The organism is Pseudomonas sp. P4795 (assembly GCF_048822895.1).
Lineage (GTDB): Bacteria > Pseudomonadota > Gammaproteobacteria > Pseudomonadales > Pseudomonadaceae > Aquipseudomonas.
The window spans coordinates 277,871-390,225 of sequence record NZ_JBMFBT010000002.1 but is presented as its reverse complement, the minus strand read 5'-3'; the positions used below and the strand labels follow the sequence as shown (position 1 = coordinate 390,225).

The following is a 112,355-nucleotide window of genomic DNA, read 5'->3' as shown; positions in this document are numbered from 1 at the left end:
AGTCAGGAAGAAGGCATGGAAGGCGCGCGCGACCTCGCTCAGCGTATGGAAGCAGAAGGCCGTGGCAAGGTGCTGGATCAATTCGCCAACGGTGATAACCCGGAAGCGCACTACACCACCACCGGCCCGGAAATCTGGCGTCAGACTCAGGGCACCATTACCCATTTCGTCAGCTCGATGGGCACCACCGGCACCATCATGGGCGTGTCGCGCTACTTGAAAGAGCAGAGCGACAGCGTGCAGATCGTCGGTCTGCAACCGATGGAAGGCTCGGCTATTCCCGGCATCCGCCGCTGGCCGCAGGAATATCTGCCGAAGATCTATCAGGCGGATCGCGTCGACCGCATCGTTGACATGGCGCAAAGCGAGGCCGAAGACGTCACCCGGCGTCTGGCCCGCGAAGAAGGCATCTTTTGTGGCGTGTCTTCGGGCGGTGCAGTGGCAGCGATGCTGCGCCTGTCCAAGGAAGTTGAAAACGCGGTGATCGTCGCGATCATTTGCGACCGTGGCGACCGTTACTTGTCGACCGGCATTTTCGACGCGCCCAACTGATGGCCAAGCATGAGAGAGGCCTGCGCTTCCAGCCCACCGGCGGCAGCAAGGCACCGCAAATCCCGACCGGCAAAAAACAGCGCTTGAGCATCGAGCGTCTGGCCAATGACGGTCGTGGCATCGCGTTTTTCGAAGGCCGTACCTGGTTCGTCCTCGGCGCCCTCGCCGGTGAAGAGGTCGAGGCGCGGGTGCTCGGCGCCCACGGCAAAGTGGTCGAGGCACGCACCGAACGCGTATTCACGGCCAGCGAACTGCGTCGCCCGGCACCTTGCCAACACGCCGGACGCTGCGGCGGTTGCAGCGTGCAACATCTGCCGCACAGTGAACAACTTGCCCTGAAACAGCGCATGCTCGCCGAGCAAATGTCACGGGTTGCCGGGGTCGAACCGCAAGAGTGGGCCGCACCGTTGACCGGCCCGGAGTTCGGCTATCGCCGCCGCGCGCGGATCGCCGTGCGCTGGGACATCAAGGCGAAAAATCTCGAAGTCGGTTTCCGTGCTGCCGGTAGCCAGGACATTGTCGCAATCAGCGAATGCCCGGTGCTGGTACAGCCCTTGCAACCGATCATGACCCGCTTGCCGGAGATGCTCCGGCGCCTGAGCAAACCGCAGGCGCTCGGTCACGTCGAGTTGTTCAGCGGTTCGTCACTGGCCGTGCTGCTGCGGCACATGGCGCCATTGTCCGAGGCTGACCTGACGATCCTCAAGGACTTCTGCGCCTTCCATCAGGCGCAGCTGTGGCTGCATGGCGAAGACGGCCCGCAACCGGTCGATGCCACGCAAGCGCTTGGCTATCGACTGGAGCAGTGGGATCTGGATCTGGCCTATCGGCCGGGGGACTTCATTCAGGTCAACGCCGGGGTCAACGAAGCAATGGTCGCCCAGGCGCTGGATTGGCTGAAGCCGACCGCCGAGGAACGCGTGCTGGATCTGTTCTGCGGTCTCGGCAACTTCGCTTTGCCGCTGGCTAAAACCGTGCGTGAAGTGGTGGCGGTCGAGGGCGTGCAAACCATGGTCGAGCGCGCCGAGGCGAATGCCGCCAGTAACAATTTGCATAACACAAAGTTTTTTCAGGCCGATTTATCCCAGCCTTTGACCGATGCCGAGTGGATCGGAAACGGCTTTTCTGCGGTACTCTTGGACCCACCGCGTGACGGTGCTTTCGAGGTGGTGCGCAAGCTGGCGACCCTCGGTGCCAAGCGGTTGGTGTACGTGTCGTGCAATCCGGCAACTCTGGCGCGCGATACGGTCGAATTGATCAAGCAGGGCTACCGGTTAAAACGTGCCGGGATTCTCGATATGTTTCCTCAGACGGCACATGTCGAGGCCATGGCGTTATTTGAAGCGAGCTAGGATGGCTCGTCTGATCCGACTGGTCCGCCCGTGCAGTGCTCGCCTTAGCCCCGCGAGCGTAAACGGGCAATGAAGGTCAGCGATTTGACGCATTGAATCTGCGTCGTAGGGAAGGTAAGCAACATGGTACAGGTGAGAGCACACCAGCCGATCAACACCGACGGCAGTATCAATCTCGAGGCTTGGCTCGATCATGCGGTCAGTGTCGATCTGGCACTGGATCGCGAAGCCTTGAAGGAAGCCTGTGAGTTCGCTCGACAGGCCGAACAGCAATCCAATGCAGCGAAGAATCTCTGGGCTGAAGGCAGTGGCAGCTTCAGCGCCGGCCTTGAGATCGCCGAGATTCTCGCTGACCTCAAACTCGATCAGGATTCGCTGGTCGCCGCCGTGCTGTATCGCGGCGTGCGCGAAGGCCAGATCGAACTCGCGGCAGTCAGCCAGCGCTTCGGCCCGGTGGTGGCCAAGCTGATCGACGGCGTGCTGCGCATGGCGGCGATCAGTGCCAGCCTCAGCCCGCGTCAATCGCTGGTGCTCGGCACTCAGGGCCAGGTGGAAAACCTGCGCAAGATGCTGGTGGCGATGGTCGATGACGTACGCGTTGCATTGATCAAACTCGCCGAACGCACCTGCGCGATCCGTGCGGTAAAAACCGCCGACGACGAGAAGCGCAACCGCGTCGCCCGTGAAGTTTTCGACATCTATGCGCCACTCGCGCACCGGCTCGGCATCGGCCATATCAAATGGGAACTGGAGGACTTGTCCTTCCGTTACCTCGAGCCCGACCAATACAAACAGATTGCCAAGTTGCTGCATGAGCGGCGGCTCGACCGTGAGCGTTTCATCGCCGACGTGATGACTCAGCTCAAGGACGAATTGCAGGCCACCGGCGTTGACGCCGACATCAGTGGCCGGGCGAAACACATCTATTCGATCTGGCGCAAAATGCAGCGCAAGGGTCTGGAGTTCAGCCAGATCTACGACGTGCGTGCGGTGCGCGTGCTGGTGCCGGAAATGCGCGACTGCTACACCGCGCTCGGCATCGTGCACACCTTGTGGCGGCACATCCCGAAAGAATTCGACGACTACATCGCCAACCCGAAAGAGAACGGCTACCGCTCGTTGCACACGGCGGTGATCGGCCCGGAAGGCAAGGTTCTCGAAGTACAGATCCGTACGCATTCGATGCACGAAGAAGCCGAGCTCGGCGTCTGCGCGCACTGGCGCTATAAGGGTACCGACGTCAAATCCGGCTCCAACCACTACGAAGAGAAAATCTCCTGGCTGCGTCAGGTGCTCGAGTGGCACGAAGAGCTGGGCGACATCGGCGGTCTGGCCGAACAGCTGCGCGTCGATATCGAGCCGGATCGGGTGTACATCTTCACCCCCGACGGGCACGCCATCGACTTGCCGAAAGGCTCGACGCCGCTCGACTTCGCCTACCGCGTGCACACCGAAATCGGTCACAACTGCCGGGGCGCCAAGATCAACGGGCGCATCGTGCCGCTCAACTACAGCCTGCAAACCGGTGAGCAGGTCGAGATCATCACCAGCAAGCACGGTACGCCGAGCCGCGACTGGCTGAACTCGAACCTGGGTTACGTCACCACTTCGCGGGCGCGGGCGAAGATCGTTCACTGGTTCAAATTGCAGGCCCGTGATCAGAACGTCGCGGCCGGTAAAACCTTGCTTGAGCGCGAACTTGCGCGTCTCGGTCTGCCGGCGGTGGATTTCGACAAGCTGGCCGACAAGGCCAACATGAAAACCGCCGAAGACATGTTCGCCGCCCTCGGTGCCGGCGACCTGCGTCTGGCGCAACTGGTCAATCTGGCGCAACAACTGGTCGAGCCGGAACGTGGCAACGAACAGCTGGAGCTGATCCCGCGCAAGGCCACCGGTTATAAGCCGGGCAAGCGTGGCGATATCCAGATTCAGGGCGTCGGCAACCTGATGACGCAAATGGCCGGTTGCTGCCAGCCACTTCCAGGTGATGCGATCGTCGGTTACATCACCCAGGGCCGTGGCGTGAGCATTCACCGTCAGGACTGCGCCTCGGTGCTGCAACTGTCGGGGCGCGAGCCAGAGCGCATCATTCAGGTCAGCTGGGGCCCGGTGCCGGTGCTCACCTATCCGGTGGACATCATCATCCGCGCCTACGACCGTTCCGGTCTGCTGCGTGACGTGTCGCAAGTGCTGCTCAACGAGCGGATCAACGTGCTGGCGGTCAACACCCGCTCGAACAAGGAAGACAACACCGCGCTGATGTCGCTGACCATCGAGATTCCGGGTCTGGACGCACTGGGCCGGTTGCTGGGAAGGATTTCCCAGTTGCCGAATATCATCGAAACGCGGCGTAACCGGACTCCATGACATTGATGTACAGCCTTGAAGATCTGTTGCACCTGATGAACCGGCTGCGTGACCCGCAGTTCGGTTGCCCGTGGGACATCAAGCAGACTTACGCGACCATCGTCCCGCACACCCTCGAGGAAGCCTACGAAGTCGCCGACGCCATCGAGCGCGGCGACTTCGATCACTTGCAGGGTGAATTGGGCGATCTGCTGTTTCAGGTGGTTTATTACAGCCAGCTCGCGAAGGAAGAAGGGCGCTTCGAATTCGCCGGGGTGATCGACAGCATCACCCGCAAGCTGATTCGTCGCCATCCGCATGTGTTTCCTACCGGTGACCTGTATGCACCGCTGGACGTACCGCGTTTGAGCGAAGAACAGGTCAAGCAGCGCTGGGAAGAGATCAAGGCCGAAGAGCGCGCCGAGAAATCTGCCGTGCCAGAACAACTGTCACTGCTCGACGACGTGCCTGCCACGTTGCCGGCGCTGTCGCGCTCGGCCAAGTTGCAGAAGCGCGCCGGGCAGGTCGGTTTCGATTGGCCGGATGCGTTGCCGGTGCTCGACAAGGTGCGTGAAGAGCTCGATGAAGTGCTCGAAGCCATGTCCGAAAACGACCCGGATGCAGTGGCTGACGAGATCGGCGACTTGCTGTTTTCGGTGGTCAATCTGGCGCGGCATCTGAAGGTCGATCCGGAAACCGCATTGCGCGCAGCCAACGGCAAATTCGAGCGCCGCTTCCGTTTTATCGAACAGGCATTGCGCGACACCCACCGTCCCATGGAAGATTGCACCCTCGAAGAGTTGGACGCCCTGTGGGGTGAAGCCAAACGTCAGGAAAAGAATGCGCCCAGCTGCGGTTGAGCCGTTGCCCAAGTGAGAAAGCCCCATGAGTATTTCCCTACGCGACCAGTTGCTCAAAGCAGGCCTGGTCAACCAGAAGCAGGCCAAACAGGTCAGCAAAGACAAGCAGAAGCAGCAACGTCTGGCGCACAAAGGTCAGGCCGAACTGGATGACTCGCAGCAGCGCGCTGCGCAGGAAGCGCAGGCCGAGAAGGTCAAGCGCGATCAGGAGCTGAACCGCCAGCAGCAAGAGAAAGTCGAGGCCAAGGCCCGTGCCGCGCAGGTCAAGCAATTGATCGAAGTCTCGCGCCTGCCGAAGCTGACGACTGAGGACTACTACAACTTTGTCGACGAAAAGAAGGTCAAGCGCATCTCGGTCAACGCGCTGATGCGCAACAAACTCAGCAGCGGCTGGCTGGCCATCGTGCACCATGCCGGTGGTTACGAAGTAATCCCGCGTGATGCGGCGCTGAAGATCCAGGAGCGCGATCCGCAGCGCATTGTGCAGCTCAACGTGCAGACCGAAGAAGTCGCCGCTGAAGATGATCCGTACGCGGCCTATCAGATCCCTGACGATCTGATGTGGTAAACATTTTGTGGCGAGGGAGCTTGCTCCCTCGCCACATATAAGGTTGCCCGTAAACCTTGATTCAGGCGGATTTCAGATCTCGCTGTCGCTCCAACACTTCCAGTTCGGCCTTGTAGTTGTGGGCGTCGATTTCGTTATGGAACATCCCGACCAGCAAGTCCTGTTGATGCACATCCCAGATCCGTACGCCGGCGGCTACGCCTTCATGGGACATATGTGAATCGTCGCGTTCAGTTACTTTTACAGTCATCTGCTAGCTCCAATCTCTGTTATCTGCAGCAAGGCGTGTGCAGGACTCTTTTATAGAATTTGTTAGCCTGCTAAGTAAACTGCCGATTTGTGCAATGTATTGTTGCGAAATCAGCAACTACACTACAGCCCACGGAATGCGCGACATTCGGTCGCAGGTCTGAAAGTTTCATGACAAAACTTTCATCTCCAGATACACGTAATCCCCTGTAGGAGCTGCCGCAGGCTGCGATCTTTTGACTTTGGTTTTTGAACAACAAGATCAAAAGATCGCAGCCTGCGGCAGCTCCTACAGGGGATTCTTTATGCAGGCAAAAAAAACGCCCCGAACCAGTCGGGGCGTTTTCATGTGCGGCTCAGCAGCGGGTAATTACTTACCAGCCCAGCGCTTCAGGACCAGCGTGGCATTGGTGCCACCGAAACCGAAGCTGTTGCTCATCACGGTGTTGATGGTCGCGTCTTCGCGAGTCTTGGTCAGGATCGGCATGTCAGCCACTTCCGGGTCCAGCTCGTCGATGTTGGCGGAACCGGCAATGAAGTTGCCTTCCATCATCAGCATGCAGTAGATCGCTTCGTGAACGCCGGCAGCGCCCAGGGAGTGACCGGACAGGCTCTTGGTCGAGCTGATGGCCGGAGCCTTGTCGCCGAACACTTCACGCACACCTTTCATTTCCGCAACGTCGCCGACCGGAGTCGAGGTGCCGTGGGTGTTCAGGTAGTCGATAGGGGTGTCGACGGTGGACATTGCCATCTGCATGCAGCGGATCGCGCCTTCGCCGCTTGGAGCAACCATGTCGTAGCCGTCGGAAGTCGCGCCGTAGCCAACGATTTCCGCGTAGATTTTTGCGCCACGGGCCAGAGCGTGTTCCAGCTCTTCAACCACGACCATGCCGCCACCGCCGGCAATGACGAAACCGTCACGGTCAGCATCGTAGGCGCGGGAGGCTTGTTCCGGGGTGTCGTTACGCTTGCTGGACAGAGCGCCCATTGCGTCGAACAGGAACGACTGGCTCCAATGCTCTTCTTCACCGCCACCGGCGAACACGATGTCCTGCTTGCCCATCTGGATCTGTTCCATGGCGGTACCGATGCAGTGAGCACTGGTGGCGCAGGCAGAAGCGATGGAGTAGTTCAGGCCCTTGATCTTGAACGGCGTGGCCAAGCAGGCGGAAACGGTGCTGCTCATGGTCCGCGTTACACGGTATGGGCCGACGCGCTTCACGCCTTTCTCGCGCAGAATATCCAGCGCTTCCATCTGGTTCAGCGTGGACGCGCCACCGGAACCGGCGATCAGGCCGGTACGCGGGTTGGACACTTGCTCTTCGGTCAGACCGGAGTCAGTGATCGCGTCTTTCATGGCCAGGTAGGCGTAAGCCGCTGCGTGGCCGACGAAGCGAAAGATCTTGCGATCGATCAGTTCTTCGAGGGGAAGGTCAATGGAGCCGGAAACCTGGCTACGCAGACCCATTTCGGCATATTCCGGGTTGAACCGGATGCCAGGGCGGCTTGCACGCAGGTTAGCGGAGACGGTCTCTTTGTCATTGCCCAGGCAAGAAACGATACCCAGACCAGTGATAACGACGCGGCGCATGCGGATAACCCTTAGAAGTTTTCAGTGGAGGTGAACACGCCGACCCGGAGGCCTTCGGCGGTGTAGATTTCGCGACCGTCCACAGAGACCGAACCGTCGGCGATGGCCAGGTTCAGCTTGCCCTTGAGGACGCGCTTGATTTGAATGTTATAGGTGACTTTCTTCGCAGTAGGGAGAACCTGGCCGAAGAATTTCACTTCGCCCGAGCCCAGCGCACGACCGCGGCCCGGCAGACCCTGCCAGCCGAGGAAGAAGCCGACCAGTTGCCACATGGCATCCAGACCGAGGCAGCCCGGCATCACCGGATCACCTTCGAAGTGGCAAGCGAAGAACCACAGGTCAGGGGTGATATCCAGCTCGGCGACCAATTCACCTTTGCCGTACTTGCCGCCTTCTTCGCTGATATGGGTGATGCGATCCACCATCAGCATGTTCGGGGCGGGCAATTGCGCGTTACCTGGGCCGAACAGCTCACCGCGACTGCAGCGCAGCAGGTCTTCCCGAGTAAAGGCGTTTTGTTTGGTCATGCGAGCTCCTCAATAATCCCATGCGGCAGGTGGGGCAATCTTCCCGGCCGATCGACGCGTTGATGCCTCGTACCGGTAGCCTACTCATAGACTATTGCGTTGTGGTGAAAGTCACAGCACCAAGGACATGAATGTACACTTGTGCACTGAAATTTTTATTCAAGCCCCTTTTGAGGCTCGTCCGGGTGCCTAAGACTGCCGCACTTTCGCGTCTCACGCCAGTCGCAGATGGTCGAAAGGCCGTCACTACTGCACCCAACGCTGCAGAATTTGCTGCAGGTCATGGCGTTTGAACGGCTTGGCCAGATAATCGTTCATCCCCGCCGACAGACAGTTTTCCCGGTCGCCCTGCAAGGCATTGGCGGTCAGGGCGATGATTGGCACCTCGGCGCAGCCGGGCAGCCGGCGAATCTGTCGGGTCGCCTCGTAGCCGTCGATGATCGGCAAGCGGCAGTCCATCAAAATCGCCTCAAAACTTTCGCCGCCAGCACTGCGTACAGCCTGCGCGCCGTCAGTCGCGACGCTGACCGTAAAACCCAGACTGCGCAGCATGGCTTCGATTACGGTCTGATTAACCGGGTTGTCCTCCACCAGTAACACGTTGCGTCCTTCACCGTGCGCCTCGCCGTTGATCGCCCGTGGCGCAGCCAGCCTCGGTACGACTTGCTGAGTCAGCGCGAGGGGGATTTCCAGCGTAAACACTGAACCGCGACCTTCCTCACTCTGCGCGCGCAAGGTGCCACCCATACGTTCGGCGAGCGTCCGCGCGATCGGCAAGCCCAGACCCGTGCCGCCATAACGCCGCGAGATCGAACTGTCGGCCTGCTGGAATGCATTGAACATCAGTTCCAGACGTTCTGACGAAATGCCGATGCCGCTGTCGCGCACTGAACAGGTGAACCACAGCAACTCGTGATCCAGCGACTGCCACTGCGCCTCGATACTCACGCGACCTTGCTCGGTGAACTTCAACGCATTGCCGACCAGGTTGACCAGAATCTGCCGAATGCGCGTCGGATCGCCCTGCACCTGCAAGCTGCGCATGTCCTGCGGAATGCGCAGTTGCAAATCCAGACCACGTTGCGCGGCGCTGTGCTGGAACGACTGCGCGCAGGCACTGATCAAGTCCGCAAGATTGAAGGCAATGTGCTCCAGCTCCAGCTCCGAACGTTCTATGCGCGAGAAATCCAGAATGTCGTTGATCACCTTGAGCAAATGCTCGGTGGACTCGGAGGCCAGCGCCGCGTACTCGATCTGCTCCTCGGTCATGTCGGTGGTTTCGAGCAATTGCAGCATGCCCAGTACGCCATTCATCGGCGTGCGCAGTTCATGGCTCATCATCGCCAGAAAGTCGGATTTGGCGCTGTTGGCCTTTTCCGCTTCTTCACGGGTCTGGATCAGTTGCGCCATTGCTTGATGCTGTTCGCGGCTGGCCTGCTCCAGCGCCTGCGCGAGGTTGTTGATGTGCTGCGACAGGGCGCCGAGTTCGGTGTCGTCGACAATCGGCAGCGGCGTTTTGTAATCGCCTTCCTGAATCGCCTTGACCGCATCGCCGATGTCGCGGATCGGCTGCGACAGACTGCCGGCCAGACGCCGTGCCACGACGAAGGTAAACAGCAGCGCAAACAACGCCAGAATCGCAGCCTTGAGCAGGATCTCCTTCTGCCGCTGGCTGAAGGCATCGTTGGACAGACCGACGATCACCCGCCCCAGATAATCCTCAGTCGCCGCGCCACTGCTGGTCTTGCCGTCCTGGAAGAAATCATTGTGCAGGGCGATGCGTTGCAGACGCACCGGCGCCTGGAACACCTCGACCTGATGCGGGCGCGAATGCGTGTCCGCCGGTTGTTCGACGTACACCAGAATCCGGTTGGCGCTGTCCTGCACTTCAAGAAAGCGCACGTTCGGCGTGGCCAGCGTGGCTTTGAGCAGGCTCTCCAGCACTTCGTTGTTGCCGGAAATCACTCCGTACTCGGTAGCCGGGGCGAGCTGATTGGCGATCAGTTGACCGGTATGGTTCAGCTCCTGGCGCAAATCCTGAATGCGCACGAAGGTGAAAAAACTGATCAGCAGCAAGGTCAGCAACAGCGCCGGGCCCAGACTGATCAGTTGGGTGCGGGTGTTGATGTCCCAGCGACGACGGAAAATCATGGGCGGCGCTCTCCTTCGGCCAGCTCGGCGGCGACAGACACTTCATTCAACGGTTCGATACCTAAGGAACGAGCCACCTGCGCATTACTCAAGACTTTAAAACGTTCGGGATAGAGGGTTTTCGGCCAAGTGGCCGCAGGCTTGTCGAGCAATTCGTCGAGTATCGCCAGCCAGTCACTCTGGTCGCTGTAGGTGCTGGCCAGACTGCCGGCGCGCACGAATGAAGCGTTGGGCCCGATCAATGCGACTTGTCGCGAGTAACTGCTGAGCAGCAGGTTTTTCGCGGTCTTCGGGTTGTACAGGTCGGGATCGTCGAGGCCCAGCAGCACGTCGCTGTCTTTCAGCACGGCCTGCAACGGGCGGCTGTCGTGGGTGTTGTCCCAGCGCTGGCTGACGATTTGCAGATTCATGACTTGTGCCGCGACGTGCAGTTCCTTGAGCAGGAATTCGCTGTGCTGATCGAACAGCACACCAATCCGCCGGGCCTGCGGCAGAATCCGCCGGATCAACTGCAACTGGCGGCTCAGCGGCGGATCGCTCCACAGCAGGCTCAAGTGCGGCGGTTGCAGCGCGCCGAAGCGTTGTTGCGCTTGCAAGCGGCTGATGCGCAGCACCAGCGTCGCCGGGCCGGCGGATTCTTGCAGGCGCCAGTCGAGGCTCGGCAGATCCAGCAGAATCAGGCGCAGGCTGGCGGGTAATTTACCCGGCGCCGGCAGGCTCGCCAGCGGCTGGAAATGCACGTTGTCGGTCGGGCGCAGCTCGCTCAGGGCTTGCACGAAGGACTGCACGCCGGGGCTTTCTTCGGCGCCGGTCAACAGAATGTCCGCAGCCTGCACCGCCACACCATGCAGCCACGCGGTCAGGAACAGAAACAGGCCAGCCAGCCATTGGCCGACCGTCGGCACCTTCCGTGACATGGCGTTGCGCACCCTAGAACTCCAGCTCGGCGCTGAAGTACATCACCCGGCGTTGGTCATAATTGTTGTCAACGAAGGTGGTCGGCTCGTTATCGAGACGCTGTTGCAACACGCCGGCCAGCTGCAGTTGGGCCTTGCCGATGGCGATGCGCTTGGCGATGCGCGTGTCGACCCGCTCGAAGCGGTAGCCGTTGAGCGCATTGTCACCATAGTAGAAGAGGGCGCTGTTCCAGCCGTGGCCCCAGTCGCGCAGCCAACCGGCCGAGCCGCTGTTGCGCGCGGTGAATTGTTGATCGAGCGGATTGCTCGCCTCGGCGTCGACGAAAGCGTAGGTCAGGCGCAACCGGTCTTTCGCACTCAGGCGCCAGTCCAGTTGCGTTTCCGTGCCGCGAAAGCGCGAGCTGTTGGCGTTGCTGGCGATGTATTGATTGTTGCGCAGCGGCTCGCTGATCATCCCGGTGATTTCGTCGTAGAACAGCTTCACGTCCAGCGCCAGACCGAGTTCGGCGAAGTAGCCGTTGTAGCCCAGTTCGCGCGAGCGCATGTGTTCCTGATCGAGATCGCCGGGGCCACGGGTCTTGACGAAGTAGCGCGCCGAAGTCTGCCCGTAGGCCGAAGGCCGCAGCTTGGTCACCTGATAGCTCCAGTTGACGTTGTTCTCGAACATGTCCGGCGAGCGGATTGCCTCCGAGTACACCGCGCGCAGGCTGTGACGCGGGTTGATCAGGTAGTTGACGGCAAAGCGTGGTGTCAGCGAACTGCCGATCAGTTGCGTGTCTTCGAACATCGCACCGCCCTGCACCAGCCAGTGTTCACTGGCGCGCCATTCGAGTTGGCCGAACGCGCGCCAAGTGGTGTCGTCCAGCGTGCCGTTGAAGTAGGTCTGGGAATCGGCCCGGTCGTAACGATAGTTCAGGCCGCTGACCAGTCGCAGGCTATCGGACAGGCTGAGGGTGTCTTGCAGCTCAAGGTCGTAACGCGACTCGCGGGCGCTCTGGTCGATGTCGCCGCACAAGGTCTGACGCGCGCCGTTGCGCCATTGATCGAGCACCTGATTGGCCAGGGCCATTTGCTGCGGCGTCCCGGCGGGCGCACCGGGGCCGGTGAACAAAAGCATGTTGCGCGCCAGACGTTCGGTGTAGTTCGGGTTGAGCTGCCACAGTTCGGCCAGTTGCGGGCTGAACGACACTTCGGCATCACAGGCGCGCCAGGTCTGCTGGCGATCCCAGTGCTGCGCCGAGCCCTGGATATACAGGCTGTGCTCCGGATTGATGTCGAGGTTCCAGCGCAGCGAGCCGGCGTAGTCCTTGGCAATCACGTCGGAATTGTTCCCGGCAGCAGTAATCCCCGAGAACACCGGTTTGTAGGTGTAGGGCCGTTGATTGCTGCCGTCCTTGGCGTTGAGTTGCCAGTCGATGCTCTGGTTGTCGCTAAGGGTCTGGCTGACGGCGAGGCTGAAGCGATTCAAGCGGCGGTTGTCACGGTAATCGGCGCCAGTGCGGTCGCTGTCGAAGCCGTCGTCTTCCTGACCGGACAACGACAAGCGCAGATCGCCGCTGCTCCAGCCGACATTCTGGCTGGCATAAAAGTCGTTGATGCCGCGTTGGCCGCGGGTGATTTTCAGCCGCGTGCCGTGGCTGTCCACCGGGTTGCGCGTAATGATGTTGACCACTGCCATCAGCGCATTGGCGCCGTAGCTGACGGTGTTCGGCCCGCGAAAGACTTCGATGCGTTCGATGTCTTCCATGGCCACCGGAATATCGCTCCAGTCCACCGTCGCCAGGCCTGCGCGATACACCGAGCGGCCATCGATCAACACCTGCATGCGGCGTGCTTCGCTGGCGTTGGTCCCGTGATAGTTGACCGCTGCCTGATTGCCGCTGATGTTGCCGACCATCATCCCCGGTACCAGCCGCAGCAGCTCGCTGATGTCGCGCGCGCCGCTGGCCGAGATCAGTTCGCTGTCGAGCACGGTCATGCTGCCCGGCACTTCCGCTGGCGACTGTTTCAGGCGCGTGGCGGTCAATACTTGCGGCAGAGCTTGGCTGTCTAGAAACAGGTCGTCCGCCAGTAATACCGGGCTGAATAGCAGCGCCAGCAACAGTGGTGAGCGCGAAGGGAGAGGGCCAACAGACACGACACAGCCTTGATCGCAGAGAATTGGCGCGCATGGTAACCGAGCGCAGTGACTTTTCCAGTCACGATGCGGGCATTTTCCTAGGTTTTATTGGTCTTCTTCCTACAAGTGTCGGTAATTGTTGCCGGGGCTGTCCGATGCCGGGCCGCTCCGTATAATGCCGGCATCGCCACTGGTATGGATTAACGGATTACATATGACTGAACAGCGCCCGATTGCGGTCCTGGGAGGCGGAAGTTTTGGTACCGCCGTGGCCAATCTGTTGGCCGAGAACGGCCATCAAGTCCTGCAGTGGATGCGTGACCCCGAACAGGCCGAGGCCATCCGGGTCAATCGCGAAAACCCGCGTTACCTCAAAGGCATCAAGATTCTGCCCGGTGTGACTGCCGTCACCGATCTGCAAGCCACCCTCGACGCCTGCGATTTGTGCTTTGTCGCGCTGCCGTCGAGTGCGCTGCGCACGGTGCTCGCCGCGCACGCCGAGCGTCTGAGCGGCAAGATGCTGGTCAGCCTGACCAAAGGCATCGAAGCCCAGACCTTCAAACTGATGAGTCAGATTCTCGAAGAGATCGCCCCGCAGGCGCGCATCGGCGTGCTGTCCGGGCCGAACCTTGCGCGGGAGATCGCCGAACACGCACTGACCGCCACCGTGGTCGCCAGCGAAGACGAAGAACTGTGCAAACAGGTGCAAGCCGCGCTGCACGGCCGTACTTTCCGTGTCTACGCAAGTGCCGACCGTTTCGGTGTGGAGTTGGGCGGGGCGCTGAAAAACGTCTACGCGATCATCGCCGGCATGGCCGTGGCGCTGGAGATGGGCGAGAACACCAAGAGCATGCTGATCACCCGTGCGCTGGCCGAAATGACGCGCTTCGCGGTGAATCAGGGCGCCAACCCGATGACCTTCCTCGGTCTGGCCGGCGTGGGTGATTTGATCGTTACCTGTTCATCGCCGAAGAGCCGCAACTATCAAGTCGGCTTCGCGCTCGGCCAGGGTTTGAGCCTCGATGAAGCAGTGTCGCGCCTTGGCGAGGTGGCCGAAGGCGTCAACACCCTCAAGGTGCTCAAAGCCAAGTCGCAGGAGGCTGGCGTGTACATGCCGCTGGTCGCCGGGCTGCACGCGATTCTGTTTGAAGGGCGCACGCTGGAGCAGGTGATAGGTCTGTTGATGCGCGCCGAGCCGAAAACCGACGTCGACTTTATTTCCACCAGTGGTTTCAACTGATTGCTGTTAATTGACAGGCAGGGGAACGAGACATGAACGATCCGAAAACCGAAGCCAAGTACGAATCCATTCTCCTGCGGGTGATGTGGATGATCATCTACCTGCTGGTCTGGCAAGTGGCGCAATTCGTCCTCGGCGGCGTGGTGCTGGTGCAGCTTATATATCGCCTGATCTATGGCGCGCCGAACGCTGGCCTGATGAATTTTGGCGACAGCCTCAGCCAGTTCCTCGCGCAGATCGGTCGCTTCGGCACTTTCCACAGCGACCAGAAGCCTTGGCCGTTCGCCGACTGGCCGACGCCGCGTACTCCGGAAGGCGAAGCGCCACACGCGGTGCCGCCGACAGCACATCCGGTACGTGATGAGGAGCCCAAGCTATGAAACTCTGGGTGTTGCGTCATGGTGAGGCCGTGCCTTACGGCTCGTGCCCGGACTCCGAGCGCGAGCTGACCGCGCTGGGTCGCGAAGAAGCGCTGCGTAGCGCCGCGCAATTGATCGGCCAGCCGATCACCGCGATCTACGCCAGCCCGTATTTGCGTGCCCAGCAGACCGCGCAAGTGGTGCGTGAAGCGCTGGGTTTCGAGCCGGAGATCCGCACGGTTGAATGGCTGACGCCGGAAATCGATCCGGACCGGGTCGCCGAGCAACTGGTCTCAGTGAGCAATGTGCTGCTGGTCAGCCATAACCCGCTGGTGGGTAATCTGCTGAGCTATCTGCAACACGGCGCCGGGTATCCGCCGGAGAAGGTCGGCACTGCTGGCCTGGCGGAGCTGGAGCACAGTGAACTGCTGATCGGCTCGATGACCCTCAACAGCCTGAAGCATCCGTAGATCTTGTTTCCATTCGTAAAATAGTCAACCAAGCACTTGCTTGGTTGACTACGCTTGCTCCAGATCAAAAAAACAGGAGCGAGTCGCATGTCTGTCGCCTTCCGTTTACCGCTGGACGTGTTTTACGAACGCGAGGCCCGGCACCCGCGCCAGCGCTTCATGGTGCAGCCGACCGGTGGCGGGCAGGTCGAAACCCTGAGCTGGGCCGACGTCGGCCATCAGGCCCGCTGCGCCGCACACTGGTTGCGCGCCCGCGAATTGCCGCAAGGCAGCCACATCGCCTTGATCTCGAAAAACTGTGCGCACTGGATCATCGCCGACCTGGCGATCTGGATGGCCGGGCATGTCTCGGTGCCGCTGTATCCGAACCTCACCGCCGACTCGGTGCACCAAGTGCTCACGCACTCGGAAAGCGTGCTGGCGTTCATCGGCAAACTGGATGATTGGCCGGGCATGTCGATCGGGATGCCGGTCGATCTGCAGACAATCAGCCTGCCGCTGCATCCGCCTGGCACCTTCGAATTCAGTTGGGACGATCTGCAACGCAGCTCGCCGATCCAGGACGACCCGCGCCCTGCGGCCGAGCAACTGGCGACCATCATTTACACCTCCGGCACCACCGGCCTGCCCAAAGGCGTGATGCACAGCTTCGCCAACCTCGGCTTCGCCACCACTCATGGCACGCAGTTATTCGGCCTCAACGAAAACGATCGGCTGCTTTCCTATCTGCCGCTGTGCCATGTTGCCGAACGCATGTTCGTCGAGATGGCCTCGATTTATACCGGGCAGACCGTGTTCTTTGCCGAGAGCCTCGACACTTTCATGACCGATCTGCAGCGGGCACGGCCTACGGCAATGTTTGGCGTGCCACGGATCTGGACCAAATTCCAGATGGGCGTGTACGGCAAGATTCCGGCCAAACGCCTGGATTTCCTGCTCGGCCTGCCATTCATTGGCAAACGCGTCGGGCACAAAGTGCTGGCGGGTTTGGGGCTTGATGAGTTGCGCGTGGCGCTGTCCGGCGCCGCGCCAGTGCCGCAGGCGTTGCTCGCTTGGTATCAGAAACTCGGGCTGGATGTACTCGAGGTCTACGGCATGACCGAGGGCTGCGGTTACTCGCACATCTGCCTGCCGGGCGAGTACAAACAGGGCTGGATCGGCAAGCCGTGCCCGGAAGTCGAAGTGCGCATTGATCAGTCCGGCGAAGTGCAGGTGCGCAGTCAGGCGAACATGCTCGGCTATTTCAAGGAACCGCAGAAAACCGCCGAGACCCTGACCGAGGACGGCTTCCTGCGTACCGGCGACAAGGGCGAACAGGACGCCGAGGGTCGCCTGCGACTGACCGGGCGACTCAAGGAGATTTTCAAGACCAGCAAAGGCAAATACGTCGCCCCGGCACCGATTGAAAATCGTCTGGCGGTGCACACGCGCATCGAACAGGTGTGCGTGGTCGGCGATGGCTTGAGTGCGCCGCTGGGGCTGTGCGTGCTGTCGGTGGCCGGCCGCGACGAGGCGCGCGCCATTCTGCATTCGAGCCTGGAAAAACTGCTGGAGGAGGTCAACGCCGCGCTCGACAAGCACGAGCGTCTGCGTCGCCTGATAGTGGTCAAGGACAACTGGGCGGTGGAAAACGGTTTTCTCACGCCCACCCTGAAAATCAAACGCAACGTCATCGAATCCACTTACGGCGCACGCTTCGAAGAATGGAGCGAGCGCAGCGAGGCGGTGCTGTGGCAGGATTGAGCGACGACTAAAACAACAAAGGAAGTCTGCGATGAGCCTGTGGCGCACCACTCCGAACATCGAGCAGTTGAACGCAATCCAGAAAAACACCATCGGCGAAGTGCTGGATATTCGCTTCGAGGCCTTCGACGAGGAGTCCCTGAGCGCGAGCATGGTGATCGACCATCGCACCCATCAACCGTACGGTTTGTTGCACGGCGGCGCGTCGGTGGTGCTGGCGGAAAGCGTGGGTTCGATGGCCAGCTATTTGTGCATCGACGCCAGCAAGTTTTATTGCGTGGGGCTGGAGATCAACGCCAACCATTTGCGCGGTCTGCGCAGCGGGCGGGTGACGGCGGTGGCCAAGGCGATTCATATCGGGCGCACGACGCATGTCTGGGATATTCGTCTGACCAGTGATGAGGGCAAGGCGAGTTGTGTGTCGCGCTTGACCATGGCGGTGGTGCCTTTGGGGGAGAGTCCGCCGGTGCGTTGAGCTCCGGCCTTCATAGTTCTGACCTGACTGTCATCATTCCTGGCAGTTACGGTCATTGCTGTCGTAAGCGGTCTTACGGACAATCAACGCCTGTTTTCCGCCCATGGATTTGCCCGTATGTCGCAACCGATCTTTTTCGCCCACGCTAACGGTTTCCCCTCGGGCACCTACGGCAAGCTGTTTGCGGCGTTGGCCCCGGAGTTCCGTGTGACGCATCTGGAGCAGCATGCCCACGACCCGCGTTTCCCGGCGGGCGACAATTGGTACAACCTGGTCGACGAACTGATCCATCACCTGCGACAGCAAGACGAGCCGGTGTGGGGCGTCGGCCATTCGTTTGGCGGGATGCTGCATCTGCACGCGGCGTTACGGTGTCCTGAGTTGTATCGCGGCGTGGTCATGCTCGATTCGCCAGTGCTGACCCGCACCGATCAATGGGTGATCCGCGCCGCCAAGCGCTTTGGTTTCATCGACAAACTGACTCCGGCCGGGCGCACGCTGGGTCGGCGCGAAGAGTTTGCCGATCTCGACAGTGCGCGTGGCTACTTCGCCGGCAAAACCCTGTTCCGCAGCTTCGACCCGGAATGCTTCGACGCTTACCTGCAACACGGTCTGCATCGAGTCGGCGACAAGCTGCGTCTGCGCTTCGATCCGGCCACCGAGATCAGCATCTATCGCGGCGTGCCACACACCAGCCCTGCGCATACCCGGCAATTGCAGGTACCGCTGGCGATGGTGCGCGGGCTCAAGAGCCAAGTGGTGATGCGTCATCACACGCGATTTGTCGCGCGTCTGCCACAAGGCGAAGCGCTGAGCATGCCTGGCGGGCACATGTTTCCCCTTGAGCGTCCACAAGACACGGCGCTGCTGCTGAAAAAACTGTTCACCCGCTGGGAAAATCGCCAGCAGAAGGATTGCGCATGAGCCAAATCGTCGAAGAAGTCCGTCTGAGCCTGCCGCACATCGAACTGGCGGCGCATCTGTTCGGGCCGGAAGACGGTTTGCCGGTGATCGCTTTGCATGGCTGGCTGGACAACGCCAACAGCTTCGCGCGGCTGGCACCGAAGCTCAAAGGCTTGCGCATTGCTGCGCTGGACATGGCCGGACACGGGCATTCCGGCCATCGTCCGACCGGCGCCGGGTATGCGCTGTGGGACTACGCGCACGACGTGCTGCAAGTTGCCGAACAACTCGGCTGGAAGCGTTTTGGTCTGCTCGGGCATTCGATGGGCGCGATCGTTTCGCTGGTGCTGGCGGGATCGTTGCCGGAAAAGATCACGCGTCTGGCGTTGATCGACGGCGTGATTCCTCCTACCGACAAAGGCGAAAACGCTGCCGAGCGCATGGGCATGGCCCTACAGGCGCAACTCGATCTGCGCGAGAAACGCAAACCGGTTTACAGCACCCTTGATCGCGCCATCGAAGCACGCATGAAAGGCTTGGTCGCGGTCAGTCGTGAAGCCGCCGAACTGCTGGCGCAACGCGGGCTGATGCCGGTGCCCGGCGGTTACACCTGGCGCACCGACAATCGCCTGACCCTACCTTCGCCGCTGCGTCTGACCCAGGAACAGGCGATGGCCTTCGTCCAACGCATCACATGTCCTGCGCAATTGGTGGTAGCGGCCGACGGCATGCTGGCCAAACATCCGGAGCTGCTGGAGCGTCTACCCTTTAGCCGTGAACAGCTGCCGGGCGGGCACCATTTGCACCTGAACGATGAGGCCGGTGCCGACCTTGTCGCAGACTGTTTCAATCGCTTCTTCGCCATTCCTTGACTTGCACCGGGCAACTGTCGAGGCTGGGCGGGTTGAAATGGGAGACAAACAAGATGGATTTCTACACCGCTGCGACCCCGAATAGCCCAAGAGGCGCCCAGGCCATGCCCGTCCGATGAGCCTGCCCAAGCGTTGCCTCAGTCTGCTGGCGCTGTGTTTTTTCAGTCCCTTGTCATCTGCCGCCGATGTGCCGGGCAGTCAGGATCTGCCGATCGTGCCGCGGCTGGCCGATGCGCAGATCGTCGATTATCGCCCTCCGGTGGAACTGGAACGGATCTATCCGCTGGGCTCGATCCGCAAGATCAGCGGCCAATTACGCTTCGACGGTCAACTCACCGCCCGTGGGCAAACCACCTCGGTGACTTACGAACTGCCGCCGGAACACTCCGCGACCGAAGCTTTCACCGCTGCGCGCGAATCCCTGCAAAAACAGGACGCCGAGTTGCTGTTCTGGTGTCAGGCGCGTGATTGCGGCGAAAGCAGCCTGTGGGCCAATGAAGTGTTCGGTAACGCCAAGCTGTACGGCTCCGATGAACAACAAGCCTATCTGCTGCTGAGACTGGCAGAACCGCGCGACAACACGCTGGTGGCGCTGTACAGCATCACGCGCGGCAATCGCAAAGCCTATCTGCATGTCGAACAATTCGAGGCTGCTGCGCCGCTCGGCGACTTGCTGCCGACCTCCGCGACTTTACTGCGACAACTGAAAAGCACCGGTGAACTCGACTTGCCGAAACTCGTCAGCGATCCGGATGACACCTGGCTGCGTTTGCTCTCGCGGGGTCTGAACCTCGACACCACGTTGCGCGTGAGCGTCTCCGGGCCGAAGGCCGAGGCCTGGCGTCAGGCATTGATCGGGCAGGGCGTACGCGCCGCACGCATGGAAGCGGGCAGCGTCGATGGCGCCGGTCTGCGTATCGATCTATTGCGCTAGATGCTCTGGGCGGGCACGCTTGACGTGTTCGCCTCCTCATTGCTGACTGACTTCTTCGAGAACCTGAATGCTCAATAACGATCGGCTGTTGGTGCAAATCCTTCTGCTGGTGCTGTTCGGCGCCAGCCTGTGGGTGATGGCGCCGTTCTGGTCGGCGCTGTTCTGGGGTGCGGTGCTGGCGTTCGCCAGTTGGCCGCTGATGCGCCTGCTGACCCGTTTGCTCAATGGCCGTGAGTCGCTGGCGGCGCTGGTGCTGACGCTCGGCTGGATGTTGCTGGTGGCGGGGCCGTTGGTGTGGCTGGGTTTCAACCTGGCCGATCACGTGCGCGATGCCACGGCGTTGATCAAGGACGTGCAGGTCGACGGTCTGCCGGCGGCGCCCGACTGGCTTGGCAGCGTGCCACTGGTGGGCGAACGACTGGTGGCAATCTGGAACAGCATCGATCAGCAGGGTGCGGCGATGATGGTCGCGATCAAGCCTTATCTGGGGCAGGTCGGTAACTGGTTGCTGGCGCGCAGTGCGCAGATCGGCGGCGGGATTCTCGAACTGACGTTGAGCATTGTCTTCGTGTTCTTTTTCTACCGCGACGGGCCGCGGCTGGCGGCGTTTGTTCATGGCTTGCTGCAGCGACTGATCGGCGACCGCGCCGGATATTACATCGATCTGGTTGCCGGCACCGTGCAGCGGGTGGTCAACGGGGTGATTGGTACGGCGGCGGCGCAGGCAGTTCTGGCGCTGATCGGCTTCTTTATTGCCGGGGTGCCGGGGGCGCTGGTGTTGGGGATCGTGACCTTTCTGCTGAGTCTGATTCCGATGGGGCCGCCGTTGGTGTGGATCCCGGCTACGGCGTGGCTCGCCTGGAAGGGTGATTATGGGATGGCGATCTTTCTCGGGATCTGGGGGACGTTCATCATCAGTGGCGTGGATAACGTGCTCAAGCCGTATCTGATCAGCCGCGGGGGGAATTTGCCGTTGGTGATTGTGTTGCTTGGGGTGTTTGGCGGGTTGATCGCGTTTGGGTTTATCGGGTTGTTTATCGGGCCTACGCTTTTGGCTGTGGCTTATAGTTTGTTGACGGATTGGAGTAAGAGTCAGGCTCGGATTGAACGCTGATTGGGAACATATCCGTTTTTGGGGTGATGGCCTCTTATGGTTTCGCCCTGACGGTCGACTCCCTTTGGCAGACGCCCCAAAGGAAGCAAAGGTCTTTACCCTGACGTTCGGCCCGCTCGCTGGGGCTCGGGGTTCCTTCCTTCCGGGTTTCATCCGGGGGCATCGCCTCCGGTTTGCTGCGCTGCACCTCCTCTCGATGTGTTCGACTTCGTCGAACGGCGCTTCGCGCCAACCCCGGATGAACCCCTCCACTCAGCCTGCCGACGGGCGCTTGAGATCAAGATCAAGAGCTGCAGCCGAGCTAACGCTCATCCTGTTGAGTGGTGGTGGAGCAGGGCTGCGACGGGTGAGAGATTTTGGTTTTGGCTTTTTGAGCTTGAGTGCGCCTCGGTAGCTCAGGTCGATGTACTTCGAATAATCACCACGGTCAGTCCCCTCTACCTCTGGGCGGTCCGACGTTTCGGGAGGGCTAGGGTGAGGGCAGCTTTGATTGGCACACTAAAAATCGAAAGCAACCAACTCACCCAGCAGCTTTAATCGCTCCGAAAATTCGAACCCGGGAGCGATCCTCCCATCACCTCAAGTCGCCACATTCAAATACTTGCCCACCGGCGCCGCATTATCCAGTGAGTACTGCTTGCTCAAATTCGCGATCATGCGGTTCAACGCTTCAGCGGTGGTCTGAGCGCTGGAAGTCTGGCCCTCCGCCGGACGCTCGCGCCCAGCCTGTAACGCAGCTTCCAGCTCATCACTGCTCACGCCGCCACTGCTGTCGCTGTCCAGCACTTTGAGCAACGCCGCGCTGTCGTCGTTGCTGGTCGCCGAGGTGCTGTCGCTGGTCTGTAACGCGCTGTTCAATTCAGCGGCGGTTATGCTGCCGTCGGCGTCGGCGTCCAGTGCGCTGATCAGGGCGTCGGCGAGGTCGGTGTTGGGTGGCTGATTGCCGGGTGGGGGCGGTGGTGGTGCCATTGCGGCCATTTCTTCGGAGCTGAGGCTGCCGCTGGCGTCGCTGTCCAGATCGCCGAATTGTTGGCTCAGGTTGATCAGCAAGCCGTCGTCGGATTTCTGCGACAACGCGCTGCTCAGTTCATCCTGATCCACCGCGCCGTCGCCATTGCTGTCGAGCTTAGTGAACAGTTCTTTTTGCAGTTGCTGGCTGCGGGCGTTTTGCGTGGCGGTGCTGGTGTTGGTGCTGGTATAGCTCGTGTAGTTGCTGACGCTACCGATCATCGGGCTCACTCCTTGGGCTGAAAAACCGGTGGGCGTACCGGCTTATGCAGCCTCAAGGTGCGAGTTATCTTGGGTATGTGGAGTTTGTACCGGACGGTACACAGTCAGGCTGGAAGGCGCGGCAGGATGATCACGGCAGTCAGGCCACCACCGGGGGTTTCTTCCAGGTTGAGTTGTCCGCCCAAGCGCAGCGCTGCCTCACGGGCGATGGTCATGCCCAGACCGACGCCGCCGGAGTTGCGATTGCGCGAACCTTCCAGCCGATAGAACGGCTCGAACACGGCTTCGCGTTTGTCCGCCGCGATGCCCGGGCCATGATCAACTACGCGAATCAGCAACTGCTCGCGCTGATCCTGCAGCTCAATGCGCACCTGGCCTGCATATCGCAGAGCGTTGTCCAGCAGGTTGTTCAGGCATGAACGCAAGGCCATCGGTTGTACCGGCAGCGGCGCGCAATGGCCGCTGACTTGCGCGTCGGCGCCCTGGTCCTGTGCGTTTTCGCACAGCGATTCGACCAGCGCCTGCACGTCCATCAGTTGCAAGGCTTCGCTGGTGCGCTGTTCGTGCAGGTAGGTGAGGGTGGCGTCGAGCATGCTGATCATGTCGTCCAGATCCTGACGCATCTGGCCTTGCAGCTTGTCGTCGCTGATGTTTTCCAGGCGCAGTTTCAGTCGCGACAGCGGTGTGCGCAGGTCGTGGGACACGGCACCGAGCATGCGTGCGCGGGCCTGCACTTGTTCGCGAATGCGCTGTTGCATCAGGTTGAAGGTGTGCGCCGCTTGCCGCGCCTCGCGTGGCCCGGACTCGTCCAGCGGCGGGCTGTCGAGATCTTCGCTGAGTCGTTCGGCGGCGTCGCTCAGGCGCTGGATGGGCCGGGTCAGCAGTTTGGCGCCGTACCACGCGGCGATGATCAGCGAAACGAACTGGAATGTAAGAGGCACCAATGGTCCGCCGAACCAGGGTCGCGGCGGTCGCTGAGCGAAACGCGGATCCTGCGGCGCCGGTTGCCCTTCGTGCATTTGGGAAAACTGCGGCGGCGGGGGCGGAGGTGGCGGACCGTAAAGGCGAAACCACGCAAAAGCCAGCAAGTGCGCGAGGACGATCGCAATGAACAGCATGCCAAACAGGCGGCCGAACAGCGTGTCGAAGCGCGCTCGCATCAGCCGATGTCTCGCGCGTCGAACAGATAACCTTCACCGCGCACGGTTTTGATCAACTGCGGAGCTTTCGGGTCGTCGCCGAGTTTCTGGCGCAGACGCGATACCAGCAGGTCGATGCTGCGGTCGAAGGCTTCGATCGAGCGGCCACGGGCGGCGTCGAGCAACTGTTCGCGGCTGAGCACCCGGCGCGGGCGCTCGATGAATACCCACAGTAAGCGGAATTCCGCGTTCGACAGTGGCACCACCAGCCCATCGTCAGCGATCAATTGGCGCAACACGCTGTTCAGGCGCCAGTTGTCGAAGCGAATATTCGCGCGCTGTTCTGAACGGTCGTCGCGCACCCGACGCAGAATGGTCTGAATCCGCGCTACCAGTTCCCGCGGCTCGAACGGCTTGGCCATGTAGTCATCGGCGCCCAGTTCGAGGCCAATGATGCGGTCGGTGGGTTCGCAACGAGCGGTGAGCATCAGGATCGGAATGTCGGATTCGGCGCGCAGCCAACGGCACAGCGACAGACCGTCTTCGCCGGGCAACATCAAGTCGAGCACCACCACGTCGAAATGTTCAGCTTGCATGGCCTGACGCATGGCAGTGCCATCGGTGACGCCGCTGGCGTGGATGTTGAAGCGCGCCAGGTAGTCGATCATCAGTTCGCGGATCGGCACATCATCGTCGACGATCAGCGCACGAATGCTCCAGCGCTTGTCGTCTTTTTGCTCATCGTTCACGGTGGCTTGAGTGTTGTGCATGAGGCTCTTGATCTGCCAGTAGGCCGCCAACCACAAAGATAGGCTGCGAGGTTGTGGTTTCAGCATAGGCGTCCGGCCGTGAGGCGGGAAGGGCTGCTGTAAGTGCATGTTGCGGCTGGCGAGGCTAGCGCGCGGGCGTATTGCCGGCGTGTCGTCTGTGTATCAGGCTCGACACAATAACGCCGAACGCTATGCTGATCACGGCGCAAGCGATGAATTACCGATCATCGGGTGCCGCGCAGCCGCGGGTTCCGCTACAATGCGCGCCGATTTCGTCCTGCCTGAGAGCCCCTCCATGTCCGTCTGCCAGACTCCTATCATCGTCGCCCTGGATTTCCCCACCCGTGACGCCGCACTGAAGCTGGCCGACCAGTTGGACCCGAAGCTGTGCCGGGTCAAAGTGGGCAAGGAACTGTTCACCAGTTGCGCCGCGGAAATCGTCGGCACCCTGCGCGACAAGGGTTTCGAGGTGTTCCTCGACCTGAAATTCCACGACATTCCCAACACCACCGCAATGGCGGTCAAGGCTGCTGCGGAAATGGGCGTGTGGATGGTCAACGTGCACTGCTCCGGCGGCCTGCGCATGATGTCGGCCTGCCGCGAAGTGCTCGACAAGCGCACTGGCCCGCAGCCGTTGCTGATCGGCGTGACCGTGCTGACCAGCATGGAACGCGAAGATCTGGCCGGGATCGGTCTGGACATCGAGCCGCAGGAACAAGTGCTGCGTCTGGCGGCACTGGCTCAGAAGGCCGGGATGGACGGTCTGGTGTGTTCGGCGATGGAAGCTCAAGCGCTGAAAACCGCACATCCGTCGCTGCAACTGGTGACCCCGGGGATTCGTCCGGCGGGCAGTGCGCAGGACGACCAGCGCCGTATTCTGACCCCGCGCCAGGCGCTGGATGCCGGCTCTGATTATCTGGTGATTGGCCGTCCGATCAGCCAGGCGGCTGATCCGGCCAAGGCGTTGGCATCAGTGGTGGCTGAGCTGGCCTAAAAAGCTCGCAGCGTGCCGCAGCTCCTACAGGGAAATGCATTCCAACTGTAGGAGCTGCGGCACGCTGCGATCTTTTGATCTTTTGGGTCAGATCTTCAACACCAACTTGCCAAAGTTCTCACCGCTGAACAATTTCATCAGAGTCTCCGGGAACGTCTCCAGTCCGTCGACGATATCTTCCTTGCTCTTGAGCTGCCCCTTGGCCATCCACCCGGCCATTTCCTGCCCGGCGGCGGCGAATTGTGCGGCGTAGTCCATTACCACAAAGCCTTCCATGCGTGCCCGGTTGACCAGCAATGACAGGTAATTGGCCGGGCCTTTCACCGCTTCCTTGTTGTTGTACTGGCTGATCGCACCGCAGATCACCACGCGCGCCTTGAGGTTCAGACGGCTGAGCACGGCGTCGAGGATGTCGCCGCCGACGTTATCGAAATACACGTCCACGCCTTTCGGGCATTCGCGCTTGAGACCGGCCACCACGTCTTCGCTCTTGTAGTCGATGGCGCCGTCGAAACCCAGTTCATCGATGAGGAATTTGCACTTGTCGGCGCCGCCAGCAATCCCGACCACGCGGCAACCTTTAAGCTTGGCAATTTGCCCGGCAATGCTGCCGACCGCACCCGCTGCGCCTGACAGCACCACGGTGTCACCTTCTTTCGGGGCGCCGACGTCAAGCAGGGCGAAGTAGGCGGTCATGCCGGTCATGCCCAGCGCGGACAGATAGCGCGGTAGCGGCGCCAGTTTCGGATCGACCTTGTAGAAACCTCTTGGCTCGCCAAGGAAATAATCCTGCACGCCCAAGGCACCGTTGACGTAGTCCCCGACGGCGAAGCCCGGATTGTTCGAAGCGACGACTTTGCCTACGCCCAAGGCGCGCATGACTTCACCGAGACCGACCGGCGGGATGTAGGACTTGCCCTCGTTCATCCAGCCGCGCATGGCCGGGTCGAGGGACAGGTATTCGTTCTTGACCAGAATCTGCCCCGCCGCCGGCTCGCCGACCGGGACTTCCTGATAAGTAAAAGTCTCACGGGTCGCAGGACCCACCGGGCGTTTGGCGAGCAGGAACTGGCGATTGGTCTGGTTAGTCATGACAGGCACTCAAGCTGAATGAAGTCTTGTTGATAGACCCTCGCCGGCAATGACGCAAGGTTGGCTGACGCGGCGAATGCAGCTTGATCCAGTGCAGTGATAGTGGCGGGCGGGTATTCATCACTGCGATCCATGAGCGCATACACGGCGTTTGGATAGTGCTGCCGCCGCCCAAGTCGCTGTGGCTATGCTGCCACTGAATCAATCCGCGCATTCGAGGGCAGCACAATGAGCATGAGGTTTTCCGGCCAGGTTGTCGTAGTCACGGGCGCCGCCAACGGCATCGGCCGCGCAACCGCCCAGGCGTTTGCCGCCGAAGGCTTGAAAGTGGTGGTGGCCGATCTGGATGCTGCCGGGGGCGAAGGCACGGTAGCGCTGATTCGTACGGCCGGTGGCGAAGCGACCTTCGTGCGCTGCAACGTTACTGTCGAAAGCGAAGTGAAAAATCTGATGGACGAGGTGATCAATACCTACGGTCGCCTCGACTACGCGTTCAATAACGCCGGCATCGAAATCGAGAAGGGCAAGCTTGCCGACGGCTCGATCGACGAGTTCGACGCGATCATCGGCGTCAACGTCAAAGGCGTCTGGCTGTGCATGAAGTACCAATTGCCCTTGCTGCTGGCGCAGAGCGGCGGGGCGATTGTCAACACTGCTTCGGTGGCCGGGTTGGGCGCCGCGCCGAAGATGAGCATCTATGCAGCGTCCAAACACGCGGTGATCGGTCTGACCAAGTCCGCCGCCATTGAGTACGCCAAGAAGAAAATTCGTGTCAACGCCGTGTGCCCGGCAGTGATCGACACCGACATGTTCCGTCGCGCGTATGAAGCCGACCCGAAGAAAGGCGAGTTTGCCAGCGCCATGCACCCGGTCGGGCGCATCGGTACGGTCGAGGAAATCGCCAGCGCGGTGCTGTATTTGTGCAGCGATGGCGCGGCGTTCACCACCGGCCATTCGCTGGCGGTGGACGGGGGCGTTACCGCGTTCTGAAACGCTGGTCGACATCGCAGGAAAAAACCCGCACGCATGCATGCGGGTTTTTTGTGGGCGCGTGTTTAGTTCCCGGGTCAAACATACACAATGTGTATCAAGCAGTTAATGCAGGACGTTTTGACGGCTTTGTCGCACAGCCTGATCGACGCGGCTGTGATTTACTGCCGCCAGCAAAACGGACAGGAGTTTGCGTGCTCATGGAATTGAGAATTGACCGACTGGATCACCCAGGACCAGGTACCGCCCGCCACCCGACTGCCGTCCGTGAGGCAAATCGCGCGATGCAATTTGCTCAGCCAGTCGTGTGTTCTGGAAGCCTGCGAACGTCTGGTGGCGCAGGGGCTGCTGGCTTCGCGTCAGGGGGCGGGTTTCATGGTGGCAGCCGCGTTGCCGGTATGTTGCAAAGCGCTTGGAGCCTGCGGGGGCGACGCGGAGTCGCACTGGCGCGTTGCAGGTGTCGAACGAGCCAGTGGTTTGACGCTCGGCAGTGGTGTTCTGCCGCAAAGCTGGCGCGAACCGGATGATCTCAGCTACGCGATTCGCGAGGTGGCCCGCACCGACATGGCCAGCCTGTTCAGCTACGGCACGCCACTGGGATTGCCGGCGTTGCGTGAGCAGATCATCAAGCGCCTCAAACTGCTCGGGATCGAAGCGGGCGAAGAGCAGGTATTGACCACCGCCGGGGCCAGTCACGGCCTGGATCTGATTGTGCGCACGCTGTTCAAGGCCGGCGATTGTGTGGTCGTCGAAACACCGGGTTACGCGCCGCTGTTCGATCTGTTGCGCCTGCACGGTGTGCGCATGCTTGAAGTGCGCCGTACGCCGAGCGGCCCGGACACCGAGGCGCTCGAGGCATTGCTGGGGCAGTTCCGGCCCAAAGCGCTGTTCATCAACAGTCATCATCACAATCCCACGGGCAGTTGCCTGCTGCCGGTCGTCGCCCAGCGGATTTTGCAATTGAGTAAAACCTACGATCTGCAGTTGATCGAGGACGATGTCTACGCGGATTTGCACAACGGCAGCGGTACGCGTCTGGCTGCTCTGGATGACGATGAGCGAGTGATTTACGTCGGGAGTTTTTCCAAGACGCTGAGCAGCTCGTTACGTGCCGGTTATGTCGTGGCCGGGAGCGCGCTGATCGCGCGGCTGGCGCGGGTCAAAATGATTACTTGCGTGGGGACTTCGCGGTTCAGTGAGGCAGTTCTGGCCAGTCTGTTGGCCAGTGGCGCCTATCGCAAACTGGTGCAGCGTCAACGCCAGCGGCTGAATGTCGACCGTGCGGCGGCTTTGCAATTACTGGAAGACGCGGAATGGGAGGTGTTCGGCAAGCCAACCAGTGGCCTGTTTATCTGGGCGCGTTCGCCACTGGCCGACGATGCGCGGGTGCGCAGTCAGGCACAACGCTACGGAGTGCAGTTGTCCCACGCCACGGCGTTCAGCCCCAGCGGCGAAACCTCTGACTGGCAGCGCATCAACGTGGCATATGCCTGTGATTCACGCGCACGGCAGTTTTTTCGCAGCACCGCTGTGGATCGACCTCAAGCGTTCTGAAAACGACGCGGGCGTAGCTTTTTGCCATTATTCCGACGCCAGAGCCTTGTGCTGCCGGGTGGCCGTTGCGAATCTTCGGCTACAGACAATGGCAGGGGGCTACGCGCAATGATTTCGGCCGTGCAAGGACGTTTTGCCAACCTCGGTATGGCGAAAAAACTGGGTGTCGGGTTTGTCCTGGTGTTGCTGCTGACCGCGCTGGTGGCGGCCATCGGTGTCTGGTCCCTGCAAACCGTCAGCCAGCGGTTTGACGGCCTCAAGCAGATGTCGACGCTCAACAGCGACTTGCTCAAGGTGCGGTTGCTCGAGCAGGACTACGCCTTGCACGGCAACCCGAAGACTGCCGATGCCCTGCGTGAAGGCGTGGATGCGCTGGTGGTGCTGGCCAATCAGCTCAAGGCGCAATCACCGGCCAACGTGCCGGTAATGAACGATGTCGAGCAGTCGCTGGGCGCCTATAGAAAGGCGTTCGATGAGTTTGTCTCGCTGAGCCAGGCCAAGGATCTGGCACTGGAAATGGCCAGTTGGTCGGTGTCCAGCGTCGCCAATAATCTCGATGTCTTGCAGGCCGGGCTGGCCGATGACGGTGCTTACACCCTCAAGGAAAGTGAAGGCAAGGATGGCGCGCAGTTCATCGAACAGGCCAACCAGGTCAGTCAGGTGTCGCGGCTGATGCTGCAAGCCATGAACGAAGCGCGCGTGCGGCTGGATCAGAGTCGCAAGGGCGACGACAGTGGCGCCAAAGGCAACATCGAGCAGGCGGCTCAGGCCCAGACTCAGGCCGAACAGCTCAAATCCACCGTCAAGGATGACGGCTATCTGACAGTGCTCAATGAGGTGTCCGGGCACATCGCCGGGTTCAACGACAAGCTGGCCGAATACACCGGGCTGCTAGTGCAGGAGAAAATTGTCTATGAACAATTGCACCAGCGCGCCGCGCAGGTGGTCGATCGGGTCGATCAGGCGTACGTCGCTGAAGATGCTGCGATGCAGGGCGAGCTGAAGAAGAATTCCGTTTTGATCATTGGTTCATCGGCACTGGCGCTGCTGGTCGGGCTGATTGCGGCATGGGTGATTACCCGGTTGATCGTCGCGCCGTTGCGCAGCGTTATTCAGGTCGCTCAGCGCATTGCCGCGGGTGATTTAAGTGGCTCGGTGCCGGTGACTCGCCGCGACGAGATCGGACAGTTGATGCTGGCGATGCAGCAGATGGGCGCCGGGCTGAGCGCGATTGTCAGTGGTTTGCAGGCTGGTATCGAGCAGTTGGCCAGTTCCGCTCAGTCGCTGTCGGCGGTGACCGAGCAGACCAATCTTGAGGTCAGCAGCCAGAAAGAGGAAACCGAACAGGTCGCCACGGCGATGAACCAGATGACGGTCACCGTGCATGACGTGGCGCGAAATGCCGAAGAAGCGGCGCAGGCCGCGCAGACGGCGGATGACAAGGTCGAGAGCGGTCAGCAGGTGGTGCGTCAGAGTATGGCGCGCATCGAGCAGTTGGCGGATTCGGCGACCTCGGCCAGTTCCAGCATCGAAAGTCTGAGCGCGGAAATCCAGAACATCGGCACGGTGTTGGGTGTGATCAAGAGCGTCGCTGAGCAGACCAATCTTCTTGCGCTCAACGCTGCCATTGAGGCGGCGCGGGCGGGGGAGCAGGGCAGGGGCTTTGCGGTGGTGGCTGATGAAGTGCGCGCGTTGGCGCGACGTACGCAGCAATCGACCGAGGAGATTGAGCGTCTGGTCAGCTCGTTGCGGGCGGCGGCGCATGCTTCGGTGCAGCAGATTCAGAGCAGTGGCGAGTTGGTGAAACTGGCGGTCAGTGATGCGCTGCAGACTGAGAGCGCGCTGGGCAGTATTGCGGCGGCGGTTTCGTTGATTCAGCAGATGAATCAGCAGATTGCGGCGGCGGCCGAGGAACAGAGTTCGGTGGCTGAGGAGATCAATCGCAGTGTGACGAGTATTCGTGCGAGTGCGGATCAGTCTTCGATTGCGATGCGGGGGAATGCGCTGTCGAGTGTTGAGTTGGCGCAGTTGGGTGGGGAATTGCGGGGGATGGTGGGGCATTTTCGGCTTTGACCTTGGCGGCCTTTGGGCCGACCAGGCTCTGGCTTTATGGCGTACATATCCGTTTCTGCGGGTGTTGCGGCTGGTGGTTTCGCCCTGACGGTCGACTCCCTTTGGCAAACGCCCCAAAGGAAGCAAAGGTCTTTACCCTGACGTTCGGCCCGCTCGCTGGGGCTCGGGGTTCCTTCGCTCCGGTATTCATCCGGGGGCATCGCCTCCGGTTTGCTGCGCTGCACCTCCTCTCGATGTATTTGGCTGCGCCAAACGGTCGCTGCGCTCCCACCCCCGGATGAATCCCTCCACTCAGCCTGCCGACGGGCGCTTGAGATCAAGAGCTGCAGCCGAGCTAACGCTCATCCTGTTGAGTGGTGTAAAGGCAAAAGCTGAGCAGGCTTGTGTGCATTTTAAAACCTGAGTTTAACTCGGTGATTCAGGTCGATGTAGTCCGGATATGCCACTCGGTCAGTCCCCTCTCCCCCCGGGAGAGGGCTAGGGTGAGGGGCTCTTGATCTTCCACGCCCTACATAACCAACAAAAAAGCCACCTCGCGGTGGCTTCTTCCAATCAACAACCCATCAGTCGTAGATCACTTTCTTCTTCCAGTCTGCATCGGCCTCTACTTCTTTGAGGCCGGATGTCAGTTGGTTCTCTTCACCTTCAACCGGCGCAATCTTGTCCATCACTTGGGCGTTGGCACGCGCCAGCAGTTTTTCCAGGTATTCCAGCTGTTCCGCGTAGATCCGCGGGTCTTGCTGTTTGCGCAGGTATTGCACGCCGCGTTCGAAGGCGAGGCGGGCCTGGCCTGGCTGGTTTTGTTGCAGGGCGTGCTGGCCGAGGTTGTTGAAGAACTCGATGTGCAGCAGTACCAGGATGTGGCGCACTTCGCGAATCCAGTGTTTGGCTTCGTTCGGTGGCAGGAAGCCGTCCTGGGCGGCGCGGGTGATCTGGCCGTGCAGGGCTTCGAGGAGGAAGCGTACGTCTTTGGCTTTGGCTTCGGTCTGGATCGGTGCCGGCGGGTTATTGACCGGGATCGATTCGCCCTGGGCTACCAGTGCGTTCAGTTCGCCGATGCGTGCCTTGGTGGTGGCGCTGGTTTTTTCCAGGTTGAGCAGGCGCTGGCAGACGTTGAGTTCGAGACGCGTCAGCAGCAGCTTCAGCCCGGGCGTCATGAACTGGCCGGGAAAGGTCTCGGTGAGTTCGCCGCAGCGGCGCAGGCGGTCGTTGAGTTCGACCTTGGTGCGGGCCTTCTCCAGTTTGGTGTTTTCCACCACATGGTTCATGTAACCAATGGCGATCAAGATTGCGATCCCGACTATGACTAGCAGGGTGATCATGAGTGGTGTCACCGGTAAGACCTCTTTATAGGATTCGCGTGCGAGTTGCGAGTGTAGTGGCTTGGTATATAGCCGCCTAGCGCCGCTCGACGATTTGGATCGGCGCAGTTGAATCTGTATCGGCCACAGGGCTGCTTATATAAATGCTGGCCCTTGGGGTGCAGATTGCCATCATTCGTGGCGTGGACTATAACGCCTTGGCGGGTGGCGGAATATAGGCGTCAATCGCCGGGCGACGGAAAACCCTGGAACGGCCCGTAAAGCAGGTCGAAGTCATTGATTTAAATAAATTTATATCAGGGGGTTGACGACCCCCCAATCCATCCATAGAATGCGCGCCACTTACAGCGTAAAGCACACAGCGAAACGCGGTAGGGAGTGAATGTTGTACGTGTGTCCCCTTCGTCTAGTGGCCTAGGACACCGCCCTTTCACGGCGGTAACAGGGGTTCGAGTCCCCTAGGGGACGCCAATGCGGGAATAGCTCAGTTGGTAGAGCACGACCTTGCCAAGGTCGGGGTCGCGAGTTCGAGTCTCGTTTCCCGCTCCATTTTTAAACGGCAGTGCCTTCGGGCGGTGCTGAGTGAAACCAGAACCAAGTCTTAGGATGCGGATCTGGAACACCGAAACACACACCATGTGTTCCGGGTAGCGTGTCCCCTTCGTCTAGTGGCCTAGGACACCGCCCTTTCACGGCGGTAACAGGGGTTCGAGTCCCCTAGGGGACGCCATTGCGGGAATAGCTCAGTTGGTAGAGCACGACCTTGCCAAGGTCGGGGTCGCGAGTTCGAGTCTCGTTTCCCGCTCCATATTTAACGAAAACGCCGCTCAGTGATGAGCGGCGTTTTTGTTTGTGCGCGATTTGTGGCGCAATAAAAAAGGACCTCGCGGTCCTTTTTTGTGGCCCGCCGAAATGGCGGGCCGGCGCAACGATCAGAGTTTTGGCAACTGCCCGATACGGCCCATCATTTCGGTGACGATCTGCAGATCCAGCAGGAACTGGTCGACCGTCTTGAACTCACCGTCGGTGTGCCCGGTGTACTTGGCCTCAGGCCGGGCCAGACCGAATTGCACGCCATTCGGCAATTCATGCACCGAGGTAGCGCCTGCGGAAGTGCCGAACTCGTGTTTCATGCCGAGGTTTTCACTGGCCACGGCCAGCAACGCCTTGACCCACTCGCCTTCCGGATTGCGGTACATCGGTTCGGCGATCGAGTAGTCGAAGGTTGCGGCAACCTTGCTTTGCTTGCTCCAGGCTGAAATTTTCTCGGCGATTTCTGCCTTGAGTGCTTCCGGCGATTTGCCCTTCGGAACGCGCAGGTTGACCGCGAGTTTGAAAGCTTTTTCATCCATGCCGACGTAGGTCAGCGAGGTGGTCAGCGGGCCCATGAACGCGTCGGAGAAACCCACACCCAGCTTGGCACCCTTGTAATCCAGGCCCCAGTTCTCGGCGGCGTAGCGTGCAGCATCGGTGATGTGGTTGTGCTTGAACGCGATCTTGCCATCCACGCTGTGGATGAAGTCGAGCATGCGCGCGACCGGGTTGACTCCGGATTCTGGCTCGGAGGAGTGCGCGGAAACGCCGGTCACGGTGAGTTTGACGTCTTTGCCATCGACCTTGGCGTTGACTTCGAAGTCGCCACCGTTGCGTTGGGCGTACTCGGCGCCGGCCTTTTGCAGGCTGGCGGCCAGTTCTGCGGGCTTGTCAGTCAGCAGCGTTACGACCGAGGCCGACGGAATCTGGTTGGTGGCCAGGCCGCCGGTCATCGAGATCAGTTCCGCGCCTTTGCCTTCAGCCTTGCGCTTGGGGAAATGCCCCATCACGGTGCCGTAGCCTTTCTCGGCAATCACCACCGGATAGCCGCCATCCAGCGCCATGTTGTAGTTCGGCGTCGGGTTGCGTTCGAAATAATAAGGAATGGCGTCGCCAGTGGTTTCTTCAGTGGTGTCGACCAACAGCTTGAAGTTGCGCGCCAGTGGCAGTTTTTCTTCCTTGATCACTTTCATCGCGTACAGCGCGACGACGATGCCGTTTTTGTCATCTTCGGTGCCACGGCCGTACATGCGGTCGCCGATCAGCGTGACCTTGAAGGGGTCGAGCTTGGTGCCATCCTTCAGCACCCAGTTTTCCGGGGTCACTGGCACCACGTCGGCGTGGGCGTGAATGCCGACGACTTCTTCGCCAGCGCCATCCAGAGAGATTTCATAAACCCGGTTGTCGACATTGCGGTACTTCAGGCCGAACGACTCGGCCAGATCCTTGATCTTCGCGGCAATTTTGATGAACTGCGGATTTTCGTGCTGTTCGACGCCTTCTTTGCGGTCGGTCGGAATCTCTACCAGTTCGCGCAGGGTTTCCAGCGCTGCCTTGCCGTACTTCACTCGCGTGTACAGGCCGAGCAAACGATGGATTTCGTTTTGCTGTTCGGCGGTCAACGTCTTGTTGTCGAGGAACGCGCTGATGGCTGGGCGGAGGTCGTCGTTTTTGCTCAAGTCACTCTTGGCCAGATCGCCGAGGAATTGTTTGAAGTCGCTGACCTTGGTTTCACTGAATGTCTTGAGAATAGTCGCGCTTTGTTCTGGCGTGATGTTGGCTTGGGCGGACAGGGTCACGGATGAAAGGCTGGCCAGAATCAGGGTCGAAGCGGCCAGTTGCTTGAATGAAAAATCCATTACGGGGGGCATTCCTTCGCAGGTAGAGAGTAGGAGAAGTCTGAGCGATACGTCAGACCGTTTCGCAAACTAACACCACACGCGCGGGATAGGGGAGCCCCTGAAGTGGGATGCGTCGCACAAAAATGCAAAAGCGACGCACAATCGAAAAACCCTGTCCCCTCGCTCTGGACCGGGCTTTTCCACGTGGCATGCTTACATCGACAGCACCAGACGCCCGGCGAACAGGATCAGAATCACACCCATGCTGCGCTCGAACCAGTGCCCCATGCGCATGAACAGCAGGCGCACTTTGCTGCTGGAGAAGAACAGCGCAACGATCACGAACCACAACGCGTTTACGCCGCACATCCACAGGCCGTACAGCGCCTGAATTTCCAATGGCGTGGTCGCGCTGATGATCGTGGTGAAGATCGCCAGGAAAAACAGCGTGGCCTTGGGGTTGGTGGCGTTGGTCAGAAAACCGGTGCTGAACGCCTTGAGCAGCGACTGCTCGCCCGGCGGCTCATCCGCTGCTTTCTCGCCTTCCAGTGTCGATTTGGGTTTGCTGCGGATCAGGCTGATACCGAGATAAAAAATGTAAGCGCCGCCCACCACTTTGGCCACGGTCAATAGCCAGGGCGTGGTGTGCATCAACGCGCCGACGCCGAGCAGGGTATACAGCACGTGCACGGAAATTCCCGCACCGATGCCGAGTGCCGTGCAGATCCCCACCAGCCGACCGAAGCGCACACTCTGGCGGATGGTCACGGCGAAATCCGGGCCGGGTGCGACCACGGCCAGAAAGTGAATGGTGGCCAGCGCCAGAAACTCGCCCAGGTAATTCGATAACATCTCAGCTCCAGAAAGTCAGGGGTGAAGCATTGCCGCGATAGCCGACAAAGAACGACAGGCTCAAGCGCGGATCCGCCACGCCCGGGGTCACCGAGTGCATGCGCCGCGAATTGAACATGATGAAGTCGCCAGGCTCGGGCCGAATTTCCAGCGTCGGTGGGCCGAGCAGGGCCGGGTCGATGCCGTAGCTGTCGCCACGCATCTCGTCGAATTGATCGGGGGTAACATCGTCGTCCCACATCTGCAGTGCGCCACCTTCGGTGGGCATGTTCAGGTAGACGTTGCAGGCGAATTGCGCGGCCAGGCTGCGCGCCTGAAAACTCTCCGGCGCATCCTTGGCGAAAATGTCGTGGTGGGCGAGAAAGCACACACCGGGTTTCACCACCCGCGACAGGCCGACGTACATTTTGCGCCCGTAGAGGTTTTCCAGGTGCGCGCCGGCCGGCCACGATTCGTCGAGCATGCAGCGCAAAGTGTCGACCGGCGACGAGTAGGGCGCACAGCGATTGCGTAACTCGGCAATGTTGCTGGTGGCGCGCTCGAAATAATCCTCGATCAGCAGCGGCCGGTTTTCTGCCTCGTAGAACGCCATGCCGATGCGGCCGATGCTCGGCGCATTGATGTAGCCTTCGAAACCGGGTGCGAGAATTTTGTCACCAATCTGGATCGCCAGCGGCTTGGGTAAAAAGCCTTTGACGCGGATGGCGAGGATTTCTTCGTTGGCCAGTTTTTTTATGCACGTCTCATCGAGACGCTCGACGTCAAGCATCATGTTATTCAGGTCCATCTATCGAAAGTCCATGGAACCGGCGAATGCGGTTCCCCCGGCGTCGGACGATGCGCGGGGCATCGTCCGAAATCCTCAATCCACGGTGTAGTGGACGGACAACGTGCCCTTTTTCTGTGAAAGGGACGCGATCGTGACTGTGCCCAAATCCTTCAGGCTGCGTACATGGGTGCCACCGCAGCCATAGGCCGGCAGTTCACCAAAACCGATTTCCCGCGCGCCTTCGCGTAGGGAGGTCAGTCGGGGCAGGTCGTGTTCGATCCATTGCCCGATGCCGTATTCAACGGTTTGTGCTTCGACTTCCTGGGCTGAATCGCCCGGCTTGAATTGCACGCGACCTTCATCCGGCCAGTGATGCGCCTTGATCGGCATCCAGCCCATGGCTTGCACGAAGTGGCCGATCAAATGCCCAGCGGAATGCATGCGCGTATTGAAGCGTCGGCGTTCTTCGTCGACACGAATCTGCGTCATGCCCAACGGCACCGGGCGGTCGACGAAATGGATGATCCGCTCCGGTTCCTGCACTACGCGCAGTACCTGGCTGTCACCGATCCAGCCGGTATCGCAGGGCTGACCGCCACCTTGCGGATGAAACAATGTGGCGCGCAGCACCACGGCGAATTCGTTCTCGTGGGGCGTACAGTCGAGGACTTCTACACTGGCCTTGAGGTCATCACTATGGAAAAAGAGGCGAAGCGTCATATTCCATGCCCTTATTAAGTTTCTGTTTTTATTATATGAATCGTGCAATAACGTGATAATCCGTTCAAACATCAAAGGACTGTTGCGCTGTGAGCATAAATCTACCGCTGCCGCTGCTGGGTGAAATGGCGATTTTCGTCAAGGTTGTGGAGACCGGCAGTTTCTCCGAAGCAGCGCGGCAGATGGGTTCATCGCCGTCAGCCGTGAGTCGCAGCATTTCACGGCTGGAGAAAGCGCTGGCCACGCGGTTGCTGCAGCGCACTACGCGCAAACTGCGCCTGAGCGATGGCGGCGAAGAGGTGTTCAAGCGCTGCCAGGAAATGGTCAGCGCTGCGCGTTCGGTGATGGAAATCAGCGGTCAGTTCAACCATGAGGCGGAAGGCTTGGTGCGGGTCAGCGTGCCGAAAGCGGTCGGGCGTTTCGTGATTCATCCGCACATGCCGGAGTTCTTGCGCCGCTATCCGAAGGTCGATGTGGAGTTGCTGCTGGAAGATCGGCAAGTCGATTTGATCGACGATCATGTCGATCTGGCGATCCGTATCACTGATCGGCCACCGGCCGGGCTGGTCGGGCGACAGTTGCTGACCATCGACCATTTGCTCTGCGCCACCCCGCAATATCTGGCCGAGCATGGCACCCCGACGCATCCCCACGACTTGCTCAATCACAGCTGCATTTATCTCGGTGAAACCCCGAGCGATGCGCGCTGGAAATTCAAGAAGGGCACTAAAGCCGTGACTGTCGGCGTGCGCGGACGCTATGCCGCCAATCACACTGGCGTGCGCTTGGGAGCGGTGTTGCAGCACATCGGCATCGGCAGCCTGCCGTACTTCACCGCGCGTTATGCGCTGGAGCAGAAGTTGATCGTACAGGTGTTGCCGGACTGGTCGTTTCTCGCCTCTTATCACGGTGGGCTGTGGTTGCTGCATTCGCCGACGCGCTATCTGCCGCCGAAGTTGCGGGTGTTCATCGACTATCTGGTGGAGTGTCTTGAGAAGGAGCCGACCCTGAGCAAACCGGCGAAATCCGGCGGCGCGACCAATGCAGCGGTGGCGTATGAACTGCCGGAAGGCGAGGGGTTGCTGTAATGGAACAATAAAAAGGCCCGCATGGTTTTCCATGCGGGCCTTTTCATTTGCGGACGAAGATCAGTGCTTGCTGTCCTGACTGGACATCGCCAGCAGTTGTTTTTCCTGATTCCAGTCGAACGGTTCGTCGTTCTGTTCAGCATCGAAACGACGTTCTTCCAGCGCCTGATACAGGTCGATTTCTTCATCGGACAAGTAGTGCAGGCAGTCGCCAGCGAAGTACCACAGCAGATCGCGCGGGATCAGGTGGGCGATTTGTGGATAGCGGGAAATTACCTGAGTCAGGATGTCTTGGCCCAGATACTGGCTTTCGATCGGATCGATCGGCAGAGACGCCAGCAGTTCGTCGAAACGCTCCATAAACAAGGCATGGCTTTCTTCGGGAACCTGTTCGGCCTCACCTACGGCGACCAGGATACTGCGCAGGTGGTCGAGTAACACCAGATGATCGGCAACGACGTTGGACACGAGATAAGTCCTCAAGAGCAAAACGGGCGCAGGAGTATAAAGCTCCCGCGCCCGTTTTTCACTGATTGAAGGGATCAGCGGACTTTGCCTTGCGCCAGCGTCAGTTCCTCTTTGTCGAAATCATCGACATCGATCACTTTGCGCCGCGCCGCTTCGGCATCACGCAGGGTCTGCGCTTCCAGCGCTTGCAGCACCCCGGCCTCCAGCGCTGCATCAATTGCGTGTTCACCCGCACCCGGTTTGACTTGGCCGCTTTTCAGCGAACTGTGCAGTTTTTTGTGCAGCGGTTGCGCGGCGCTCAGCAGGTCGCTGGCATGTTGCAACGCGCCGACTGCGTCGTCTGCCGATTGTGGGCGGTAGCAACCGGCAAGCAGTTCTTCGAGTGCCGGATCGCCCTTGGCACGGCCGATGACTGCCGCTACTTCAGCCCCGAGTTTGTCCGACGGACCTTTGTGACGACGACCGAACGGGAACACGATCACGCGCAGCAGGCAGCCGAAGATCTTGTTCGGGAAGTTGGTAAGCAGCTCATCCAAAGCTTTTTCCGATTGGCCGAGGCTTTCTTCCATGGCCCAGGTGAACAGCGGCGCCATGTAATCCGGGGAATCGAGGTCGTGATAACGCTTGAGCGCTGCCGAGGCCAGATACAGATTGCTCAACACATCGCCGAGACGCGCCGAGAGTCGCTCGCGACGTTTCAGTTCGCCGCCCAGCAGCATCATGCTCAAGTCGGCGAGCATGGCGAAAGCTGCGGCCTGACGGTTGAGTGCACGGAAGTAGCCCTGACTCAACTTGTTGCCCGGTGCATGTTCGAAGTGGCCAAAGCCGAGGTTCAGCACCAGCGTGCTGGCCGCGTTGCTCACGGCAAAACCGATGTGTTTCAGCAACAGACCATCAAACTCTTTGAGTGCCTGATCCTTGTCCTCGCGACCGGCGAGGGCCATTTCCTTGAGCACGAATGGATGGCAGCGGATCGCGCCCTGACCGAAGATCATCAGGTTGCGCGAGAGAATGTTCGCACCTTCCACGGTGATGAAGATCGGCGCACCGTTCCAGCTGCGGCCCAAGTAGTTTTTCGGGCCCATGATGATTGCCTTGCCACCGTGCACATCCATCGCGTGGCTGATGCATTCGCGGCCGCGTTCGGTCAGGTGGTACTTGAGAATCGCCGACAGTACCGACGGTTTTTCGCCCAGATCCACCGCGTTGGCGGTGAGCATGCGTGCGGCGTCCATCATCCACGCGTTGCCGCCGATGCGCGCCATGGCTTCCTGAATACCTTCGAACGCCGACAGCGGTACGTTGAACTGCTCGCGAATCTGCGCGTATTGGCCGGTTACCAGACTGGTGAACTTGGCCGCGCCGGTACCGACCGCAGGCAATGAGATCGAACGCCCGACCGACAGGCAGTTCATCAGCATCATCCAGCCTTTGCCGAGCATTTCCTGGCCACCGATCAGGTAGTCCAACGGGATGAATACGTCTTTGCCCGAGTTCGGGCCGTTCATGAATGCTGCACCGAGTGGCAAATGACGACGGCCGATTTCCACGCCAGCGGTATCGGTCGGGATCAGCGCGAGGCTGATGCCCAGATCGGTTTTGTCACCGAGCAAATGATCCGGGTCATACGCCTTGAACGCCAGGCCAAGCAGCGTGGCCACCGGGCCGAGGGTGATGTAGCGCTTTTCCCAGTTCAGGCGCAGGCCCAGGGTTTCCTGACCTTCCCATTGGCCTTTGCAGATGATCCCGGTGTCAGGCATCGCGCCCGCATCGGAACCGGCGAGCGGGCCGGTGAGGGCGAAGCACGGAATATCGTCGCCGCGCGCCAGGCGTGGCAGGTAATGGTTGCGTTGTTCATCGGTGCCGTAATGCAACAGCAGTTCGGCCGGGCCGAGGGAGTTTGGCACCATCACGGTGGACGCGAGGTCGCCGCTGCGGGTGGCGAGTTTCATCGCCACTTGCGAGTGGGCGTAGGCCGAGAAGCCCTTGCCGCCGTATTCCTTCGGAATGATCAAGGCGAAGAAGCCATGCTCTTTTATGTGAGTCCAGGCTTCGGCCGGCAGGTCCATTTCCTGGCCGATCTGCCAATCGGTGACCATGGCGCACAGTTCTTCGGTCGGGCCGTCGATGAACGCCTGTTCCTCTTCGGTCAGCTGCACCTTGGGATAGGCCAGCAACTTGTCCCAGTCCGGACGGCCGCTGAACAGTTCGCCGTCCCACCACACCGTGCCGGCGTCGATCGCGTCGCGTTCGGTTTGCGACATCGGCGGCAGGGTTTTCTGGAACCAGTTGAACAGCGGCGCGCTGAAGTGTTTACGGCGCAGGTCAGGCAACAAAAGCGGTGCGGCAACAACCGCCAGCAGCACCCAGAAGATCAGTAGCAGCCAGCCCGGTGCATGGCTGAAAATCCCCATCGCCAGCAAATAGGCCGCGACGATGCCCAACGCAGGCAGCGGGGCGATGCGCCGGTGGGCCAGATACGCCACTCCGACGATCAGAACCAGTATCCACAACAACAGCATATTTAATCCTCCGTGAACCAGGGCGAACCGACCTTCAGAGCTTAGACGGCATCCGTAAAACAGGCGGGTCAGAACAACGTGATTGAATTCGTGGGAAAGCCCGGACGGCTTTTGTAGTTTCGGTGGGCAACAGCTGTAGGAAATCGTTCGGTCGTCCCGCAGCTTTGCGTCCAAGTTTGGCCGATATGCCGTTATCTCTGTGCTCAAGCCCTCGCTAGACTCGGGGTTCACTCAGGAGAAACCGTCATGCGCGAGTATTTGAGCCCCGGCCGCTTCATCGATAGTGACCACCCGGCAGTGGTGGAGTTCGCCGAGCAGCACCGAGGCCCGAGCCGCGATCCGCTCGCGCAGGTGATCAGCCTGTATTACGCGGTGCGCGAGGCGGTGCGCTACAACCCCTACACCTTCAGTCGCGACCCGGAGACATTGCGCGGCAGTTATGCCTTGGCCACGGGCGAGAGCTATTGCGTGCCCAAAGCCACGTTACTGGCCGGTTGCGCGCGGCACTGTGGGATCCCGGCGCGGATCGGGCTGGCGGATGTGCGCAATCATTTGTCGACCCCGCGTCTGCTCGAGTTGCTGCGCAGTGATGTGTTCGCCATGCACGGTTATACCGAGCTGTTCCTGAACGGCCGCTGGGTCAAAGCCACACCCGCGTTCAACCAGAAACTCTGCGAGCTGTTCAACGTCGCGCCGCTGGATTTTGACGGGATCAATGACAGTATTTTCCACCCGTTCAACCGCGACGGCGCGCAGTTAATGGAGTACCTGGTGGATCACGGCCAGTTCAGCGATGTGCCGGAAAGGTTCTTCTTCGAGCACATCGAGAAGTGCTATCCGCACCTGTTCGGCGATGACCAACCGCAGCTGTTGGGCGACATGCACAGTGATGTCAGCCGCGTCTGATCCGGCGTATGCTGCCCGCCCACTCAATGGAAAAGAGGCGGTCATGCTGAAGATCTGGGGTCGCAAGAATTCGTCGAATGTCAGAAAACCGTTGTGGGCTGCCGAAGAGCTGAGCCTTGCCTACGAGGCCATCGATGCCGGCGGCGCGTTCGGTGTGGTCGACACGCCGGAGTACCGCGCAATGAACCCGAATGGCCGGGTGCCGGTGATTCAGGACGACGGCTTTGTGCTGTGGGAATCCAACACCATCGTGCGTTACCTGCTGGCGAAGCACGCGGCCAATACCTCGTGGTTTCCGGCAGATCTGCAAGCCCGCGCCATCGCCGACAAGTGGATGGACTGGACCACTTCGAGTTTTGCCGGGCCGTTCCGCACGGTGTTCTGGGGCGTATTGCGTACACCGGCAGACCAGCAGGACTGGTCGGCCATTCATGCGGCGATCAAAGAATGCGAAGGCTTGCTGGCGATGGCGGATCAGGCGCTGAGCAGCCAGCCGTACTTGTCAGGTAACGAAATAGGCATGGGCGACATTCCGCTCGGCAGTTTCATTTACGCTTGGTTCGAAATGCCCATCGAGCGCGCTGCGCTGCCACATCTCGAGGCCTGGTACGCGCGGCTCAAGCAGCGTCCGGCGTATCAAAAAGCAGTCATGACCGCGTTGACTTAATACCTACTATCGACACACTTGACTGTACTTGTGCGGCGACGGCAAGCAACATTGCGCTCTTGCGCCGCGGTTGGATCCATCGCCGCCGTGTCCTTTTATCCCCTTCAATGGTGCGTAAATCAGATATGAGTTCCGCTCTGTCCATCCGGCAGCTAACCAAAACCTACGGCAACGGGTTCCAGGCCTTGAGTGGTATCGATCTGGACGTCGCTGAAGGTGACTTTTTCGCCTTGCTCGGCCCTAACGGCGCCGGCAAATCTACCACCATCGGCATTCTTTCGACCCTGGTCAACAAGACCAGCGGCACAGTGAATATCTTCGGTCACGACCTGGACAAGAACCCTGCGCAGCTCAAGCGCTCGATTGGCGTTGTGCCGCAGGAATTCAACTTCAACCAGTTCGAAAAGACTTTCGACATTGTCGTGACCCAGGCCGGTTACTACGGCATTCCCGCGAAAATCGCCAAGGAACGCGCCGAGCAATACCTGACCCAGCTCGGGCTGTGGGACAAGCGTGATGTGCCGTCGCGTTCCTTGTCCGGCGGCATGAAGCGCCGTCTGATGATTGCCCGCGCGCTGGTGCATGAGCCACGCTTGCTGATCCTCGACGAACCGACTGCCGGGGTCGATATCGAATTGCGTCGCTCGATGTGGACGTTCCTCACCGAGCTGAATCAGAAAGGCATCACCATCATCCTCACCACCCACTATCTGGAGGAGGCTGAGCAGCTGTGCCGCAACATCGGCATCATCGACCACGGCACCATCGTCGAAAACACCAGCATGCGTCAGCTGCTGGGTCAGTTGCATGTGGAAACCTTTCTGCTGGATATCAAGGGTGATCTGACGGTTGCGCCGCAACTGCTCGGCTACCCGTCGCGTCTGGTGGATTCGCATACCCTTGAAGTCCAGGTCGACAAGTCGATGGGCGTCACCGCGCTGTTCGGCCAACTGGCCTTGCAGAACATCGAAGTGTTGAGCCTGCGTAACAAAACCAATCGCCTCGAGGAGTTGTTCGTGTCCCTGGTGGAGAAAAATCTGTCGAAGGTGGCGGTATGAGTTCCGAACTGCGCCCCAACCTGGTCGCGCTGCAAACCATCGTTTACCGCGAGGTCAAACGCTTTACGCGGATCTGGCCGCAGACCCTGCTGCCGCCGGCGATCACTATGGTTCTGTACTTCGTGATCTTCGGCAATCTGATTGGCCGGCAGATCGGCGATATGGGTGGCTTCACCTATATGGAGTACATCGTGCCGGGTCTGATCATGATGTCGGTGATCACCAACTCCTATGGCAACGTGGTGTCGAGTTTCTTCGGCAGCAAATTCCAGCGTTCCATCGAGGAATTGATGGTCTCGCCGGTGTCGCCGCACACGATTCTGATCGGCTACACCTGCGGCGGCGTGCTGCGCGGTTTGATGGTCGGCGTGATCGTGACCATCCTGTCGTTGTTCTTCACCGATTTGCAGGTGCATCACCTCGGCGTGACCATTCTGGTGGTGGTGCTGACGGCGACGATCTTCTCGCTGCTGGGTTTCATCAACGCGGTGTTTGCGCGCAACTTCGATGACATCTCGATCATTCCGACCTTCGTCCTGACCCCGCTGACTTACCTCGGTGGCGTGTTCTATTCGATCACCTTGCTGCCGCCGTTCTGGCAGACCGTGTCGCTGGCCAACCCGGTGCTGCACATGGTCAATGCCTTCCGTTACGGTATTCTCGGCGTGTCGGATATCCGCATCGGCATCGCGATCACCTTCATGCTGGTGGCGACGGTGGTGCTGTATCTCGGATGTGCGCGGTTGCTGGTGAGTGGGCGCGGGATGCGTACCTGATTCCGCAAATGCTCCAATGAAAACGGCCTCCCATTGCGGAGGCCGTTTTGCATTCAGGGCAGTCGACTTTTCTTGCGCCGCGCCCATTGCCGGGCTACCCACCAGCGCCAGTACATCATCACCAGAAAATAGGCGAGGGCGCCGAGCACCAGCCCGACCACTACCGAACCGAGCAGGAACGGTTGCCACAACGTCGACAGTTCACCGCTGATCCATTCCCAGGTCAGCTCATCCGGCATGTGTCGCGCGGGAACGTCCATCAGCCACGCACCGGTCTGGTAGGTGCAGAAAAACACTGCCGGCATGGTTATCGGGTTGGTCAGCCACACCAGGCTGACAGCAATCGGCATGTTGCCGCGCACCATGATCGCCAGCACCGCGGCTACCAGCATCTGCGCCGGAATCGGCAAGAACGCCGCGAACAAACCGACCGCCATAGCCCGCGCCACCGAGTGGCGGTTGAGGTGCCACAAGTTCGAGTCATGCAGCAATTTTCCGAGAAAGCGTAAGGATTTGTGTTCCCTGATGCTCGTCGGATCGGGCATGTAACGTTTGAATAAGCGCCGGGGCATAAGGCTTCTCGGTCGGTTAAGGCGGCAAGTATGTCTGGATTCTACGAACCGCCCATTCAGACTTTGTGACAATTGATAACCGCGTACGTGCCCAGCGTCCGCTATGCCTAGGGAGGGAACTCTCAAGGACGGGCTTATGCGCACAGGGATGATGGCGCTGGCGGCCGGTCTGCTGACACCGGTTTTTTTGCCAGCGTTGCCGCCGGTCGGGTTGCTGCTGGTGCTACCGGTGGTGGGATTGATGTTGCTGCCGTTTCGCAGCTATCCGCTAGCGTTTTTGCTGTTCGGCTTCACTTGGGCCTGTGTCAGCGCGCAGTGGGCGCTGGATGATCGGCTACCTGCGGCGCTGGACGGCGAGACGCGTTGGGTCGAAGGCCGGGTGGTTGGCCTGCCGCAAAACAGCGACGGCGTGGTGCGTTTCGAACTGGCTGATGCGCGCTCGCGTCACGAAAAACTCCCGTCGGTGATGCGTCTGGCGTGGTACTCCGGGCCGCCGGTCAACAGCGGCGAGCGCTGGCGGCTGGCGGTAAAACTCAAGCGTCCGGGCGGGTTGCTCAATCCGGACGCGTTCGACTACGAAGCCTGGCTGCTGGCGCAACGGGTCGGCGCCACTGGCACGATAAAGGACGGTCAGCGTCTGGCGGCTGCGCAGTGGGCCTGGCGCGACAGCATTCGCCAGCGCTTGCTGGAAGTGAATGCGCAGGGGCGCAGTGCGGCGCTGGCGGCATTGGTGCTCGGCGATGGCTCGGGACTCAGTCGCGAGGATTGGCAGATTTTGCAGGCCACCGGCACCGTGCATTTGCTGGTGATTTCCGGGCAACACATCGGCATGTTGGCGGCGGTGATGTATCTACTGATTGCCGGCCTCGCACGCTACGGCTTGTGGCCAATGCGCTTGCCCTGGCTGCCATGCGCCTGCGGATTGGCATTTGCTGCGGCACTGGGCTACGGATTGCTGGCCGGTTTCGACGTGCCAGTGCAGCGTGCCTGCGTAATGGTCGCACTGGTGCTTTTATGGCGCTTGCGATTCAGGCATCTCGGGGCATGGTGGCCACTGCTGCTGGCATTCAACGGCGTGCTGTTGCTGGATCCGCTGGCCAGTCTGCGCCCCGGTTTGTGGCTGTCATTCGCCGCGGTGGCAATCCTCGTCCTGACCTTTGGCGGTCGACTGGGGCCGTGGCGCTGGTGGCAGACCTGGACCCGCGCGCAGTGGCTGATCGCAATCGGTCTGTGCCCGGTGCTGCTGGCGTTGAGCCTGCCGATCAGCCTCAGCGGGCCGCTGGCCAATCTGCTGGCGGTGCCGTGGATCAGTTTTGCCGTGCTGCCGCTCGCGCTGGTTGGGACGCTTTTGCTGACTGTCCCGCTGGTTGGCGAAAATCTGTTATGGCTGGCCGGTGGTTTGATTGATTGGTTGTTTCGTGCGCTGGCGCTGATCGCCGGGCATTGGCCCGCATGGGTTGCGGAGACGATCCCGTGGTGGGTCTGGGCGCTGGGTTGTCTCGGCACGGTGCTTTTATTGCTGCCGCGCGGCGTGCCTTTACGTCCGTTGGGCTGGCCGATGCTGCTGGTCTTGGCGCTACCACCACGCGAACGCGTGGCAGAAGGCATGGCGGATGTCTGGCAACTCGATGTCGGTCAGGGATTGGCGATTCTGATCCGCACCCGTCATCACACACTTCTCTACGACGCTGGCCCGCGCTTTGGCGACTTCGATATTGGCGAACGCGTTGTTCTGCCGGCGTTGCGCAAACTGGGCGTAGAGAAACTCGACCTGATGCTGCTCAGCCATGCCGATGCCGATCACGCGGGCGGTGCCTCTGCAGTTGCACGAGGACTGCCGGTAGAAAAAGTAATCAGTGGCGATCCCGCGGGAATTTCCGCCGAACTGAATGCCCAGGACTGTATCAGCGGCCAGCGATGGCAATGGGACGGCGTCAATTTTCAGCTGTGGCAGTGGACCGACGCCCACGACAGCAATCAGCGCTCCTGCGTGTTGCAGATCGAAGCCAACGGCGAACGCCTGCTGCTGACCGGCGATATCGACAGCGCCGCCGAACGCGTACTGCTGGACAGTCCGCTGGCAGTGCACACGCACTGGCTGCAAGCGCCGCACCACGGCAGTCGCAGTTCCTCCTCGATGCCCCTGCTCAACACACTGCGCCCGCATTCAGTCCTGATCTCCCGAGGCCAAGGCAACTCCTTCGGTCACCCGCACCCGACAGTCATCGCCCGCTACCGCAAGCAGGGCCTGCATCTATATGACAGCGCCGAGCAGGGCGCCATTCATCTGCAATTGGGCCGGCATCAGCCACCGCGCACGATGCGCCAGCAGCGGCGGTTCTGGCGAGATCCGCCTGAACCTCAGTAAGCAGGCGCAAGTCGTCGGAGCGGCCGGTCGTTATCCCGAACCGGTATGGTAAAGTGGCGCACTTTTTCGAGGGGGCTTTCACTGTGTGGGAATTGGTCAAATCCGGCGGCTGGATGATGTTGCCGATCATTCTGAGTTCCATCGCGGCCATGGCGATTGTCGCCGAGCGCCTGTGGACCCTGCGTGCCAGCCGCGTCACCCCCGAGCATCTGCTGGGTCAGGTCTGGGTATGGATCAAGGACAAGCAGCTCAATAAAGAAAAACTCAAGGAATTGCGCACCAATTCGCCGCTGGGGGAAATCCTCGCGGCGGGTCTGGCCAACTCCAAGCATGGCCGCGAGATCATGAAAGAGTGCATCGAAGAGGCCGCTGCCCGGGTCATCCACGAGCTGGAACGCTACGTCAACGCGCTGGGCACCATCGCCGCGATGTCGCCGTTGCTCGGCCTGCTGGGTACGGTGCTCGGCATGATCGATATCTTCAGTGCGTTCACCGGTTCCGGCATGACCACCAACGCTGCGGTACTGGCCGGCGGCATTTCCAAGGCGCTGATCACCACGGCTGCGGGCCTGATGGTCGGTATCCCGGCGGTGTTCTTCCACCGGTTCCTGCAACGCCGCATCGATGAGCTGGTGGTCGGCATGGAGCAGGAAGCGATCAAACTGGTCGAAGTGGTGCAGGGTGACCGTGACGTCGATCTGGCCGGGGGCAAAGCGTGAAATTCCGTCGCAAGCCCCGGGAAACGATAGACATCAACCTTGCGTCGCTGATCGACGTGGTGTTCATTCTGCTGTTGTTTTTCGTCGTGACCACCACTTTCACTCGTGAGACTCAGTTGCGCGTCGACCTGCCGGAAGCGGTCAGCGGTTCACCTGCCGAAGACCAGCAGCTCAAGCAAATCGATGTGGCCATCAGCGCTGAAGGCGTGTTCTCGGTGAACAACAAGATTCTGCCGAAGAACGATCTGGCAACCCTGATGGAAGCCATGCAGCGAGAATCCAACGGCGACACCAACATGCCGTTGTCGATCAGTGCCGATGGCAAGACCCAACATCAATCGGTGATCACCGCCATGGATGCGGCCGGCAAACTCGGTTTCAGCCATCTGCGCATGACCACGGTCGAGGCGGCGCCTAAATCCTGATGGCCATGTCTGATCGTCTGCTCGCCGCGTGGTATCAGGGCCATCCCGCTCTGACACTGCTGCGGCCGCTGGAGTGGCTCTATCGCCGCGTCGTGGTTGGCAAGCGCCAGCGCTTTCTTGATGGTGAGGGCGAGATCTATAAGTCTCCGGTGCCGCTGATCGTGGTCGGCAACATCACCGTTGGCGGTACCGGCAAGACGCCGATGATCCTCTGGCTGATCGAGCATTGTCGCAGTCGCGGCCTGCGGGTCGGCGTGGTCAGTCGCGGTTACGGCGCCAAGCCACCGCATCTGCCGTGGCGGGTTGCAGCCGAGCAGAGTGCAGACATCGCTGGCGACGAACCGTTGCTGATCGTGCAGCGCACCGGCGTGCCGCTGATGATCGACCCCAATCGCAGTGCCGCCGTCAAAGCCTTGCTCGAAAGCGAGCCTCTGGACCTGATCCTCTCCGATGACGGCATGCAGCATTACCGCCTCGCGCGCGATCTGGAGCTGGTGCTGATCGATGCTGCGCGCGGTCTGGGTAATAAACGTTGCCTGCCGGCCGGGCCGTTGCGTGAGCCGGTCGAACGACTGCAAAGCGTCGATGGCGTGCTGTTCAACGGTGCGCCGGAAGATCGCGATGATGGTTTTGCCTTTCGTCTGCACCCGACCGCGCTGATCAATCTGCGCAGCGGCGAACGCCAGTCGCTTGATCATTTTCCTGCCGGACAACAGTTGCACGCAGTGGCCGGGATCGGCAACCCGCAACGTTTCTTCAATACCCTCGAAGCGCTAGACTGGCGCCCGGTGCCGCACCCCTTTGCCGACCACGCCGAATACAGCGTGCAGGCTTTGAGTTTCAACCCGTCATTGCCGCTGGTGATGACTGAAAAGGACGCGGTCAAGTGCCGCGCCTTTGCCGCCGCCGACTGGTGGTATCTGGCAGTCGATGCCATACCGTCGCCAGCCTTTGTGGCCTGGTTCGACACCCAGTTGATGCGCCTGTTGCCGGATCGTCTTTTGCCTTAAACCGTATTTATCCAGGGAATGTTCATGGACACCAAATTGCTCGACATCCTCGCTTGCCCGATCTGCAAAGGCCCGCTCAAGCTCAGCGCTGACAAGACCGAGCTGATCAGCAAAGGCGCCGGCCTGGCGTACCCGATTCGCGACGGCATCCCGGTGATGCTCGAAAGCGAAGCTCGCACCTTGACCACCGATGAGCGTCTGGATAAATGACCACTGCTTTTACCGTTGTCATCCCGTCGCGCTACGCCTCCACGCGTCTGCCGGGCAAACCGCTGCTGGATATCGCTGGCAAGCCGATGATCCAGCACGTCTGGGAACAGGCGAGCAAAAGCAGCGCCAGCCGCGTGGTCGTGGCGACTGACGATGCGCGCATCGTCGAGGCCTGCAAGGCGTTCGGTGCCGAAGTGGTGCTGACCCGTGAAGACCACAATTCCGGCACTGATCGTCTGGCCGAAGTTGCGGCGAAACTCGGTCTGGAGCCAGACGCCATCGTGGTCAATGTGCAGGGCGATGAGCCGCTGATCCCGCCGAGCGTGATTGATCAGGTGGCGGCCAACCTCGCTGCTCACACCGAAGCGCGCATGGCCACACTGGCCGAGCCGATCGAAGACGTCGAAACCCTGTTCAACCCGAACGTGGTCAAGGTCGTCAGCGACCTCAACGGTCTGGCCCTGACCTTCAGCCGCGCGACTTTGCCGTGGGCGCGCGATGCGTTCGCCCAGAGTCGCGAAGTGCTGCCGCAAGGCGTGCCGTATCGCCGTCACATCGGCATTTATGCCTACCGCGCCGGTTTCCTTCAGGACTTCGTGAGCTGGGGCCCGTGCTGGCTGGAAAACACTGAATCCCTGGAACAACTGCGCGCCCTGTGGCACGGCGTGCGCATTCATGTCGCCGATGCGTTGATCGCACCGCCGACCGGGGTCGATACCGTCGAAGACCTCGAGCGCGTTCGTCGCCTGTTGGGGGCCTGATGCGCGTTCTGTTCGTGTGCCTGGGCAACATCTGCCGTTCGCCGACCGCCGAAGGTGTGTTGCGCAACAAGTTGCGTGCAGCCGGGTTGGCGGATCAGGTCGAAGTAGCTTCTGCCGGCACCGGCGACTGGCACGTCGGCAATCCGCCGGACAAGCGCAGTCAGGCTGCGGCCAAATTGCGCGGCTACGATCTGTCGGCGCAACGTGCGCAGCAGGTCAGCCGCGCGGATTTCGCCAGTTACGATCTGATCCTGGCCATGGACAACAGCAACCTGCGCCACCTCAAGGCCATGCAGCCGTCCGCTGGCAAGGCTGAGCTGGATCTGTTCCTGCGCCGCTATGCCGGGGTGGTCGATGACGTGCCAGATCCGTATTACGACGGCGATCAGGGTTTCGAGCAGGTGCTGGATCTGATCGAGCGCGCCTGCGATCAACTGCTGATCGAAGTGAAGGGACGGCTATGAGTTTGCAGATTCAATCGCAGGTTTCGCTTAAGCCGTTCAACACCTTTGGCGTCGACGTGCGTGCGCAGTTGTTTGCCGAGGCCCACGATGACGCCGATGTGCGCGAAGCCCTGACTTACGCCTCTGCTAACGATGTGCCGTTGCTGGTGATCGGTGGCGGCAGCAATCTGCTGCTGACCGCTGATATTCCGGCGCTGGTGCTGCGCATGGCCAGTCGCGGGATTCGCGTGATCAGCGACGACGGCAACCGTGTGGTGCTGGAGGCCGAGGCCGGTGAGCCGTGGCATCCGTTTGTCCAGCACACGCTCGCACTTGGTTTGGCTGGATTGGAAAATCTCAGCCTGATCCCCGGCACGGTTGGCGCTGCGCCGATGCAGAACATCGGTGCCTATGGGGTCGAGATCAAGGATGTGTTCGCCGGTTTGACCGCGCTGGATCGTCACAGTGGTGAGCTGCGCGATTTCACTCTGGAAGAATGCAACTTCGCCTACCGCGACAGCCTGTTCAAGCAAGAGCCGGGGCGTTGGCTGATTTTGCGGGTGCGCTTCAGTCTGGCGCGCACCGCGCATCTACATCTGGAATACGGCCCGGTGCGTCAGCGCCTGACCGAGCAAGGCATCGAGCAACCGACACCGAGCGATGTCAGTCGCGCGATCTGCAGTATCCGTAGCGAGAAACTGCCGGATCCGGCAGTGCTGGGCAATGCCGGTAGCTTCTTCAAGAATCCGCTGGTGTCGGCGGCCGTGGTCGCACAGATCAAGCAGCAGCACCCGGATCTGGTGGCCTACGCGCAACCGGACGGGCAGATGAAGCTTGCCGCCGGTTGGCTGATTGAACGGGCTGGCTGGAAAGGTTTCCGGGAAGCCGATGCCGGCGTGCATAAATTGCAGGCGTTGGTGCTGGTCAATTACGGCAGCGCAACCGGCCTGCAATTGTTCGAGCTGGCACAGCGTATTCAGAAAGACATTGCACAACGTTTCAATGTCGAGCTGGAAATGGAGCCGAACCGTTATTGAGGCTACGCTCAAGGCTGCATCCAAAGCCCTGCACTATTGAAAAAGTGCAGGGCTTTTTTTTTAATCGCGGGTTAACGTAGCCAGCTAACGATGCAAGTCATTTGCTCCACCAAAGGCCCGGTGCAGACGTTGCCGTCTGCGCAAGAGAGCCGATTAGCCTGAGTCGATCTGCGTGAACCAGCGTCGTCCCTGCGGCGGCAGATTGCTCGACCCCATGACCACTAGAACTATGCGGGCGTGCCCATGATTACCCTGAAACTCAATGGCCAGGATCAACAACTCGACGTTACCGAGGACATGCCGCTGCTCTGGGCGATTCGCGACGTCGCCGGTTACAACGGCACCAAATTCGGCTGCGGCATGGGCCTGTGTGGCGCGTGCACCATTCACATCGACGGCTTGCCGGCGCGCAGTTGCATCACGCCGATCGGCTCGGTGGTCGGACAGAACGTGACCACCATCGACAACCTGCACGCCGACCCGGTCGGCCAGATCGTCCAGCAAGCCTGGCTCGACACCGCCGTGGCGCAGTGCGGTTTCTGTCAGGGCGGGCAAATCATGTCTGCCACCGCATTGCTCAAGACCAACCCGAACCCGAGCGATGCGCAGATCGAAGAAGCCATGGTCGGCAACATTTGCCGCTGCGGCACCTACAACCGCATCAAAACCGCCATTCGCCAGGCCTCCACTCATCTGAAGGAGGCCAAGGCATGAGCCGCGTACCGAACGATTTCGCCCTGAGCAACCTCAGTCGCCGTGGCTTCCTCAAAGGCGTTGGCGCGACCGGTGCATTGGTGCTGGCCGCGAGCTGGGGTTGGCAGGATGCGTTGGCCGAAGACAAACCGAAGAAATTCGGTGCAGATGGCATGCCCAACGGCTGGATTGATGATCCGAAGGTCTACGTGAGCATTGCCGCCGACGGCACGGTAACCGTGGTGTGCAACCGTTCGGAAATGGGTCAGGGCGTACGCACCAGTCTGAGCATGGTGGTTGCCGATGAACTGGACGCCGATTGGGCGCAGGTCAAAGTGCAGCAGGCGCCGGGCGATGAAGTGCGCTTCGGCAATCAGGACACCGATGGCTCGCGCAGCATGCGGCACTGGTACGAACCGATGCGCCGTTGCGGCGCCGCCGCTCGGACCATGCTTGAACAAGCTGCTGCCGAACAGTGGAAGGTCCCGGCCTCCGAGTGCCGTGCGCAACTGCACAAAGTTATCCATACCCCGTCGGGACGTGAACTGGGTTACGGCGCGCTCGCCGCTGCCGCCAGTGCGTTGGCGGTGCCGGCGCGTGACAGTCTGCGACTCAAGCAGCCGTCGGAATTTCGCTATATCGGCAAGGAAGGCACCAAAGCCATCGACGGCGCTGACATTGTCAACGGCCGCGCGGTTTTCGGTGCTGATGTGCACTTCGACGGCATGTTGTACGCAGTCATCGCCCGTCCGGCGGTGTACGGCGGCAAGGTCAAGTCGCTGGATGACAGCGCCGCGCTGAAAGTCCCCGGCGTGCTCAAAGTCATTCAGATCGAAGGTCGTCCGCTGCCATCGGAGTTCCAGCCATTGGGTGGCGTGGCGGTTGTGGCGAGCAACACCTGGGCGGCAATCAAGGGCCGCGAAGCGCTGAAGATCGAGTGGGACGACGGCCCGAATGCCAGTTACGACTCGATCGCCTATCGCAAACAACTGGAAGCTGCCGCGCTGAAACCGGGCAAAGTGGTGCGCAATACCGGCGACACCGACAAAGCCCTCGGCAGCGCCGCCAGCACCCTCGAAGCCTCCTACTATTTGCCGCACCTGTCGCAATCGCCGATGGAGCCGATGGTCGCCATCGCCCGCTTCAAAGATGGCGTGTGCGAGGCGTGGGCGCCGAGCCAGGCGCCGCAAGTCACCCGCGAGCGCATCGGCGAACGTCTGGGTCTGCCGTTCGATAACGTCACCCTGAATGTGACGCTGCTCGGCGGTGGTTTCGGCCGTAAATCCAAACCGGATTTCGTCATCGAAGCCGCGATCCTCGCCAAGGAATTCCCTGGCAAAGCCGTGCGCGTGCAGTGGACGCGCGAAGACGATATCCATAACTCGTATTTCCACACCGTGTCCGCCGAATATCTGAAGGCTGGCGTGGGCAAGGACGGCATGCCATCGGCGTGGCTGCATCGCACGGTAGCGCCGAGCATCACTGCGCTGTTCGCGCCGGGCATGAACCACGAAGCGGCGTTCGAACTGGGCATGGGTTTCACCAACATGGCTTACGCGATTCCCAACGTGCGCCTGGAAAACCCCGAGGCCATCGTGCACACGCGAGTCGGCTGGTATCGCTCGGTGTCGAACATTCCTCATGGTTTCGCGATCCAGAGTTTTGTCGACGAGCTGGCGCACAAGGCCGGTGAAGATCCGCTGAAATACCAGATCAAACTGCTTGGCCCCGATCGGCAGATCGACCCACGCACCTTGAGCGAAGAATGGAACTACGGCGAATCGCCTGAGCGTTATCCGATCGACACCGGGCGCATGCGCACCGTGCTCGAAACCGCCGCTAAAGCCGCCGGTTGGGGCCGCAAGTTGCCCAAGGGCCGTGGCTTGGGGCTTGCGGTGCATTACAGCTTCGTCACCTATGTGGCGGCGGTGATCGAAGTCGAGGTCAAGGACGACGGCACGCTGATCGTGCACAAGGCTGACATCGCCGTGGATTGCGGGCCGCAGATCAACCCTGAACGCATCCGTTCGCAGTTCGAAGGTGCTTGCGTGATGGGCCTCGGCAACGCGGTGCTTGGCGAGATCAGCTTCAAGGACGGCAAGGTGCAGCAGGACAACTTCCATATGTATGAAGTGGCGCGCATGTCGCTGGCGCCCAAGGAAGTCGCGGTGCATCTGGTTACGCCTCCGGGCGACGTGCCGTTGGGCGGCGTCGGCGAGCCGGGCGTGCCACCGATTGCTCCGGCGCTGTGCAATGCGATCTTCGCTGCAACCGGTCAGCGCATCCGCAACCTGCCGGTACGTTATCAGTTGCAGGGCTGGCAGAAGGCGCGAGCCTGATGGACAGCGTCGATCTGAATGTCCTGCGCAGCGTGCTCGAATGGCGCCGCGCCGGACAGCGGGTGGTGTTGTTCAGCGTGGTGCAAACCTGGGGAACCGCCCCGCGCGCACCCGGCGCGATGCTGGCGCTGCGCGAGGATGGCGTGGTGATCGGCTCGGTGTCGGGTGGGTGTGTCGAGGATGATTTGATCGCACGGCTGCACGATGGTCGGATCGCCACCGACGGGCCGCCGGTGCAACTGATCACTTACGGCGTGACGCGCGAGGAGGCCGCGCGTTTTGGTCTGCCTTGCGGTGGCACTTTGCGCCTGACCGAGGAGCGAGTCGGCGATCCCGCGTGGGTCGCCGAGTTGCTGGCGCGTTGCGAAGCGCATGAAATCGTTGCGCGTGAGCTGAATATCGCTACGGGCGAAGTGCGTTTGCAGCCAGCGAGCAAGACCGATTCACTGGTGTTTGATGGCCAGACCTTGTGCGCGATCTACGGGCCGCGCTGGCGTCTGCTGCTGATCGGTGCCGGGCAGTTGTCGCGCTATGTGGCGGAGATGGCGCGGCTGCTGGATTTTGAAGTGTTGATCTGCGATCCGCGCACCGAGTTTGTGTATGGCTGGGAAGAGCAGCATGGCCGATTCGTGCCCGGCATGCCGGATGATGCAGTGCTTGAAATCCAGACCGATGAGCGCACGGCGATTGTCGCGCTGACGCACGATCCGCGTCTGGACGATATGGCGCTGCTCACCGCGCTCGACTCCAAAGCGTTCTACGTCGGTGCGCTCGGCTCGCGGGTCAACAGCCAGAAGCGCCGGGAAAACCTGGCTCAGCTAGGCTTGTCAGAAGCAGCCATCGCGCGTTTGCACGGGCCGATCGGTTTGCATATTGGCAGTCACACTCCAGCGGAAATCGCCTTGTCGCTGCTGGCAGAGATCGTCGCGATCAAGAATGGCGTCGAGCTGAAACAGAAGAAGGCACTGGAGGGCGTATGAGTCGTTCCATCGGCGTGATCGTGCTGGCGGCGGGCGAGGGCAGTCGTTTTCGTGAAGTGGCGGGTGCCGACAAGGACAAGCTGCTGGCTGACTGCACCGGGCGCGATGGCGCGGTGCGTTCGGTGATCGAGCAGGTGTTGGTCAATCTGCCGGTGAGTCTCGACAAGCGCGTTCTGGTGACCACCGAGGCGCGACCGCAAGTGATGCGCATGGCCCAGGCTTATGGTTGTGAGGTTGTGTCGGTTGAGTCCACCGGAATGGGCGACAGCATCGCGGCGGGTGTCGCGGCATGCGCGGATCTGGATGGCTGGCTGATTGTGCTGGGGGATATGCCGTTTATCTTGCCGGCGAGTATTGAACGCGTGGTGGCGGCGATGGCTGAGGATGCGGTGAGTGTGCCGATGCTGGATGGCGAGTATGGGCATCCGGTGGGCTTTGGTCGGTCTTTTGCGGCGGGGTTGATGGGATTATCCGGCGATCGCGGGGCTCGGCCGTTGTTTGCGCAGGGGCGGGTGGTTGAGGTGGTTGTGGATGATCGCGGGGTGGTTTGGGATGTTGATGTGCCTGAGGCGTTGGTGTTTTTGGAACGCTAAAAGATCGCAGCCTCGTTGCACTCGACAGCTCCTACATAAAACATAAAACGCGTATTCCGTGTAGGAGCTGTCGAGTGCAACGAGGCTGCGATCTTTTGATCTAAAAGCCATAAAAAAGCCCCGCCTGGATTACCAGGCGGGGCTTTTTGTTAGCTGTCGGAATCAGACCAGAGGTTTAGGCTCGTGTTCTTTTTCCTGAGCTGCTTCGTGATGCTCGACCGCGTCCTGAACAGAGCGTGGTGCTTCGGCAATCACTGCTTCAACTGCGGCTTCTTCAGCAACCGGGGCAGGAGCTGCCTCGACCACTTCGGCAGCAACCGGAGCGGCAGCCTGTTCGGCCAGCAGACGCTCGGCTTCACGCTTGCGGCGACGCACTTCACGTGGGTCGTTCGGCGCACGGCCATTTTCGGTCAGTGCGCTGGCCGGAGCCACTGGAGCAGGTGCTTCGGCAACTACTGGTGCTTCGACCACTGGGGTTTCAACAACAGAAGCTTCTACCACCGGTGCTTCAACGACTGGAGCAGCCGCTTCAACCACTGGTTCGGCAACAACCGGAGCAGCTTGAACCGGCGCAGCTTCGAAGGCTGGCGCTGGGATTTCGGCTACGGCTGGTTCGGCAACCCAGTTGAATGCGGTCTGTTCTTCGCGAACTTCACGCACGGTTTCGGTTACGGTTTCGCTGACTGTTTCAGGCGCGGCCTCAACAACCGGTTCTGCAACAAACGCTGGCGCTTCGGCGATCACGGCAGGCTCGGCAGCGGCTTCAGCTTGAGGCTGATATTCGCGAACCGGCGCTACTTCGATTTCCGGAGCAGTCACTGCTTCAACCGGCGAGGTCGCTTCAACAACCGGCGCTTCTACTGGAGCAGTTTCCAGAGTAGCGGTGGCGCGTTCGGCTTGCTCGTGAGCTTGAGCTTCGGCCGGAGCGCTGATCACGCTGCTGGCAACAGCGGCGGTCACGGCCAGGCCAGCGGCCAGATCGGCAGTGCTCGGCTCGGCGCGTTCAGCGCCTTCAGCATTTTCAGAAGACTCTTCCGAACCTTCGATCTCGTTGCCGTTGGCATCACGCTGACGCTCACGACGGTTGCTGCGACGACGCTGACCGCGCGAGCGACGACGTGGACGATCGCCTTCGGCGCCTTCCGAGCCATCATCCGGCAGTTGCTCTTCGTTGCTGTTCAGATCAATGGTCAGATCGGTGTTGAGCTCTTCTTGAACAACGGCTGCGGCTTGTTCGGCACGCGGCTGACGCTCTTCACGCGGAGGGCGTGGAGCACGTTCTTCGCGCGGCTGACGGGCCGGACGCTCTTCAGCGGTGGCAGCGACAGCAACAGCAGCAGCGGCCGGAGTGGCATCCAGTGGCTCACGCAGTTCACGTACACGTTCTTCACGCTCGCCACGCGGCTTGCGATCTTCGCGTGGAGCACGCGGTGGACGTGGCGCACGTTCTTCGCGTGGTGCGCGTTCTTCACGGGCTACCGGTGCTTCTTCACGTGGCTCGCGGACTTCACGGGCTTCGCGTGGCTGACGCTCTTCACGCGGTTCGCGTGGAGCGCGTTCTTCACGAGGAGCACGTTCTTCGCGAGGCTTGCGTTCTTCATCACGGCGACCGTTGCGGTTGCGGCTCTGTTGACGACCGTTGCGACGCTCTTCGTTGCGCGCAGGACGCTCGGTGGCTGGTTTCTCAACCACAACCGGAGCAACTGGCTCTTCCTTGGTAGCGAACAGGCTGACCAGCGACTTCACCAGGCCTTTGAACAGGCTTGGTTCTGGCAGGGCAACTGGCGCGGCAACCGGAGCCGGTGCAGCAACTTCGGCCGGGACCGGAGCATTGGCGCGGGCCGGAGCAGTTTTCACTGCGGCTTCCTGGCGAACCAGAGTGCGGGTCGCGGCGGCTGGCTGAACTTCTTCGACTTCGGCAGCAGCGGCGGCAATTTCATAGCTCGACTGGCCGGTAGCGGCTTCCGGGCTGTCATCGCGCAGACGCTGAACTTCGAAGTGCGGCGTTTCGAGGTGGTCGTTCGGCAGAATGACGATGCGCGCACGGGTGCGCAGTTCGATCTTGGTGATCGAGTTGCGTTTTTCGTTGAGCAGGAACGCAGCAACCGGGATCGGCACCTGAGCGCGGACTTCAGCAGTGCGGTCTTTCAGGGCTTCTTCTTCGATCAGGCGCAGGATCGCCAGCGACAGCGATTCAACGTCACGGATGATGCCGGTGCCGCTGCAGCGCGGGCAGACGATACCGCTGCTTTCGCCCAGCGATGGACGCAGGCGCTGACGGGACATTTCCAGCAGGCCGAAGCGCGAGATACGGCCGATCTGCACACGGGCGCGGTCGGCTTCCAGGCATTCGCGGACTTTCTCTTCCACGGCGCGCTGGTTCTTGGCAGGGGTCATGTCGATGAAGTCGATGACGATCAGGCCGCCGATGTCGCGCAGGCGCAACTGACGGGCGATTTCTTCGGCGGCTTCAAGGTTGGTCTGCAGAGCGGTTTCTTCGATGTCGCTGCCTTTGGTGGCGCGCGCCGAGTTGATGTCGATGGACACCAGAGCTTCGGTCGGGTCGATAACGATGGAGCCGCCGGAAGGCAGTTCAACGACGCGCTGGAAAGCGGTCTCGATCTGGCTTTCGATCTGGAAACGGTTGAACAGCGGGACGCTGTCTTCGTACAGCTTGATCTTGCTCGCGTACTGCGGCATTACCTGACGGATGAAAGTCAGGGCTTCGTCCTGGGCTTCAACGCTGTCGATCAGCACTTCGCCGATGTCCTGGCGCAGGTAATCGCGGATGGCGCGGATGATCACGTTGCTTTCCTGATAGATCAGGAATGGCGCAGAGCGATCCAGCGAAGCTTCTTTGATGGCGGTCCAGAGTTGCAGCAGGTAATCAAGGTCCCACTGCATTTCTTCGCTGCTGCGACCGAGGCCGGCAGTGCGCACGATCAGACCCATGTCGGCCGGTGCAACCAGACCGTTCAGGGCTTCACGCAGTTCGTTGCGCTCTTCACCTTCGATGCGACGGGAGATACCGCCGGCACGCGGGTTGTTCGGCATCAGAACGAGGTAACGACCGGCCAGGCTGATGAAAGTGGTCAGGGCTGCGCCCTTGTTGCCACGTTCTTCTTTTTCGACCTGAACGATGACTTCCTGGCCTTCGCTCAGGACGTCCTTGATGTTGACGCGGCCTTCAGGCGCTTTCTTGAAGTACTCGCGGGAGATTTCTTTGAGGGGCAGGAAGCCGTGGCGCTCGGAGCCGAAATCGACAAAGGCAGCCTCAAGGCTTGGTTCGATGCGAGTGATCTTGCCTTTATAGATATTGGCTTTTTTCTGCTCGCGTGCACCGGATTCGATGTCCAGGTCGTAGAGGCGCTGGCCATCTACCAGTGCAACACGCAACTCTTCGGGTTGAGTTGCGTTAATCAGCATTCTTTTCATGTAGTACCGTCGGTTTCCGGGCTGCCGGAAACGGCGTTCGGCACACACGACTTCTCACGGTCGGTGTCAGGTGCGTCGGGAGTGGTTGGCCATTCCCGTGTCCAGCGACGTTGGCCAATTGGGCCGTTGTCGCGACGTACGCGTCCTGCTTGCTGTGGCTACTTAAGCACTCAGTCAGGAGGAGGAATCAACCGTGGCTGTGGACGAGATGAAGCGTCTTGAAAAACCTGTAGCTACACAGGCCAGCGGTTGTGCATCTCCACCCTACACGTATCCCTGATAATTCGGGTGCTGCCGCGCGCAGAATCCGCAGCGGGTTGGCATTTACCGTGAGCTCCGAAAGGGGAGGTCACGCATCATGGCTAATTTAGGCAACGTTTCCGAAGCTTCTGCTCGGGGTCATTCGTAGCTGACTGCACTTTGTGAACTGGCCGTGAATATGGCTCGCAGAGCGAGTGAGAACTCTGCTTTGCGGCGTGATTCAGGCCTCATGTCACCTGCGCTCGTTACAGCTGCAAACTCCACCGTTACGTAGCAAAAGCTCCGTAGGACGGCCTCGCGTCCTGGTGAATTGCGTTGGTCAGGGCCGGTTTTTGACCGTGATTCCTCTGTCCAGGCCGCTTTTGGCGGCGTTCGCGACTATAGCAGCAATGATTAAGTGCTTCAATTCCATAAAAAATTGATATCATCCGCGCCATGACGACTACTGCCCCTGTGACTCCAAGCGTTCAATTGCTTGAGGTCTCGCCGGAATATGCCGGCCAACGAATTGACAACTTCCTCCTCGCCCGGCTCAAAGGCGTGCCCAAGACCCTGATTTACCGCATTTTGCGTAAAGGCGAAGTGCGCGTGAACAAAGGTCGGATCAAGCCCGAGTACAAGCTGCAGGCCGGCGACATCGTGCGCGTGCCGCCCGTGCGCGTGCCCGAGCGCGATGAGCCGGTGCCACTCGCACAAGGCTTGTTGCAGCGCCTCGAAGCGTCGATCGTGCATGAAGACAAAGCCCTGATCGTGATCAACAAGCCTGCGGGCATTGCGGTTCACGGCGGCAGTGGCTTGAACTTCGGCGTGATCGAAGCCTTCCGTCAGTTGCGTCCCGACGCGAAAGAGCTGGAGCTGGTACATCGCCTCGATCGCGACACCTCCGGCCTGCTGATGATCGCCAAGAAGCGCAGCATGCTCCGCCATTTGCACGAGCAACTGCGTGGCGACGGCATTGACAAGCGCTATATGGCGCTGGTGCGCGGCAACTGGGCAACTTCGATCAAGCAAGTCCGCGCGCCGTTGCTCAAGAGCAATCTGCGTTCCGGCGAGCGCATGGTCGAAGTCAACGAGGAGGGCAAAGAAGCCCTGACCCTGTTCAAAGTGCTGCGGCGCTTCGGTGATTTTGCAACCATGGTTGAGGCCAAGCCTGTTACCGGCCGGACGCACCAGATTCGCGTGCACACCCTGCACGCCGGGCATTGTATTGCTGGCGACAGCAAGTACGGCGATGAAGGTTTCACCAAGGAAATCCGCGATCTGGGCGGCAAGCGCCTGTTCCTGCATGCCTACATGCTGACCGTGCCTTTGCCGGATGGCGGAAAACTCACCTTGCAGGCGCCTGTCGATGAAATGTGGGCCAAGACCGTGGAGCGACTGAGTGCGGCACCCTGATTACAAACTGCTGATCTTCGATTGGGATGGCACGCTGGCCGACTCCATTGGTCGGATTGTCGAGGCCATGCATGTGGCCTCCGAGCGATCCGGCTTCGAATTGCGCGATGACTTTGCGGTAAAGGGCATCATCGGTCTGGGCTTGCCCGAGGCTATTCGTACTCTTTATCCCGCGATCACCGATGCCGAGATGATGCTGTTCCGTGAGCATTATGCGGATCGCTATATAGAAGCCGAAGCGGTGCCTTCGCCGTTGTTCGAAGGGGTAGTCGAGTCGCTGGCCTCATTTCGTGAAGACGGCTATCACTTGGCGGTGGCTACCGGCAAGAGTCGGCGCGGGCTGGATCGAGTGCTCAAGGCGCATGGCTGGGAAGATTATTTCGAGATCACCCGGGCTGCCGATGAAACCGCGAGCAAGCCGCATCCATTGATGCTCGAGCAGATCCTCGTCCATTGTGGTGTGCGGGCCGAGCAGGCATTGATGGTCGGTGACTCGTCGTTCGATCTGCAGATGGCGCGCAATGCCGGCATGGGTTCGGTGGCCGTCAGTTATGGCGCGCAATCAATCGAAGCATTGCAGGCATACGAGCCGCTGCTCTCGGTTGACCGTTTTTCCGAATTGCACGCCTGGCTGGGCAAGCAGGCTTAATACGTTTTTGGGGTGGATGGCATGACCGACGAATGGAAAGCACCGGCCAAGGCAACTGCCGACGACGGTGACGCAAAAAGCTGGAAGTTGCTGGAAAAGACTCTGCTGGCCGGTGTGCAGGAACAGCGTCGCTCGCGCCGCTGGGGCATCTTCTTCAAGCTGCTGACGTTTGTTTACCTGGTTGTCGCGCTGATTCTGTTCACGCCGCTGATGGACATGGAAAAAAGCGCCACTCGCGGCTCCAACTACACCGCGCTGATCGACGTCACTGGCGTGATCGCCGATAAAGAGCCGGCGAGTGCTGACAACATTGTCGGCAGCCTGCGCGCAGCCTTCGAGGACAAAAAGGTCAAGGGCGTGGTCCTGCGCATTAACAGCCCTGGCGGCAGTCCGGTGCAGTCGGGTTATGTGTATGACGAGATCAAGCGTCTGCGCGGCCTGCACCCGGAAACCAAGCTGTATGCGGTGATTTCCGATCTGGGTGCTTCCGGTGCCTATTACATCGCCAGTGCGGCGGATCAGATCTATGCCGACAAGGCCAGTCTGGTCGGTTCCATCGGTGTGACGGCGGCTGGTTACGGCTTTGTCGGTACCATGGAGAAGCTCGGTGTCGAGCGTCGTACCTACACCTCCGGCGAGCACAAATCGTTTCTCGATCCGTTTCAGCCGCAAAAGCCTGAAGAGACTGCATTCTGGCAGAGCGTGCTGGACACCACGCACAAGCAGTTCATCAACAGCGTGAAGCAGGGGCGTGGCGATCGCCTGAAGGACAAGGAGCATCCGGAGCTGTTCTCCGGGCTGGTCTGGTCGGGTGAGCAAGCGTTGCCGCTGGGGCTGATCGATGGGCTGGGTAACGCCAGTTCGGTTGCGCGCGATGTGATTGGCGAAAAAGAGTTGGTGGACTTCACTGTTCAGGAGTCGCCGTTCGATCGCTTCTCGAAGAAGCTCGGCACGAGCGTGGCGGAGCAGTTGGCGATGTGGATGGGTTTCCACGGGCCGTCATTGCGCTAGATCGTTGGTAGATCAAAAGATCGCAGCCTGCGGCAGCTCCTACAAGATTCGTGTCGCCGCAAATAATGCGATCGGACATCGAACTTGTAGGAGCTGCCGCAGGCTGCGATCTTTTGCTTTTAAGGGATCTGCACGCCTTCGGCCAACAGCATGTCGATCAAACGAATCAGCGGCAGACCGATCAGGCTGGTCGCATCCGGCCCTTCAGTGGATTGAAACAGGCTCACACCCAGTCCCTCGGCTTTGAAGCTGCCAGCGCAGTCATAGGGCTGTTCGGCGTGCAGGTAGCGTTCGATGCGCTCCTGATCCAGTGTGCGCATGTGTACGGTGAATGGCACGCAGTCGACCTGGCACAGGCCTGTCTGGCTGTTGAGCAGTGCCAGGCCGGTCAGGAAGGTCACGCTGGCGCCGCTGGCGGCCAGCAGTTGCTCGCGCGCTTTCTCGAAGGTGTGCGGCTTGCCGATGATCTGTTCGCCGAGCACTGCGACCTGATCCGAGCCGATGATCAGATGATCGTGATGACTGTCGGCCAAGGCGTGAGCTTTTTGCTCCGCGAGGCGTTTGGCCAGTTCGATGGCTGACTCGCCCGGGCGGTGACTTTCATCGATGTCCGGCGAGCTGCAGACGAACGGCAGGCGCAGGCGGGCGAGCAGTTCGCGGCGATAGGGCGAGCTTGAAGCAAGTAATAAAGGCAGCATTCGCATCTCCTGAGGCAGGCGCGAATTCTAGCCGAGGCACGTAAGTGACGGACAGGGCGCAATTTCCTTTGACATGGCCGGGTGCATCCCTATAATGCTGCGCCTATGTTGAATGACCCGATTCCACCTCACGTTGACCCGCGCAAATTGGCTGATCGTGGCACTTCCCTTCAAGGTGAAATGCTGCTGGCCGATTTGGAGAGACTCTGCGACCCGCTTTCCGACAATGTCGGTACGGTGCAGGCGAAATTCGTTTTTGAACGAGATGAACGTAAATCTGTGGTAATCCACAGCTTTATCGACACCGAGGTCAAAATGGTTTGCCAGCGTTGTCTTGAGCTGGTCACCCTGCCGATTCACAGCGAATGCAGTTACGCTGTGGTGAAGGAGGGTGCGAATACCCAGTCGTTACCGAAAGGTTATGACGTGCTGGAACTGGGCGAAGATCCTTTGGATCTGCATGCACTGATCGAGGAGGAGCTTTTGCTCGCCTTGCCCATTGTGCCTGCTCATCATCCGGAAGAATGCCAGCAGCCGGAAGGGCTCGATGAAGAGCCTGAACCGAGCGAGGACGAGGTAACGCGGTCCAACCCGTTCAGTGTATTGGCGCAGTTAAAGCGTGACCCAAACGTTTAGGAGTTAATCAATTATGGCTGTTCAGCAGAACAAAAAATCCCGCTCTGCCCGTGACATGCGTCGTTCGCACGACGCCCTGACGGCGAGCACTCTGTCTGTAGAAAAAACCACCGGTGAAATTCACCTGCGTCACCACGTATCGCCAGAAGGCGTATACCGTGGCCGTAAAGTGATCGACAAGGGCGCTGACGAGTAATCACTTGTCTGCTCAAGTCATCGCGATTGACGCAATGGGCGGGGACTTCGGTCCCCGCAGCATTGTTCAGGCCAGTCTCGCTTGCCTGTCTGCTACGCCCTCGCTGCACCTGACCCTCGTCGGTCAACCCTCCCTTCTTGAAGAATTGATCGCTGGCCAATCGGCTGCGGATCGCGCGCGCCTGACGATTGTCGCGGCGTCCGAAGTCATCACCATGGACGAAAAACCTGCCCAGGCCCTGCGCGGCAAGCCGGACTCGTCGATGCGTGTCGCACTTGAGCTGTTGCGTGATGGCAAGGTTCAGGCGTGTGTCAGTTCGGGTAATACCGGTGCGCTGATGGCGTTGTCGCGATTTGTCCTGAAGACGGTGCCGGGTATTGATCGGCCGGCGATGGTCGCGGCGATTCCTACGCAGACCGGCTATTGCCAGTTGCTCGATCTGGGCGCCAACGTCGATTGCAGCGCCGAACAACTGCTGCAATTTGCGGTGATGGGTTCGGTGGCGGCGCAGGCGCTGGGTGTTGCCCGGCCGCGCGTGGCGCTGCTGAATATCGGCACCGAAGACATCAAGGGCAATCAGCAGGTCAAGCTGGCGGCGACGCTTCTGCAAGGCGCGCGCGGCATCAATTACATCGGCTTCATCGAAGGCGACGGGCTGTATCGCGGCGAAGCGGATGTGGTGGTGTGTGACGGGTTTGTCGGCAATATCCTGCTCAAGTCCAGCGAAGGCCTGGCGACGATGATTGCTGCGCGCATCGAGGCCTTGTTCAAGAAAAACTTCGCCTCGCGTGCGGTCGGTGCCTTGGCGTTGCCGCTGATGAGGCGCTTGCAGGCTGATCTGGCGCCGGCCAGGCACAACGGCGCGAGTTTTCTCGGGTTGCAGGGGATCGTGGTGAAAAGTCACGGTTCAGCCGGGGTGCAGGGTTTTCAGAGTGCAATTCAACGCGCGCTGATCGAGATTCAGGAGAATCTGCCCGAGCGCCTGCACGGTCGTCTGGAGGATTTGTTGTCTTAGGCGTTTTCGTCTGACAATGCTTAAATGTGACCGCCCGGTTCAAAGGGCCATCCAACTGTCAGTTTCTGGCGTCCCTCTGTCGGGGCGTCAATATTTCCGACGACAAGATCATTAGGGGCTTGTTACATGTCTGCTTCCCTCGCATTCGTCTTTCCAGGACAGGGTTCGCAGTCCCTCGGCATGCTGGCCGAGCTGGGCGCGCAATACCCGTTGATCCTCGACACTTTCAAAGAAGCTTCCGCTGCTCTGGGCTACGACCTGTGGGCACTGACTCAGCAGGGTCCGGAAGAGCTGCTCAATCAAACCGACAAAACCCAACCGGCCATTCTGACCGCTTCGATCGCCCTGTGGCGTCTGTGGCTGGCTGAAGGTGGCGCGCGTCCGGCTTTTGTTGCCGGACACAGTCTGGGTGAATACAGCGCGCTGGTCGCGGCCGGGAGCCTGACGCTGGCTGACGCGGTGAAGCTTGTTGAGCGCCGTGGCCAGTTGATGCAGGAAGCGGTTCCGGCCGGGCAGGGCGGCATGGCTGCCATCCTCGGTCTGGAAGATGCCGACGTGCTGGCTGCCTGCGCCGAAGCTGCGCAAGGCGAAGTGGTCAGCGCGGTGAACTTCAATTCCCCGGGCCAAGTGGTCATTGCGGGTGCCAAGGCTGCGGTCGAGCGCGCTATTGAAGGCTGCAAGGCGCGTGGCGCCAAGCGTGCCATGCCGCTGCCGGTCAGCGTGCCGTCGCACTGTGAACTGATGCGTCCGGCGGCCGAGCGCTTTGCCGAGTCCATCGCTGCCATCGACTGGCAGGCGCCGCAGATTCCTGTGGTGCAGAATGTCAGCGCACAAGTGCCGGCGGATCTGGATACTCTCAAGCGTGATCTGCTCGAACAACTGTACAAGCCTGTGCGCTGGGTCGAGTCGGTGCAGACTCTCGCCGCCCAAGGCGCGACCACGCTGGTCGAATGCGGTCCAGGCAAAGTACTGGCCGGTCTGAACAAACGTTGCGCTGAAGGCGTAGCGACTTCCAACCTCAATACCCCAGACGCTTTCGCTGCCGCCCGCGCAGCGATTGCCTGAATCAGGAGAAACTTGCATGAGTCTGCAAGGTAAAGTTGCACTGGTCACCGGCGCAAGCCGTGGCATCGGCCAGGCTATCGCACTGGAACTGGGTCGTCAGGGCGCCATCGTCGTCGGTACTGCGACCTCCGCCAAGGGTGCCGAGGCCATCGCCGCCACGCTGAAAGAGCATGGCATTCAAGGCACCGGTCTGGAACTCAACGTTACCAGCGATGAATCGGTCACCTCGGTACTGGCGAGCATCCAGGAGCAGTTCGGCGCCCCGGCGATTTTGGTCAACAATGCCGGCATCACCCGCGATAATTTGCTGATGCGCATGAAAGATGACGAATGGCATGATGTCATCGATACCAACCTGAACAGTCTGTTTCGCTTGTCCAAGGGCGTTTTGCGCGGCATGACCAAAGCGCGTTGGGGCCGAATCATCAGTATTGGTTCTGTTGTGGGTGCCATGGGCAACGCAGGCCAAGTAAACTATGCAGCCGCCAAGGCCGGTCTGGAAGGTTTCAGTCGGGCCATGGCGCGTGAAGTCGGTTCGCGTTCGATTACGGTCAACTCGGTGACCCCAGGGTTCATCGATACCGATATGACCCGCGAGCTGCCGGAAGCACAGCGTGAAGCCTTGCAGACGCAGATTCCGCTGGGCCGTCTGGGACAAGCTCAAGAGATCGCGTCCGTGGTCGCTTTTCTTGCATCCGACGGTGCGGCATACGTGACCGGGGCTACAATCCCGGTAAACGGCGGGATGTACATGTAAGTAAAATGTGACGGATTGCTTCAAAAAAATGTCATACGAGCTGTCTAAAATCCGTTATAAAGCTGCAATCTATTTATAGGCAGAGGGTCGTCGGGTTTGAGGAGTGAAGCTTTCAGTTGAAAAACTGAAATGGCTTTCTATACACTTACCCACTGGCCAGCTGCCTGAATTTGTCCATTAGGAGTGAAAACAAGGTATGAGCACCATCGAAGAGCGCGTCAAGAAAATCGTTGCCGAGCAACTGGGCGTTAAAGAAGAAGAAGTGGTCAACACTGCTTCCTTCGTTGAAGACCTGGGTGCCGACTCCCTTGACACCGTTGAGCTGGTGATGGCTCTGGAAGAGGAATTCGAGACCGAAATCCCTGACGAAGAAGCTGAGAAGATCACTACTGTACAAGCTGCAATCGATTACGTTACAAACCACCAGGCTTAATAGCTTGTAATCGTTGCTTGCTGTCATGGAAAAACCGCACTGCCATCACGGCGTGCGGTTTTTTCTTTAGGTCTGATGCAAAGTCGTCATTTGAAAAAGGAGAGTGCTGTGTCGCGTAGACGCGTCGTAGTCACCGGTATGGGTATGTTGTCGCCACTGGGCACGGATGTGCCGAGCAGCTGGCAGGGCATTCTGGCTGGCCGCAGTGGCATTGGTCTGATCGAACACACCGACCTTTCTGCCTATTCCACCCGTTTTGGCGGCTCGGTAAAGGGCTTCAATGTCGAGGAATACCTGTCGGTCAAGGAAGCGCGCAAGCTCGACCTGTTCATTCAGTACGGTCTGGCAGCAGGCTTTCAAGCCGTGCGCAACTCCGGTCTGGAAGTCACCGACGCCAACCGTGAACGCATTGGCGTGGCCATGGGTTCGGGTATCGGCGGTCTGACCAACATCGAAGAAACCAGCCGTATACTGCACGAGACTGGCCCGCGCCGGATTTCTCCGTTCTTTGTGCCCGGTTCGATCATCAATATGATTTCCGGGTTCCTGTCCATCCACTTGGGTGCCCAGGGGCCTAATTACGCCATCGCCACGGCGTGTACTACCGGTACGCACTGCATCGGCATGGCGGCACGCAACATCATGTACGACGAAGCCGACGTGATGATTGCCGGCGGCGCCGAAATGGCCGCCTGCGGTCTGGGCATGGGTGGCTTCGGCGCCTCGCGTGCACTGTCGACGCGCAATGATGAACCGACCCGCGCCAGCCGTCCTTGGGACAAGGGTCGCGACGGTTTCGTGCTGTCCGACGGCGCCGGCGCTCTTGTGCTCGAAGAGCTCGAACACGCCAAGGCGCGCGGCGCGACCATCTACGCCGAGCTGATCGGTTTCGGCACCAGTGGCGATGCGTTCCACATGACCTCGCCACCCGCCGACGGCGCCGGTGCTGCACGCTGCATCACCAATGCGCTGCGCGACGCGAAGATCAACGTCGACCAAGTGCAATACATCAACGCCCACGGCACTTCGACCCCGGCCGGCGACCTCGCTGAAGCCAATGCGATCAAATCGGTATTCGGTGAGCACGCCTACAAAATGGCGGTCAGCTCCACCAAGTCCATGACCGGTCACCTGTTGGGTGCGGCCGGCGCGGTCGAGGCTATCTTCAGTGTGCTGGCGATCAACAGCCAAGTGGCACCGCCGACCATCAACCTCGATGAGCCGGACGAAGGCTGCGACCTCGACTTCGTGCCGCACACTGCGCGCAACATGGACATCGATGTCGTGCTGTCCAACTCGTTCGGGTTTGGCGGCACCAATGGCACCTTGGCGTTCCGTCGGTTCGCCGGCTGATGGATTGCTGGGTCGACGGTCAACCGGCTGACGCACTGTCGCTGAAAGATCGCGGCCTGGCTTACGGTGATGGTCTGTTCGAGACCATCGCCGTGCGTGGCGGCCAGCCGTTGTTGCTGGATCGCCACCTGACGCGTCTGGTCGATGGCTGCGCGCGTCTGGCCATCGCTGCCGATATCGAGTTGATTCGCAGCGAACTGCACAGCTATTCCACTGCCATGGGCGAGGGTGTGCTCAAACTCATCCTCACCCGTGGCGACGGTTTGCGCGGTTATGCGCCAGATCCTGCGGCGCCCGGCCGACGCATTCTGCAAGGCAATCCACCTGCTGCTTATCCTGTCGCCCATGGTGAGCAGGGCGTGCGACTGTTTCCGTGCCTAACGCGCTTGTCCCATCAACCGTTGCTGGCCGGGCTCAAGCACCTCAATCGTCTGGAGCAGGTACTGGCCCGGGCTGAATGGTCGGACAGCGAACACGCCGAAGGCTTGATGCTCGACCAGTCCGGTCGCGTGATCGAGGGCGTGTACAGCAATCTGTTCATGGTGCGCGACGGTGTGTTGATCACCGCCGATCTGACGCGCTGCGGTGTGGCCGGCGTGATGCGCGCCGAAATATTGTTTCAGGCCGAGTCACTCGGCATCCCCACGCAAATCACTGATATCCGCCTGGAGCAGCTGCAATCGGCCGATGAAGTGTTTGTCTGCAACAGTGTGTATGGCGTCTGGCCGGTATATGCCTACGCTGCACTGAGCTGGCCGGTTGGCCCGCTCACCCGTAAACTGCAAACCATTGCCTGCGCGCTACTGGATGCTTGATTCGTGAGACGTAAATTATTGCTGCTGCTGGAAACCGGACTGGTTCTGGCAGGGCTGCTGTTGGGCGCCAGCGCCTGGAAGATCCATTCGGCGTTGGAACAGCCGCTGAACATCACGCAGGAAGAACTGCTGGATGTGCCTAAGGGGTCAACTCCGACCCGAACTTTTATAGGACTCGAAACCGATGGCGTGATCAAGGACGCTTTCTGGCTGCGAGTCTATTGGCGCTTCAATCTTGCCGGCACACCCATTCACAGCGGCGAATACCGCATGCAACCGGGCATGACCGTCAATGGTATGATCGACTCCTGGAAATGTGGAGATGTGGTTCAGTACAGCCTGACATTGGTCGAGGGCTGGAATTTCCATCAAGTGCGCGCCGCGTTGGCCAAGGATGACAAGATCGAACAGACCCTCAACGGTCTGAGCGATAGCGAGGTGATGGAGAAGATCGGCCATCGCGGATTGTTTCCTGAAGGGCGTTTCTTCCCGGATACCTATCGTTTCGTGCGCGGCGTGTCCGATGCCGAGCTGCTGAAGAAATCCTTCGAGCGTCTTGATGAAGTGCTGGCCAAGGAGTGGGAGAAACGCTCCGCCGACGCGCCTTACAAGGAGCCTTATCAAGCGCTGATCATGGCCTCGCTGGTGGAGAAGGAAACCGGCGTGCCGCAAGAGCGCGGCGAGATTGCCGGCGTGTTCGTTCGGCGCATGGCCCTTGGCATGCAGTTGCAGACCGATCCGACCGTGATCTACGGCTTGGGTGATCGCTACACCGGCAAGCTGACCCGCGCGCATCTGAAGGAGCCGACCGCCTACAACACCTATGTGATTCCGGGCCTGCCACCGACGCCGATTGCCATGGTCGGCCGTGAGGCGATCCATGCCGCGTTGAATCCGGTGGGTGGGACTAGCCTGTATTTCGTCGCCCGTGGTGATGGCAGTCATGTGTTCTCCGATGATCTGGATGCGCACAATGCGGCGGTGCGTGAGTTCCAGCTCAAGCGCCGCGCGGATTATCGTTCCAGCCCGGCGCCGGCCTCGGATACAGCTCCGGCTGCGCAGGATCCGATTCCGGCCACACCGCCGGATACTGCGCCAGAGCAACCCGCACCGGAACCCGAAGCTGCCGCTCCGCAAAACGCGCAATGACTTTGATTAAGGACTGCCTGTGACTGGCTTGTTTATTACCCTGGAAGGCCCGGAAGGCGCCGGCAAGAGCACCAATCGCGAATACCTCGCCGAGCGCCTGCGCGCCGCCGGGATCGAAGTGCTGCTGACCCGCGAGCCGGGTGGCACGCCGCTGGCCGAACGCATTCGCGAAGTGTTGCTGGCGCCGGTCGACGAAGTGATGAACCCGGACGCCGAGCTGTTGCTGGTGTTCGCCGCGCGCGCTCAGCATCTGGCCGAGGTGATTCGCCCGGCGCTGGCGCGTGGCGCAGTGGTGTTGTGCGATCGCTTCACTGATTCGACCTATGCTTATCAGGGTGGCGGTCGTGGGTTGTCGCTGGAACGCATCGCCGCGCTGGAAACTTTCGTCCAGGGCGATCTGCGCCCGCATCTGACGCTGATTTTCGATCTGCCGGTGGAAATCGGTCTGGCCCGTGCCAGTGCCCGTGGTCGTCTGGATCGCTTTGAACTGGAAGGTCGTGAGTTTTTCGAAGCGGTGCGGGGCGCGTTTCTCCAGCGTGCCGCGGCCGATCCCGCACGTTATGTGACGCTGGATGCCGGACAACCGCTGGTGCAGGTCCAGCAAGCGCTGGACGCTTTGCTGCCGCGTCTGCTGGAGCTGGCTCGTGGCTGAGGCCTATCCATGGCAGGACAGCCTCTGGCAGCAACTCGCCGGACGTAGCCAGCACGCGCACGCCTATTTGCTGCACGGGCCGGGCGGTATCGGCAAGCGCGCGTTGGCCGAACGGCTGATGGCTAACTTGCTGTGTCAGCGCCAGGTGGCGCTGGAAGCCTGTGGGGAATGCAAATCCTGCATGCTGCTCAAGGCTGGCAGCCACCCGGACAATTACATTCTGGAGCCGGAAGAAGCCGACAAGGCAATCAAGGTCGATCAGGTGCGCGATCTGGTCAGTTTCGTGGTGCAGACCGCGCAAATGGGCGGGCGCAAGGTGGTGCTGATCGAGCCGGTCGAGTCGATGAATATCAACGCCGCCAACGCCTTGCTCAAAAGTCTTGAAGAGCCATCGGGCGATACCGTGCTGTTGCTGGTAAGTCACCAGCCGAGCCGCTTGCTTCCGACCATCAAGAGCCGCTGTGTGCAGCAGGCCTGTCCGCTCCCGGGCGAGGCCATGAGTCTGCAATGGCTGGCACAGGCGCTGCCGGAATGTTCGGCAGACGAACGTGTCGAACTGCTGACGCTGGCCGCCGGTTCGCCGCTGGCAGCGGTCAAACTGCACGGCCAGGGCGTACGCGAGCAGCGCGCGCAGGTCGTCGAAGGCGTGAAGAAGTTGCTCAAGCAGCAGCAGTCGCCGACGCAACTGGCCGAGGAGTGGAAAAACATTCCGATGCTGCGCTTGTTCGATTGGTTCTGCGACTGGTCGAGCCTGATCCTGCGATATCAGTTGACCCAGGATGAGGCCGGCCTCGGTCTGACCGACATGCGCAAGGTCGTGCAGTACCTGGCGCAGAAAAGCGCGCAGGGCAAAGTCCTTGAAATTCAGGACTGGATTCTCGCCCAGCGGCAGAAAGTTTTGAGCAAGGCCAACCTCAATCCGGTGTTGCTGCTGGAAGCGCTGTTGGTGCAATGGGTGGGGTTGCCTGCCCAAAGATAGCCGTGTGTGCCTAGACTCTGAACATCAGCAGTGGAGGTCAACATGAATGAACTCGTCAGCCCGGGGCCGCGCAACGGCATTTTGTCCCTGACCATCAAGGACAAATCGGTGCTTTACGCAGCGTACATGCCATTCATCAAGAACGGCGGCTTGTTCATCCCGACCAACAAGAGCTACAAGTTGGGCGATGAGGTGTTCATGCTGCTCAATCTGATGGACGAGGCCGAGAAAATTCCGGTGGCCGGCAAAGTCGCCTGGATCACCCCCAAAGGCGCCCAAGGCAATCGCGCGGCCGGTGTCGGCGTGCAGTTCAACGACGGCGACAACACTGCGCGCAGTCGCATCGAAACCCATCTGGCCGGAGCGCTGAAGTCCGACCGTCCCACTCATACCATGTAAGTTGCCGTATTTTTATGCTCGTAGATTCCCATTGCCACCTTGATCGCCTCGACCTTGCCGCCCACGACGGTTCGCTGGATGCCGCGCTGGATGCGGCCCGAGCACGCGGAGTCGGGCACTTTCTGTGCATCGGCGTGAGTGCCGACAACGCTGCCGACGTCAAAGCCCTCGCCGAACGTTATGACGATGTCGATTGTTCGGTCGGCGTGCATCCGCTGGACGTCCAGCCGGGTGCCGCGCCTGCGCTGGATTGGCTGTTGGATGAGTTAAATCACCCGAAAGTCGTGGCGATTGGCGAGACCGGTCTCGACTATCACTACGAACCGGAAGCCGCCGAGTTGCAGCAGGAGTCGTTTCGCCTGCACTTGCAAGCCGCGCAGCAGACCGGCAAACCGGTGATCATCCACACCCGTGGTGCGCGCGCCGACACTCTGCAACTGTTGCGCGAAGCTGCGTTGCCCCAGGCCGGTGTGCTGCATTGCTTCACCGAAGACTGGGACATGGCCAAGGCTGCGCTGGACATGGGGTATTACATTTCCCTGTCCGGCATCGTCACCTTCCGCAATGCCGATGCGCTGCGCGATGTGGCGAGCAAGGTCCCGGCGGATCGCCTGCTGGTGGAAACCGATTCGCCTTACCTGGCGCCGATTCCTTATCGCGGCAAACCGAACCTGCCGCAGTACGTACGCGAAGTGGCAGAGTTTCTGGCGATGCTGCGCGGCGAATCCTACGAGCGCTTTGCCGAGCAGACCACTGCCAACTTCAAGCGGCTGTTTCCGTTGGCCCATGTAAAAGCCTGAATCGCAGGCAAAAAAAACCCGGGTTCTGGGGGGGGAATCCGGGTTAAGACCATTAGGAGTAAAACAAAGGCACGCGGTCCCTTGGTACCTTTATCGGCGCGACACTTGGGGGAGATGCCGCCCGACATTTGAAGTATTGATCACTCTGGCGCCTAGTCCAGTTGGCCGGCGGGGGTTTTTAAACATATTTGGAATACGTTCGCTTCGGTTGAGTTCTCATTCACCGCAAAACGTTCTCGAAATGAACAAGAAACACAGATATGGTCGGATGATCCGTGCATTTTGGCGCAAGTTAGGCATAATACGCGGCTTCGAATTTTGACCCTTCAGACCTTTTTCTTATGCACAAAGAACCTCGTAAGGTCCGTGAGTTTCGTCGCCGCGAGCAAGAAATTCTCGATACCGCGCTCAAGCTGTTCCTCGACCAGGGTGAAGACAGCGTCACCGTCGAGATGATTGCTGATGCCGTGGGTATCGGCAAAGGCACGATCTACAAGCACTTCAAATCCAAGGCCGAGATCTATCTGCGGCTGATGCTCGATTACGAGCGCGATTTGAACGAGCTGCTGCACTCGGCCGATGTCGACAAGGACAAGGAAGCGCTGTCCCGCGCTTACTTCGAATTCCGCATGCGCGACCCGCAGCGTTATCGCCTGTTCGACCGTCTGGAAGAAAAAGTGGTCAAGGGTAATCAGGTGCCGGAAATGGTCGAGGAGCTGCACAAGATCCGTGCCTCGAACTTTGAACGCCTGACCCTGCTGATCAAGGGCCGCATCAGCGAAGGCAAGCTCGAAGACGTGCCGCCCTATTTCCACTATTGCGCGTCCTGGGCGCTGGTGCACGGCGCGGTGGCGCTGTATCACTCGCCGTTCTGGAGCAATGTGCTGGAAGATCAGGAAGGTTTCTTCCAGTTCCTGATGGATATCGGCGTGCGCATGGGCAACAAGCGCAAGCGCGACCCGGAAACCCCGAGCAACTGAATCATTCAGCCGGCTGATTGCGCCATGTTTTCGCTACATGGCGCAGTACCGCAGGAATATACTCAGGCATAGGGCTTGCGAAAACTTGAATTCTGAGTCAAGTTTTAGCGGCTCGATTCCCTTCCGCCGGAGTGCTTCATGATCGTTGACCGTCAAGGCAGGCGTTTTCGCAATTTGCGGATCAGTCTGACCTCAGCCTGCAATTACGCTTGTACCTACTGCGTGCCCAACGGCAAGCGGCTGGTGGCTGCGCAGGATGAACTGTCGGCCGAGGCCATGGCGCGCGGCGTGGCCTATCTGATCGAAGCCGCTGGCATTGATCGCCTGCGCATCACCGGCGGCGAGCCGCTGGTCAGTCCCAAACTCGAAACCTTCATGACCGCCGTCGGGCAAATGGGCCTGGAAGACATCAGTCTGACCACCAACGGCCAATTGCTCGCGAAAAAACTTCCGTTGCTGGTGGGTGCCGGTCTGCGCCGGATCAACGTTTCCCTCGATACCCTGGATGCCGGCGCGTTCCGCAGCATCGCCCGTGGCGGTGATCTGGCGACTGTGCTGGATGGCATGGACCAGGCTGCAGCGGCCGGGCTGAAGATCAAGGTCAACATGGTGCCGTTGCGCGGGCAGAACCTCGATCAGGTGATGCCGTTGCTCGAGTACTGCCTTGAGCGCGGTTACGAGTTGCGCTTCATCGAGTTGATGCGCATGGGCCACTTGGCCAGCGATTCCAATGCGTTCCTGCAACAGTTCGTCAGCCTCCAGCAATTGCTCAGCCTGATCGGCGAGCGCTACGAGTATGCGCAAGCCGATGCGCCGGTGGATGCCACGGCGGTGCGTTATGCGATCCCGGGTGTCGGCCATTTTGGCGTGATCGCGAATGAGAGCGTGCCGTTCTGCCGAACGTGCTCACGACTGCGTCTGTCTTCGACCGGCTGGTTGCATGGCTGTCTGTCGTCGAGCAATCGTCACTATGTCGGCGATCTGCTCGACAAGCCGCGCCATCAGGCGTTGCCAGCCTTGCAGCGGTTGCTGGTCAAGGCGTTGGGCGACAAGCAGGAAGTGGCGTTCTCGGGCGGCGCGACTGTCATGAAAATCATCGGCGGCTGAACTTGCCCAATCGCTAGCCTGCTAGCGATTGCGATCTATAAAGACACGACTTGTTCGAGCTGGCGCGGAAGCTGCATCCAACGCCCATTCGCCGGTTTTCCGTCACCGGCCTCTGGAGGATTAGGATGCGTAGTCTGGTTTTGCTGCTGGCCGTTTTGGCACTTGGCGGCTGCATGACTGTCAGTGATATGGCCGAAGGTACCCGCTACCAGATGAGCGACGCCGGTCTGCTCGATCATAGCGATAGCCGCCGCGTGAACAATTTCCGCATTCAGGCGGATTCGTTCATCTACATCGCTCAAGGTGCGTTCGCGCCGCCGGGTGGTTCCTACCCGCGGCCTAACGTGGTCGCCGAAGAAGCCTTCAAAGGCTTTGTCGAATACTTCCCTATGGTGCGTCGCGCGCGTGCGCCGGAAGGTCTCGACCAAGCGATGGGCGAAGCTCGTGATGCTGGCGCGCACTATCTGCTGTACACGCGTTTCGCCAAGGCTGACGATCGTATCGGCAACTCCGATGAGTGGCTCGATCAAGAGGCGGTGGATCGTCTCGGTATCGATGGCGGCGTGATTCAAATCATGTTGATCGAGACCAGCACCCAGTATTTGATCGATACTGCACGGATCAAGAGTCGTGGCGGTTTACTGACGTTCCACGACAGCAAGCCGGAAGACCTGATCGGCCCGCCTCTGGCGCAATACGCGCGTAGTCTGCTGGGTATCGGCAACCAATAAATCAAGGAGAACGCCATGAGTGGCCCGCAAAAAGCCAATGACCTGCTGGGACAGATTCCCAAGACCAAAGGCTTGCCGCCGGTGCACTTGTGGAACCCGGACTTCTGCGGCGACATCGACATGCGCATCGCCCGCGACGGCACCTGGTATTACCTCGGCACGCCGATCGGGCGCAAGCCGATGGTCAAGCTGTTCTCCACCATCATCCGCCGCGATGGCGATGACTATTTCCTGATTACTCCGGTCGAGAAGGTCGGGATCAAGGTCGACGATGCGCCATTCGTGGCGGTTACCGTCGAGGTGGAAGGCGAGGGCGAGGCGCAGCTGTTGCGCTTCACCACCAACGTCGATGAAACCACCGAGGCCGGTGCGGAGCATCCGATCCGTGTCGAAATCGATCCGACCACTCAAGAGCCTGCCCCCTACGTGCATGTGCGCACCAACCTCGAAGCGCTGATCCACCGCAACGTGTTCTACCAGTTGGTGGAACTGGCGGTCAGTCGCGATATCGACGGCCAGCGCTGGCTCGGCGTGTGGAGCGGCGGTGAGTTTTTCCCTATCGGTCTTGAGCCGTAAACGCAAAAATCCAATTTGACTCTCAATCGTATGATGATTAGCGTGGGCAACCATTGCATACGGCTTTGAGGTGTCCATGTCCAACAGCTTTCACGCTTCGACCGTCGACTGGCTCGGCGCCTGGATTGCTGCGGGCCAGGTGAAGCCTGGGCAGGCGATCAAGGTCGAGGCGGATCTGGGCGAACAGCTCGGCGTCAGCCGCACGGTGATTCGCGAAGCAATCAAAACCCTCGTTGCCAAAGGCATGCTTGAAGTCGGGCCGAAGGTCGGCACACGTGTGCTGCCGATCAAGCGCTGGAACCTGTTCGACCCGCAAGTGGTGGGCTGGTTGTCACGCAGCGGTCTGCCGGAAAATTTCGTCGATGACCTGCTCGACCTGCGCCGCACCATCGAACCGATGGCGGTGCGCTGGGCCTGCGAGCGCGCCACTGCCGAACAGGTCCAAGCCGTGCAGCAAGCCTATAACGCGCTGGAGCGGGCGGTGGACAGCGGCGTTGATTACAACCGCGCCGACCAGTTCTTCCACGAATGCATTCTTGCCGCCAGCCACAACCAATTCATCGAGCAAATGGTCCCGGCCCTCGGTGCGCTGCTGGCGGTGTCCTTCGAAGTCTCCGCCGCCGACCCCGACGAATTGCGCCGCACCCTGCCAATCCACAAAGACATGGCCGACGCCATTGCCGCCCGTGATGCCGCGCGTGGCGTGTGGGCGTGCATGACCCTGATCGACAACGCCGCCCTGGCGATCAAACGCTTCTACCCGCAGGTCATGGCCGACAAAAAAGCCAGCTGACCCGGCACAAACAACAAGAGAGGACATTGCATGACGTGGACTGCCGTTACCCAGCACCGGGCGCAACTCGGTGAAGGCCCGTTCTGGGACGCGCCGACTCAGGCGCTGTACTGGGTGGATATCGCCGGCCAGCAAGCGCTACGCTTGATCGGTCAGAACGTGCAGATCTGGCAGATGCCCGAACACGTTTCGGCGTTCATTCCCTGCGCCAGCGGCGATGCGCTGGTCACGCTGAGCAGCGGCGTGTATCGCCTCGATCTCGACTCGCCTGGCCTCGAACCACAGCTGACACTGTTCTGCGTCGCCGACCCACAACCCGGCAACCGTGCCAACGAGGCGCGCTGCGATCCGCTAGGTCGACTGTGGCTGGGCACCATGCAAAACAACATCGGCGATGACGGCGAAGATCTGCCGATCATCCGCCGCTCCGGTGGTCTGTTCCGCATTGATCCGGACGCGCGCGTCACGCCGTTGCTGCGCAATCTGGGCATCCCCAATACGCTGCTGTGGAGCGACGACGGCACCACGCTGTTGTTCGGTGACAGCCTCGACAGCACGCTATACCGCTACTTCATCCACACGGATGGCAATCTTGATACCCCCGCGATCTGGTATGGCCCCGATCAGCACGGCGGCCCGGATGGCTCGGCGATCGACGCCGAAGGTTTTGTGTGGAACGCGCGTTGGGACGGAAGTTGCCTGCTACGCCTGACGCCGGATGGCCAAGTGGAGCGCAAGATCGATTTGCCGGTCAGCCGTCCAACCAGTTGTGTTTTCGGTGGCGAAGACCTGAAAACCCTGTACATCACCAGTGCAAAAAGTCCGCACAACCATCCATTGGACGGCGCAGTGCTGTCGATGCGGGTCGATGTTGCAGGAAAACTCTGTACGCGCTTTGCAGGTTGAATCCCAAAATATGGGATGGAAAATTATATATTGAGATTATTTGGTGGTCGGGTTTATAGTCGGCTCCAGCAGTAACACGCACTCACACTTAAAAAGAACAAAACAGGTGAAGTGATGCAGCAGATCTTCAACGCACTCCGTAGCGGAGCCAGCGTTCCATGCCAGTGCCGTGCCGCGTTTGCCTCGCTTGTCGCGTGGCATGTTTGTCTGTTCCTTCGCAAAATCCCTGAAACCGGACATCGGCAGATGCCCGGTTTTTGTCGTTCTCTGGACTGAAACAAAGCGGTTTCCGGCGCAAAAATCCGCCTGAAATCCAATCATCATACGATATGACTATTGTCCTGATGATCCATAGAAAACAGCTCAACCGCTTTAACGCTTTTCAAATAACGCTCAAAAAAAATAACAAGGAGTCTGCTTATGAAACGTCGTTTCGGGATTCGCACCCTGTGCACCACCGCGCTGGCGGTCACTGCGTTCAGCCTGAGCAGTTCGCTGCTGGCCGCCGATGCAGTGAAGATCGGTTTCCTGGTCAAACAGGCAGAAGAGCCGTGGTTCCAGACCGAGTGGGCTTTCGCCGAGAAAGCCGCCAAGGACAGGGGCTTCGAACTGATCAAGATTGCCGTGCCTGACGGCGAGAAAACCCTGTCGGCCATCGACAGCCTTGCGGCCAACGGCGCCAAAGGCTTTGTCATCTGCCCGCCGGACGTGTCCCTCGGCCCGGCAATCATGGCCAAAGCCAAGCTCAACGACCTGAAAGTGATTGCCGTCGACGACCGTTTCGTCGACGCCAACGGCAAGTTCATGGAAGACGTGCCATACCTCGGCATGGCTGCGTACGAAGTCGGCCAGAAGCAGGGCGCCGCCATGGCTGCCGAAGCGAAGAAGCGTAACTGGGACTGGAAAGACACCTATGCCGTGGTCAACACCTACAACGAACTCGACACCGGCAAAAAGCGCACCGACGGCTCGGTGAAAGCGCTGGAAGAAGCCGGCATGCCTAAAGAGCACATTCTGTTCGCCGCCCTGAAAACCCTCGATGTGCCGGGCAGCATGGATGCCACCAACTCGGCGCTAGTGAAACTGCCGAGCGCTGCCAAAAACCTGATCATCGGCGGCATGAACGACAACACCGTGCTCGGCGGCGTGCGCGCCACTGAAGCGGCCGGGTTCGCTGCGGCCAACGTGATCGGAATCGGCATCAACGGCACCGACGCCATCGGCGAGTTGAAAAAGCCTAACAGCGGCTTCTTCGGTTCGATGCTGCCAAGCCCGCACATCGAAGGCTACAAGACAGCCGAGATGATGTACGAGTGGGTCACCACCGGCAAAGAGCCACCGAAATACACCGCGATGGACGACGTCACCCTGATCACCCGCGAGAACTTCAAGCAAGAGCTGGAAAAAATCGGCTTGTGGAACTGACGCAATAACAGCCCGGGCAACCGGGCCGTTTGATTGAGGTGGCTTAAATGCACGCGCAAGTAAAAGTACAACAACACAACGCGGCCGGCAGTCTGCGCTTCAACGGGATCGGCAAAAGCTTTCCCGGCGTGAAAGCGCTGGACGGCATCAGCTTCGTCGCGCATCCGGGGCAGGTGCACGCCTTGATGGGCGAGAACGGTGCCGGCAAATCGACCCTGCTGAAAATCCTCGGCGGCGCTTACATTCCAAGCAGCGGCGAGTTGCAGATCGGCGAGCAAACCATGGCCTTCAAGTCCACCGCTGACAGCATCGGCAGCGGCGTGGCGGTGATTCACCAGGAACTGCATCTGGTACCTGAAATGACCGTGGCCGAGAACCTGTTTCTCGGTCACTTGCCGGCGAGTTTTGGCTTGATCAATCGCGGCTTGCTGCGCCAGCAAGCCTTGGACTGTCTTAAAGGTTTGGCTGATGAAATCGATCCGCAGACCAAGGTCGGACGGCTGTCGCTTGGCCAGCGCCAGTTGGTAGAAATCGCCAAGGCTCTGTCGCGTGGCGCGCATGTGATCGCCTTCGACGAGCCGACCAGCAGCCTTTCTGCGCGCGAGATCGACCGCCTGATGGCGATCATCGGTCGCCTGCGTGACGAAGGCAAAGTCGTGCTCTACGTTTCGCATCGCATGGAAGAAGTGTTCCGTATCTGCGACGCGGTGACGGTGTTCAAGGACGGGCGTTACGTGCGCACCTTCGACGACATGAGCCAGTTGACCCACGATCAACTGGTGACCTGCATGGTCGGCCGCGACATTCAGGACATTTACGATTATCGCAGCCGTCCGCGCGGCGCCGTTGCACTGCGGGTCGACGGATTGCTTGGGCCGGGCCTGCGCAAGCCGATCAGTTTTGACGCGCACAAAGGCGAGATTCTTGGCCTGTTCGGACTGGTCGGGGCAGGGCGCACCGAGCTGTTTCGCCTGCTCAGTGGCCTCGAACGCCACAGCGCCGGACGCCTCGAACTGCGCGGGCATGAACTGAAGCTGCGTTCACCGCGTGATGCGATTGCCGCCGGGATTCTGCTGTGCCCCGAAGATCGCAAGAAAGAAGGGATTATTCCGCTGGCGAGTGTCGCCGAGAACATCAACATCAGTGCACGCGGCGCCAACTCCGGCCTCGGTTGTCTACTGCGTGGACTCTGGGAAAAGACCAACGCCGACAAGCAGATCAAGGCGCTGAAAGTCAAAACCCCGCACGCCGGCCAGCAGATCAAATTCCTTTCCGGCGGCAACCAGCAGAAGGCCATTCTCGGTCGCTGGTTGTCGATGCCGATGAAGGTCCTGCTGCTCGACGAACCGACGCGCGGCATCGACATCGGTGCCAAAGCCGAGATTTACCAGATCATCCATAACCTGGCCGCTGACGGTATTTCAGTGATCGTGGTGTCCAGCGACCTGATGGAGGTCATGGGTATTTCCGACCGTATTCTGGTGCTCTGCGAAGGCGCCCTGAGCGGCGAAGTCAGCCGCGATCAGGCCAACGAATCCAACCTGCTGCAACTGGCTTTGCCGCGCCACCGCGCTGACGGCGTGGCGAACTGAGAGGTGACTATGATGACAACCCAAAACGAAACCCTGCCGACCGAACGCAAGCCTTTGGACATGCGCCGCTTCCTCGATGACTGGGTGATGCTGCTGGCGGCCGTCGGCATCTTTGTCGCCTGCACCTTGCTGATCGACAACTTCCTCTCGCCGCTGAACATGCGCGGTTTGGGTCTGGCGATTTCCACCACCGGCATCGCTGCGTGCACCATGTTGTATTGCCTGGCATCGGGGCATTTCGACTTGTCGGTGGGCTCGGTGATTGCCTGCGCCGGCGTGGTCGCGGCGGTGGTGATGCGTGACACCGACAGCGTGTTTCTCGGCGTCAGCGCAGCGCTGGCGATGGGCCTGATTGTCGGGCTGATCAACGGGATTGTGATCGCCAAATTGCGCGTCAATGCGTTGATCACGACTTTGGCGACCATGCAGATCGTGCGCGGTCTGGCTTACATCTTCGCTAACGGCAAAGCGGTCGGCGTGTCGCAGGAATCGTTTTTCGTGTTTGGTAACGGCCAGTTGTTCGGCGTGCCGGTGCCGATTTTGATCACCATTGTGTGCTTCCTGTTTTTCGGCTGGCTGCTGAATTACACCACCTACGGGCGCAACACCATGGCCATCGGCGGTAACCAGGAAGCAGCGTTGCTGGCGGGTGTGAATGTTGATCGGACCAAGATCATCATCTTCGCCGTGCATGGCCTGATCGGTGCGTTGGCGGGGGTGATTCTGGCGTCGCGCATGACCTCCGGGCAGCCGATGATTGGTCAGGGCTTCGAGCTGACGGTGATTTCCGCTTGCGTGTTGGGTGGGGTGTCGCTGAGTGGCGGGATCGGCATGATCCGGCACGTGATTGCCGGGGTGTTGATTCTGGCGATCATCGAGAATGCGATGAATTTGAAGAACATTGATACGTTTTATCAGTATGTGATTCGTGGGTCGATTTTGTTGTTGGCTGTGGTTATTGACCGACTCAAGCAACGCTAAAGTCAAAAGCTACCCTCACCCCCCCCCTCTCCCAAAGGGAGAGGGGGAAAGGGAGCAGATCTTCATGCTGTTCAAAGCCTGAGTTCGACTCGATATTTCAGGTCGATGTAGCTCAAAAGAACTCTGCGGTCAGTCCCCTCTCCCACTGGGAGAGGGCTAGGGTGAGGGTGATCACTCCCAAAAAATATCACTTGCCCAAACAACCCCGTTTCAGTTATCACTTTGTACATGATTAGACAGGTACGATTTGACAAGAAACAACGGGTGGTCGACGAACTCGTCCGGCGCATCGAAAGCGGCCTCATGGAGGACGGCTTTCTGTTGCCAGGCGAACATCAGTTGGCTCAAGAATTCAAGGTCAGCCGTGGCACCTTGCGCGAAGCGCTGGCCGAGCTGAAGCGGCGCAAATACATCGCTACGCAAAGCGGTGTCGGCTCGATTGTCACCTTCGACGGCGTGGTGCTCGACCAGCAAAGTGGTTGGGCGCAAGCGCTGGCCGATACCGGGGTGCTGATCAACACCGAGGTGCTGCGGCTCGAAGCCGTGACTCGCAGTGATCTGCTGGCGGTGTTCGGCTCCGACCAATTCATACTTCTGGAACGTCGCCGCCGTTCGAACGACGGCACGCTGGTGTCCCTCGAACGCTCTTTGATGCCTGCGACTGGCGGCCTGGAAAGCCTGCCGCGCGTGGGCCTGATCGACAATTCTCTGACCATCACCCTGGCCGCTTACGGCTACGTTGGCGAACGCGGCGATCAATGGATCAGCGCCGAACCGCTGAACTCCGAAGATGCGCAACTGCTTGGTCGCGCGCAAGGCACGGTGTTCCTTAAAACGCTGCGCACCACCTACGACCGACAAAACCGTTTCATGGAACAGGTCGAAAGCCTGCTCGACCCGGTGCATTTCCGCATGCACCTGCAATTCGGAGAATCGAGATGACTGCGCTCAACCGTGCCCTCGGTGCGTTTTATGGCCTGGCCCTCGGTGATGCGCTGGGCATGCCGACCCAATCGCTAAGCCGTGAAACGATCAAACAGCGCTTCGGCCAGATCACCGATCTGCAAGACGCAGGTCCCTTGCAACCGATCGCCGCGAACATGCCCAAAGGCTCGATCACCGACGATACCGAACAGGCGATTCTGGTTGGCCAGTTGCTGGTTGAGGGCAATGGGCAGATCGAACCGGCGATCCTCGCGCAACGGCTGATCGAATGGGAAGCCGCGATGCAGGCCAAAGGATCGCAGGATTTGCTCGGCCCCTCGACCAAACGTGCCATCGAAATGATCCTCGCCGGCCACTCGCCGCAAGAGGCCGGGCGCTATGGCACTACCAACGGCGCGGCGATGCGCATAACCCCAGTGGGCATCGCCTCGGATGTTGCTGATCCCGAGCGTTTCATTGCTGCCGTGGTGCAGGCCTGCCAGGTCACCCATAACACCACGCTGGGCATTTCCAGCGCGGCGGCGGTGGCGGCAGTGGTCTCGGCCGGTATCAATGGCATGGATCTGGGCGAGGCGCTGAACCTTGGTCAGCAGATCGCTCAGCAAGCCGAAGCCCACGGGCATTGGGTCGCCGGTGGGCGCATCGCTTCGCGCATCAGTTGGGCGCGCACTATCAGCGTCGATAGTGATCAGGCCTTGCTGGCGGATCTGCTCTACAACGTGATCGGCACTTCGGTGGCGTCGCAGGAATCGGTAGTCGTTTCGTTTGCCTTGGCGCAGCAAGTCGCAGTCGGTGAGATGAGCGCGTTCGAGGCGCTGTGCATGGCTGCCAATCTGGGGGGCGACACCGACACCATCGCGGCGATTCTCGGCGCAATGCTTGGGGCCTGCCTGGGTCTTGAGAGTTGGCCTGCCGAGATGCTCGACACGGTGAAAACCGTGAACAATCTGGACCTGGAACCCTTGGTGAGAGGACTCCTCACGCTGCGTTGAGCGCAGCCCGCCACACGGTAAATCTGTCTTGCCCACAACCACAAAAATGGCAACAGGAGCATTTTCATGAGTTCATCGAACGCCGGGCAAAGCGCCGGGCAACTGGAAACCCGTGGCATCGAATCGGTGCCGGAAAACGAGTGCAACGGGCATCCGCTGCAACTGTTCTGGGTCTGGTTTGCAGCGAACATTTCCATCCTCGGCCTGCCGCTGGGCGCCACTTTGGTGGCGTTTCGCGGGCTGGCGATCTGGCAGGCAATTATCGTCGCGATCATCGGCGCGGCCGGTTCGTTTGCGGTGGTCGGCATCATCTCGATTGCCGGCCGTCGTGGTCGCGCGCCGAGCCTGACCCTGTCTCGAGCAATCTTCGGCGTGCGCGGCAATATCGGCCCGACGCTGGTCTCGCTGATGTCGCGACTGGGCTGGGAAACCGTCAACACCACCACCGCCGCGTTCGTGCTGCTGTCGCTGTGCTCGATCCTGTTCGGCTCGCCGGTGGAAGCGAAAAGTGCGCCGACCTTGACGCTGCTGTTCATCGCGATTTTCGTGCTGCTGACGTTGGCCGTTTCCGGCCTCGGCCACGCGACTTTGCTGGTGATCCAGAAGTGGGCGACCTACGTGTTCGGCGCGCTGAACCTGTTGGTCGGCGGATTCCTCTGCGCGACCATCGACTGGAGCGCGGTGTTCAACGCCACCCCGGCACCGATGAGCGCGATGATCATCGGCATCGGCACCATGGCTGCCGGCACCGGGATCGGTTGGGCCAACGCTGGCGCCGACATGTCGCGCTATCAGCATCGCAGCGTCAAGGCTGTGCGGCTGGTGGCTTCGGCCGCGTTCGGCGCGGGGATTCCGCTGGTGTTGTTGATCACCCTCGGCGGTTTGTTGTCGGTGGGCAACAACGATCTGGCGTCGGCCACCGATCCGATCGTGGCAATCCGCGACATGCTGCCGACGTGGATGGCGGTGCCGTATCTCATCACCGCATTCGGTGGCCTGCTGCTGTCGAACAACCTGTCGGTGTACTCCGCCGGTTTGACCACGCTGACCCTCGGTTTGAAAGTAAAACGGGTGTACGCAGTGGTGGTCGACATCGTTGCGATTTTCGCCGGTTCGATCTACTTCATGCTGTTCGCTGACAGTTTCTACGGCCCGTTCATTACCTTCATTTCGCTGCTGGCGGTGCCGATCACCGCGTGGGTCGGGATCTTCGTCGTCGACCTGATTCACCGTCACTACTACAGCCCGAAAGACTTGCTCGACGTCAGCCCGAGCAGCGCCTATTGGTATCGCGGCGGCATCGAGTGGCGCGCATTCGGCGCGTGGGCGATTGCGATCGTGCTTGGTTTCAGTTTCACCACTATCGGCACTACTGCCGAGAACGTCTGGTTCAAAGGCTTTCTGTCCGACTCGTGGCTTGGGCATAACGGCCTCGGCTGGATCGTGACCTTCGTGGTCGCTGGCGGACTTTATTGGGTACTCGGCGGCGCGAAAGATCGCCGCGCCGCGCAGGTCGAGAACGCTCATGCCTAAGATGTTGCATACCGGCCAGGTCATCATCGACCTGGTCATGGCGGTGGATGCACTGCCGCAGATCGGCGGCGATGTGCTCGCGCAATCAGCCAGTTTCGAAGCCGGCGGCGGCTTCAATGTGATGGCGGCAGCGGCGCGTAATGGCTTGTCGGTGGTCTATCTGGGCCGCCATGGCAATGGCCGTTTCGGCGATCTGGCGCGCGAGGCGATGAACGCTGAGGGCATCCAGATCGGCATCGCACAACCTGCGCAGCGCGACACCGGTTTGTGCGTCGCGCTGACCGATGCGTCGGCCGAGCGCAGCTTTATTTCCTACATCGGCGCCGAGGGTGAGGTCAGCGTCGCAGACTTGAACAGTGTGCCGGCCGAGGCGGGGGATTATGTTTACCTCAGCGGTTACAGCCTGCTGCACAGCGGCAAGGCTCAGCCGTTGATGGATTGGACGTTGGCGCTGCCATCCTCGATCAACGTGGTGTTCGATCCGGGGCCGTTGGTGGAATCGCCCGATTCACCGTTGATGCAGGCTTTGTTGCCGCGCATCGATGTGTGGACGAGTAATAGTGTTGAGGCGCTGCGCTTTACCGGGGCGGCGGACATTGCGAGCGCGCTGGATCGACTGGCTGATCATCTACCGGAAGATGTTTTGATGGTGGTGCGTGACGGGCCGCAGGGTTGCTGGATTCAGCAGCGTGGCGAGCGCACGCATGTGCCGGGTTTTGCGGTGAAAGCGGTGGACAGCAATGGCGCGGGTGATGCGCATGCCGGAGTATTTGTGGTCGGGTTGGGGCACGGGTTGTCGGCGGTAGATGCGGCGCGGCGAGCGAATGCGGCGGCCGCGTTGGCGGTGACTCGCTGGGGGCCTGCCACTTCGCCGGCGACGGCTGAAGTTGATGCGCTGATCCGCGAGTCTTCTGGCGTCTGAACCCTCGCTATCGCGGGCAAGCCCGCTCCCACAGGTTTCTGCGTGAACACAAATGAAGTGAACACCGCAAATCCTGTGGGAGCGGGCTTGCCCGCGATGGGGCCATCAGCCCCACCCAGTAACTAACTTAACTGTCGAGCTTGCGAGCCGCCTCAACCCCAGCAGCACTCAACTTGATCGGCAAATTCAACGAGTGCTCGCCGGCCTCGTTACAGGTCACATGACCATGATGAATCAGTCCGCGATCCTGCAGCGAGGCGAGGGCGCTGGCCACGACTTTTTCGCCGCGGTAATTGTCCAGCACTTCCTTGCCCAGCCCACTTGGGTGAGCGTGCAGCAGACGGGTGAGCACTTCTTTTTCCAGGTTTTTATCGACGTTCATGGTTACCTCTTTCATGGATGTGGATAAGGACTACGAGCGTGTTGCAACTACTGACTGCGGCCTTCGGAGCCGGAGCCACCGGTGGTGGTTTTCGAGCCGATGCCGGGGCCGGCGTTATCCGGAGTCGCTGGGGAGTCGGGCGTATTCATTCCGCCCTGCCGGCCCGGGTCGGCACCTTGGGTGCGCGGATCGGTGCCAGTGGAGGGCGGCTGATTGAGCACGGGGACGCCTGCACCATCGGTGTTCATACCGGGAGCACTATTGATGGCGGGGGCACGTGGCGTGGTCACCGGGTCGGTAGGCCCGGTGCCGGCAGCGGTGGAGGAGGCGGCAAATACCGCGGGGCTGAGCAGTGTGGCGAATATGAGAGCAGTCAACCTTGACGAAATCATAGGGTATCTCCAGTGATTGGAATCCTTACCCTTGATTGGTCAGCCCTCGCGCGGAATTGGTGCCGGATGAGCGACGAACGGTCTATTGCGGTGGTGTCGGTGTGATGCCGATTTCTTCTTTGAACTGCTCCATGAAACCCTTCAAACGCTGATGGCGGATCTGCGCCAGACGCCGGCCGGCATCGGTCTGAAAACCGTCCGCGAGGTGCAGCAATTTGGTCTGGAAATGATCGAGGCAAAAGCGCTGGTCGTCGTAGTCGCGTTGCGTGGCTTCGGGATCAACCGGGTCGTACAGCGCGCTTCCCATACGCCCGGCAATGTAGAAAGTGCGCGCTACGCCGAGCATGCCCAGCGAGTCGAGGCGGTCGGCGTCCTGCATCAGTCGCGCTTCGAGCGTTATCGGGGCGATGTTGGCGGAGAAGCTGTGGGCTTCGATGGCGTGAATCACCGCGCTGATTTTTGCCGAAGACCAGTCCAACTCCGCGAGGACGACGGCCGCTTTTTCCGCTGCCAGCCGCGATGCCTGTGAGCGCAACGGCGAGTTTTTCTCCACTGCCACACAGTCATGCAGCAACACCGCCGCCAGCAGCACCTGAAGGTCGCCACCTTCTTCGGCCTGCAAAGTGCGCACGTTGTGCCACACCCGTTGCAGATGCGACAGATCGTGAGCGCCATCCTCGGAAGGCTCCAAAGCATGCGGCAGCAACTCGGCAGCGAGGCTCTCCAGTGGCGCGAAGGCGGAAGTGTTCATGTGCATCCTTTCAAATTGTCGACGGCGCTAGCCTAATCTGTGCGTTGCCATGTGACGAGCACCGCGCGCGGCCTTAGTATGGCGTTTTCCATTTTCCGACAAGGCCCGTCCATGACGATCGAGATCCGCCCGGCGACCCCCAGCGATGCACCGCAAATCCTCGCCTTCATCACTGAACTGGCGGATTTCGAAAAGGCGCGTCACGAAGTCATCGCCAGCGTCGCCGACATCGAACGCAGCCTGTTCGGCGAAGGCGCCACCGCTCACGGCCTAATCTGCCTGCGCGATGGTATGCCGATCGGTTTCGCGGTGTTCTTTTTCAGTTATTCGACGTGGCTCGGCAGCAACTGCCTGTACCTCGAAGACCTGTACATCACCCCCGAACAACGCGGCGGCGGCGCCGGCAAAACCCTGCTGCGGCAACTGGCGAAAATCGCCTGCGCCAACGACTGTGGGCGCTTCGAGTGGAGTGTGCTGGACTGGAACACCCCGGCCATCGAATTCTACAAATCCCTCGGCGCCCAACCGCAGGAAGAATGGGTGCGCTACCGCATGGACGGCAAGGTGTTGCGCGAGTTCGCCGAGGGCCAGTGACGATGATGGCACTCTGAGATTTATTCGATTGTCGGCGAGGCTCTAGTCCGGCATTCTACGCGCGCATTTTTGCGCGCTCATGGACGACACCTGCAATGCCTCTGGCAACAATTCTCCACGCCCGTGGAGCCTTCGCCGCGTCAACGAGTGACCGGCGATGAGCGGACTCCGGGCGACAATGCGTCTGTACGGCCTGGTGAAAAACCTCGGCTCGAGCGACAACCCCAGTCGCCAACCGGTAGACATTCTGTGTACGGTCAATCGTATGGGCGGCATAGCCATTCGCGCGTTTGTCTCGCGGCTCGACGCCGAGTTGATGGCACGCGGCGCCGGGTTCGAGGCGTACCGCGTGATACCGCTGCGCACCTTCGACCCCAATCCGTTTCTCGACGCCCATCAAGGCTGGCTGACCCTGCACGTGTGCTGCGGATTTGTTGCGCCAGCAGGTCAATCGTTATTGCACAAAGGCGCGCTGTCGCCGATGGGCTGGTACGTCTATTCCGAGATTGGTCGCTGGACGCCTGAGCATCATCTCGATCTCGGCGCGCAAATGGCCGAGTTGTTGCAAACCACCTACGAGCGCAATCATCTAATCAGCTACAACACCTGGCTCAACCAACTCGACGATGCCGCGCCTGCCGAACTGGCGTGGCAGGCCGAGCAAGCCTGGCAACAACTGCAACTCAACCCATCCCCGAACAGCGAGCATCGTCACGCGCTGTTCGACCCTGTCGACAACCGCTGGCGCTTCGCCGCGACCGACGTCGACATCTACCAGCCGTCCCCGGAACCTCTGAAGCAAGGAGCTTTGAATTGAGTGGTAAACCCGCTGCACGCGTCACCGACCCGACCGCATGCCCATTGCCAGGCCATGGCAACAACCCGATCGTCTCAGGCTCGCCCGACGTATTCTTCGACGGCCTCGCCGCCGCGCGCATGACCGATAAATCGGCCTGCGGCAGCCCGATCACCGGTGCCGTCTCCGGCACCGTATTCATCAACGGTCTGAACGCCGCCATGCTCGACAGCACCGGAGGCCACGGCAATGTCGTGATCGGTGGTTCAGGGACGGTGATTATTGGCCAGAGTGGCGGAGGGGCGGCGTTTAGTGGGTTGTTGCCGATGCCGGTGCATTTCACGGACAAGATGCGGCTGGTCGATGAGTTCTCAGGTGAACCTGTCGCCAATCATCCATACACAATCAAACGTGGAGATGGCAGTGAAGAACACGGCGTAACCGATGCGGCCGGATTTACACATGCGGTCAGCTCCCATCTTGATGAAACCATTCAACTGTTTGCGGAGTGATTGCAGTGGGAGCGGATAACATGGCTATGGACGACAGCAAAAAAAATCTTGGTTCGCATACGCTCACCTGCCCAACAGATGAGGCGATTAAAGAATTTAAATACATGCGGCGGGCAGTTGCTTTTTTTATCGGAGGGGCAGGTGATAAAGAAAGTTACTACGGTTTTGGTCCGAAATATAACGTGAATCGTGCTAGAAAACCTTTTACCGATTCCGTAAAGCTCGCGAATTGGGCAGCCGGTGTTACCTCTTATCACCTTGGATACAATGAGGTAATCGGCGAGGAGAATATCAACGCGAATGTTTTAAGCGCACTCTGTAAAAATGACGCTGTTTACATCGTTGGACATAGTCTCGGCGGATGGAATGGAGCACACTTATCCAGCCTGCTTACTCAAATGGGTTATTCCGTTAGGGTCTTGGTTACCCTAGACCCAGTCGGAAAAGGTGCGCTGGTTGGAAGTATCTCTAATATTTATCCTGATACACCTCAGCCAAATGCCGGGTTGTGGATAAATATTCTTGCGAAGTCCTCGGATTCTGATATGTCAGACTGGATCGCCGGGATTGGTGAGCAATGGCTATTGGAAAGCGGCCCTAATGTAAACTGCATAATGGATGTGAATCACGAGTCAGCGGATATAATGTTTACGACCGTGCTGGCGGATGAGAAGTCAGCCTTGCGTTACATTATTAACTCACTCAACAAACATTTTAGAGGCGAAATTTGATGATCTCGAGAATTTTGTTGTCTCTGTTTTTGATAGTGCTCGTAGGTTGTGCATTCAAACAAGATAAACCTCCCGCTAATCTTAAGTTCGCAAAAATAGAACGAGTTGGTGAGACCGCTTTGTATGATCTGTACTTTTCTTCAGATGTCGACATTAAAGGGACTTATAAATCATTGATTGGCATCGGTTTGCTCTGCGCTTTGGAGGATGACGAGGATTTTAATGAGAATCATAAAATGAGATATTTTATGGATGGTGGAGTCAGAAGAGATACCAGTGGGGCGAGGTTTGATTTCATTTCGCGAATGGTTTTCAGTGAGAAAATAGCGAATGGCAGTAGTGAGAGAGATTTGAGCCCGGTAGAAGTAGAGCAAATATTGGCGAAAAAAGACCATGTTTCATGCAGGTTTTTTGCCAGCGCAACAATGATAGATACATATTTTTCCAATGTAATGTATGTGCCAGTCGAAAGTGTAATTCGAGCAATGGGCGCTCCGCCAGCGCCAAGGAGATAGCGTTTGTTAGATTCTCGGCTTGTCACAATCTCTGGAGTGCGGCTCCCGTCGCTTCGCGTATACGGTGTTAAAGAGTGATTTATTTTGTCTGCAGAGTATGTGGCATTGATTCAAGGCATGTTTTTTAAGTTTTGCGTGTTTCTGAAAAAAACTACTCGTGTTCTGCCGCAGGGGGATGGACGTTGAATTTGCGTGTTTCCAAGTGGCTGCTGCTGGGAGGGTTTTTATTATGTTCGTCGTGCCTGCATCTCGACGTTCCGCCGGCCCGACTTGAGTTTGTCTCCGTCAATAACACTTTTTCCTCTTACTACGATCTGCGGTTCACGGCAGACCGGAACCTGATCAACTTGTATAGCGATCACGGACGACAAGGTCAGATTGGTACCTCGATCCACTGCTCATTGAATGGTGATCTGGACTTTTCCGTCGAACACAAAATCGCTTTGCAAGCTTCGGGATCAGTCAGCAGCATGCGTTTGATCGAAGGCGACCGTCGGTATGAGATGTCCGCGAGTATCAGGGTGGAGAATCGCGCTATCAACGACGGCCATAACGATGTGAGAGCGGTTGAACTGGTGCAGCTTCTCAAGCCGCAGCAATACATTCCCTGCAAAGTGGTGATTACTGCATTTCCGTTCGTGGCTTATTACTCGAAAGTTATGTACATGCCCACGTCGAGATTTATTGCTGCGGTGGAGAATCCTCGGGTGGCGCCTGCACGGGTATTGCTCAAACCTTCCGATCAACCGCGCTTGTGGGTGCAATTTGCTCCACTGTGCGTTGTTCGCTGGCGATATGAAGCGTCGCCGGCCTACGACCAGATCGACAGTATAGGTCTGTGCAGTGATGTGCCCTACGCCGGGATGCTGGCCTCATTTGCGCCGAGCAAGACGAAATTGCGGCTTGTTTCCGAGGTAGATGAAACACCTGCACCTCTGGCGGCGTACACCATCATCAGGGGAGATGGGCGTTTGGAGCCTGGAATAACTGATCAGGAAGGTCGCACCCATGAGGTCGGAGCCAGCGAGCATGAAGTGCTGCGAGTCATCCTCAACAAGAATCTGCAACCAGTGGAACGTTGGACCCCATGGATTGAAAGCATCCCATAATATGGGATGCAAAATTACATATTGAGATTTCACGCCTCGAAGGTCTATAGTCCATCGCACTCACTGCCAATAACAAAACAGGTGAAGCGATGCTGGCGCAATTGATCGCGCTCGATTGGGGGACGACCTCATTACGTGCTTACAAACTCGCGGCGGGTGGTGTGGTGCTGGAGCAGCGCTCGCTGTCGGCCGGGATCATGCAGTTGCCGACAACCCCGCGCATCATCAACGGTCGCGAATGTGCCGACGGGTTCGAGTTGGCGTTTGACCAGGCGTGCGGCGACTGGCTCGATGCGCAGTCGGGTCTGCCGGTGATTGCCTGTGGAATGGTCGGCAGCGCTCAGGGCTGGTGCGAAGCGTCCTACCGCGATACGCCGGCCAACGTGGCCGATCTCGGAAACTCCCTACAAATCGTGCGCAGTCTTCGCGGTGTCGATGTGCATATCGTGCCGGGCGTGATTCAGCGTTCGGCGCTGCCGAATGTGATGCGCGGCGAAGAGACTCAAGTGCTTGGCGTCCTGCAGAGTCTGCCGGTCGAAGAGGGCGCCGATCTGCTGATCGGCCTGCCGGGCAGCCACTCGAAATGGGTGGAAGTTGACGACGGCTGCATCACCCGTTTCGACACCTTCATGACCGGTGAAGTGTTTGCCGTGCTCAGCGAACACAGCATTCTTGGCCGCACCCAACAGCACAGCACAACGTTCGATGCGCAGGCATTCGACCGTGGCGTGCAAGTGGCGCTGTCGGCGGACGGCGAGATCGGCGTGCTTTCGACCCTGTTCAGCGCCCGCAGTCTGGGCCTGACCGGCGAACTCAGCGCCAGTGCGCAGCCGGATTATATGTCTGGCCTGTTGATCGGCCATGAATTGGCGGCGCTTGCCGCTGTGCAACGGCGCCGACGCAACAACCCGAATCTGCCTTCGATCATCCTTATCGGCAACGCGCAATTGTGTGCCCGCTACAGCCGCGCGCTCGACGCTTGCGGCTTCGCTCGCGTGACGCTGGCCGAACAAGCCACCGAGCGTGGCTTGTGGCAACTGGCGGTCGCCGCCGGACTGATCGATTCCTCATCCCGTTAACCCTGACTGGAGGCCTGACATGCTCAAGCAAGCACTGGCGCAAAACGGTCTGATCGCGATTCTGCGCGGCCTGCATCCGCAAGAAGCCGCCGCTATCGGAGAAGTCCTTTACGCCGCCGGATTTCGCGTCATCGAAGTACCGCTCAATTCCCCCGCGCCGTACGAAAGTATCCGCATCCTGCGTAGTACCTTGCCCGCCGATTGCCTGATCGGGGCCGGCACGGTGTTGACGCCGGAACAGGTCGAACTGGTCAAGGAGGCGGGCGGTCAGGTGATCGTCATGCCGCACAGCGATGCCAAGGTATTGCGCGCGGCGAAAGCGGCGGGATTGTTTCTGTCGCCGGGTGTTGCTACGCCGACCGAAGCCTTCGCGGCGCTGGAGGAGGGCGCGGACATTCTCAAGCTGTTCCCGGCCGAGCAGATGGGCCCGGCAGTCGTCAAAGCCTGGCTGGCGGTGTTGCCCAGCGGAACGATTCTGGCGCCGGTCGGCGGCATTACCCCGGACAACATGCAGGTGTTTATCGACGCAGGCGTGAAGGGTTTCGGCCTCGGTTCCGGGCTGTTCAAACCGGGCATGAGCGTTGAGCAAGTGGCAGCCAATGCCAAGGCCTATGTCGCTGCCTGGAAAGCGCTTCGCTAAGACTTTTTGGCGCCCCGAGCGCTGCATCTACAAGAGCTGCATTACAAAAAGAGAGCAGAGATGAAAATCACCAAACTCACTACCTTCATCGTGCCGCCGCGCTGGTGCTTCCTCAAGATCGAAACCGATGAGGGCGTGACCGGTTGGGGCGAGCCTGTAGTCGAAGGCCGGGCACACACCGTGGCTGCTGCGGTTGAGGAATTGTCCGACTACCTGATCGGCAAAGACCCACGCAACATCGAGGATATCTGGACTGTGCTGTATCGCGGCGGCTTCTACCGTGGCGGCGCGATCCACATGAGCGCGCTGGCGGGTATCGATCAGGCGCTGTGGGACATCAAGGGCAAAGCGCTCGGGGTGTCGGTCAGCGATCTGCTTGGCGGTCAAGTGCGCGACAAGATTCGCGTGTATTCGTGGATCGGCGGCGACCGGCCGGCAGACACTGCGCGCGCCGCGAAAGAAGCGGTCAGCCGTGGCTTCACCGCCGTGAAAATGAACGGCACCGAAGAGCTGCAATTCCTCGATTCCTTCGACAAAGTCGATCTGGCGCTGGCCAACGTTGCGGCCGTGCGCGATGCGGTCGGGCCGAACGTCGGCATCGGCGTCGACTTCCACGGCCGGGTGCACAAACCCATGGCCAAGGTGCTGATGAAAGAGCTTGATCAGTTCAAGTTGATGTTCATTGAAGAGCCAGTGCTCAGCGAAAACTACGAAGCGCTGAAAGAACTCGCGCCGCTGACCAGCACGCCGATTGCCCTCGGCGAGCGACTGTTCTCGCGCTGGGACTTTAAACGCGTGTTGAGCGAAGGCTACGTCGACATCATTCAGCCGGACGCGTCGCACGCTGGCGGCATCACCGAAACCCGCAAGATCGCCAACATGGCCGAAGCCTACGACGTGGCGCTGGCGTTGCACTGCCCGTTGGGGCCGATTGCGCTGGCGGCGTGTTTGCAACTGGACGCGGTTTGTTACAACGCGTTTATCCAGGAACAGAGCCTGGGCATCCATTACAACGAGAGCAATGACCTGCTCGATTATGTGAAGGACCCGCGGGTGTTCGATTACGACAAGGGCTTCGTCAAAATCCCCAATGGCCCGGGGCTGGGCATCGAAATCAACGAGGAATATGTGATCGAGCGTGCGGCGGTCGGCCATCGCTGGCGCAATCCGATCTGGCGCCATGCCGATGGCAGTTTTGCCGAGTGGTGAGTTATCTCTGACTCCCCATGCACCCGACCTACGCCGCGATGCAGATCCCCGGCGGCTGGCTGGTGGATCGCGTGCCGCCACGGATTCTCTATAGCGTCGCGCTGCTGCTGGTGGGCCAGGTCGAACGCATCAAGTTGTAGTCGTGCGCATCGGGCGACCATAATGCCGCCCGTTCCCTCGCTCAACGCTAAAGGCTGGATATGCAGGAAGACGCCGCAAAAACTGCCAAGGACGCCGCGCCCACCGGCACTCAGACCCTGCTTCGCGGGCTGGGCGTGGTGCAGGCCGTCGCCAGTGGCGCCCGCGATCTCAAGGAAATCGCCCGCCTGATCGGCACCACGCGCAGCACCACGCATCGTCTGGCCAGTTGCCTGGTGGACGAGCGTTACCTGCGCGTGGTGCCGCAAGTCGGTTATCTGCTGGGGCCGAAGCTGATCGAACTGGGTTTTCAGGCGCGCGAAGAATTGCCGCTGGTGAACCTGGCCGGGCCGTATCTGGACGAGTTGTCGGCGTTGACCGGCGACACCGTGCATCTGGGCATTCGCGAAGGCGATGAGGTGTTGTACCTGCTGAAGAATCCGGGGCGCAATGGCCCGGAAATGCGCTCGCGGGTCGGCCATCGTATGCCGCTGGCGCGCACCGGTATCGGTAAGGCGTTGATGCTGGATGACACGCCGCAGGATTGGCAGCGGCTGTACGACATCAGTCTGCCGGCGGGTGGGAAAAGTCAGTTCTGGCCGCAGCATCCCCAGCAGTCGTGGGAACAGCTTGAACAGCGCATGACCGAGTACGTGGCCGGTGGCTACGCCTTCGATCTGGAAGATAACGAACCGTCGATCCGCTGCGTGGCGGCGCCGATTCGTGACGCGAGCAAGCGCATCGTTGCGGCGATCAGCATCGCCAGCACCGTGCCGTACATGCCGCTGGAAAAAATGGCCGAGCTGATTCCCCTGATCAAAGGGGTCACAGCCCGGCTGTCGGCGGAGCTTGGCTTGAAGGTCTGAGGAATCAGACTTTCAGGGTCGCCATGTCGATCACGAAGCGGTACTTCACGTCACCGGCAATCATCCGGGCGTAGGCCTCGTTGATCTGGCGGATATCGAGCATTTCGATGTCGCAGGTGATGTTGTGCTCGGCGCAGAAATCCAGCACTTCCTGGGTTTCCGCGACGCCACCGATCAACGAACCGGCGAGTACGCGACGGCCCAAGACCAGTTTGGCGGCGTGTACCGGCGGATCGATCGGCTCAATCAGGCCCACCAGAATGTGCACGCCATCGAAGCGCAGAGTGTCGAGGTACGGGTTGAGATCGTGCTGCACCGGAATGGTGTCGAGCAGGAAATCGAAGTAGCCCGCAGCGGCTTTCATCTGCTCGGCGTCGGTGGACACGATCACGTGGTCGGCACCTTGGCGACGGCCTTCTTCAGCCTTGCTCGCGGAACGGGTGAACAGCGTCACCTCGGCGCCCATGGCTTTGGCGAACTTGATGCCCATGTGGCCGAGGCCGCCCATGCCGAGAATCCCGACCTTGTCGCCAGCCTTCACACCATAGTGCTTGAGCGGCGAGTAAGTGGTGATGCCGGCGCAAAGAATCGGCGCGGCTGCCGCCAGATCGAGTTTTTCCGGGATGCGCACCACGAAGTGTTCGCTGACCACGATGCTGTCGGAATAACCGCCCATGGTGTTGCTGCCGTCGACCCGGTCCGGGGTGGCGTAAGTCATGGTCGGACCTTCGAGGCAGTATTGCTCGAGGTTGGCCTGACAGGCTTCGCAGCTGCGGCACGAGTCGACCATGCAGCCGACGCCGACCAGATCGCCTACCTTATGTTTGGTGACATTCGTACCGATGGCGGTAACTTTTCCGACAATCTCGTGACCGGGCATCAACGGGTAAACCGCGATGCCCCATTCGTTGCGTGCCTGGTGGATGTCGGAGTGGCAGACGCCGCAGTACATGATTTCGATGGCGACGTCGTCGGCGCGCGGGCTGCGGCGTTCGAATTTCATCGGGGCGAGGGGAGTGGTGGCCGATTGAGCGGCGTATCCGATAGCGGTGTACATGGTGAACCTCGCAAAAGCAGTGACAGGTGAGGCGGTGCATTTTGGGCGTCGTGCGCGCGTGCGGCCATGACGATTCCTCCGGGTCTCATGCCTAATCCTCCGGCGTGCGGGTTTGCACCGTCGCATTGGCAGAAGGATCTGCGATGATGCTTTCGTGCCTTTTTCCGTAACTTTTTTGTGAAGACCTTTGATGCAGCTAACCCGTCACCTTGATGCCAATGCCACGCTGGTTTCGTTGATCGAACCGCTGGCTCTGCGCGATGGTTACAGTCCGACCGGACTGCCGGGCGTGCAAGTGTTGCGCGCCAGCAGCGACGTCGCGCGTGGCCCGCATATGTACGAGCCGAGCCTGATGATTGTCGCGCAGGGCAGCAAACTCGCGTATCTGGGGCCGCGCACCATGGAATATGGCGCCGGACATTACTTGATCCAGGCGCTGCCGGTGCCGTTCGAATGCGAAACCTTTGCCTTGCCGGATGCGCCATTGTTCGCCGTTTCCGTGGCGATTGATCGGGTGTTGCTCGGTGAGTTGGTATTGGCCATGGGCCTGGCGCCGGGGCGGCATATTCCGGCGCAGACACCGGAGTCGATGACCTCGGTGGTGCTCGACGATGATATGCGCGGTTGCGTCGAGCGGTTGTTGCGCTGTCTGCACGATCCGCTGGAATGCCAGATTCTCGGGCCGGCGCGGGTGCGTGAATTGTTGTTCGTCGCATTGCGCGGGCCGCAGGCGGATGTGTTACGTGCCTTGGTCGAGCAGCAGGGCCAGTTCGCGCGGGTGGCGGCCTCGATCAGCCATCTGCATGCGCATTACACCGAGCCGTTGAATGTCGAGACGCTGGCCAGTTGCGCGAACATGAGCGTTTCGACCTTTCATGAGCATTTCAAGCGCAGTACTTTGTTGTCGCCGGTGCAGTATCTGAAGCGCTTGCGCTTGCTCAAGGCGCAAACGCTGCTGGTCGCAGAAGGACTGGGTGTGGCGCAGGTGGCGCATCGGGTCGGGTATCAGAGCACGTCGCAGTTCAGTCGCGAGTACAAGCGCTACTTTGAGCGTAGCCCGGGAGATGAGCGCGCGGCCTGATCTGCCAGCTCCCACAGGGATTGAGGTGATGTACCGAATCGCGGGCAACAAAAAGGCCCCCATTTCGGGAGCCTTGATGGTCAACGGTTCAACTTACATATTCGGGTAAGTCGGGCCGCCAGCGCCTTCCGGTGTAACCCAGGTGATGTTCTGCGAAGGGTCCTTGATGTCACAGGTCTTGCAGTGCACGCAGTTCTGGGCGTTGATCTGGAAGCGCTTCTCGCCGTCTTCCTTGGTGATCACTTCATACACGCCGGCCGGGCAGTAGCGCTGCGCTGGTTCGTCGTATAGCGGCAGGTTTTTGCTGATCGGGATGCTCGGGTCGGTCAGCTTCAGGTGGCACGGCTGTTCTTCTTCATGGTTGGTACCGGAGATGAACACCGAGCTGAGTTTGTCGAAGCTGAGCTTGCCGTCGGGTTTCGGGTAGTCGATCTTCTTGCAGTCGGCCGCGAGCTTGAGGCAGGCGTAATCCGGCTTGGTGTCATGCAGGGTGAACGGCAGTTTGCCGCCGAAGATGTTCTGATCCAGCCAGTTGAAACCGCCGCCGACGATCGCGCCGAACTTGTGGATCGCCGGGCCGAAGTTGCGGCTGGCGAACAGTTCGTCGTAGAGCCAGCTCTTCTTGAAGGCATCGACGTAAGTGGTCAGCTCTTCAGTACCATCCTTCTCGGCGAACAGCGCTTCAGCCACCGATTCAGCAGCGAGCATGCCCGACTTCATCGCGGTGTGGCTGCCTTTGATCTTGGCGAAGTTCAGGGTGCCGAGGTCGCAACCGATCAGCGCGCCGCCCTTGAACACCATCTTCGGCAGCGAGTTCAGGCCACCCTTGCAGATGGCGCGCGCGCCGTAGCTGATGCGCTTGCCGCCTTCCAGATATTGCTTGAGCACCGGGTGGTGCTTGAGGCGCTGGAATTCGTCGAACGGCGACAGGTAGGTGTTGCTGTAGGACAGATCGACGATCAGACCGACCACCACCTGATTGTTTTCCAGGTGATAAAGGAACGAGCCGCCGGTGTTCTCGGTGCCCATGATGTCCAGCGGCCAACCGGCGGTGTGCACCACCAGGCCCGGCTGGTGTTTGGCCGGGTCGATTTCCCAGATTTCTTTCAGGCCGATGCCGTAGTGCTGGGCGTCGGCCTCGCTGTCGAGGTTGAAGCGCTTGATCAGTTGCTTGCCGATGTGGCCACGGCAGCCTTCGGCGAACAGCGTGTACTTGCCACGCAGCTCCATGCCCGGGGTGTACAGGCCTTCTTTCGGATGACCTTCGCGATCGACACCGAGGTCGCCGGTGATGATCCCGCGCACGATGCCGTTTTCGTCGATCAGCGCTTCCTGAGCGGCGAAGCCCGGGTAGATTTCCACGCCGAGGTTTTCGGCCTGCTGAGCCAGCCAGCGGCACAGGTTGCCGAGGGAAATAATGTAGTTGCCTTCGTTGTGCATGGTCTTGGGCACAAAGAGGTCAGGGATTTTCTGCGCGCTTTCGGCGTTTTTCAGCACGAAAATGTCATCGCGGGTGACTGGCGTGTTCAGCGGCGCGCCGAGTTCTTTCCAGTCCGGGAACAGTTCGTTCAGGGCCCGTGGTTCGAATACCGCGCCAGACAGAATGTGTGCGCCGACTTCGGAGCCTTTTTCGACCACGCAGACGCTGATTTCCTTACCGGCTTCGGCGGCCTTCTGCTTCAGACGGCAGGCGGCGGACAGGCCAGCGGGGCCGGCACCGACGATGACCACGTCGAATTCCATAAATTCGCGTTCCACAGGCTATCTCCTACTCAAGGCTCAACAGTTTTTTTTCTAATTTGGAGGTTTGATGTCGCATCCTTTATTGCCTTTACGTTAACGTCAAAGGGAATATAGGAGAAACCACCGTTCTCTCTAGGCGGCGCATTATATCTACACCACTCCTAGCGTCCAATACAAACGTTTGTTTGAATTGCCTCCAGCCCAGAGAAATCAAAGAAGCGCGGCTTATGACAGGGCATTTTGGCGTATTGACCAGAATGGGCGTTCCGGTCAAGATACGGTCGGTTTTGCGTTCGCCGTAGGCTGAATGGTGGTTTCAAGAGCACCTCTAAAGACAGGGCGCAGGCGGTACCCGGTGATGCGTAGCGCAAGTCTGGCGCGCAGTTTACACACCGCAAAGATGCATGACTTGTCGGTCACCACTGACGAACGGTCACACTCCTTTGCGACGTGAGATCACCCTGTACACAAGCCGGCGTTTTTAGAGGTGCCCTTGTGCCCGATGAGCATCAACCGCCAGGTTCGCCTAGGCGACTTCTTTTCACCGGAGAGTAACGAGGAATCCATGAAGGTTCTTGTAGCTGTCAAACGTGTTGTGGATTACAACGTCAAGGTTCGCGTCAAGGCGGACAATTCCGGCGTAGACCTCGCCAACGTCAAGATGTCGATGAACCCGTTCTGCGAAATCGCAGTGGAAGAAGCCGTACGCCTGAAAGAGAAAGGTGTTGCGACTGAAATCGTCGTCGTCTCCATCGGCCCGACCACCGCTCAGGAGCAGCTGCGTACCGCACTGGCTCTGGGTGCCGACCGCGCCATCCTCGTCGAATCCGCCGAAGAGCTGACTTCGCTGGCCGTGGCCAAGCTGCTCAAGGCCGTTGTCGACAAGGAACAGCCTCAGTTGGTGATCCTTGGCAAACAAGCCATCGACAGCGACAACAACCAGACCGGCCAGATGCTCGCTGCACTGAGCGGCTACGGTCAGGGTACGTTCGCTTCGAAAGTCGAAGTTTCCGGCGACAGCGTTGCCGTGACTCGCGAAATCGACGGCGGCGCGCAGACAGTCTCCCTGAAACTGCCGGCCATCGTCACCACCGACCTGCGTTTGAACGAGCCGCGCTATGCGTCCCTGCCAAACATCATGAAAGCCAAGAAGAAGCCTCTCGAAGTGCTGACTCCGGACGCTTTGGGCGTTTCCACCGCCTCCACCAACAAGACCCTGAAAGTCGAAGCGCCGGCTGCACGCAGCGCAGGTATCAAGGTCAAGTCGGTGGCTGAACTGGTCGAGAAACTGAAAAACGAAGCGAAGGTAATCTGATCATGACTATCTTGGTAATCGCTGAACACGACAACAAAGTGCTGGCTCCGGCCACGCTGAACACCGTGGCTGCTGCTGCCAAAATCGGCGGCGACATCCACGTTCTGGTTGCAGGTCTTGGCGCTGGCGCCGTGGCTGAAGCCGCTGCGAAAATCGCTGGTGTGAGCAAAGTCCTCAACGCTGACAATGCCGCTTACGCGCATCAGCTGCCGGAAAACGTTGCTCCATTGGTTGCAGAATTGGGCGCTGGCTACAGCCACATCCTGGCTGCCGCCACGTCCAACGGCAAAAACATCCTGCCGCGCGTTGCCGCTCAGCTGGACGTTGACCAGATCTCCGAGATCATCTCGGTAGAAAGCGCCGACACCTTCAAACGTCCGATCTACGCCGGTAACGCGATTGCCACCGTGCAATCGACCGCCGCCGTGAAAGTGATCACCGTGCGTGCCACCGGTTTCGACCCGGTTGCTGCTGAAGGTGGTTCGGCTGCTGTTGAAGCCGTTGGCGCGGCACACGACGCGGCCACTTCGAGCTTCGTTGGCGAAGAACTGGCCAAGTCTGATCGTCCAGAGCTGACCGCTGCCAAGATCGTCGTTTCCGGCGGTCGCGGCATGCAGAACGGCGACAACTTCAAGCACCTGTACGCTCTGGCCGACAAGCTGGGCGCTGCTGTTGGCGCCTCGCGCGCTGCGGTCGATGCAGGTTTCGTACCGAACGATATGCAGGTCGGTCAGACCGGCAAAATCGTTGCGCCACAGCTGTACATCGCCGTCGGTATCTCCGGCGCGATCCAGCATCTGGCCGGCATGAAAGACTCCAAAGTGATCGTAGCGATCAACAAGGACGAAGAAGCGCCGATCTTCCAGGTAGCCGATTACGGTCTGGTAGCTGATCTGTTCGAAGCAATCCCCGAGTTCGAGAAGCTGGTCTAAACCAGCGGCTTAAACTATAAAGAGCCCGGCCTTTTGGTCGGGCTTTTTTTTGTCTCGGATTTGAGTGGGAGCGTTTTGCCATGGATCTGCGCTGCGGATTGTTGTTCGGATTGGCCCTGTTGCCAGGTTTGGCCACGGCCGCAGGCAAGTGCGAGCGGCTGATCGTCACCGGCAGCCCGGATGCACCGCCGTATTTGTGGCAGGACCCGCAGAATCCCAAACAGTTGATCGGTGCCAGCGCTGATCTGTTGCAGCAAGTGGCCAAGGATCTGGGGATCAAAGTCGAATTGCTCTACGCCGGCAAACGCGCGCAGGCGCTGGATGAAGTGCGCAGCGGACGCATGGACATGCTGGCCGACGCGTCACTGACCCTCAATGAGCTGGAAAACCTCGACTACATCCATCCGCCACTGCTGGAAAACGACTATCTGGTGTGGACGCGCAAAGGCTCGACGCTGGTCTACAGCGCAGCGCAGGATCTGCATGGTCATAGCGGTGCGGTGTCGGAAAAGTCTCGAATGACCCAGGGATTTGGCACTTTCGCCGAGCAGCAATTGACCCTCACGCGGACAGCAAACCTCACTCAGGCCCTGCAGAAACTTCTGTTGGGCGAGGTGGAATATGTACTCGCTGGCCGCTACTCAGGCATGGCCGCCGCGCAGGCATTGGGCATGGCCAACGACTTGCTGGCCTTCGAACAACCGGTCGACCGGCCCGGCCTGTTTCTCGCGCTTTCGCATAACTCGGCCTGCAACGACCCGTGGTTGCGCGGACAGCTGGCCAAAAAGATGACAGAATTGCCCGCGTCCGGACTGACGGAAGCCGCGCTGCAACGCAATATCGAGCGCTGGAAGGCGCAGCAGCAACAGCCGCAACAACCCGTCAGTGCCCCAAAACAGTAGGGATTCTTAGTGAGTAATCGACTTCTTTTCGCGGCCCTGGCCGTTCTGGTTCTGGCCGGTTGCGCCAGCGATCCGGCACCCAATGAACAAATGCGCCTGACCGAACAGGCCCTCGAACAAGCCAAAGCTGTCGGCGCCACCGCTGACGAAGTGCCGGAAATGAAACTGGCCGAAGACAAGTTCAACCGGGCCAAAGGCAGCATGGCCGGCGAATCCTTCAAGAACGCGCGCATGCGCCTTGAGCAGGCCGAGCTGGATGCACGTCTGGCCGAAGCCAAAGTCCTGACCCAGAAAAGTGAAGCGCAACTGAACGTACTCAACACCCGCATCGTCCGCCTGCGCAAGCAACTGGGAGATGCCCAATGAGCCTCCAATCCAGAATCCTTGGCGGCGTGATCCTCACCGGTTGCGTCGGCCTGTTCGGCTGCGCCGGTCAGCACAGCGAATCTGCCTTGCAAGAGGCGAGTGCCGACTTCCAGAAGGTCAAGGAAGATTCCAACGTGCTGCGTATCGCGCCGAAAGACGTGATCCGCGCGGGTGAATCCCTGGCACGAGCCGATCGTTTGTCCACCTACTGGGGCAGCGGTTCGGACGTGGTGCATTACTCCTACTTGAGCCAGCGCTACAGCGCGATTGCCCGCGAGCACACCAATCAAGTGCTCAACGAGGAGCGCGCGGCGAAACTGGAACTCGAGCGTCAACGCCTGCAACTGGCCTTGCGCGAATCCAAGCTGCTCAGCGTGCAGCAGCAGGGCAAGTGGCTGGAAGAGCAGATCGTTGCACTGGCCACCACCCAGACTGATCGCGGCCTAGTGATGACCCTTGGCGACGTGTTGTTCGACACCGGCGAAGCCGAGCTGAAAAACTCCGCGAACCGTGTGGTGCTGAAGATTGTGCAATTCCTGCAACTCAACCCTAAACGCGTGGTGCGCATCGAAGGCTATGCCGACAGCACCGGCGGCAAGCAGGAAAATCTCAAACTGTCGCGCGATCGTGCGCAGTCGGTGGCTGATGTGCTGACTGACCTGGGTATCGACGAAAAACGCATTCAGGTCGAAGGCTATGGCGATGAATACCCGGTAGACGCCAATGCTTCCGAACGTGGGCGTGCGCAGAACCGTCGAGTGGAAATTGTGTTCTCCGACGAAAAAGGCCAGCTCGGCGCCGCCCGCTAAGGGCTGCGTCTCTGGAAAGCCCGGGCTGTCATGCAGTGCCGGGCTTTTTTACGTCTGTCGATTGACCCGCAAAAACAGTACAGCTGTGGCTGACACTGCACTGTATGGTCGAGTATTGTGGCAACTGTCCCAGTACACTTCTAAACTGTTCCGGTATTGTTTCACACAAGAATAAAATGCCCGTGAAATCGAGTGCTGCGTCATGACCAATCTCTTGCTCTACCAACGTATTGCTCAGCAACTGGCCGAGGACATCCGCCGTGGTGTCTATCAACCGGGGGAGCGCGTGCCTTCGGTGCGCAAGATGAGTTCGCAGCTCAACGTCAGCCATGCGACGGTGTTGCAGGCTTACGCCAATCTCGAGGATCAGGGCCTGATTCGCGCGCGGCCGCAGTCCGGCTATTACGTGCACCAAACGCCTGCGCTGACCGCACCGACCCCGGACATCGCCCGCGTGGAACGGCCCGGTCTGGTTACGCGCAGCAGCATCATTCAGCAAGTGTTGGTCGAATCGCGCCGCGAAGGCGTGTTTCCGCTGGGTGCAGCGGTGCCGAGTGTCGATTACCTGCCCGTGCGCGCGCTGCATCAGCAACTGGCCAAGGTCACCCGGTTTCACAGTCCCCGCGCATTCAGCTACATGTTCAGCCCCGGTTTCGAACCGCTGCGCCGGCAAGTGGCGATCCGCATGCGCGATGCCGGCGTGGTGGTCGATCCGTCGGAAGTGGTGATCACTCACGGTTGTGTCGATGCGTTGCAAATGTCGTTGCGCGTACTCACGCGGCCGGGTGATCTGATCGCCGCCGAATCGCCGACCTATTACGGCTTGCTGCAACTGGCCGATCTGCTTGGCCTGAAAGTCATCGAAATCCCTAGCGATCCCGCCACCGGCATGAGCCTCGAAGCCCTGCAACTGGCGGCCAACCAATGGTCGATCAAGGCACTGGTGCTGACCACCCGCCTGAGCAATCCGCTCGGCGGCACCATGCCCGAGGAGCGCCAGAAACAGCTGCTGCGGCTGGCCTCGGATTTCGATATTCAGATTGTCGAAGACGACATTTACGGCGAATTGATGTTCGAGCAGGGCCGCACCAAAGCGCTCAAGGCCTACGACCGGCTCGACCGGGTGATCTACTGCTCGAGCTTTTCCAAGACCCTGTCGCCGGGCGTGCGTATCGGCTGGATGCTCGCCGGCAAGTACCAGCAGGAAATTCAGCGCTTGCAGACCTTCAGCACGCACTCCGCGTGCAGCGTCACGCAGATGGCCATTGCCGCGTATCTGGAAAACGGCGGCTATGACCGGCATTTACGGTACATCCGCCAGGAATACCGAAAAAATCTCAGCGCATTCCAGCTGGCGGTTCAGCAGTACTTCCCCGAAGGTACACAGATGACCCGGCCCACTGGCGGCTTCATTCTGTGGGTGAGCTTGCCGGGGCGGGTCAACACCCAGGAACTGCACGTGCGCGCCCTGCAACAAGGCATCAGCATTGCGCCGGGGCTGATCTTCAGTAACACCGAGCAATTCAATCACTGCATCCGTTTGAACTGCGGAATCCCGTGGAATCGCGAGGCAGAGCGGGCGCTGATGACCCTCGGCATGTTGGCCACCCAACTCTGCCAGGAGACGGCCAGCGGTTTCTGAACACAAGGCAGAGCTTGTCATGTGCCGTCCAAAAGGCGAGCATATGGCCCTCTGCCGTTAGCCGCGTTGGGTTCATGAAAGCGATTTTTCCTGCCGCCTGGGTTGTGATCTGCCTGTTGATGATGGGCCAAGTGCCCGGTGTCATGGCGGCTTCCGTTCAGGAAAAGACCCCGACAGCCACAACGGCGAAAAAACCGGTAGCCAGCAAAAAAGCTGCTCCAGCGAAGAAACGGGCATCGATCGCCTCGAAGTCCAAGTCCGCCAAACAAATCGCCAAAACTCCATTGCCGCCGGCCAGGCTCGACTTGAGCCTGCCCAAGGAACTGGTTCAGGAATTGAAACCGCCGGGCACGGTGATCATGCCCAAGCGCGAGCCGATCCTGCCGCAGATGTTCGGTGACAAGAACACCGGATTCCAGCTCAACGGCCGTCTGCTCAGCAACGAAATGCAGTTGCAACTGCGCAACGAGGAGCGTCGCGAAGTTGAAGGCGCGGCGCTGGATTTCGAGTTCAAACAGTAAATTCCTGCGATCCGAGACCCGCGGGCCAGACACTTTGTCGGAGACTGGTCAGTCACATTGGTTTAAGCGCAAAAACCCCGCCTGAAGCAATTTGAAACAACCGTCTTAGCGGTTACTCTGTGCCGCGTCCCTTTCACACATCACCCGCCGCGAGGAACTCGCCGAAATGAAATGCCGCGAAGGCTGTGGCGCATGCTGCATTGCCCCTTCCATCAGTTCACCAATCCCCGGTATGCCCGAGGGCAAACCGGCGGGCGAACGTTGTGTGCAGCTTTCGGTCGAAAACCTGTGCAACATTTTCGGTCGGGCCGAGCGTCCGGCCGTCTGTTCCGGATTCAAGGCGGATGTCGAAGTCTGTGGCAGCAGCCAGCAAGACGCGATCAGATTGATCGGCTGGTGGGAAGAAATGACGGCGGCGTGATGAGTCGAACGAACGGAACTTCAACAATAAGGAATAAGACTATGGGTTCGCTGCATCGTATTGCTGTGTTGGTTGGTTTGACTGCTGTATTGGCCACCTCGGCCGCGCAGGCTGAAGACTGGAAAGTCGCCAAGAACGAAGACGGGATCAAGGTTTCCCTGAGCGAAATTCCGGGTTCGGATTACAAGTCGTATCAGGGCGTTGCCATGATGAAGACCACTGTCGCCAAACTGCGTGCATTGCAGGAAGACGTTGCTGGCGCCTGTGCCTGGATTCACGAGTGCAAATCGCAGAAGTTGCTCAAGCATGAAGGCGATCAGAGCTGGACTTACAGTCAGTTCAACACGCCATGGCCGGTTACACCGCGCGATTCCGTGATCCACGTCACCACGGTCGAAGGCGCCGATGGCAGCTTGACGCGCAATCTCGAAGGCGTGCCGAAATACTTACCTGAAGAAAAGGGTTTCGTGCGAGTTACTCAGGTCAAAGGCTTCTGGAAGTTCGTGCCAATAGGTGATCAGGTTGAAGTCACCTATCAAGTGCACACCGAGCCAGGTGGCAGCGTGCCGTCGATGATCGCCAACAAGTTCGTGGTCGATGCACCGTTCAAAACCCTGCAAGCTTTGAAAGAACGCGCCGAGAAGTAATCGTCTGGTTCATTGCGCAAACGCCCCGATTGATTCGGGGCGTTTTGTTTTGTGGGTAAATTGTGTTTCCGGATATGCGTTGCACGAAATTTTCACAAAGCCTCCAAGACAATCCGCCCGCGCTGTTTGCACCTGTCCCGCTAATGCATGGCCTGGATGAAACAGTCGAGCGCCGAGACAGTAATCAATGGCATTGGCGCGATTGATCGTGCAACATTTGCGCACCGCGCAAGCCCCGGGGCCTGGATTGGCCAACAGAGGGCAAAGCGCCGCTGTATTTTTGCAACTTAAACTTCCAATGGGTCCTAAAACGACATGGCAAACCCGGACGCCCTGAATCAGCAGCGATCTTCCAGTCGCCTGCTGCAACCGACCGTCAAATCGCATCTGGCCTACACACTGTTGTGTGCGCTGGTCATGATGGTGATGTTTTCCGTGCTGCGCCTCGCGCTGCTGGTCTACAACCGCGAGATGATCCTCGATACCCCGGCCTCGACGTTCCTCGAAGCCTTCTTCAACGGCCTGCGTTTCGACCTGCGCCTGGTGGTTTACCTGTGCATTCCGCTGGTGCTGGCACTGTTCAGCGCCCGCGCAATGGCTGCGCGCGGTTTCTTCCGTCTGTGGCTGACCATTGCTTCGAGCATCGCGCTGTTCCTCGGCCTGATGGAGATGGACTTCTACCGCGAGTTTCACCAGCGCCTCAACGGCCTGGTGTTCCAGTACGTGAGGGAAGACCCGAAAACCGTCATGAGCATGCTCTGGTACGGTTTCCCGGTGGTGCGTTACCTGCTGGCCTGGGCTGTTGGCACGCTGATCCTCACCCTTGCATTCAAAGGCGCCGACCGCGCGACCCGTCCACGCGGCCCGTTCAGCGGCGGCAGCGTTGGCACGCGGCAGATTGCTCCGTGGTATGCACGTGCGGCAGTGTTCGTGGTTTGCCTGCTGATCTGTGTGGTTGCCGCGCGTGGCACCCTGCGTCAAGGCCCGCCACTGCGTTGGGGTGACGTCTACACCACCGATTCGAACTTCGCCAACCAGCTCGGCCTCAACGGTACGCTGTCGCTGATCGCCGCCGCCAAGAGCCGGTTGGGCGAGGATCGCGACAACATCTGGAAAGCCACCATCGAGCAACCCGTGGCGCAGCAGACCGTGCGTGACATGCTGCTGACCCCGAGCGACAAACTGGTCGATGCCGAGACTGCCGCCGTTCGCCGTAACTACACGCCGAATGCCGACAAAACCCTGCCGATCAAGAACGTCGTAGTGATCCTGATGGAAAGCTTCGCCGGTCACTCGGTTGGCGCGCTCGGTCGTCCGGGCAACATCACGCCGTACTTCGACCAATTGTCCAAAGAAGGCCTGTTGTTCGATCGCTTCTTCTCCAACGGCACGCACACCCACCAGGGCATGTTCGCCACGATGGCATGCTTCCCCAATCTGCCGGGCTTCGAATACCTGATGCAGACCCCGGAAGGCAGCCACAAACTGTCCGGCCTGCCGCAGTTGCTCAGCGCGCGTGACTACGACGACGTGTATGTCTACAACGGCGATTTCGCCTGGGACAACCAGTCGGGTTTCTTCAGCAACCAGGGCATGACCAACTTCATCGGGCGCAACGATTTCGTTAACCCGGTGTTCTCCGACCCGACGTGGGGTGTGTCCGATCAGGACATGTTCGACCGTGGTCTGGAAGAGTTGAAAGCGCGTGATGGCAAGGACAAGAAACCGTTCTATGCCTTGCTGCAAACCCTGTCCAACCACACGCCGTACGCACTGCCGACGCCTTTGCCGGTCGAGCGCGTGACCGACCGTGGCAGCCTCAACGAACACTTGACCGCCATGCGCTACTCCGACTGGGCACTCGGTCAGTTCTTCGAGAAGGCCCGCAAGGAGCCGTACTTCAAGGAAACCCTGTTCGTTGTTGTCGGCGACCATGGTTTTGGCAACGAGCAGCAGATCACCGAAATGGACCTTGGTCGCTTCAACGTGCCGATGCTGCTGATCGGGCCAGGCGTGCAGGAGAAATTCGGTCAGCGTGACCATACGGTGGGCACCCAGATCGACATCGTGCCGACGATCATGGGTCGCATCGGTGGCGAAGTCCTGCATCAGTGCTGGGGTCGTGACCTGCTGAACCTGCCGGAAGGCGACAAGGGTTTCGGCGTGATCAAACCGTCCGGCAGCGACCAGACCGTGGCGTTGCTCACCGCTGACCGTGTGCTGGTACTGCCCAAGGAAATGCCGCCGAAACTCTACCGTTACGAACTCGGCGCCAATCCGAAAGGCGAAGTGATCCCGGCATCGGAAGATGAAGCTGCCCTGAAGCAGAAACTCGAGTCGTTCATTCAGACTGCGACCAAAAGCCTGATCGACAACACCGCTGGTGTAGTTGATGGCAAGCCGGACTGATTAGTCCGCGCAATAAAAAAGAGGCCCTTTTTCAAGGGCCTCTTTTTTTGCCTGTCAGATCGTTATATCCGACCGAGTAACAGCAGCACCAACAGTACTACCAATACCACGCCGATGATGCCCGACGGACCATAACCCCAACTTCTGGAGTGCGGGAAGACCGGCAGACCACCGATCAGCAACAGGATCAGGATGATGATTAGAATTGTGCCCATGGCGATTTTCCTTGTTTATAGCGTTCGAGAAGTCTTGATGTTCTAGAGGCAGCTGGATGTGAACTAGATCCAGCGGGCTTACAAATTCCGACCGGTGCCAGTGAAAGAAAATTCAATGTTTTTTTAATGTATTTGGAACGCAGGCTTATTTCGTTTCGGCGAAAAAGAGCGCCCCGGTTTTTCCGCACCATTCAGCAACTTGATGAAGCGTGGTCCAGCGCATGTCCTTCGCTACACTGCGGGCAACTTCTCCAGAACAACAAG

General features: G+C 59.8%; 113 protein-coding genes, 4 tRNA genes and 1 pseudogene (1 of these 118 cut by a window edge). 91 read left to right on the top strand and 27 right to left on the bottom strand.

Annotated features, from left to right (window positions below; all coding sequences use genetic code 11):
• The 5 genes from cysM to ACOI8A_RS06270 form a co-directional block, all read left to right on the top strand.
• Positions 1-552, top strand: the 3' portion of a protein-coding gene (cysM, locus tag ACOI8A_RS06290) for a cysteine synthase CysM (protein WP_026000780.1). The gene continues 351 nt to the left of window position 1, outside the view; only the last 552 of its 903 coding nucleotides appear in the window; the start codon falls outside the window, past its left edge; it ends in the stop codon at positions 550-552.
• A complete protein-coding gene (gene rlmD, locus ACOI8A_RS06285; RefSeq protein WP_420646466.1) occupies positions 552-1,904 on the top strand; it encodes a 23S rRNA (uracil(1939)-C(5))-methyltransferase RlmD in 1,353 nt (450 codons plus the stop codon). The genes cysM and rlmD overlap by 1 nt, the downstream gene beginning before the upstream one ends.
• A 123-nt stretch (positions 1,905-2,027) precedes the next feature.
• On the top strand, positions 2,028-4,271 hold the full coding sequence (gene relA / locus ACOI8A_RS06280) for a GTP diphosphokinase (protein ID WP_420646467.1): 2,244 nt from the start codon (positions 2,028-2,030) through the stop codon (positions 4,269-4,271).
• Between the two features lie 5 nt (positions 4,272-4,276).
• On the top strand, positions 4,277-5,110 hold the full coding sequence (gene mazG / locus ACOI8A_RS06275) for a nucleoside triphosphate pyrophosphohydrolase (protein WP_420646683.1): 834 nt from the start codon (positions 4,277-4,279) through the stop codon (positions 5,108-5,110).
• 25 nt (positions 5,111-5,135) lie between these two features.
• The gene (locus ACOI8A_RS06270; RefSeq protein ID WP_420646468.1) at positions 5,136-5,678 is read left to right on the top strand and encodes a DUF2058 domain-containing protein; all 543 of its coding nucleotides are present in this window, start codon (positions 5,136-5,138) and stop codon (positions 5,676-5,678) included.
• A 61-nt stretch (positions 5,679-5,739) separates the two neighbouring features.
• On the opposite strand, the gene ACOI8A_RS06265 is transcribed toward ACOI8A_RS06270, so the two are convergent.
• The 6 genes from ACOI8A_RS06265 to ACOI8A_RS06240 form a co-directional block, all read right to left on the bottom strand.
• On the bottom strand, positions 5,740-5,928 hold the full coding sequence (locus ACOI8A_RS06265; protein ID WP_420646469.1) for a hypothetical protein: 189 nt from the start codon (positions 5,926-5,928) through the stop codon (positions 5,740-5,742).
• Positions 5,929-6,297: 369 nt separating this feature from the next.
• On the bottom strand, positions 6,298-7,518 hold the full coding sequence (gene fabB, locus ACOI8A_RS06260; RefSeq protein ID WP_420646470.1) for a beta-ketoacyl-ACP synthase I: 1,221 nt from the start codon (positions 7,516-7,518) through the stop codon (positions 6,298-6,300).
• Between the two features lie 11 nt (positions 7,519-7,529).
• Positions 7,530-8,045, bottom strand: a complete 516-nt coding sequence (gene fabA / locus ACOI8A_RS06255) for a 3-hydroxyacyl-[acyl-carrier-protein] dehydratase FabA (RefSeq protein ID WP_042560484.1) — start codon at positions 8,043-8,045, stop codon at positions 7,530-7,532.
• 246 nt (positions 8,046-8,291) lie between these two features.
• Positions 8,292-10,196 (bottom strand): ATP-binding protein, encoded by a 1,905-nt coding sequence (locus ACOI8A_RS06250; RefSeq protein ID WP_420646471.1) that lies wholly within the window; start codon positions 10,194-10,196, stop codon positions 8,292-8,294.
• The gene (locus tag ACOI8A_RS06245) at positions 10,193-11,113 is read right to left on the bottom strand and encodes an ABC transporter substrate-binding protein (protein ID WP_420646472.1); all 921 of its coding nucleotides are present in this window, start codon (positions 11,111-11,113) and stop codon (positions 10,193-10,195) included. The genes ACOI8A_RS06250 and ACOI8A_RS06245 overlap by 4 nt, the downstream gene beginning before the upstream one ends.
• A 13-nt stretch (positions 11,114-11,126) precedes the next feature.
• Positions 11,127-13,250 (bottom strand): TonB-dependent receptor plug domain-containing protein, encoded by a 2,124-nt coding sequence (locus ACOI8A_RS06240; RefSeq protein ID WP_420651194.1) that lies wholly within the window; start codon positions 13,248-13,250, stop codon positions 11,127-11,129.
• Between the two features lie 196 nt (positions 13,251-13,446).
• Here ACOI8A_RS06240 and ACOI8A_RS06235 point away from each other — a divergent pair, with 196 nt between their 5' ends.
• The 9 genes from ACOI8A_RS06235 (at position 13,447) to ACOI8A_RS06195 (ending at position 21,342) form a co-directional block, all read left to right on the top strand.
• Complete coding sequence (locus ACOI8A_RS06235) at positions 13,447-14,472, top strand: NAD(P)H-dependent glycerol-3-phosphate dehydrogenase (RefSeq protein ID WP_420646474.1); 1,026 nt, start codon at positions 13,447-13,449, stop codon at positions 14,470-14,472.
• 32 nt (positions 14,473-14,504) lie between these two features.
• Positions 14,505-14,852 (top strand): DUF4389 domain-containing protein, encoded by a 348-nt coding sequence (locus ACOI8A_RS06230; protein WP_420646475.1) that lies wholly within the window; start codon positions 14,505-14,507, stop codon positions 14,850-14,852.
• Positions 14,849-15,301, top strand: a complete 453-nt coding sequence (gene sixA, locus ACOI8A_RS06225) for a phosphohistidine phosphatase SixA (protein WP_420646476.1) — start codon at positions 14,849-14,851, stop codon at positions 15,299-15,301. The genes ACOI8A_RS06230 and sixA overlap by 4 nt, the downstream gene beginning before the upstream one ends.
• A gap of 87 nt (positions 15,302-15,388) precedes the next feature.
• Positions 15,389-17,044, top strand: a complete 1,656-nt coding sequence (locus tag ACOI8A_RS06220) for an AMP-binding protein (RefSeq protein ID WP_420646477.1) — start codon at positions 15,389-15,391, stop codon at positions 17,042-17,044.
• A gap of 31 nt (positions 17,045-17,075) precedes the next feature.
• Complete coding sequence (locus ACOI8A_RS06215; protein ID WP_420646478.1) at positions 17,076-17,519, top strand: hotdog fold thioesterase; 444 nt, start codon at positions 17,076-17,078, stop codon at positions 17,517-17,519.
• Positions 17,520-17,636: 117 nt separating this feature from the next.
• Positions 17,637-18,443 carry an alpha/beta fold hydrolase gene (locus ACOI8A_RS06210; RefSeq protein ID WP_420646479.1) on the top strand — a complete coding sequence of 269 codons (807 nt, stop codon included), beginning with the start codon at positions 17,637-17,639 and terminating at the stop codon, positions 18,441-18,443.
• Complete coding sequence (locus tag ACOI8A_RS06205; protein WP_420646480.1) at positions 18,440-19,294, top strand: alpha/beta hydrolase; 855 nt, start codon at positions 18,440-18,442, stop codon at positions 19,292-19,294. The genes ACOI8A_RS06210 and ACOI8A_RS06205 overlap by 4 nt, the downstream gene beginning before the upstream one ends.
• Positions 19,295-19,409: 115 nt before the next feature.
• The gene (locus ACOI8A_RS06200; RefSeq protein ID WP_420646481.1) at positions 19,410-20,228 is read left to right on the top strand and encodes a DUF4892 domain-containing protein; all 819 of its coding nucleotides are present in this window, start codon (positions 19,410-19,412) and stop codon (positions 20,226-20,228) included.
• A gap of 67 nt (positions 20,229-20,295) precedes the next feature.
• Positions 20,296-21,342, top strand: a complete 1,047-nt coding sequence (locus ACOI8A_RS06195; RefSeq protein ID WP_420646482.1) for an AI-2E family transporter — start codon at positions 20,296-20,298, stop codon at positions 21,340-21,342.
• Between the two features lie 579 nt (positions 21,343-21,921).
• Here the strand turns inward: ACOI8A_RS06195 and xopAW are convergent.
• From xopAW to ACOI8A_RS06180, 3 genes are all read right to left on the bottom strand, one after another.
• Positions 21,922-22,572, bottom strand: a complete 651-nt coding sequence (xopAW, locus tag ACOI8A_RS06190; protein WP_420646483.1) for a XopAW family type III secretion system calcium-binding effector — start codon at positions 22,570-22,572, stop codon at positions 21,922-21,924.
• Between the two features lie 104 nt (positions 22,573-22,676).
• A complete protein-coding gene (locus ACOI8A_RS06185; RefSeq protein ID WP_420646484.1) occupies positions 22,677-23,732 on the bottom strand; it encodes a sensor histidine kinase in 1,056 nt (351 codons plus the stop codon).
• Positions 23,732-24,481 carry a response regulator gene (locus ACOI8A_RS06180; RefSeq protein ID WP_420646485.1) on the bottom strand — a complete coding sequence of 250 codons (750 nt, stop codon included), beginning with the start codon at positions 24,479-24,481 and terminating at the stop codon, positions 23,732-23,734. Before ACOI8A_RS06180 ends, ACOI8A_RS06185 begins: the two co-directional genes overlap by 1 nt.
• Before the next feature lie 295 nt (positions 24,482-24,776).
• Between ACOI8A_RS06180 and pyrF the strand changes: the two genes are divergently transcribed.
• Positions 24,777-25,475: an orotidine-5'-phosphate decarboxylase gene (pyrF, locus tag ACOI8A_RS06175; RefSeq protein ID WP_420646486.1), complete on the top strand. Its 699-nt coding sequence runs from the start codon at positions 24,777-24,779 to the stop codon at positions 25,473-25,475.
• An 87-nt stretch (positions 25,476-25,562) separates the two neighbouring features.
• Here the strand turns inward: pyrF and ACOI8A_RS06170 are convergent, their stop codons facing one another.
• Complete coding sequence (locus ACOI8A_RS06170; protein ID WP_420646487.1) at positions 25,563-26,567, bottom strand: NADP-dependent oxidoreductase; 1,005 nt, start codon at positions 26,565-26,567, stop codon at positions 25,563-25,565.
• A 228-nt stretch (positions 26,568-26,795) separates the two neighbouring features.
• Between ACOI8A_RS06170 and ACOI8A_RS06165 the strand changes: the two genes are divergently transcribed.
• The 4 genes and pseudogenes from ACOI8A_RS06165 (at position 26,796) to ACOI8A_RS06150 (ending at position 31,184) form a co-directional block, all read left to right on the top strand.
• Positions 26,796-27,557 carry an SDR family oxidoreductase gene (locus tag ACOI8A_RS06165; RefSeq protein WP_420646488.1) on the top strand — a complete coding sequence of 254 codons (762 nt, stop codon included), beginning with the start codon at positions 26,796-26,798 and terminating at the stop codon, positions 27,555-27,557.
• Between the two features lie 213 nt (positions 27,558-27,770).
• Complete coding sequence (locus ACOI8A_RS06160) at positions 27,771-29,111, top strand: PLP-dependent aminotransferase family protein (RefSeq protein ID WP_420646489.1); 1,341 nt, start codon at positions 27,771-27,773, stop codon at positions 29,109-29,111.
• A gap of 108 nt (positions 29,112-29,219) precedes the next feature.
• A pseudogene (locus ACOI8A_RS06155) lies at positions 29,220-30,323 on the top strand (HAMP domain-containing protein); the annotation flags it as partial.
• Positions 30,303-31,184 (top strand): methyl-accepting chemotaxis protein, encoded by an 882-nt coding sequence (locus tag ACOI8A_RS06150; protein WP_420651219.1) that lies wholly within the window; start codon positions 30,303-30,305, stop codon positions 31,182-31,184. The pseudogene ACOI8A_RS06155 and the gene ACOI8A_RS06150, both read left to right, overlap by 21 nt.
• Positions 31,185-31,747: 563 nt before the next feature.
• Here the strand turns inward: ACOI8A_RS06150 and ACOI8A_RS06145 are convergent.
• Positions 31,748-32,506, bottom strand: coding sequence for a hypothetical protein (locus tag ACOI8A_RS06145; protein ID WP_420646490.1), 759 nt, complete (start codon positions 32,504-32,506; stop codon positions 31,748-31,750).
• A gap of 395 nt (positions 32,507-32,901) precedes the next feature.
• On the opposite strand from ACOI8A_RS06145, the gene ACOI8A_RS06140 reads away from it, so the two are divergent.
• The 4 genes from ACOI8A_RS06140 (at position 32,902) to ACOI8A_RS06125 (ending at position 33,314) form a co-directional block, all read left to right on the top strand.
• Positions 32,902-32,977 (top strand) — tRNA-Glu (locus ACOI8A_RS06140).
• 2 nt (positions 32,978-32,979) lie between these two features.
• Positions 32,980-33,055 (top strand) — tRNA-Gly (locus tag ACOI8A_RS06135).
• Positions 33,056-33,160: 105 nt separating this feature from the next.
• A tRNA-Glu gene (locus ACOI8A_RS06130) sits at positions 33,161-33,236 on the top strand.
• A 2-nt stretch (positions 33,237-33,238) separates the two neighbouring features.
• Positions 33,239-33,314, top strand: a tRNA-Gly gene (locus tag ACOI8A_RS06125).
• Positions 33,315-33,438: 124 nt separating this feature from the next.
• Here the strand turns inward: ACOI8A_RS06125 and ACOI8A_RS06120 are convergent.
• The 4 genes from ACOI8A_RS06120 to ACOI8A_RS06105 form a co-directional block, all read right to left on the bottom strand.
• Entirely contained in the window at positions 33,439-35,178 is a 1,740-nt protein-coding gene (locus ACOI8A_RS06120; RefSeq protein WP_420646491.1) for a dipeptidase, read from the bottom strand.
• 195 nt (positions 35,179-35,373) lie between these two features.
• Positions 35,374-36,012 carry a LysE family translocator gene (locus ACOI8A_RS06115; RefSeq protein WP_420646492.1) on the bottom strand — a complete coding sequence of 213 codons (639 nt, stop codon included), beginning with the start codon at positions 36,010-36,012 and terminating at the stop codon, positions 35,374-35,376.
• Position 36,013: 1 nt separating this feature from the next.
• A complete protein-coding gene (locus ACOI8A_RS06110) occupies positions 36,014-36,784 on the bottom strand; it encodes a 2OG-Fe(II) oxygenase (RefSeq protein ID WP_420646685.1) in 771 nt (256 codons plus the stop codon).
• Between the two features lie 90 nt (positions 36,785-36,874).
• Positions 36,875-37,501, bottom strand: a complete 627-nt coding sequence (locus ACOI8A_RS06105; protein ID WP_420646493.1) for an alanyl-tRNA editing protein — start codon at positions 37,499-37,501, stop codon at positions 36,875-36,877.
• 89 nt (positions 37,502-37,590) lie between these two features.
• Between ACOI8A_RS06105 and ACOI8A_RS06100 the strand changes: the two genes are divergently transcribed.
• A complete protein-coding gene (locus ACOI8A_RS06100) occupies positions 37,591-38,589 on the top strand; it encodes a LysR substrate-binding domain-containing protein (RefSeq protein WP_420646494.1) in 999 nt (332 codons plus the stop codon).
• A gap of 60 nt (positions 38,590-38,649) precedes the next feature.
• Here ACOI8A_RS06100 and ACOI8A_RS06095 read toward each other — a convergent pair whose 3' ends face one another.
• The gene (locus ACOI8A_RS06095; RefSeq protein ID WP_420646495.1) at positions 38,650-39,057 is read right to left on the bottom strand and encodes a PA2817 family protein; all 408 of its coding nucleotides are present in this window, start codon (positions 39,055-39,057) and stop codon (positions 38,650-38,652) included.
• Positions 39,058-39,131: 74 nt separating this feature from the next.
• Positions 39,132-41,579, bottom strand: a complete 2,448-nt coding sequence (locus ACOI8A_RS06090; RefSeq protein ID WP_420646496.1) for an acyl-CoA dehydrogenase — start codon at positions 41,577-41,579, stop codon at positions 39,132-39,134.
• 246 nt (positions 41,580-41,825) lie between these two features.
• Between ACOI8A_RS06090 and ACOI8A_RS06085 the strand changes: the two genes are divergently transcribed.
• From ACOI8A_RS06085 to ACOI8A_RS06070, 4 genes are all read left to right on the top strand, one after another.
• Positions 41,826-42,485: a transglutaminase-like domain-containing protein gene (locus ACOI8A_RS06085; RefSeq protein ID WP_420646497.1), complete on the top strand. Its 660-nt coding sequence runs from the start codon at positions 41,826-41,828 to the stop codon at positions 42,483-42,485.
• Between the two features lie 43 nt (positions 42,486-42,528).
• Positions 42,529-43,152 (top strand): glutathione S-transferase family protein, encoded by a 624-nt coding sequence (locus ACOI8A_RS06080; protein ID WP_420646498.1) that lies wholly within the window; start codon positions 42,529-42,531, stop codon positions 43,150-43,152.
• A gap of 125 nt (positions 43,153-43,277) precedes the next feature.
• A complete protein-coding gene (locus ACOI8A_RS06075; RefSeq protein ID WP_420646499.1) occupies positions 43,278-44,210 on the top strand; it encodes an ABC transporter ATP-binding protein in 933 nt (310 codons plus the stop codon).
• On the top strand, positions 44,207-44,986 hold the full coding sequence (locus ACOI8A_RS06070; RefSeq protein ID WP_420646500.1) for an ABC transporter permease: 780 nt from the start codon (positions 44,207-44,209) through the stop codon (positions 44,984-44,986). Before ACOI8A_RS06075 ends, ACOI8A_RS06070 begins: the two co-directional genes overlap by 4 nt.
• Positions 44,987-45,039: 53 nt before the next feature.
• Here the strand turns inward: ACOI8A_RS06070 and ACOI8A_RS06065 are convergent, their stop codons facing one another.
• Positions 45,040-45,558 (bottom strand): DUF2062 domain-containing protein, encoded by a 519-nt coding sequence (locus tag ACOI8A_RS06065; protein WP_420646501.1) that lies wholly within the window; start codon positions 45,556-45,558, stop codon positions 45,040-45,042.
• A gap of 136 nt (positions 45,559-45,694) precedes the next feature.
• On the opposite strand from ACOI8A_RS06065, the gene ACOI8A_RS06060 reads away from it, so the two are divergent.
• The 12 genes from ACOI8A_RS06060 to ACOI8A_RS06005 all read left to right on the top strand — a co-directional run bounded on the left by ACOI8A_RS06060 (position 45,695) and on the right by ACOI8A_RS06005 (position 57,136).
• Entirely contained in the window at positions 45,695-47,926 is a 2,232-nt protein-coding gene (locus ACOI8A_RS06060; protein ID WP_420646502.1) for a DNA internalization-related competence protein ComEC/Rec2, read from the top strand.
• Positions 47,927-48,009: 83 nt separating this feature from the next.
• Entirely contained in the window at positions 48,010-48,645 is a 636-nt protein-coding gene (locus ACOI8A_RS06055) for a MotA/TolQ/ExbB proton channel family protein (protein WP_420646503.1), read from the top strand.
• Entirely contained in the window at positions 48,642-49,070 is a 429-nt protein-coding gene (locus ACOI8A_RS06050; protein WP_420646504.1) for an ExbD/TolR family protein, read from the top strand. Before ACOI8A_RS06055 ends, ACOI8A_RS06050 begins: the two co-directional genes overlap by 4 nt.
• Positions 49,070-50,080, top strand: a complete 1,011-nt coding sequence (gene lpxK, locus ACOI8A_RS06045; protein ID WP_420646505.1) for a tetraacyldisaccharide 4'-kinase — start codon at positions 49,070-49,072, stop codon at positions 50,078-50,080. Before ACOI8A_RS06050 ends, lpxK begins: the two co-directional genes overlap by 1 nt.
• Positions 50,081-50,104: 24 nt before the next feature.
• Positions 50,105-50,290, top strand: coding sequence for a Trm112 family protein (locus tag ACOI8A_RS06040; protein ID WP_003174668.1), 186 nt, complete (start codon positions 50,105-50,107; stop codon positions 50,288-50,290).
• Positions 50,287-51,051: a 3-deoxy-manno-octulosonate cytidylyltransferase gene (gene kdsB, locus ACOI8A_RS06035; protein WP_420646506.1), complete on the top strand. Its 765-nt coding sequence runs from the start codon at positions 50,287-50,289 to the stop codon at positions 51,049-51,051. The genes ACOI8A_RS06040 and kdsB overlap by 4 nt, the downstream gene beginning before the upstream one ends.
• Complete coding sequence (locus ACOI8A_RS06030; RefSeq protein ID WP_420646507.1) at positions 51,051-51,515, top strand: low molecular weight protein-tyrosine-phosphatase; 465 nt, start codon at positions 51,051-51,053, stop codon at positions 51,513-51,515. Before kdsB ends, ACOI8A_RS06030 begins: the two co-directional genes overlap by 1 nt.
• Positions 51,512-52,531 (top strand): UDP-N-acetylmuramate dehydrogenase, encoded by a 1,020-nt coding sequence (gene murB, locus ACOI8A_RS06025; RefSeq protein ID WP_420646508.1) that lies wholly within the window; start codon positions 51,512-51,514, stop codon positions 52,529-52,531. Before ACOI8A_RS06030 ends, murB begins: the two co-directional genes overlap by 4 nt.
• Positions 52,532-52,774: 243 nt before the next feature.
• On the top strand, positions 52,775-53,245 hold the full coding sequence (locus ACOI8A_RS06020) for a (2Fe-2S)-binding protein (protein ID WP_420646509.1): 471 nt from the start codon (positions 52,775-52,777) through the stop codon (positions 53,243-53,245).
• On the top strand, positions 53,242-55,563 hold the full coding sequence (locus ACOI8A_RS06015; protein ID WP_420646510.1) for a molybdopterin cofactor-binding domain-containing protein: 2,322 nt from the start codon (positions 53,242-53,244) through the stop codon (positions 55,561-55,563). The genes ACOI8A_RS06020 and ACOI8A_RS06015 overlap by 4 nt, the downstream gene beginning before the upstream one ends.
• Positions 55,563-56,543 (top strand): XdhC family protein, encoded by a 981-nt coding sequence (locus tag ACOI8A_RS06010; RefSeq protein ID WP_420646511.1) that lies wholly within the window; start codon positions 55,563-55,565, stop codon positions 56,541-56,543. Before ACOI8A_RS06015 ends, ACOI8A_RS06010 begins: the two co-directional genes overlap by 1 nt.
• Entirely contained in the window at positions 56,540-57,136 is a 597-nt protein-coding gene (locus ACOI8A_RS06005) for a nucleotidyltransferase family protein (protein WP_420646512.1), read from the top strand. The genes ACOI8A_RS06010 and ACOI8A_RS06005 overlap by 4 nt, the downstream gene beginning before the upstream one ends.
• A gap of 162 nt (positions 57,137-57,298) precedes the next feature.
• Here ACOI8A_RS06005 and rne read toward each other — a convergent pair whose 3' ends face one another.
• A complete protein-coding gene (rne, locus tag ACOI8A_RS06000) occupies positions 57,299-60,571 on the bottom strand; it encodes a ribonuclease E (RefSeq protein WP_420646513.1) in 3,273 nt (1,090 codons plus the stop codon).
• A gap of 696 nt (positions 60,572-61,267) precedes the next feature.
• On the opposite strand from rne, the gene rluC reads away from it, so the two are divergent.
• Genes rluC through sppA form a run of 3 tightly spaced genes read left to right on the top strand, consistent with a single transcriptional unit; the run spans position 61,268 to position 63,887 of the window.
• Positions 61,268-62,227, top strand: a complete 960-nt coding sequence (gene rluC / locus ACOI8A_RS05995; protein ID WP_420646514.1) for a 23S rRNA pseudouridine(955/2504/2580) synthase RluC — start codon at positions 61,268-61,270, stop codon at positions 62,225-62,227.
• A complete protein-coding gene (locus ACOI8A_RS05990; RefSeq protein WP_420646515.1) occupies positions 62,214-62,876 on the top strand; it encodes an HAD-IA family hydrolase in 663 nt (220 codons plus the stop codon). Before rluC ends, ACOI8A_RS05990 begins: the two co-directional genes overlap by 14 nt.
• Positions 62,877-62,897: 21 nt before the next feature.
• Entirely contained in the window at positions 62,898-63,887 is a 990-nt protein-coding gene (gene sppA, locus ACOI8A_RS05985) for a signal peptide peptidase SppA (RefSeq protein WP_420646516.1), read from the top strand.
• A 119-nt stretch (positions 63,888-64,006) separates the two neighbouring features.
• On the opposite strand, the gene ACOI8A_RS05980 is transcribed toward sppA, so the two are convergent.
• Positions 64,007-64,585, bottom strand: a complete 579-nt coding sequence (locus ACOI8A_RS05980) for a Maf family protein (protein ID WP_420646517.1) — start codon at positions 64,583-64,585, stop codon at positions 64,007-64,009.
• A gap of 105 nt (positions 64,586-64,690) precedes the next feature.
• Here ACOI8A_RS05980 and ACOI8A_RS05975 point away from each other — a divergent pair, with 105 nt between their 5' ends.
• The 19 genes from ACOI8A_RS05975 to ACOI8A_RS05885 all read left to right on the top strand — a co-directional run bounded on the left by ACOI8A_RS05975 (position 64,691) and on the right by ACOI8A_RS05885 (position 79,927).
• Positions 64,691-65,221, top strand: coding sequence for a YceD family protein (locus tag ACOI8A_RS05975; protein WP_420646518.1), 531 nt, complete (start codon positions 64,691-64,693; stop codon positions 65,219-65,221).
• A 13-nt stretch (positions 65,222-65,234) separates the two neighbouring features.
• A complete protein-coding gene (gene rpmF / locus ACOI8A_RS05970; RefSeq protein WP_008152339.1) occupies positions 65,235-65,417 on the top strand; it encodes a 50S ribosomal protein L32 in 183 nt (60 codons plus the stop codon).
• A 4-nt stretch (positions 65,418-65,421) separates the two neighbouring features.
• A complete protein-coding gene (gene plsX / locus ACOI8A_RS05965) occupies positions 65,422-66,432 on the top strand; it encodes a phosphate acyltransferase PlsX (RefSeq protein WP_420646519.1) in 1,011 nt (336 codons plus the stop codon).
• Between the two features lie 126 nt (positions 66,433-66,558).
• Positions 66,559-67,497 (top strand): ACP S-malonyltransferase, encoded by a 939-nt coding sequence (gene fabD, locus ACOI8A_RS05960; protein WP_420646520.1) that lies wholly within the window; start codon positions 66,559-66,561, stop codon positions 67,495-67,497.
• A gap of 16 nt (positions 67,498-67,513) precedes the next feature.
• On the top strand, positions 67,514-68,254 hold the full coding sequence (fabG, locus tag ACOI8A_RS05955; protein ID WP_420646521.1) for a 3-oxoacyl-ACP reductase FabG: 741 nt from the start codon (positions 67,514-67,516) through the stop codon (positions 68,252-68,254).
• Between the two features lie 196 nt (positions 68,255-68,450).
• The gene (acpP, locus tag ACOI8A_RS05950; RefSeq protein WP_003442511.1) at positions 68,451-68,687 is read left to right on the top strand and encodes an acyl carrier protein; all 237 of its coding nucleotides are present in this window, start codon (positions 68,451-68,453) and stop codon (positions 68,685-68,687) included.
• Positions 68,688-68,795: 108 nt separating this feature from the next.
• Entirely contained in the window at positions 68,796-70,040 is a 1,245-nt protein-coding gene (gene fabF / locus ACOI8A_RS05945) for a beta-ketoacyl-ACP synthase II (RefSeq protein WP_420646522.1), read from the top strand.
• Positions 70,040-70,855, top strand: coding sequence for an aminodeoxychorismate lyase (pabC, locus tag ACOI8A_RS05940; protein WP_420646523.1), 816 nt, complete (start codon positions 70,040-70,042; stop codon positions 70,853-70,855). The genes fabF and pabC overlap by 1 nt, the downstream gene beginning before the upstream one ends.
• Before the next feature lie 3 nt (positions 70,856-70,858).
• Positions 70,859-72,004 (top strand): endolytic transglycosylase MltG, encoded by a 1,146-nt coding sequence (mltG, locus tag ACOI8A_RS05935; protein ID WP_420646524.1) that lies wholly within the window; start codon positions 70,859-70,861, stop codon positions 72,002-72,004.
• Positions 72,005-72,023: 19 nt separating this feature from the next.
• Positions 72,024-72,656: a dTMP kinase gene (gene tmk, locus ACOI8A_RS05930; RefSeq protein WP_420646525.1), complete on the top strand. Its 633-nt coding sequence runs from the start codon at positions 72,024-72,026 to the stop codon at positions 72,654-72,656.
• Complete coding sequence (locus ACOI8A_RS05925) at positions 72,649-73,635, top strand: DNA polymerase III subunit delta' (protein ID WP_420646526.1); 987 nt, start codon at positions 72,649-72,651, stop codon at positions 73,633-73,635. The genes tmk and ACOI8A_RS05925 overlap by 8 nt, the downstream gene beginning before the upstream one ends.
• A gap of 42 nt (positions 73,636-73,677) precedes the next feature.
• Positions 73,678-74,034, top strand: a complete 357-nt coding sequence (locus ACOI8A_RS05920; RefSeq protein WP_420651193.1) for a PilZ domain-containing protein — start codon at positions 73,678-73,680, stop codon at positions 74,032-74,034.
• A 14-nt stretch (positions 74,035-74,048) separates the two neighbouring features.
• A complete protein-coding gene (locus tag ACOI8A_RS05915) occupies positions 74,049-74,834 on the top strand; it encodes a TatD family hydrolase (RefSeq protein ID WP_420651192.1) in 786 nt (261 codons plus the stop codon).
• Positions 74,835-75,175: 341 nt separating this feature from the next.
• Positions 75,176-75,814, top strand: a complete 639-nt coding sequence (locus ACOI8A_RS05910; RefSeq protein WP_150706531.1) for a TetR/AcrR family transcriptional regulator — start codon at positions 75,176-75,178, stop codon at positions 75,812-75,814.
• Between the two features lie 138 nt (positions 75,815-75,952).
• Positions 75,953-76,921 (top strand): GTP 3',8-cyclase MoaA, encoded by a 969-nt coding sequence (locus tag ACOI8A_RS05905; RefSeq protein ID WP_420646529.1) that lies wholly within the window; start codon positions 75,953-75,955, stop codon positions 76,919-76,921.
• A 125-nt stretch (positions 76,922-77,046) separates the two neighbouring features.
• Positions 77,047-77,652, top strand: coding sequence for a DUF4823 domain-containing protein (locus ACOI8A_RS05900; protein WP_420646530.1), 606 nt, complete (start codon positions 77,047-77,049; stop codon positions 77,650-77,652).
• Positions 77,653-77,667: 15 nt separating this feature from the next.
• Positions 77,668-78,228 carry a DUF1285 domain-containing protein gene (locus tag ACOI8A_RS05895; RefSeq protein ID WP_420646531.1) on the top strand — a complete coding sequence of 187 codons (561 nt, stop codon included), beginning with the start codon at positions 77,668-77,670 and terminating at the stop codon, positions 78,226-78,228.
• Between the two features lie 76 nt (positions 78,229-78,304).
• Complete coding sequence (locus tag ACOI8A_RS05890) at positions 78,305-79,021, top strand: FadR/GntR family transcriptional regulator (RefSeq protein WP_420646532.1); 717 nt, start codon at positions 78,305-78,307, stop codon at positions 79,019-79,021.
• Positions 79,022-79,051: 30 nt separating this feature from the next.
• Positions 79,052-79,927, top strand: a complete 876-nt coding sequence (locus tag ACOI8A_RS05885) for an SMP-30/gluconolactonase/LRE family protein (protein ID WP_420646533.1) — start codon at positions 79,052-79,054, stop codon at positions 79,925-79,927.
• Positions 79,928-79,963: 36 nt separating this feature from the next.
• Here the strand turns inward: ACOI8A_RS05885 and ACOI8A_RS05880 are convergent, their stop codons facing one another.
• Positions 79,964-80,251: a hypothetical protein gene (locus ACOI8A_RS05880; RefSeq protein WP_420646534.1), complete on the bottom strand. Its 288-nt coding sequence runs from the start codon at positions 80,249-80,251 to the stop codon at positions 79,964-79,966.
• Between the two features lie 96 nt (positions 80,252-80,347).
• Between ACOI8A_RS05880 and ACOI8A_RS05875 the strand changes: the two genes are divergently transcribed.
• The 7 genes from ACOI8A_RS05875 (at position 80,348) to ACOI8A_RS05845 (ending at position 88,317) form a co-directional block, all read left to right on the top strand.
• Entirely contained in the window at positions 80,348-81,352 is a 1,005-nt protein-coding gene (locus ACOI8A_RS05875) for a substrate-binding domain-containing protein (RefSeq protein ID WP_420646535.1), read from the top strand.
• A 47-nt stretch (positions 81,353-81,399) separates the two neighbouring features.
• The gene (gene araG, locus ACOI8A_RS05870; RefSeq protein ID WP_420646536.1) at positions 81,400-82,944 is read left to right on the top strand and encodes an L-arabinose ABC transporter ATP-binding protein AraG; all 1,545 of its coding nucleotides are present in this window, start codon (positions 81,400-81,402) and stop codon (positions 82,942-82,944) included.
• 12 nt (positions 82,945-82,956) lie between these two features.
• Positions 82,957-83,925 carry an L-arabinose ABC transporter permease AraH gene (gene araH / locus ACOI8A_RS05865; protein WP_420646537.1) on the top strand — a complete coding sequence of 323 codons (969 nt, stop codon included), beginning with the start codon at positions 82,957-82,959 and terminating at the stop codon, positions 83,923-83,925.
• A gap of 228 nt (positions 83,926-84,153) precedes the next feature.
• A complete protein-coding gene (locus tag ACOI8A_RS05860; protein ID WP_420646538.1) occupies positions 84,154-84,867 on the top strand; it encodes a GntR family transcriptional regulator in 714 nt (237 codons plus the stop codon).
• Positions 84,864-85,862 (top strand): ADP-ribosylglycohydrolase family protein, encoded by a 999-nt coding sequence (locus ACOI8A_RS05855; protein WP_420646539.1) that lies wholly within the window; start codon positions 84,864-84,866, stop codon positions 85,860-85,862. The genes ACOI8A_RS05860 and ACOI8A_RS05855 overlap by 4 nt, the downstream gene beginning before the upstream one ends.
• 66 nt (positions 85,863-85,928) lie before the next feature.
• Positions 85,929-87,395, top strand: a complete 1,467-nt coding sequence (locus ACOI8A_RS05850; protein ID WP_420646540.1) for a purine-cytosine permease family protein — start codon at positions 85,929-85,931, stop codon at positions 87,393-87,395.
• Positions 87,388-88,317, top strand: a complete 930-nt coding sequence (locus ACOI8A_RS05845; protein ID WP_420646541.1) for a PfkB family carbohydrate kinase — start codon at positions 87,388-87,390, stop codon at positions 88,315-88,317. The genes ACOI8A_RS05850 and ACOI8A_RS05845 overlap by 8 nt, the downstream gene beginning before the upstream one ends.
• A gap of 127 nt (positions 88,318-88,444) precedes the next feature.
• On the opposite strand, the gene ACOI8A_RS05840 is transcribed toward ACOI8A_RS05845, so the two are convergent.
• From ACOI8A_RS05840 to ACOI8A_RS05830, 3 genes are all read right to left on the bottom strand, one after another.
• Positions 88,445-88,699: a hypothetical protein gene (locus tag ACOI8A_RS05840; RefSeq protein WP_420646542.1), complete on the bottom strand. Its 255-nt coding sequence runs from the start codon at positions 88,697-88,699 to the stop codon at positions 88,445-88,447.
• A 47-nt stretch (positions 88,700-88,746) separates the two neighbouring features.
• A complete protein-coding gene (locus tag ACOI8A_RS05835) occupies positions 88,747-89,091 on the bottom strand; it encodes a hypothetical protein (RefSeq protein WP_420646543.1) in 345 nt (114 codons plus the stop codon).
• Between the two features lie 82 nt (positions 89,092-89,173).
• On the bottom strand, positions 89,174-89,842 hold the full coding sequence (locus ACOI8A_RS05830; protein ID WP_420651191.1) for an HD domain-containing protein: 669 nt from the start codon (positions 89,840-89,842) through the stop codon (positions 89,174-89,176).
• A gap of 111 nt (positions 89,843-89,953) precedes the next feature.
• Here ACOI8A_RS05830 and ACOI8A_RS05825 point away from each other — a divergent pair, with 111 nt between their 5' ends.
• The 11 genes from ACOI8A_RS05825 (at position 89,954) to ACOI8A_RS05775 (ending at position 98,031) form a co-directional block, all read left to right on the top strand.
• On the top strand, positions 89,954-90,436 hold the full coding sequence (locus ACOI8A_RS05825) for a GNAT family N-acetyltransferase (protein ID WP_420646545.1): 483 nt from the start codon (positions 89,954-89,956) through the stop codon (positions 90,434-90,436).
• A 157-nt stretch (positions 90,437-90,593) separates the two neighbouring features.
• Entirely contained in the window at positions 90,594-91,253 is a 660-nt protein-coding gene (locus tag ACOI8A_RS05820; RefSeq protein WP_420646546.1) for a hypothetical protein, read from the top strand.
• Entirely contained in the window at positions 91,250-91,744 is a 495-nt protein-coding gene (locus ACOI8A_RS05815; RefSeq protein ID WP_420646547.1) for a PAAR domain-containing protein, read from the top strand. Before ACOI8A_RS05820 ends, ACOI8A_RS05815 begins: the two co-directional genes overlap by 4 nt.
• 20 nt (positions 91,745-91,764) lie before the next feature.
• Positions 91,765-92,475 carry an alpha/beta hydrolase gene (locus ACOI8A_RS05810; RefSeq protein WP_420646548.1) on the top strand — a complete coding sequence of 237 codons (711 nt, stop codon included), beginning with the start codon at positions 91,765-91,767 and terminating at the stop codon, positions 92,473-92,475.
• A gap of 17 nt (positions 92,476-92,492) precedes the next feature.
• Positions 92,493-92,990, top strand: a complete 498-nt coding sequence (locus ACOI8A_RS05805; protein WP_420646549.1) for a hypothetical protein — start codon at positions 92,493-92,495, stop codon at positions 92,988-92,990.
• Between the two features lie 188 nt (positions 92,991-93,178).
• Positions 93,179-94,099 (top strand): hypothetical protein, encoded by a 921-nt coding sequence (locus ACOI8A_RS05800; RefSeq protein WP_420646550.1) that lies wholly within the window; start codon positions 93,179-93,181, stop codon positions 94,097-94,099.
• Positions 94,100-94,188: 89 nt separating this feature from the next.
• Complete coding sequence (locus ACOI8A_RS05795) at positions 94,189-95,178, top strand: 2-dehydro-3-deoxygalactonokinase (RefSeq protein WP_420646551.1); 990 nt, start codon at positions 94,189-94,191, stop codon at positions 95,176-95,178.
• 19 nt (positions 95,179-95,197) lie between these two features.
• Positions 95,198-95,818 (top strand): 2-dehydro-3-deoxy-6-phosphogalactonate aldolase, encoded by a 621-nt coding sequence (locus ACOI8A_RS05790; RefSeq protein WP_420646552.1) that lies wholly within the window; start codon positions 95,198-95,200, stop codon positions 95,816-95,818.
• Between the two features lie 60 nt (positions 95,819-95,878).
• Complete coding sequence (dgoD, locus tag ACOI8A_RS05785) at positions 95,879-97,027, top strand: galactonate dehydratase (RefSeq protein ID WP_420646553.1); 1,149 nt, start codon at positions 95,879-95,881, stop codon at positions 97,025-97,027.
• 17 nt (positions 97,028-97,044) lie between these two features.
• On the top strand, positions 97,045-97,167 hold the full coding sequence (locus ACOI8A_RS05780) for a hypothetical protein (protein WP_420646690.1): 123 nt from the start codon (positions 97,045-97,047) through the stop codon (positions 97,165-97,167).
• A gap of 60 nt (positions 97,168-97,227) precedes the next feature.
• Complete coding sequence (locus ACOI8A_RS05775; protein ID WP_420646554.1) at positions 97,228-98,031, top strand: IclR family transcriptional regulator; 804 nt, start codon at positions 97,228-97,230, stop codon at positions 98,029-98,031.
• A 4-nt stretch (positions 98,032-98,035) separates the two neighbouring features.
• Here the strand turns inward: ACOI8A_RS05775 and ACOI8A_RS05770 are convergent, their stop codons facing one another.
• Positions 98,036-99,088 carry an NAD(P)-dependent alcohol dehydrogenase gene (locus ACOI8A_RS05770; protein WP_420646555.1) on the bottom strand — a complete coding sequence of 351 codons (1,053 nt, stop codon included), beginning with the start codon at positions 99,086-99,088 and terminating at the stop codon, positions 98,036-98,038.
• A gap of 190 nt (positions 99,089-99,278) precedes the next feature.
• Between ACOI8A_RS05770 and ACOI8A_RS05765 the strand changes: the two genes are divergently transcribed.
• Positions 99,279-100,169, top strand: coding sequence for an AraC family transcriptional regulator N-terminal domain-containing protein (locus ACOI8A_RS05765; RefSeq protein ID WP_420646556.1), 891 nt, complete (start codon positions 99,279-99,281; stop codon positions 100,167-100,169).
• Positions 100,170-100,262: 93 nt separating this feature from the next.
• On the opposite strand, the gene ACOI8A_RS05760 is transcribed toward ACOI8A_RS05765, so the two are convergent.
• Complete coding sequence (locus ACOI8A_RS05760; protein WP_420646557.1) at positions 100,263-101,927, bottom strand: electron transfer flavoprotein-ubiquinone oxidoreductase; 1,665 nt, start codon at positions 101,925-101,927, stop codon at positions 100,263-100,265.
• A 550-nt stretch (positions 101,928-102,477) separates the two neighbouring features.
• Here ACOI8A_RS05760 and ACOI8A_RS05755 point away from each other — a divergent pair.
• From ACOI8A_RS05755 to ACOI8A_RS05710, 10 genes are all read left to right on the top strand, one after another.
• Positions 102,478-103,227, top strand: a complete 750-nt coding sequence (locus tag ACOI8A_RS05755) for an electron transfer flavoprotein subunit beta/FixA family protein (RefSeq protein WP_024776877.1) — start codon at positions 102,478-102,480, stop codon at positions 103,225-103,227.
• A 2-nt stretch (positions 103,228-103,229) separates the two neighbouring features.
• Positions 103,230-104,159 carry an electron transfer flavoprotein subunit alpha/FixB family protein gene (locus tag ACOI8A_RS05750; protein WP_420646558.1) on the top strand — a complete coding sequence of 310 codons (930 nt, stop codon included), beginning with the start codon at positions 103,230-103,232 and terminating at the stop codon, positions 104,157-104,159.
• An 80-nt stretch (positions 104,160-104,239) separates the two neighbouring features.
• Complete coding sequence (locus ACOI8A_RS05745; RefSeq protein WP_420646559.1) at positions 104,240-105,061, top strand: substrate-binding periplasmic protein; 822 nt, start codon at positions 104,240-104,242, stop codon at positions 105,059-105,061.
• Positions 105,062-105,070: 9 nt separating this feature from the next.
• Complete coding sequence (locus ACOI8A_RS05740) at positions 105,071-105,427, top strand: DUF4398 domain-containing protein (protein WP_420646560.1); 357 nt, start codon at positions 105,071-105,073, stop codon at positions 105,425-105,427.
• Positions 105,424-106,236 carry an OmpA family protein gene (locus ACOI8A_RS05735; protein ID WP_420646561.1) on the top strand — a complete coding sequence of 271 codons (813 nt, stop codon included), beginning with the start codon at positions 105,424-105,426 and terminating at the stop codon, positions 106,234-106,236. Before ACOI8A_RS05740 ends, ACOI8A_RS05735 begins: the two co-directional genes overlap by 4 nt.
• A gap of 202 nt (positions 106,237-106,438) precedes the next feature.
• The gene (locus ACOI8A_RS05730) at positions 106,439-107,878 is read left to right on the top strand and encodes a PLP-dependent aminotransferase family protein (protein WP_420646562.1); all 1,440 of its coding nucleotides are present in this window, start codon (positions 106,439-106,441) and stop codon (positions 107,876-107,878) included.
• A 74-nt stretch (positions 107,879-107,952) separates the two neighbouring features.
• Positions 107,953-108,399, top strand: a complete 447-nt coding sequence (locus ACOI8A_RS05725; RefSeq protein WP_420646563.1) for a translation initiation factor 2 — start codon at positions 107,953-107,955, stop codon at positions 108,397-108,399.
• Between the two features lie 166 nt (positions 108,400-108,565).
• Positions 108,566-108,820 (top strand): YkgJ family cysteine cluster protein, encoded by a 255-nt coding sequence (locus ACOI8A_RS05720; protein WP_420646564.1) that lies wholly within the window; start codon positions 108,566-108,568, stop codon positions 108,818-108,820.
• Between the two features lie 41 nt (positions 108,821-108,861).
• Entirely contained in the window at positions 108,862-109,467 is a 606-nt protein-coding gene (locus tag ACOI8A_RS05715; protein WP_420646565.1) for an START domain-containing protein, read from the top strand.
• Between the two features lie 315 nt (positions 109,468-109,782).
• Positions 109,783-111,876: an LTA synthase family protein gene (locus ACOI8A_RS05710; protein WP_420646566.1), complete on the top strand. Its 2,094-nt coding sequence runs from the start codon at positions 109,783-109,785 to the stop codon at positions 111,874-111,876.
• A gap of 62 nt (positions 111,877-111,938) precedes the next feature.
• Here the strand turns inward: ACOI8A_RS05710 and ACOI8A_RS05705 are convergent, their stop codons facing one another.
• Positions 111,939-112,097, bottom strand: a complete 159-nt coding sequence (locus ACOI8A_RS05705; protein WP_191626519.1) for a DUF3309 family protein — start codon at positions 112,095-112,097, stop codon at positions 111,939-111,941.
• Between the last annotated feature and the right edge of the window lie 258 nt (positions 112,098-112,355).

Coding starts and splice junctions, on each gene's coding strand:
- ACOI8A_RS06120 (WP_420646491.1), bottom strand. CDS start 35,178: ATGGATTTTTCATTCAAGCAACTGGCCGCTTCGACCCTGATTCTGGCC.
- ACOI8A_RS05895 (WP_420646531.1), top strand. CDS start 77,668: ATGAGTGGCCCGCAAAAAGCCAATGACCTGCTGGGACAGATTCCCAAG.
- ACOI8A_RS05835 (WP_420646543.1), bottom strand. CDS start 89,091: ATGATTTCGTCAAGGTTGACTGCTCTCATATTCGCCACACTGCTCAGC.
- ACOI8A_RS05905 (WP_420646529.1), top strand. CDS start 75,953: ATGATCGTTGACCGTCAAGGCAGGCGTTTTCGCAATTTGCGGATCAGT.
- ACOI8A_RS06200 (WP_420646481.1), top strand. CDS start 19,410: ATGAGCCTGCCCAAGCGTTGCCTCAGTCTGCTGGCGCTGTGTTTTTTC.
- ACOI8A_RS05715 (WP_420646565.1), top strand. CDS start 108,862: ATGGGTTCGCTGCATCGTATTGCTGTGTTGGTTGGTTTGACTGCTGTA.
- ACOI8A_RS05825 (WP_420646545.1), top strand. CDS start 89,954: ATGACGATCGAGATCCGCCCGGCGACCCCCAGCGATGCACCGCAAATC.
- ACOI8A_RS05850 (WP_420646540.1), top strand. CDS start 85,929: ATGAGTTCATCGAACGCCGGGCAAAGCGCCGGGCAACTGGAAACCCGT.
- pabC (WP_420646523.1), top strand. CDS start 70,040: ATGGATTGCTGGGTCGACGGTCAACCGGCTGACGCACTGTCGCTGAAA.
- ACOI8A_RS05885 (WP_420646533.1), top strand. CDS start 79,052: ATGACGTGGACTGCCGTTACCCAGCACCGGGCGCAACTCGGTGAAGGC.
- ACOI8A_RS06015 (WP_420646510.1), top strand. CDS start 53,242: ATGAGCCGCGTACCGAACGATTTCGCCCTGAGCAACCTCAGTCGCCGT.
- ACOI8A_RS06105 (WP_420646493.1), bottom strand. CDS start 37,501: ATGACGCTTCGCCTCTTTTTCCATAGTGATGACCTCAAGGCCAGTGTA.
- ACOI8A_RS06150 (WP_420651219.1), top strand. CDS start 30,303: ATGCTGGCGATGCAGCAGATGGGCGCCGGGCTGAGCGCGATTGTCAGT.
- ACOI8A_RS05710 (WP_420646566.1), top strand. CDS start 109,783: ATGGCAAACCCGGACGCCCTGAATCAGCAGCGATCTTCCAGTCGCCTG.
- ACOI8A_RS06170 (WP_420646487.1), bottom strand. CDS start 26,567: ATGACTAACCAGACCAATCGCCAGTTCCTGCTCGCCAAACGCCCGGTG.
- ACOI8A_RS06065 (WP_420646501.1), bottom strand. CDS start 45,558: ATGCCCCGGCGCTTATTCAAACGTTACATGCCCGATCCGACGAGCATC.
- ACOI8A_RS05730 (WP_420646562.1), top strand. CDS start 106,439: ATGACCAATCTCTTGCTCTACCAACGTATTGCTCAGCAACTGGCCGAG.
- ACOI8A_RS05780 (WP_420646690.1), top strand. CDS start 97,045: ATGCACCCGACCTACGCCGCGATGCAGATCCCCGGCGGCTGGCTGGTG.
- sixA (WP_420646476.1), top strand. CDS start 14,849: ATGAAACTCTGGGTGTTGCGTCATGGTGAGGCCGTGCCTTACGGCTCG.
- ACOI8A_RS06115 (WP_420646492.1), bottom strand. CDS start 36,012: ATGTTATCGAATTACCTGGGCGAGTTTCTGGCGCTGGCCACCATTCAC.
- ACOI8A_RS06205 (WP_420646480.1), top strand. CDS start 18,440: ATGAGCCAAATCGTCGAAGAAGTCCGTCTGAGCCTGCCGCACATCGAA.
- ACOI8A_RS06185 (WP_420646484.1), bottom strand. CDS start 23,732: ATGCGAGCGCGCTTCGACACGCTGTTCGGCCGCCTGTTTGGCATGCTG.
- ACOI8A_RS05775 (WP_420646554.1), top strand. CDS start 97,228: ATGCAGGAAGACGCCGCAAAAACTGCCAAGGACGCCGCGCCCACCGGC.
- ACOI8A_RS05860 (WP_420646538.1), top strand. CDS start 84,154: ATGATTAGACAGGTACGATTTGACAAGAAACAACGGGTGGTCGACGAA.
- ACOI8A_RS05750 (WP_420646558.1), top strand. CDS start 103,230: ATGACTATCTTGGTAATCGCTGAACACGACAACAAAGTGCTGGCTCCG.
- fabD (WP_420646520.1), top strand. CDS start 66,559: ATGTCTGCTTCCCTCGCATTCGTCTTTCCAGGACAGGGTTCGCAGTCC.
- kdsB (WP_420646506.1), top strand. CDS start 50,287: ATGACCACTGCTTTTACCGTTGTCATCCCGTCGCGCTACGCCTCCACG.
- dgoD (WP_420646553.1), top strand. CDS start 95,879: ATGAAAATCACCAAACTCACTACCTTCATCGTGCCGCCGCGCTGGTGC.
- ACOI8A_RS05975 (WP_420646518.1), top strand. CDS start 64,691: ATGTTGAATGACCCGATTCCACCTCACGTTGACCCGCGCAAATTGGCT.
- ACOI8A_RS05880 (WP_420646534.1), bottom strand. CDS start 80,251: ATGATGATTGGATTTCAGGCGGATTTTTGCGCCGGAAACCGCTTTGTT.
- rpmF (WP_008152339.1), top strand. CDS start 65,235: ATGGCTGTTCAGCAGAACAAAAAATCCCGCTCTGCCCGTGACATGCGT.
- ACOI8A_RS05830 (WP_420651191.1), bottom strand. CDS start 89,842: ATGAACACTTCCGCCTTCGCGCCACTGGAGAGCCTCGCTGCCGAGTTG.
- ACOI8A_RS06245 (WP_420646472.1), bottom strand. CDS start 11,113: ATGTCACGGAAGGTGCCGACGGTCGGCCAATGGCTGGCTGGCCTGTTT.
- ACOI8A_RS05735 (WP_420646561.1), top strand. CDS start 105,424: ATGAGCCTCCAATCCAGAATCCTTGGCGGCGTGATCCTCACCGGTTGC.
- ACOI8A_RS05920 (WP_420651193.1), top strand. CDS start 73,678: ATGAATGAACTCGTCAGCCCGGGGCCGCGCAACGGCATTTTGTCCCTG.
- ACOI8A_RS05980 (WP_420646517.1), bottom strand. CDS start 64,585: ATGCTGCCTTTATTACTTGCTTCAAGCTCGCCCTATCGCCGCGAACTG.
- ACOI8A_RS05790 (WP_420646552.1), top strand. CDS start 95,198: ATGCTCAAGCAAGCACTGGCGCAAAACGGTCTGATCGCGATTCTGCGC.
- ACOI8A_RS06230 (WP_420646475.1), top strand. CDS start 14,505: ATGAACGATCCGAAAACCGAAGCCAAGTACGAATCCATTCTCCTGCGG.
- ACOI8A_RS05720 (WP_420646564.1), top strand. CDS start 108,566: ATGAAATGCCGCGAAGGCTGTGGCGCATGCTGCATTGCCCCTTCCATC.
- ACOI8A_RS05915 (WP_420651192.1), top strand. CDS start 74,049: ATGCTCGTAGATTCCCATTGCCACCTTGATCGCCTCGACCTTGCCGCC.
- lpxK (WP_420646505.1), top strand. CDS start 49,070: ATGGCCATGTCTGATCGTCTGCTCGCCGCGTGGTATCAGGGCCATCCC.
- ACOI8A_RS06040 (WP_003174668.1), top strand. CDS start 50,105: ATGGACACCAAATTGCTCGACATCCTCGCTTGCCCGATCTGCAAAGGC.
- ACOI8A_RS05770 (WP_420646555.1), bottom strand. CDS start 99,088: ATGTACACCGCTATCGGATACGCCGCTCAATCGGCCACCACTCCCCTC.
- ACOI8A_RS05855 (WP_420646539.1), top strand. CDS start 84,864: ATGACTGCGCTCAACCGTGCCCTCGGTGCGTTTTATGGCCTGGCCCTC.
- ACOI8A_RS05795 (WP_420646551.1), top strand. CDS start 94,189: ATGCTGGCGCAATTGATCGCGCTCGATTGGGGGACGACCTCATTACGT.
- ACOI8A_RS05900 (WP_420646530.1), top strand. CDS start 77,047: ATGCGTAGTCTGGTTTTGCTGCTGGCCGTTTTGGCACTTGGCGGCTGC.
- ACOI8A_RS06020 (WP_420646509.1), top strand. CDS start 52,775: ATGATTACCCTGAAACTCAATGGCCAGGATCAACAACTCGACGTTACC.
- fabA (WP_042560484.1), bottom strand. CDS start 8,045: ATGACCAAACAAAACGCCTTTACTCGGGAAGACCTGCTGCGCTGCAGT.
- ACOI8A_RS05875 (WP_420646535.1), top strand. CDS start 80,348: ATGAAACGTCGTTTCGGGATTCGCACCCTGTGCACCACCGCGCTGGCG.
- sppA (WP_420646516.1), top strand. CDS start 62,898: ATGACCGACGAATGGAAAGCACCGGCCAAGGCAACTGCCGACGACGGT.
- ACOI8A_RS06270 (WP_420646468.1), top strand. CDS start 5,136: ATGAGTATTTCCCTACGCGACCAGTTGCTCAAAGCAGGCCTGGTCAAC.
- ACOI8A_RS06010 (WP_420646511.1), top strand. CDS start 55,563: ATGGACAGCGTCGATCTGAATGTCCTGCGCAGCGTGCTCGAATGGCGC.
- ACOI8A_RS05745 (WP_420646559.1), top strand. CDS start 104,240: ATGGATCTGCGCTGCGGATTGTTGTTCGGATTGGCCCTGTTGCCAGGT.
- rluC (WP_420646514.1), top strand. CDS start 61,268: ATGACGACTACTGCCCCTGTGACTCCAAGCGTTCAATTGCTTGAGGTC.
- ACOI8A_RS06060 (WP_420646502.1), top strand. CDS start 45,695: ATGCGCACAGGGATGATGGCGCTGGCGGCCGGTCTGCTGACACCGGTT.
- fabB (WP_420646470.1), bottom strand. CDS start 7,518: ATGCGCCGCGTCGTTATCACTGGTCTGGGTATCGTTTCTTGCCTGGGC.
- ACOI8A_RS05820 (WP_420646546.1), top strand. CDS start 90,594: ATGAGCGGACTCCGGGCGACAATGCGTCTGTACGGCCTGGTGAAAAAC.
- rne (WP_420646513.1), bottom strand. CDS start 60,571: ATGAAAAGAATGCTGATTAACGCAACTCAACCCGAAGAGTTGCGTGTT.
- ACOI8A_RS06195 (WP_420646482.1), top strand. CDS start 20,296: ATGCTCAATAACGATCGGCTGTTGGTGCAAATCCTTCTGCTGGTGCTG.
- ACOI8A_RS06145 (WP_420646490.1), bottom strand. CDS start 32,506: ATGATCACCCTGCTAGTCATAGTCGGGATCGCAATCTTGATCGCCATT.
- rlmD (WP_420646466.1), top strand. CDS start 552: ATGGCCAAGCATGAGAGAGGCCTGCGCTTCCAGCCCACCGGCGGCAGC.
- acpP (WP_003442511.1), top strand. CDS start 68,451: ATGAGCACCATCGAAGAGCGCGTCAAGAAAATCGTTGCCGAGCAACTG.
- ACOI8A_RS06030 (WP_420646507.1), top strand. CDS start 51,051: ATGCGCGTTCTGTTCGTGTGCCTGGGCAACATCTGCCGTTCGCCGACC.
- ACOI8A_RS06210 (WP_420646479.1), top strand. CDS start 17,637: ATGTCGCAACCGATCTTTTTCGCCCACGCTAACGGTTTCCCCTCGGGC.
- ACOI8A_RS05810 (WP_420646548.1), top strand. CDS start 91,765: ATGGCTATGGACGACAGCAAAAAAAATCTTGGTTCGCATACGCTCACC.
- ACOI8A_RS06075 (WP_420646499.1), top strand. CDS start 43,278: ATGAGTTCCGCTCTGTCCATCCGGCAGCTAACCAAAACCTACGGCAAC.
- ACOI8A_RS06110 (WP_420646685.1), bottom strand. CDS start 36,784: ATGATGCTTGACGTCGAGCGTCTCGATGAGACGTGCATAAAAAAACTG.
- ACOI8A_RS05840 (WP_420646542.1), bottom strand. CDS start 88,699: ATGAACGTCGATAAAAACCTGGAAAAAGAAGTGCTCACCCGTCTGCTG.
- fabG (WP_420646521.1), top strand. CDS start 67,514: ATGAGTCTGCAAGGTAAAGTTGCACTGGTCACCGGCGCAAGCCGTGGC.
- ACOI8A_RS05755 (WP_024776877.1), top strand. CDS start 102,478: ATGAAGGTTCTTGTAGCTGTCAAACGTGTTGTGGATTACAACGTCAAG.
- ACOI8A_RS06265 (WP_420646469.1), bottom strand. CDS start 5,928: ATGACTGTAAAAGTAACTGAACGCGACGATTCACATATGTCCCATGAA.
- relA (WP_420646467.1), top strand. CDS start 2,028: ATGGTACAGGTGAGAGCACACCAGCCGATCAACACCGACGGCAGTATC.
- xopAW (WP_420646483.1), bottom strand. CDS start 22,572: ATGATCGGTAGCGTCAGCAACTACACGAGCTATACCAGCACCAACACC.
- ACOI8A_RS06220 (WP_420646477.1), top strand. CDS start 15,389: ATGTCTGTCGCCTTCCGTTTACCGCTGGACGTGTTTTACGAACGCGAG.
- ACOI8A_RS05725 (WP_420646563.1), top strand. CDS start 107,953: ATGAAAGCGATTTTTCCTGCCGCCTGGGTTGTGATCTGCCTGTTGATG.
- ACOI8A_RS06085 (WP_420646497.1), top strand. CDS start 41,826: ATGCGCGAGTATTTGAGCCCCGGCCGCTTCATCGATAGTGACCACCCG.
- araH (WP_420646537.1), top strand. CDS start 82,957: ATGACAACCCAAAACGAAACCCTGCCGACCGAACGCAAGCCTTTGGAC.
- ACOI8A_RS06165 (WP_420646488.1), top strand. CDS start 26,796: ATGAGCATGAGGTTTTCCGGCCAGGTTGTCGTAGTCACGGGCGCCGCC.
- ACOI8A_RS05765 (WP_420646556.1), top strand. CDS start 99,279: ATGCAGCTAACCCGTCACCTTGATGCCAATGCCACGCTGGTTTCGTTG.
- ACOI8A_RS06235 (WP_420646474.1), top strand. CDS start 13,447: ATGACTGAACAGCGCCCGATTGCGGTCCTGGGAGGCGGAAGTTTTGGT.
- ACOI8A_RS05890 (WP_420646532.1), top strand. CDS start 78,305: ATGTCCAACAGCTTTCACGCTTCGACCGTCGACTGGCTCGGCGCCTGG.
- ACOI8A_RS06070 (WP_420646500.1), top strand. CDS start 44,207: ATGAGTTCCGAACTGCGCCCCAACCTGGTCGCGCTGCAAACCATCGTT.
- ACOI8A_RS05845 (WP_420646541.1), top strand. CDS start 87,388: ATGCCTAAGATGTTGCATACCGGCCAGGTCATCATCGACCTGGTCATG.
- ACOI8A_RS06250 (WP_420646471.1), bottom strand. CDS start 10,196: ATGATTTTCCGTCGTCGCTGGGACATCAACACCCGCACCCAACTGATC.
- murB (WP_420646508.1), top strand. CDS start 51,512: ATGAGTTTGCAGATTCAATCGCAGGTTTCGCTTAAGCCGTTCAACACC.
- ACOI8A_RS06180 (WP_420646485.1), bottom strand. CDS start 24,481: ATGCACAACACTCAAGCCACCGTGAACGATGAGCAAAAAGACGACAAG.
- mazG (WP_420646683.1), top strand. CDS start 4,277: ATGTACAGCCTTGAAGATCTGTTGCACCTGATGAACCGGCTGCGTGAC.
- pyrF (WP_420646486.1), top strand. CDS start 24,777: ATGTCCGTCTGCCAGACTCCTATCATCGTCGCCCTGGATTTCCCCACC.
- ACOI8A_RS06215 (WP_420646478.1), top strand. CDS start 17,076: ATGAGCCTGTGGCGCACCACTCCGAACATCGAGCAGTTGAACGCAATC.
- ACOI8A_RS05910 (WP_150706531.1), top strand. CDS start 75,176: ATGCACAAAGAACCTCGTAAGGTCCGTGAGTTTCGTCGCCGCGAGCAA.
- araG (WP_420646536.1), top strand. CDS start 81,400: ATGCACGCGCAAGTAAAAGTACAACAACACAACGCGGCCGGCAGTCTG.
- ACOI8A_RS06005 (WP_420646512.1), top strand. CDS start 56,540: ATGAGTCGTTCCATCGGCGTGATCGTGCTGGCGGCGGGCGAGGGCAGT.
- ACOI8A_RS06080 (WP_420646498.1), top strand. CDS start 42,529: ATGCTGAAGATCTGGGGTCGCAAGAATTCGTCGAATGTCAGAAAACCG.
- ACOI8A_RS06090 (WP_420646496.1), bottom strand. CDS start 41,579: ATGCTGTTGTTGTGGATACTGGTTCTGATCGTCGGAGTGGCGTATCTG.